Annotated in this window: 109 protein-coding genes and 2 pseudogenes (2 of these 111 running past the window's edge); 42 read left to right on the forward strand and 69 right to left on the reverse strand. The window is 72.3% G+C overall.

Annotation, left to right across the window (positions count from 1 at the left end; all coding sequences use genetic code 11):
* Window positions 1–278: the final stretch of a glutathione S-transferase family protein gene (locus O7605_RS06525; RefSeq protein WP_269738332.1), read on the forward strand. It extends 754 nt beyond the left edge of the window; only the last 278 of its 1032 coding nucleotides appear in the window; its start codon lies beyond the left edge, outside the window; it ends in the stop codon at window positions 276–278.
* A 98-nt stretch (window positions 279–376) separates the two neighbouring features.
* On the opposite strand, the gene O7605_RS06530 is transcribed toward O7605_RS06525, so the two are convergent.
* Both O7605_RS06530 and O7605_RS06535 read right to left on the reverse strand, forming a co-directional pair.
* Window positions 377–1339 (reverse strand): complex I subunit 1/NuoH family protein, encoded by a 963-nt coding sequence (locus O7605_RS06530; RefSeq protein WP_269738333.1) that lies wholly within the window; start codon window positions 1337–1339, stop codon window positions 377–379.
* On the reverse strand, window positions 1339–2148 hold the full coding sequence (locus O7605_RS06535; protein ID WP_269738334.1) for an NADH-quinone oxidoreductase subunit C: 810 nt from the start codon (window positions 2146–2148) through the stop codon (window positions 1339–1341). Before O7605_RS06535 ends, O7605_RS06530 begins: the two co-directional genes overlap by 1 nt.
* Before the next feature lie 194 nt (window positions 2149–2342).
* On the opposite strand from O7605_RS06535, the gene O7605_RS06540 reads away from it, so the two are divergent.
* Window positions 2343–3389 (forward strand): glucose 1-dehydrogenase, encoded by a 1047-nt coding sequence (locus O7605_RS06540; protein ID WP_269738335.1) that lies wholly within the window; start codon window positions 2343–2345, stop codon window positions 3387–3389.
* 18 nt (window positions 3390–3407) lie between these two features.
* Here the strand turns inward: O7605_RS06540 and O7605_RS06545 are convergent, their stop codons facing one another.
* The 5 genes from O7605_RS06545 to O7605_RS06565 form a co-directional block, all read right to left on the reverse strand.
* A complete protein-coding gene (locus O7605_RS06545; RefSeq protein ID WP_269738336.1) occupies window positions 3408–4724 on the reverse strand; it encodes a DUF2252 domain-containing protein in 1317 nt (438 codons plus the stop codon).
* Window positions 4725–4829: 105 nt separating this feature from the next.
* Window positions 4830–5408, reverse strand: coding sequence for an NADH-quinone oxidoreductase subunit B (locus O7605_RS06550; protein ID WP_269738337.1), 579 nt, complete (start codon window positions 5406–5408; stop codon window positions 4830–4832).
* A gap of 112 nt (window positions 5409–5520) precedes the next feature.
* The gene (locus O7605_RS06555) at window positions 5521–6984 is read right to left on the reverse strand and encodes a pyridoxal phosphate-dependent decarboxylase family protein (RefSeq protein WP_269738338.1); all 1464 of its coding nucleotides are present in this window, start codon (window positions 6982–6984) and stop codon (window positions 5521–5523) included.
* Complete coding sequence (locus O7605_RS06560) at window positions 6981–8402, reverse strand: MFS transporter (protein ID WP_269738735.1); 1422 nt, start codon at window positions 8400–8402, stop codon at window positions 6981–6983. Before O7605_RS06560 ends, O7605_RS06555 begins: the two co-directional genes overlap by 4 nt.
* Before the next feature lie 239 nt (window positions 8403–8641).
* Window positions 8642–8956, reverse strand: a complete 315-nt coding sequence (locus O7605_RS06565; RefSeq protein WP_269738339.1) for an MGMT family protein — start codon at window positions 8954–8956, stop codon at window positions 8642–8644.
* A gap of 61 nt (window positions 8957–9017) precedes the next feature.
* Here O7605_RS06565 and proB point away from each other — a divergent pair, with 61 nt between their 5' ends.
* Entirely contained in the window at window positions 9018–10127 is a 1110-nt protein-coding gene (proB, locus tag O7605_RS06570) for a glutamate 5-kinase (protein ID WP_269738340.1), read from the forward strand.
* Window positions 10128–10163: 36 nt separating this feature from the next.
* A complete protein-coding gene (locus O7605_RS06575) occupies window positions 10164–11408 on the forward strand; it encodes a glutamate-5-semialdehyde dehydrogenase (protein WP_269738341.1) in 1245 nt (414 codons plus the stop codon).
* A gap of 43 nt (window positions 11409–11451) precedes the next feature.
* On the opposite strand, the gene O7605_RS06580 is transcribed toward O7605_RS06575, so the two are convergent.
* The 6 genes from O7605_RS06580 to O7605_RS32090 all read right to left on the reverse strand — a co-directional run bounded on the left by O7605_RS06580 (window position 11452) and on the right by O7605_RS32090 (window position 18153).
* Window positions 11452–12345, reverse strand: a complete 894-nt coding sequence (locus O7605_RS06580) for a prenyltransferase/squalene oxidase repeat-containing protein (RefSeq protein WP_443083900.1) — start codon at window positions 12343–12345, stop codon at window positions 11452–11454.
* 58 nt (window positions 12346–12403) lie between these two features.
* A complete protein-coding gene (gene moeZ / locus O7605_RS06585) occupies window positions 12404–13585 on the reverse strand; it encodes an adenylyltransferase/sulfurtransferase MoeZ (RefSeq protein ID WP_443083877.1) in 1182 nt (393 codons plus the stop codon).
* A gap of 90 nt (window positions 13586–13675) precedes the next feature.
* Entirely contained in the window at window positions 13676–14401 is a 726-nt protein-coding gene (locus O7605_RS06590; protein WP_269738344.1) for a DUF3152 domain-containing protein, read from the reverse strand.
* Window positions 14402–14553: 152 nt separating this feature from the next.
* Window positions 14554–15345, reverse strand: a complete 792-nt coding sequence (locus O7605_RS06595; protein WP_269738345.1) for a DUF3152 domain-containing protein — start codon at window positions 15343–15345, stop codon at window positions 14554–14556.
* A 157-nt stretch (window positions 15346–15502) separates the two neighbouring features.
* Window positions 15503–16477 (reverse strand): alpha/beta fold hydrolase, encoded by a 975-nt coding sequence (locus O7605_RS06600; protein WP_269738346.1) that lies wholly within the window; start codon window positions 16475–16477, stop codon window positions 15503–15505.
* Between the two features lie 23 nt (window positions 16478–16500).
* A complete protein-coding gene (locus O7605_RS32090) occupies window positions 16501–18153 on the reverse strand; it encodes a hypothetical protein (RefSeq protein ID WP_443083901.1) in 1653 nt (550 codons plus the stop codon).
* Between the two features lie 1415 nt (window positions 18154–19568).
* On the opposite strand from O7605_RS32090, the gene O7605_RS06610 reads away from it, so the two are divergent.
* Window positions 19569–20207, forward strand: a complete 639-nt coding sequence (locus O7605_RS06610) for a TetR/AcrR family transcriptional regulator (protein WP_269738348.1) — start codon at window positions 19569–19571, stop codon at window positions 20205–20207.
* A 63-nt stretch (window positions 20208–20270) separates the two neighbouring features.
* A complete protein-coding gene (locus O7605_RS06615; protein WP_099849490.1) occupies window positions 20271–20498 on the forward strand; it encodes a DUF3107 domain-containing protein in 228 nt (75 codons plus the stop codon).
* Window positions 20499–20564: 66 nt separating this feature from the next.
* Here O7605_RS06615 and O7605_RS06620 read toward each other — a convergent pair whose 3' ends face one another.
* Window positions 20565–21266 (reverse strand): ferritin-like fold-containing protein, encoded by a 702-nt coding sequence (locus O7605_RS06620; protein WP_269738349.1) that lies wholly within the window; start codon window positions 21264–21266, stop codon window positions 20565–20567.
* Window positions 21267–21601: 335 nt separating this feature from the next.
* Here O7605_RS06620 and O7605_RS06625 point away from each other — a divergent pair, with 335 nt between their 5' ends.
* The 3 genes from O7605_RS06625 (at window position 21602) to O7605_RS06635 (ending at window position 25300) form a co-directional block, all read left to right on the forward strand.
* Complete coding sequence (locus tag O7605_RS06625) at window positions 21602–23329, forward strand: DEAD/DEAH box helicase (RefSeq protein WP_269738350.1); 1728 nt, start codon at window positions 21602–21604, stop codon at window positions 23327–23329.
* A gap of 227 nt (window positions 23330–23556) precedes the next feature.
* Window positions 23557–24729: a class I SAM-dependent methyltransferase gene (locus O7605_RS06630; protein WP_269738351.1), complete on the forward strand. Its 1173-nt coding sequence runs from the start codon at window positions 23557–23559 to the stop codon at window positions 24727–24729.
* A 118-nt stretch (window positions 24730–24847) separates the two neighbouring features.
* A complete protein-coding gene (locus O7605_RS06635; RefSeq protein WP_269738352.1) occupies window positions 24848–25300 on the forward strand; it encodes a helix-turn-helix domain-containing protein in 453 nt (150 codons plus the stop codon).
* 6 nt (window positions 25301–25306) lie between these two features.
* Here the strand turns inward: O7605_RS06635 and O7605_RS06640 are convergent, their stop codons facing one another.
* Together O7605_RS06640 and O7605_RS06645 are read right to left on the reverse strand one after the other, a co-directional pair.
* Window positions 25307–26365, reverse strand: a complete 1059-nt coding sequence (locus O7605_RS06640) for a hypothetical protein (RefSeq protein ID WP_269738353.1) — start codon at window positions 26363–26365, stop codon at window positions 25307–25309.
* A 69-nt stretch (window positions 26366–26434) separates the two neighbouring features.
* Window positions 26435–28609, reverse strand: a complete 2175-nt coding sequence (locus O7605_RS06645) for a RecQ family ATP-dependent DNA helicase (RefSeq protein WP_269738354.1) — start codon at window positions 28607–28609, stop codon at window positions 26435–26437.
* A gap of 92 nt (window positions 28610–28701) precedes the next feature.
* On the opposite strand from O7605_RS06645, the gene O7605_RS06650 reads away from it, so the two are divergent.
* Window positions 28702–29490 (forward strand): hypothetical protein, encoded by a 789-nt coding sequence (locus O7605_RS06650; RefSeq protein WP_269738355.1) that lies wholly within the window; start codon window positions 28702–28704, stop codon window positions 29488–29490.
* Between the two features lie 4 nt (window positions 29491–29494).
* On the opposite strand, the gene O7605_RS06655 is transcribed toward O7605_RS06650, so the two are convergent.
* From O7605_RS06655 to O7605_RS06690, 8 genes are all read right to left on the reverse strand, one after another.
* Entirely contained in the window at window positions 29495–30241 is a 747-nt protein-coding gene (locus O7605_RS06655) for an SDR family NAD(P)-dependent oxidoreductase (RefSeq protein WP_269738356.1), read from the reverse strand.
* A gap of 178 nt (window positions 30242–30419) precedes the next feature.
* Window positions 30420–31550, reverse strand: coding sequence for a branched-chain amino acid ABC transporter permease (locus tag O7605_RS06660; protein ID WP_269738357.1), 1131 nt, complete (start codon window positions 31548–31550; stop codon window positions 30420–30422).
* Window positions 31547–32437: a branched-chain amino acid ABC transporter permease gene (locus tag O7605_RS06665; protein WP_093403525.1), complete on the reverse strand. Its 891-nt coding sequence runs from the start codon at window positions 32435–32437 to the stop codon at window positions 31547–31549. The genes O7605_RS06660 and O7605_RS06665 overlap by 4 nt, the downstream gene beginning before the upstream one ends.
* The gene (locus O7605_RS06670; RefSeq protein WP_269738358.1) at window positions 32437–33228 is read right to left on the reverse strand and encodes an ABC transporter ATP-binding protein; all 792 of its coding nucleotides are present in this window, start codon (window positions 33226–33228) and stop codon (window positions 32437–32439) included. The genes O7605_RS06665 and O7605_RS06670 overlap by 1 nt, the downstream gene beginning before the upstream one ends.
* The gene (locus O7605_RS06675; RefSeq protein ID WP_269738359.1) at window positions 33225–33968 is read right to left on the reverse strand and encodes an ABC transporter ATP-binding protein; all 744 of its coding nucleotides are present in this window, start codon (window positions 33966–33968) and stop codon (window positions 33225–33227) included. Before O7605_RS06675 ends, O7605_RS06670 begins: the two co-directional genes overlap by 4 nt.
* A gap of 7 nt (window positions 33969–33975) precedes the next feature.
* The gene (locus O7605_RS06680; RefSeq protein ID WP_269738360.1) at window positions 33976–35181 is read right to left on the reverse strand and encodes a substrate-binding domain-containing protein; all 1206 of its coding nucleotides are present in this window, start codon (window positions 35179–35181) and stop codon (window positions 33976–33978) included.
* Window positions 35182–35422: 241 nt separating this feature from the next.
* Window positions 35423–35668 (reverse strand): hypothetical protein, encoded by a 246-nt coding sequence (locus O7605_RS06685; protein ID WP_269738361.1) that lies wholly within the window; start codon window positions 35666–35668, stop codon window positions 35423–35425.
* Entirely contained in the window at window positions 35665–35865 is a 201-nt protein-coding gene (locus O7605_RS06690; protein WP_269738362.1) for a DivIVA domain-containing protein, read from the reverse strand. The genes O7605_RS06685 and O7605_RS06690 overlap by 4 nt, the downstream gene beginning before the upstream one ends.
* A gap of 575 nt (window positions 35866–36440) precedes the next feature.
* On the opposite strand from O7605_RS06690, the gene O7605_RS06695 reads away from it, so the two are divergent.
* Window positions 36441–36671 (forward strand): winged helix-turn-helix domain-containing protein, encoded by a 231-nt coding sequence (locus O7605_RS06695; RefSeq protein WP_210829771.1) that lies wholly within the window; start codon window positions 36441–36443, stop codon window positions 36669–36671.
* Window positions 36672–36868: 197 nt separating this feature from the next.
* On the opposite strand, the gene O7605_RS06700 is transcribed toward O7605_RS06695, so the two are convergent.
* A complete protein-coding gene (locus tag O7605_RS06700) occupies window positions 36869–37330 on the reverse strand; it encodes a tetratricopeptide repeat protein (protein WP_269738363.1) in 462 nt (153 codons plus the stop codon).
* A 274-nt stretch (window positions 37331–37604) separates the two neighbouring features.
* Window positions 37605–38726, reverse strand: coding sequence for a glycerophosphodiester phosphodiesterase (locus tag O7605_RS06705; RefSeq protein WP_269738364.1), 1122 nt, complete (start codon window positions 38724–38726; stop codon window positions 37605–37607).
* A 191-nt stretch (window positions 38727–38917) separates the two neighbouring features.
* On the opposite strand from O7605_RS06705, the gene O7605_RS06710 reads away from it, so the two are divergent.
* Both O7605_RS06710 and O7605_RS06715 read left to right on the forward strand, forming a co-directional pair.
* The gene (locus O7605_RS06710; RefSeq protein WP_269738365.1) at window positions 38918–40252 is read left to right on the forward strand and encodes a TrkH family potassium uptake protein; all 1335 of its coding nucleotides are present in this window, start codon (window positions 38918–38920) and stop codon (window positions 40250–40252) included.
* Window positions 40242–40913, forward strand: a complete 672-nt coding sequence (locus O7605_RS06715) for a potassium channel family protein (protein WP_269738366.1) — start codon at window positions 40242–40244, stop codon at window positions 40911–40913. Before O7605_RS06710 ends, O7605_RS06715 begins: the two co-directional genes overlap by 11 nt.
* A gap of 9 nt (window positions 40914–40922) precedes the next feature.
* Here O7605_RS06715 and O7605_RS06720 read toward each other — a convergent pair whose 3' ends face one another.
* The 7 genes from O7605_RS06720 to O7605_RS06750 form a co-directional block, all read right to left on the reverse strand.
* A complete protein-coding gene (locus tag O7605_RS06720) occupies window positions 40923–42578 on the reverse strand; it encodes a serine/threonine-protein kinase (protein ID WP_443083878.1) in 1656 nt (551 codons plus the stop codon).
* A gap of 71 nt (window positions 42579–42649) precedes the next feature.
* Window positions 42650–44203, reverse strand: a complete 1554-nt coding sequence (locus O7605_RS06725) for a fused MFS/spermidine synthase (RefSeq protein ID WP_269738368.1) — start codon at window positions 44201–44203, stop codon at window positions 42650–42652.
* A gap of 36 nt (window positions 44204–44239) precedes the next feature.
* Window positions 44240–45244 carry a coiled-coil domain-containing protein gene (locus tag O7605_RS06730; RefSeq protein WP_269738736.1) on the reverse strand — a complete coding sequence of 335 codons (1005 nt, stop codon included), beginning with the start codon at window positions 45242–45244 and terminating at the stop codon, window positions 44240–44242.
* Window positions 45245–45536: 292 nt separating this feature from the next.
* Window positions 45537–46346, reverse strand: a complete 810-nt coding sequence (locus O7605_RS06735; protein ID WP_269738369.1) for an inositol monophosphatase family protein — start codon at window positions 46344–46346, stop codon at window positions 45537–45539.
* The gene (locus O7605_RS06740; RefSeq protein WP_269738370.1) at window positions 46339–46791 is read right to left on the reverse strand and encodes a response regulator; all 453 of its coding nucleotides are present in this window, start codon (window positions 46789–46791) and stop codon (window positions 46339–46341) included. The genes O7605_RS06735 and O7605_RS06740 overlap by 8 nt, the downstream gene beginning before the upstream one ends.
* Window positions 46788–48572 carry a sensor histidine kinase gene (locus O7605_RS06745; RefSeq protein ID WP_269738371.1) on the reverse strand — a complete coding sequence of 595 codons (1785 nt, stop codon included), beginning with the start codon at window positions 48570–48572 and terminating at the stop codon, window positions 46788–46790. Before O7605_RS06745 ends, O7605_RS06740 begins: the two co-directional genes overlap by 4 nt.
* A complete protein-coding gene (locus O7605_RS06750) occupies window positions 48569–49819 on the reverse strand; it encodes a PP2C family protein-serine/threonine phosphatase (protein ID WP_269738372.1) in 1251 nt (416 codons plus the stop codon). Before O7605_RS06750 ends, O7605_RS06745 begins: the two co-directional genes overlap by 4 nt.
* Window positions 49820–49979: 160 nt before the next feature.
* Here O7605_RS06750 and O7605_RS06755 point away from each other — a divergent pair, with 160 nt between their 5' ends.
* Window positions 49980–52358 carry a M28 family peptidase gene (locus O7605_RS06755; RefSeq protein WP_269738373.1) on the forward strand — a complete coding sequence of 793 codons (2379 nt, stop codon included), beginning with the start codon at window positions 49980–49982 and terminating at the stop codon, window positions 52356–52358.
* A 5-nt stretch (window positions 52359–52363) separates the two neighbouring features.
* Here the strand turns inward: O7605_RS06755 and O7605_RS06760 are convergent, their stop codons facing one another.
* The 3 genes from O7605_RS06760 to O7605_RS06770 all read right to left on the reverse strand — a co-directional run bounded on the left by O7605_RS06760 (window position 52364) and on the right by O7605_RS06770 (window position 53967).
* The gene (locus O7605_RS06760; RefSeq protein ID WP_013736060.1) at window positions 52364–52618 is read right to left on the reverse strand and encodes a Smr/MutS family protein; all 255 of its coding nucleotides are present in this window, start codon (window positions 52616–52618) and stop codon (window positions 52364–52366) included.
* 140 nt (window positions 52619–52758) lie between these two features.
* Window positions 52759–53127 (reverse strand): tetratricopeptide repeat protein, encoded by a 369-nt coding sequence (locus O7605_RS06765; RefSeq protein ID WP_269738374.1) that lies wholly within the window; start codon window positions 53125–53127, stop codon window positions 52759–52761.
* An 87-nt stretch (window positions 53128–53214) separates the two neighbouring features.
* A complete protein-coding gene (locus O7605_RS06770) occupies window positions 53215–53967 on the reverse strand; it encodes an ROK family protein (RefSeq protein ID WP_269738375.1) in 753 nt (250 codons plus the stop codon).
* Between the two features lie 61 nt (window positions 53968–54028).
* Between O7605_RS06770 and O7605_RS06775 the strand changes: the two genes are divergently transcribed.
* The 4 genes and pseudogenes from O7605_RS06775 to O7605_RS06790 all read left to right on the forward strand — a co-directional run bounded on the left by O7605_RS06775 (window position 54029) and on the right by O7605_RS06790 (window position 57532).
* The gene (locus O7605_RS06775) at window positions 54029–55666 is read left to right on the forward strand and encodes an ABC-F family ATP-binding cassette domain-containing protein (RefSeq protein WP_269738376.1); all 1638 of its coding nucleotides are present in this window, start codon (window positions 54029–54031) and stop codon (window positions 55664–55666) included.
* A gap of 37 nt (window positions 55667–55703) precedes the next feature.
* A pseudogene (locus O7605_RS06780) lies at window positions 55704–55955 on the forward strand (hypothetical protein); the annotation flags it as partial.
* Between the two features lie 137 nt (window positions 55956–56092).
* Complete coding sequence (locus tag O7605_RS06785) at window positions 56093–56818, forward strand: methyltransferase domain-containing protein (RefSeq protein ID WP_269738378.1); 726 nt, start codon at window positions 56093–56095, stop codon at window positions 56816–56818.
* A 177-nt stretch (window positions 56819–56995) separates the two neighbouring features.
* Complete coding sequence (locus O7605_RS06790; RefSeq protein WP_269738379.1) at window positions 56996–57532, forward strand: phospholipase; 537 nt, start codon at window positions 56996–56998, stop codon at window positions 57530–57532.
* Window positions 57533–57595: 63 nt separating this feature from the next.
* Here the strand turns inward: O7605_RS06790 and O7605_RS06795 are convergent, their stop codons facing one another.
* Together O7605_RS06795 and O7605_RS06800 are read right to left on the reverse strand one after the other, a co-directional pair.
* Window positions 57596–60424, reverse strand: coding sequence for an ATP-binding protein (locus O7605_RS06795; RefSeq protein WP_269738380.1), 2829 nt, complete (start codon window positions 60422–60424; stop codon window positions 57596–57598).
* A gap of 166 nt (window positions 60425–60590) precedes the next feature.
* Entirely contained in the window at window positions 60591–60809 is a 219-nt protein-coding gene (locus tag O7605_RS06800) for an FmdB family zinc ribbon protein (protein ID WP_269738381.1), read from the reverse strand.
* A gap of 38 nt (window positions 60810–60847) precedes the next feature.
* Between O7605_RS06800 and O7605_RS06805 the strand changes: the two genes are divergently transcribed.
* Window positions 60848–62227 (forward strand): lytic murein transglycosylase, encoded by a 1380-nt coding sequence (locus tag O7605_RS06805; RefSeq protein WP_443083879.1) that lies wholly within the window; start codon window positions 60848–60850, stop codon window positions 62225–62227.
* A 72-nt stretch (window positions 62228–62299) separates the two neighbouring features.
* The gene (locus tag O7605_RS06810; RefSeq protein WP_269738737.1) at window positions 62300–63316 is read left to right on the forward strand and encodes a GNAT family N-acetyltransferase; all 1017 of its coding nucleotides are present in this window, start codon (window positions 62300–62302) and stop codon (window positions 63314–63316) included.
* A gap of 19 nt (window positions 63317–63335) precedes the next feature.
* On the opposite strand, the gene O7605_RS06815 is transcribed toward O7605_RS06810, so the two are convergent.
* The 9 genes from O7605_RS06815 to O7605_RS06855 all read right to left on the reverse strand — a co-directional run bounded on the left by O7605_RS06815 (window position 63336) and on the right by O7605_RS06855 (window position 72921).
* On the reverse strand, window positions 63336–63842 hold the full coding sequence (locus O7605_RS06815) for a helix-turn-helix domain-containing protein (protein WP_269738383.1): 507 nt from the start codon (window positions 63840–63842) through the stop codon (window positions 63336–63338).
* Window positions 63843–64391: 549 nt separating this feature from the next.
* The gene (gene hemB / locus O7605_RS06820; protein WP_269738384.1) at window positions 64392–65375 is read right to left on the reverse strand and encodes a porphobilinogen synthase; all 984 of its coding nucleotides are present in this window, start codon (window positions 65373–65375) and stop codon (window positions 64392–64394) included.
* 35 nt (window positions 65376–65410) lie between these two features.
* Window positions 65411–66991, reverse strand: coding sequence for a uroporphyrinogen-III synthase (locus O7605_RS06825; protein WP_164448462.1), 1581 nt, complete (start codon window positions 66989–66991; stop codon window positions 65411–65413).
* Window positions 66988–67959 (reverse strand): hydroxymethylbilane synthase, encoded by a 972-nt coding sequence (gene hemC / locus O7605_RS06830; RefSeq protein ID WP_269738385.1) that lies wholly within the window; start codon window positions 67957–67959, stop codon window positions 66988–66990. The genes O7605_RS06825 and hemC overlap by 4 nt, the downstream gene beginning before the upstream one ends.
* Complete coding sequence (locus tag O7605_RS06835; RefSeq protein ID WP_269738386.1) at window positions 67956–69284, reverse strand: glutamyl-tRNA reductase; 1329 nt, start codon at window positions 69282–69284, stop codon at window positions 67956–67958. The genes hemC and O7605_RS06835 overlap by 4 nt, the downstream gene beginning before the upstream one ends.
* The gene (locus tag O7605_RS06840) at window positions 69281–70051 is read right to left on the reverse strand and encodes a redox-sensing transcriptional repressor Rex (protein ID WP_164448464.1); all 771 of its coding nucleotides are present in this window, start codon (window positions 70049–70051) and stop codon (window positions 69281–69283) included. The genes O7605_RS06835 and O7605_RS06840 overlap by 4 nt, the downstream gene beginning before the upstream one ends.
* A 338-nt stretch (window positions 70052–70389) precedes the next feature.
* The gene (locus O7605_RS06845) at window positions 70390–71058 is read right to left on the reverse strand and encodes an HAD family hydrolase (protein ID WP_269738387.1); all 669 of its coding nucleotides are present in this window, start codon (window positions 71056–71058) and stop codon (window positions 70390–70392) included.
* A gap of 38 nt (window positions 71059–71096) precedes the next feature.
* On the reverse strand, window positions 71097–71348 hold the full coding sequence (locus O7605_RS06850) for a glutaredoxin family protein (protein ID WP_210829717.1): 252 nt from the start codon (window positions 71346–71348) through the stop codon (window positions 71097–71099).
* On the reverse strand, window positions 71341–72921 hold the full coding sequence (locus tag O7605_RS06855) for an AMP-binding protein (RefSeq protein ID WP_269738388.1): 1581 nt from the start codon (window positions 72919–72921) through the stop codon (window positions 71341–71343). Before O7605_RS06855 ends, O7605_RS06850 begins: the two co-directional genes overlap by 8 nt.
* Window positions 72922–73460: 539 nt before the next feature.
* Here O7605_RS06855 and O7605_RS06860 point away from each other — a divergent pair.
* Window positions 73461–74408: an ECF subfamily RNA polymerase sigma factor, BldN family gene (locus O7605_RS06860; protein ID WP_269738389.1), complete on the forward strand. Its 948-nt coding sequence runs from the start codon at window positions 73461–73463 to the stop codon at window positions 74406–74408.
* A 282-nt stretch (window positions 74409–74690) separates the two neighbouring features.
* Window positions 74691–75551, forward strand: a complete 861-nt coding sequence (locus O7605_RS06865) for a DUF5667 domain-containing protein (RefSeq protein ID WP_269738390.1) — start codon at window positions 74691–74693, stop codon at window positions 75549–75551.
* A 133-nt stretch (window positions 75552–75684) separates the two neighbouring features.
* On the opposite strand, the gene O7605_RS06870 is transcribed toward O7605_RS06865, so the two are convergent.
* The 11 genes and pseudogenes from O7605_RS06870 to O7605_RS06920 all read right to left on the reverse strand — a co-directional run bounded on the left by O7605_RS06870 (window position 75685) and on the right by O7605_RS06920 (window position 85858).
* Window positions 75685–76584 carry a lysophospholipid acyltransferase family protein gene (locus O7605_RS06870; RefSeq protein ID WP_269738738.1) on the reverse strand — a complete coding sequence of 300 codons (900 nt, stop codon included), beginning with the start codon at window positions 76582–76584 and terminating at the stop codon, window positions 75685–75687.
* Window positions 76585–76646: 62 nt separating this feature from the next.
* Window positions 76647–77720, reverse strand: coding sequence for an NAD-dependent epimerase/dehydratase family protein (locus tag O7605_RS06875; RefSeq protein WP_269738391.1), 1074 nt, complete (start codon window positions 77718–77720; stop codon window positions 76647–76649).
* A gap of 117 nt (window positions 77721–77837) precedes the next feature.
* A complete protein-coding gene (locus tag O7605_RS06880; protein WP_007465623.1) occupies window positions 77838–77939 on the reverse strand; it encodes a 30S ribosomal protein bS22 in 102 nt (33 codons plus the stop codon).
* Window positions 77940–78160: 221 nt separating this feature from the next.
* The gene (locus O7605_RS06885) at window positions 78161–78370 is read right to left on the reverse strand and encodes a helix-turn-helix domain-containing protein (RefSeq protein WP_007465625.1); all 210 of its coding nucleotides are present in this window, start codon (window positions 78368–78370) and stop codon (window positions 78161–78163) included.
* 225 nt (window positions 78371–78595) lie between these two features.
* Complete coding sequence (locus tag O7605_RS06890) at window positions 78596–79780, reverse strand: ABC transporter permease (RefSeq protein ID WP_269738392.1); 1185 nt, start codon at window positions 79778–79780, stop codon at window positions 78596–78598.
* Window positions 79692–80553 (reverse strand): annotated as a pseudogene (locus tag O7605_RS06895) (ABC transporter ATP-binding protein); the annotation flags it as partial. The gene O7605_RS06890 and the pseudogene O7605_RS06895, both read right to left, overlap by 89 nt.
* Window positions 80550–81938, reverse strand: a complete 1389-nt coding sequence (locus O7605_RS06900) for an efflux RND transporter periplasmic adaptor subunit (protein WP_269738393.1) — start codon at window positions 81936–81938, stop codon at window positions 80550–80552. The pseudogene O7605_RS06895 and the gene O7605_RS06900, both read right to left, overlap by 4 nt.
* A gap of 45 nt (window positions 81939–81983) precedes the next feature.
* The gene (locus tag O7605_RS06905; protein ID WP_269738394.1) at window positions 81984–83396 is read right to left on the reverse strand and encodes a hypothetical protein; all 1413 of its coding nucleotides are present in this window, start codon (window positions 83394–83396) and stop codon (window positions 81984–81986) included.
* Between the two features lie 70 nt (window positions 83397–83466).
* Window positions 83467–84054 carry a TetR/AcrR family transcriptional regulator gene (locus O7605_RS06910; protein WP_269738395.1) on the reverse strand — a complete coding sequence of 196 codons (588 nt, stop codon included), beginning with the start codon at window positions 84052–84054 and terminating at the stop codon, window positions 83467–83469.
* A complete protein-coding gene (locus O7605_RS06915; protein WP_269738396.1) occupies window positions 84047–84847 on the reverse strand; it encodes an alpha/beta fold hydrolase in 801 nt (266 codons plus the stop codon). Before O7605_RS06915 ends, O7605_RS06910 begins: the two co-directional genes overlap by 8 nt.
* A 90-nt stretch (window positions 84848–84937) precedes the next feature.
* Window positions 84938–85858 carry a proline dehydrogenase family protein gene (locus O7605_RS06920; protein ID WP_269738397.1) on the reverse strand — a complete coding sequence of 307 codons (921 nt, stop codon included), beginning with the start codon at window positions 85856–85858 and terminating at the stop codon, window positions 84938–84940.
* 135 nt (window positions 85859–85993) lie between these two features.
* Here O7605_RS06920 and O7605_RS06925 point away from each other — a divergent pair, with 135 nt between their 5' ends.
* The 3 genes from O7605_RS06925 to O7605_RS06935 are packed head-to-tail and all read left to right on the forward strand — an operon-like array spanning window position 85994 to window position 87981.
* Window positions 85994–86236 (forward strand): hypothetical protein, encoded by a 243-nt coding sequence (locus O7605_RS06925; RefSeq protein WP_164448479.1) that lies wholly within the window; start codon window positions 85994–85996, stop codon window positions 86234–86236.
* A 2-nt stretch (window positions 86237–86238) separates the two neighbouring features.
* The gene (locus tag O7605_RS06930; RefSeq protein WP_269738398.1) at window positions 86239–87405 is read left to right on the forward strand and encodes a glutathionylspermidine synthase family protein; all 1167 of its coding nucleotides are present in this window, start codon (window positions 86239–86241) and stop codon (window positions 87403–87405) included.
* Between the two features lie 18 nt (window positions 87406–87423).
* A complete protein-coding gene (locus tag O7605_RS06935; protein WP_269738399.1) occupies window positions 87424–87981 on the forward strand; it encodes a CGNR zinc finger domain-containing protein in 558 nt (185 codons plus the stop codon).
* A 38-nt stretch (window positions 87982–88019) separates the two neighbouring features.
* On the opposite strand, the gene O7605_RS06940 is transcribed toward O7605_RS06935, so the two are convergent.
* Window positions 88020–88826, reverse strand: a complete 807-nt coding sequence (locus tag O7605_RS06940) for a sugar phosphate isomerase/epimerase family protein (protein WP_269738400.1) — start codon at window positions 88824–88826, stop codon at window positions 88020–88022.
* A gap of 75 nt (window positions 88827–88901) precedes the next feature.
* On the reverse strand, window positions 88902–89846 hold the full coding sequence (locus tag O7605_RS06945; RefSeq protein ID WP_269738401.1) for a Ppx/GppA phosphatase family protein: 945 nt from the start codon (window positions 89844–89846) through the stop codon (window positions 88902–88904).
* A gap of 72 nt (window positions 89847–89918) precedes the next feature.
* On the opposite strand from O7605_RS06945, the gene O7605_RS06950 reads away from it, so the two are divergent.
* Genes O7605_RS06950 through O7605_RS06960 form a run of 3 tightly spaced genes read left to right on the forward strand, consistent with a single transcriptional unit; the run spans window position 89919 to window position 91357 of the window.
* Window positions 89919–90728 (forward strand): hypothetical protein, encoded by an 810-nt coding sequence (locus O7605_RS06950; protein WP_269738402.1) that lies wholly within the window; start codon window positions 89919–89921, stop codon window positions 90726–90728.
* A gap of 45 nt (window positions 90729–90773) precedes the next feature.
* A complete protein-coding gene (locus tag O7605_RS06955; RefSeq protein ID WP_269738403.1) occupies window positions 90774–90974 on the forward strand; it encodes a hypothetical protein in 201 nt (66 codons plus the stop codon).
* Complete coding sequence (locus O7605_RS06960) at window positions 90974–91357, forward strand: type II toxin-antitoxin system death-on-curing family toxin (protein WP_269738404.1); 384 nt, start codon at window positions 90974–90976, stop codon at window positions 91355–91357. Before O7605_RS06955 ends, O7605_RS06960 begins: the two co-directional genes overlap by 1 nt.
* A 14-nt stretch (window positions 91358–91371) precedes the next feature.
* Here O7605_RS06960 and O7605_RS06965 read toward each other — a convergent pair whose 3' ends face one another.
* Together O7605_RS06965 and O7605_RS06970 are read right to left on the reverse strand one after the other, a co-directional pair.
* A complete protein-coding gene (locus O7605_RS06965; protein WP_093403456.1) occupies window positions 91372–92055 on the reverse strand; it encodes a response regulator transcription factor in 684 nt (227 codons plus the stop codon).
* A gap of 56 nt (window positions 92056–92111) precedes the next feature.
* Entirely contained in the window at window positions 92112–93350 is a 1239-nt protein-coding gene (locus O7605_RS06970) for an ATP-binding protein (RefSeq protein ID WP_269738405.1), read from the reverse strand.
* 201 nt (window positions 93351–93551) lie between these two features.
* On the opposite strand from O7605_RS06970, the gene phoU reads away from it, so the two are divergent.
* Complete coding sequence (phoU, locus tag O7605_RS06975; protein ID WP_269738739.1) at window positions 93552–94202, forward strand: phosphate signaling complex protein PhoU; 651 nt, start codon at window positions 93552–93554, stop codon at window positions 94200–94202.
* 70 nt (window positions 94203–94272) lie between these two features.
* Here phoU and O7605_RS06980 read toward each other — a convergent pair whose 3' ends face one another.
* Window positions 94273–95040, reverse strand: coding sequence for a phosphoglyceromutase (locus O7605_RS06980; RefSeq protein WP_269738406.1), 768 nt, complete (start codon window positions 95038–95040; stop codon window positions 94273–94275).
* 151 nt (window positions 95041–95191) lie between these two features.
* Here O7605_RS06980 and O7605_RS06985 point away from each other — a divergent pair, with 151 nt between their 5' ends.
* Entirely contained in the window at window positions 95192–96499 is a 1308-nt protein-coding gene (locus O7605_RS06985) for an MDR family MFS transporter (protein WP_269738407.1), read from the forward strand.
* A gap of 52 nt (window positions 96500–96551) precedes the next feature.
* Window positions 96552–97865 (forward strand): MFS transporter, encoded by a 1314-nt coding sequence (locus O7605_RS06990; RefSeq protein ID WP_269738408.1) that lies wholly within the window; start codon window positions 96552–96554, stop codon window positions 97863–97865.
* Between the two features lie 369 nt (window positions 97866–98234).
* Here O7605_RS06990 and O7605_RS06995 read toward each other — a convergent pair whose 3' ends face one another.
* From O7605_RS06995 to mshA, 3 genes are all read right to left on the reverse strand, one after another.
* Window positions 98235–99104: a hypothetical protein gene (locus O7605_RS06995; protein WP_269738740.1), complete on the reverse strand. Its 870-nt coding sequence runs from the start codon at window positions 99102–99104 to the stop codon at window positions 98235–98237.
* 188 nt (window positions 99105–99292) lie between these two features.
* A complete protein-coding gene (locus O7605_RS07000) occupies window positions 99293–99826 on the reverse strand; it encodes a YbjN domain-containing protein (protein ID WP_269738409.1) in 534 nt (177 codons plus the stop codon).
* Between the two features lie 94 nt (window positions 99827–99920).
* Complete coding sequence (gene mshA / locus O7605_RS07005) at window positions 99921–101270, reverse strand: D-inositol-3-phosphate glycosyltransferase (RefSeq protein ID WP_443083880.1); 1350 nt, start codon at window positions 101268–101270, stop codon at window positions 99921–99923.
* Between the two features lie 184 nt (window positions 101271–101454).
* Between mshA and O7605_RS07010 the strand changes: the two genes are divergently transcribed.
* Entirely contained in the window at window positions 101455–102219 is a 765-nt protein-coding gene (locus O7605_RS07010) for an SDR family oxidoreductase (protein WP_269738411.1), read from the forward strand.
* Window positions 102216–103022 (forward strand): class I SAM-dependent methyltransferase, encoded by an 807-nt coding sequence (locus O7605_RS07015; protein WP_269738741.1) that lies wholly within the window; start codon window positions 102216–102218, stop codon window positions 103020–103022. The genes O7605_RS07010 and O7605_RS07015 overlap by 4 nt, the downstream gene beginning before the upstream one ends.
* Window positions 103023–103154: 132 nt before the next feature.
* Here O7605_RS07015 and O7605_RS07020 read toward each other — a convergent pair whose 3' ends face one another.
* Entirely contained in the window at window positions 103155–104237 is a 1083-nt protein-coding gene (locus O7605_RS07020; RefSeq protein ID WP_269738412.1) for a UDP-N-acetylmuramate dehydrogenase, read from the reverse strand.
* Window positions 104238–104307: 70 nt separating this feature from the next.
* On the opposite strand from O7605_RS07020, the gene O7605_RS07025 reads away from it, so the two are divergent.
* From O7605_RS07025 to O7605_RS07050, 6 genes are all read left to right on the forward strand, one after another.
* Window positions 104308–105072, forward strand: a complete 765-nt coding sequence (locus O7605_RS07025) for a maleylpyruvate isomerase family mycothiol-dependent enzyme (RefSeq protein WP_269738413.1) — start codon at window positions 104308–104310, stop codon at window positions 105070–105072.
* Between the two features lie 176 nt (window positions 105073–105248).
* Entirely contained in the window at window positions 105249–106556 is a 1308-nt protein-coding gene (locus O7605_RS07030; RefSeq protein ID WP_269738414.1) for an ABC transporter substrate-binding protein, read from the forward strand.
* 113 nt (window positions 106557–106669) lie between these two features.
* The gene (locus O7605_RS07035) at window positions 106670–107677 is read left to right on the forward strand and encodes a carbohydrate ABC transporter permease (protein WP_269738415.1); all 1008 of its coding nucleotides are present in this window, start codon (window positions 106670–106672) and stop codon (window positions 107675–107677) included.
* A 236-nt stretch (window positions 107678–107913) separates the two neighbouring features.
* Window positions 107914–108747, forward strand: a complete 834-nt coding sequence (locus O7605_RS07040) for a carbohydrate ABC transporter permease (RefSeq protein ID WP_269738416.1) — start codon at window positions 107914–107916, stop codon at window positions 108745–108747.
* Window positions 108744–110114 (forward strand): GH1 family beta-glucosidase, encoded by a 1371-nt coding sequence (locus O7605_RS07045; RefSeq protein WP_269738417.1) that lies wholly within the window; start codon window positions 108744–108746, stop codon window positions 110112–110114. The genes O7605_RS07040 and O7605_RS07045 overlap by 4 nt, the downstream gene beginning before the upstream one ends.
* Before the next feature lie 19 nt (window positions 110115–110133).
* Complete coding sequence (locus O7605_RS07050) at window positions 110134–111141, forward strand: LacI family DNA-binding transcriptional regulator (RefSeq protein WP_269738418.1); 1008 nt, start codon at window positions 110134–110136, stop codon at window positions 111139–111141.
* A gap of 71 nt (window positions 111142–111212) precedes the next feature.
* Here the strand turns inward: O7605_RS07050 and O7605_RS07055 are convergent, their stop codons facing one another.
* Window positions 111213–112166, reverse strand: a complete 954-nt coding sequence (locus tag O7605_RS07055; protein WP_269738419.1) for an endonuclease domain-containing protein — start codon at window positions 112164–112166, stop codon at window positions 111213–111215.
* A gap of 142 nt (window positions 112167–112308) precedes the next feature.
* Here O7605_RS07055 and O7605_RS07060 point away from each other — a divergent pair, with 142 nt between their 5' ends.
* Window positions 112309–113211 carry a GNAT family N-acetyltransferase gene (locus O7605_RS07060; protein ID WP_269738742.1) on the forward strand — a complete coding sequence of 301 codons (903 nt, stop codon included), beginning with the start codon at window positions 112309–112311 and terminating at the stop codon, window positions 113209–113211.
* Between the two features lie 57 nt (window positions 113212–113268).
* Here the strand turns inward: O7605_RS07060 and O7605_RS07065 are convergent, their stop codons facing one another.
* A complete protein-coding gene (locus O7605_RS07065; RefSeq protein ID WP_443083881.1) occupies window positions 113269–114090 on the reverse strand; it encodes an EI24 domain-containing protein in 822 nt (273 codons plus the stop codon).
* 130 nt (window positions 114091–114220) lie between these two features.
* Between O7605_RS07065 and O7605_RS07070 the strand changes: the two genes are divergently transcribed.
* Both O7605_RS07070 and O7605_RS07075 read left to right on the forward strand, forming a co-directional pair.
* Window positions 114221–115129, forward strand: coding sequence for an ABC transporter ATP-binding protein (locus tag O7605_RS07070; protein ID WP_269738743.1), 909 nt, complete (start codon window positions 114221–114223; stop codon window positions 115127–115129).
* 10 nt (window positions 115130–115139) lie between these two features.
* Window positions 115140–115343: the start of an ABC transporter permease gene (locus O7605_RS07075; RefSeq protein ID WP_269738421.1), read on the forward strand. 531 nt of this gene lie beyond the right edge of the window; the window shows 204 of its 735 coding nt (coding positions 1–204); it begins with the start codon at window positions 115140–115142; the stop codon falls past the right edge of the window.

Here is a 115343-nt window from a genome sequence, read left to right on the forward strand (position 1 = left end):
TCAGCGAGATGCCGGTGCTGTGGGCGTACGCGCGGGACCTGTTCACCACGCCCGGCTTCGGTGACACGATCGACTTCGATCACATCAAGCGGCACTACTACGAGGTGCACCGGGACATCAACCCGACCGGCGTGGTGCCGCTCGGCCCCGACCTGTCGAACTGGCTGGAGCCCCACGACCGCGAGTCCCTCGGCGGCCACCCCTTCGGCACCGGCACCCCACCCGAACCCCCCACCCCCACCGAACGGGTAAACCCCACCCACACCCCCCTGGGCTGACCACCCCCAACCATCGCGTTGATCAAGAAGTTTGCGTCTCTGTCAGCTCGAAATCGGACGCAAACTTCTTGATCAACGGGGATCGTCTTGCGGTGGTGCTAGAGGGCGATGCGGATGGCGGCGGTCAGGACCAGTTGGGCGAGGGCGGCAGGGACCAGGACCAGCCAGCAGAGGCGTTGGAGCTGGTCCTCGCGGAGGCGGGGGTAGGAGACCCGGAGCCAGATGATCACGAAGCTGACGGCGGCGACCTTGAGCAGGGTCCAGAGCCAGCCGAGCTGGGCGTCGGCGAACGGGCCCTGCCAGCCGCCGAGGAACAGCACGGTGGTGAGCGCGGCGATCACCACGATGCCGACGTACTCGGCCAGCAGCAGGAACGCGAAACGCAGGCCGGTGTACTCGGTCAGGTAGCCGAAGACCAGCTCCGAGTCGGCGACCGGCATGTCGAAGGGCGGCCGGCGGATCTCGGCCAGCCCGGCCACGAAGAAGATCACCATCGCCGGTGCCTGCCAGAGCAGCCACCACGGCTGCCACGCCTCGACGATGCCGGAGAGGCTGAGCGTCCCGGCGGCCATCGCCACCGACGCGGCGGCCAGCACCAGCGGCAGCTCGTAGCCGAGCAGTTGTGCCGCACCGCGCAGTCCACCGAGCAGGCTGTACTTGTTGGCCGAGGCCCAGGCGGACATCAGCACGGCCAGCACGCCCACCCCGACCACCGCCAGCACGAAGAACAGCCCGACGTCGAGCGGCTGCCCGACCAGGTCGTTCGGGCCGAGCGGGATCACCAGCAGGGCCAGCAGGTACGGCACCAGCGCCACCGCCGGAGCCAACCGGAACACCGGTCGGTCGGCCGCGCGCGGGGTGACGTCCTCCTTCTGGACGAACTTCACCCCGTCGGCGATCAACTGCGCCCAGCCGTGGAACCCGCCCGCGTACATCGGGCCGAGCCGGCCCTGCATGTGCGCCATCACCTTGTGCTCCGCCTGGCCCACCAGCAGCGGCAGGACGAGGAAGGCGGCCAGCACCCCACCGATCCGGACAACCAGTTCCAGCCAGAGCGGCATCAGGCCCCACCTCCGTCATCCGGTGCCGGTCCGCCCTCGGATGCCGGCCGATCCTCGGCCGTCGGGCCACCGGCGCCAGTCCGGGGGGCCGGCGACTCCCCGGTGGAGTCGGCATCCCGAGGGGTACGCGGCCCGCGGGCACCCGGTGCCGGGCGGGCCGGGCGCTCCCGGGCCGGGCGGGCCGGGGTGCCGCCGCGCGGGCCCTCCCCCACGCCGCCGGCACCGGCGGGCGTCGGCACGACTCCCCACTCGCCCGGCGCGGGCACGCCGGGAGGTCGGATCGGGCGGCGTCCACCCCCGGCCTCCGACTCACCCGGCTCCTTCGCGCCCGGCCAGGGCTTCGCCACCCGGGACGCCAGCACGAACTCCTTGCGCAGCGGATGCCCCTCGAACTCGGGCGGCAGCAGCAGCGGGCGCAGGTCGGCGTGCCCGGCGAAGTCGATGCCGAACATCTCGTGGGTCTCCCGCTCGTGCCAGGCGGCACCCGGGTAGACCGCCACCACGGAGTCCACGGTCGGTGTGTCGCGGGGTACCCGGGTCCGCACCAGCACCCCGTGCCGGTGCGCGGTGGACCAGAGATGAGCCACCACGTCGAACCCGTCGACCAGCTCGTCGACCGCCGACAACCAGTCGAAGTAGTCGCAGGCCAGCGCGGTGTCGTCCCGGGCGGCCAGCAGCGCGGCCCGCCAGGCGTGCGGGGGTACGTCGACGGTGGCCCGGGCATGGACCTGACCGCCGGAGACCGTCGCGGTGGCCTCGACGGGCGCGAGCAGCGCGACGAGCCGTTGGCCGACCTCTTCCGGTGTCATGCCGCTGATCCTAGGCCCTGCGGCCGGCGTCCCCGGTCGAGCGGAGGCGGCACCGGACGGCGGCCGGCCCGGTGCACGCAACCGGCCCGGTACGCGCGGCCGGCCCGGTACGCGCGGCCGGCCCGGTGCACGCGGGCGGGTGACTCCGGTGCGCTTCGCCGGTGCCGCCCGTCGGTGACCACCAGGATGGACCTGTGCGCGCTGTGACCGTCATTCCCGGAGTACCCGGCTCGCTGCGGCTGCTCGACGACTACCCGGAACCGGCACCCGAGGAGGGGCCGATCCTGGTGGAGGCCCTCTCGGTGGGCGTCTGCGGCACCGACATCGAGATCATCGAGGGGCAGTACGGCGAGGCGCCACCCGGCACCGATCATCTGGTGCTCGGGCACGAGTCACTCGGTCGGGTACTGGAGGATCCGACCGGCACCCGCCAGCCGGGCGACCTGGTGGCCGGGATCGTCCGGCATCCCGATCCGATGCCCTGCCCGAACTGTGCGGTCGGTGAGTGGGACATGTGCCGCAACGGCCTGTTCACCGAGCACGGCATCAAGGCGCTGCCGGGCTTCGCCCGCGAGCGGTGGCGGTTGCAGCCCCGCTTCGCGGTGGGACTCGACCCCTCGCTGATCGAGGTGGGGATGCTGCTCGAACCGACAAGTGTGATGGTCAAGGCGTGGGACCACGTCGACCGGATCGGCCTGCGGGCGGAGTGGCAGCCCCGCACCGCGCTGATCACCGGTGCCGGGCCGATCGGCCTGCTCGCCGCGCTGCTGGCCAGTCAGCGGGGCCTCTCCGTGCACGTGCTCGACCTGGCCACCGAGGGCCCGAAGCCGGCGCTCGCCGGCGCGCTCGGCGCCACGTACCACTCCGGACCGCTCGACCAACTCGACCTGGAGCCGGACGTCATCGTCGAGTGCACCGGCGCGCCGGTGGTCGTGCTGGAGGCGATGTGCAAGGTCGGTCCCAACGGGATCGTCTGCCTGGCCGGCGTGTCCAGCGGTGGCCGGACGATCGACTTCGACGCGGGCGCGCTGAACCGGACCCTGGTGCTGGAGAACAACGTCGTCTTCGGGTCGGTGAACGCCAACCGGCGGCACTGGGAGGGTGCCGCCGAGGCCCTGTCCAAGGCCGACCCGGCCTGGCTCGCCTCACTGATCACCCGCCGGGTGCCGCTGGCCCAGTACGCCACCGCCTACTCGCCGGGGCCGCAGGACATCAAGGTCGTCCTCGACTTCGCCGCCTGAACGCCCCGCGGGCCCAGGTCAGACGCCGGGCAGCCGGCCGTTGCGGAACAGGTCGACGAAGAGCTGGTGGTCGTGGCGGGCGCGTACCCCGTACGTGTGGGCGAAGTCGACCAGGTGCCCGACGAAACCGGCGGTGTCCGCGTCCACGACGGCGACGATGGCCTCCTCGGTCGAGTAGTCGACCAGGTCGTGGCTGGACTCGTCGTCGGCCACCGAGTGCATCCGGGCGACCGCCCGTCCCAGGTCGGCCAGCACCCCGGCCAGTTCCTCCGGCTCGTTGACGTCCGACCAGTCGAGGTCGGCCGCGTACGGGGACACCTCAGCGACGAGTTGACCGACACCATCGAGTTCGGTGAAGCCCAGCCACGGGTCGGCGTGCGCCTGGAGGGCACGCTGCGACTCGGCGGTGCGGTGCCCCTGGTGCCGGAAGTAGCCACGGACCCGCTCGTCGTCGACGTAGCGGGCCACCGCCGGCACCTGAGCCTGCTTCATGTAGATCACGACGTCGTTCTCCAACGCCTGGGTGTGCCCCTCCAGCAGGAGGTTGTACGAGGGCAGGCCGGCCGAGCCGATGCCCACCCCCTTGCGCAGCACCACGTCCTTGATCTGGGCGGCGAGCGGCCGGGCCTGCGTCGCGGCCGGCGGCAGCGTATCCAGGTACGCCTCGAACGCCGCGCACACCCGCGCCCGCACGTCACCGTCGATCTCGTACACCCCGTCGCCCACGGAGAAGCGCCGCTCGTAGTTGTCGATTGTGGTCTGTCCCCGCAGCAGGTCGACCCGGGTGTTCAGCCGCGCCTGCTGGAGCACCCGGCGCAGCACACCGTCGGCGTTGTCCAGGGTGATCGACCCGATGGCGTCGTCCCCGCCGGCGGCGATGGCCCGCAGTTCGACCAGGTACGCGTTCGCGAAGCAGGTGACCAGGTCGCTGATGACCCGGTCGGAGAGCGCCTTGGTGTAGCCGATCAACGCGACGCTGGCGACGAACCGCCGCAGATCCCAGGTGAACGGCCCGACGTACGCCTCGTCGAAGTCGTTGACGTTGAAGACGAGCTGGCCGGAGCCGTTCATGTAGGTGCCGAAGTTCTCCGCGTGCAGGTCGCCGTGGATCCACACCCGGCTGGTCCGCGCGTCCAGGAAGCGGTCGTCGGCGAAGTCGCCCCGCTGGTCGGCGTAGAAGAGGCTGGCACTGCCCCGGTAGAAGGCGAACGGCGAGGCGGCCATCTTGCGGAACTTGCGCCGGAAGGCGGCCGGGTCGAGCGCCATCAGGGTGCCGAACTCCTCGGTCAGCACCTCGACGATGAAGGCGGAACGCTGCTCGGCGACGTCGGTCATGATCCGTACGCTAGCGAAGCCACACCACCCGGACGGCCAGCCGAGCGACCGGTCTCGCCGGGCCGACCGGACCACGGTCCGCACCCGGCCGGGCAGCTCCGCCGGTCAGGAATTCGGTGGACGCACCGGCGGTGCGGTCAGCGAGGCGACCGAGCGGGCGGGGGCGCCGTCGCGGGGCGGGGCGTCGACCGGTGGGGCGAGCGGGTCGGTGCGGGGCACCCCGCCGATGCCGGACTGCTCGGCGGCGATCTTCTCCTGGAGCCGGAGGATGCCGTGCAGCAGCGCCTCCGGCCGGGGCGGGCAGCCGGGCACGTACACGTCGACCGGGATGAGCTGGTCGACTCCCTTGGTCACCGAGTACGAGTCCCAGTACGGGCCGCCGCAGTTGGAGCAGGCACCGAACGAGATCACGTACTTCGGCTCGGGCATCTGGTCGTAGAGCCGCTTGATCGCCGGAGCCATCTTGTCGGTGACGGTGCCGGAGACCACCATCAGGTCGGCCTGCCGGGGGCCGTGCGCGAACGGGATCACGCCCAGCCGCATGAAGTCGTGCCGGGACATGCTCGTCGCGATGAACTCGATGGCGCAACAGGCCAGGCCGAAGTTGAAGACCCAGAGCGAGTAGCGCCGGCCCCAGTTGAGCACGAACCGGATCGGCTCACCGAGCACCGCAGGCAGCTGCACGACCGCTCCCCCTCCCGTCCCCGACAGTCAACCACAGCGACCCGACGTCTGCGGTGGCCGCTGCCCGGCGACGGGGGTTGCCGAACGGTGCGCGACCAGGGACCGGTGGGCGCTACCACGCGGGACGTTGCAGCAGGCTGACGAACTCGACGAGCAGCCGTTCACGCAACGCCGGTGGGGCGGCGTCGAGCAGCGCGTTGACCGGGGCCATCCGCTCCGGCAGCCCACCGCCCGGGCCCAGCCCGAGGCCGGCGGCGAGCCCGGCGACCAGGTCGCCGGTGAGCTCCTCCGGCGCCAGCGTGCCGGCCAGGGCCCGCAGGTGCGGCGGCAACCCGACCGGGCCCGCCGCGCGGGCGGCGGCGACCGCGGCGGCCAGGTCGGGGCCGAACTCCGTCGCCCGGGGCGCCACCGCGGCGGTCACGGTGAGGTGCACGCTGGGCGGCAGGCCGGCGTACGACAGCTGGGGCTGGGTGTGCCAGCCCCGCGCGGCCAACTCGTCGACCAGCACGAACAGGTCCGGCCCGGTGTCGGTGGCGGTGAAGCAGACCACCGTCGACTCCGGCTCGGCGACCAGCCGCAACCCGTCGGTTCCGCGTACCGCCTCGGCCAGGGTGCACACCGCCGCCCAGGTGGCGCGGGTCAGCTCCAGGTAGCCGTCGTCACCGAGGTGCCGCACCGTGGCGTACGCGGCGGCGATCGGCCCACCGGATCGGGTGGAGGAGATCACTGGGTTGATCATGGTGTACCCGGGCCAGTCGGCGTACGCGAAGTACTGCGGAGCACGCAGGTGCGGATCGCGGTGCAGCAGCACCGACACGCCCTTCGGCGCGTACGCGTACTTGTGCAGGTCCACCGAGATCGAGGTGACGCCGGGCACGGACAGGTCGAACGGGGGCACCGGCAGGCCGAGGCGCCGCAGGTACGGCAGCGTCCAGCCGCCGAAGCAGGCGTCCACGTGGCAACGGATCCCGGCGGTGGCGGCCACCTCGGCGATCTGTTCGACCGGGTCCACGACGCCGTGCGCGTACGAGGGGGCGGAGCAGGCCACCAGCACCGTCTCCGGCCGCAGGGCGGCGGCCACGTCGGCGACGGCCGGCCGCAGGGTGCTCGGGTCGACCGGCACGGTGTCGAGTTCCACCCGCAGGTAGTGGGCCGCCTTGGCGAAGGCGGCATGGGCGCTGGCCGGTACCACGATCCGGGGTGCCGCGATGTCCGGCCGGGCGTCCCGGGCGGTCTTCACGGCCAGGATGAGCGACTCGGTGCCGCCGCTGGTGACGCTGCCGACGACGTCCGCAGCGGTGGTGCCCGGTCCGCCGCCAAGTAGCCGCGCCGCCGCCGCGACAAGCGTGTTCTCCATGGCCAGCAGGGACGGGAAGGCGGTCGGGTCGAGCCCGTTGACGTGGGCGCTCGCGGCGTGAGCGGCGGCGGCGAGCGCGTCCAGCCCGGGCACCGCGGGGTCGTACACGTACGCGAACAGCCGTCCCCCGTGCGTCGGCCGATCCAGCGCCCGCAGCTTCCGGATCTCCGCCAGCACCTGCTCCGCCGGCATCCCGCCCGGCCGATTCTCGTCGATCATGGAGTTGTGGCGCCCTTTCCGTGGTTTCCTGCGGCTTTTGTACCTGCCACAACTGCATGATCGGCGGTGGCTGGGGGCGGAGTGGGGGTGGAGAGGCGGGCGGGGGTGAGGTCGTAGGGGCGGAGCAGGAGGGTGGCCAGGCCGATCAGGAGGGCGGGGAGGACCGTGAAGCCGAGCAGGACGCCGAGGCGGGCGGTGTCGGACTGGGCGGCGGAGGTCCCGGTGGTGGAGGAGACGTAGCCGGTGAGGGCGAGCACCAGCCCGTAGATGCCGGGGCCGAGGGCCAGCCCGAAGGTCTCACCGGCCGTCCACACGCCGGTGAAGACCCCGGCCTGCCGGCGGCCGGTGCGCGCGGTGTCGTACGCGATGCAGTCCGGGAGCATGGCCAGCGCGAACACCTGCTGTCCGGCGTACCCGACGCCGAGGAGCGCGACCAGCAGGTAGACCTGGGCGGCCGGCAGCACCGGTGCGGCGACCAACGCCAGTCCGCCGGCCGCCAGGATCAGCGACGCCGCCACCAGGGCGGCGAGCTTGCCCACCCGCGCACCCACCCGGGACCAGAGCGGCATCACCACCAGCGCCGGGCCGACGAAGCAGACGAAGAGCACCGTCGGGCCGGTCGTCGGGTCTTCCAGCACGTGGTCGGCGAAGTACTGGACCCCGGCGAGAATGGTGGCCACCCCGGCGGACTGCACCACGAAGCAGAGCAGCAGCGCCCGGAAGGGCCGGTTGCGGGCGGCGACGGTGAGTTGGGCGCGCAGGGTCGGCTCGCTCTCGCCGACCGTGCCCTGTGGGGCGGACCTGGTGCCGAGGAAGGCGCCGACGGCGCCGAGCGCGATGAGGGCGGCCACGAAGACACCCATCCACCGGTGCCCGGGAACACCACCGCCGGCCGCGTCGCGCACCAGCGGCGCCACCGCACCGGCGACCAGGATGGCTAGCGCCAGCACCGCGATCCGCCAGGTCATCATCCGGGTACGTTCGGCGTAGTCACTTGTCAGCTCGGCCGGCATCGCCACGTACGGCACCTGGAAGAAGGCGAACGCGGTCGCCGTGGCCAGGAACGCGACGGCGACGTACGCCCCGGACGCGGGACCGGCTCCGAACGGCGCGGCGAAGATGGCCCCGAAGAGGACGGCAAGTGCCAGCCCACCGAAGAGCAGGTACGGACGACGGGCCCCCCAGCGCGACCGGGTGCGGTCGGAGATTCGCCCGGCGACCGGGTTGACCAGCACGTCCCACGCCTTCGGCAGCAGCACCAGCAGGGCGGCCACCCCGGCGGCCACTCCGAGCGTGTCGGTGAGGTAGGGCAGCAGCAGCAGACCCGGCACGGTGCCGAAGGCCCCGGTCGCCAGCGAGCCGAGCGCGTAGCCGGCGTGCACCCCACGGGGCAGCGCGCCGGTCCCCTGCGGGGCCATGCCGGCAGCGCCCGCCGTGGGCGCGGCACCGGAGGCGGCCGACGGGGGCACGACGGCGGATGCCGTGCCGGGGGCCGTGGGCGCGGCACCGGAAGCGGTCGACGGCGGTACGGCGGCGGGTGCCGTGCCGGGGGCCACCGGACCGGCAGCGGGCGCGGGCTGTCCGGGGATGGGCGTGGGGCCGGAGCCACCCGGCAGCGCGGTCATGGGGCCGAATATTACTCACGTTATGGCGGGGGTCACATCCCCTGCCCGGGCCACCACCCGGCCGACCGCATGTCCACCCCGGTACCGCGCAGCGGCGTCCCCTCGGCGAGCCAGCGCGCCCGCGCCTCGCGGGCCAGCCGGGGCGGCAGTCCGCCGGACGCGTTCACCACCCGGTGCCACGGGGCCGCACCACCGTGGCGTGCCATGATCGCCCCGATCAGCCGGGCCGACGCCCGCCCGGAGCGCTCAGCCAACGCGTCGGCCACCGCCCCGTACGACATCACCCGGCCGGGCGGGATCCGGTCGACCAGTTCCAGCACCGCCTCGACGTACTCGTCAGGTGTCACAAGCGGCCAGACTATGGGAACGGCGGCGGGGCACGCCGCGACGACAGCGCAGAATGGGCGGGTGCGCGACGCAGTCACCACGGCCCGGCGGGTCGTTGTCAAGATCGGGTCCTCCTCGTTGACCACCGCCACCGGCGGCCTGGACGACGGGCGGGTGGACGCGCTCGTCGACGCCCTCGGGCTACGGGCCGCCGACGGCCGCGAGGTGGTGCTGGTCTCCTCCGGCGCGATCGCCGCCGGCCTCGCCCCGCTCGGGCTGGCCCGGCGACCGCGTGACCTGGCCACCCAGCAGGCCGCCGCCAGCGTCGGCCAGGGCCTGCTGATCGGGCGGTACGCGACCGCCTTCGCCCGGCACGGCCGCACCGTGGGCCAGGTGCTGCTCACCGTCGACGACGTGACCCGGCGGGCCCACTACCGCAACGCGTACCGCACCCTGCGCAAGCTGCTCGACCTGCGGGCGGTGCCGATCGTCAACGAGAACGACACGGTCGCCACCGAGGAGATCCGGTTCGGCGACAACGACCGCCTGGCCGCGCTGGTGGCCGCGCTCGTCGACGCCGACCTGCTGGTACTCCTCTCCGACGTCGACGCGCTCTGGACCGGTGACCCGACCCGACCCGGCTCCCGCCGCATCGCCGAGGTACGCGACGAGGCGGATCTGCTCGGTGTCGAGATCGGCGGCAGCGGCCGGGCGGGGGTCGGCACCGGCGGCATGGTGACCAAGGTCGAGGCGGCCCGGATCGCCACCGGCTTCGGCATCCCGGTGGTGCTCACCTCCGCCACCCAGGCGGTCGCCGCGCTGGCCGGCGAGCCGGTCGGCACCTTCTTCCACCCCAGCCTCCGGCGACCCGCCGCCCGGCTGTTCTGGCTCGCCCACGCCACCGCACCCCGGGGGCGACTGCACCTCGACCCGGGCGCGGTGGCCGCCGTGGTGGGCCGACGCAAGTCGCTGCTGCCGGCCGGGATCACCGCCGTGGACGGTGCGTTCACCGCCGGCGACCCGGTCGACCTCGTCGACACCTCCGGCGCACCGGTGGCCCGGGGGCTGGTCAACTACGACGCGATCGAGCTGCCCGGCCTGCTCGGGCGGTCGACCGCCGACCTCGCCGCGGCGCTCGGCCCGGCGTACGAACGGGAGGTCGTCCACCGCGACGACCTGGTGCTGCTGTGAATCGCCCGACCAGGGCCGACACCTGAGGAGTGGAAGATGAGCGTGAGCGAGCAGGCCCGCCGGGCGCGAGCGGCGGCGGAGACGCTTGCCGTGGCCACGCGTACCGCCAAGGACGCCGCGCTGCACGCGATGGCCGACGCGCTGGTGGCGGGTACGCCGGAGATCCTCGCCGCGAACGCCGCGGACCTCGCGGCCGGGCGGGACGCCGGGCTCAGCGCGGCCGTGCTGGACCGGCTCGCCCTCGACGAGGGGCGGGTTGCCGGCATCGCCGACGCGCTGCGCCAGATGGCCGCGCTGCCCGACCCGGTGGGCGAGGTGGTCCGCGGCTCGACCCTGCCCAACGGGCTGGAGCTGCGGCAGATCCGGGTGCCGTTCGGCGTGGTCGGCATCATCTACGAGGGGCGGCCCAACGTGACAGTGGACGCCGCCGGGATCTGTCTCAAGGCCGGCAACGCGGCGCTGCTGCGCGGTTCCTCCTCGGCCGCGCACTCCAACGCGGCCCTGGTCACGGTACTGCGTGGCGCGATCGACCAGGCCGGCCTCCCCGCCGACCTGGTGCAACTGGTCGACGCCAGCACCCGCGACTCGGTCAAGGAGCTGATGCGGGCCCGAGGGCTCGTCGACGTGCTGATCCCGCGTGGCGGAGCATCGCTGATCCGCACCGTGGTCGAGGAGTCGACCGTGCCGGTGATCGAGACCGGGGTGGGCAACTGCCATGTCTACGTGGACGCCGCCGCCGACCTGTCGATGGCGGTGTCGATCGCGCTCAACGCCAAGACGCAGCGGCTGTCCACCTGTAACACCGCCGAGTCGCTACTGGTGCACGCCGACATCGCCGACGCCTTTCTGCCCGCGATGCTTGCCGCGTTCGCCGAAGCCGGGGTGACGGTGCATGGCGACGCCCGGGTCGCGGCCCACTCCGACGCGGTGGTGGCGGCCACTGACGAGGATTTCGGCACCGAATATCTCAGCGCGGACATCTCCGCCGCCGTCGTCGACTCACTGGACGCGGCGGTCGCGCACATCCGGCGCTACGGCAGCGGCCACACCGAGGCGATCGTGACCGACTCGCAGTCGACCGCCCGGGAGTTCGTGGCCCGGGTCGACGCGGCCGCCGTGATGGTGAACGCCTCGACGCGCTTCACCGACGGCGGCGAGTTCGGCTTCGGCGCGGAGATCGGCATCTCCACCCAGAAGCTGCACGCCCGTGGCCCCATGGGCCTCCCCGAACTGACCAGCACCAAGTACGTGGTCACCGGCACCGGCCACCTCCGCCCCTGACCCCCTCCACCTCAACGCCGGGAGGGGTGCGCGGAGGCCGGGGTCAGCGGAAGGCGCGGATGACGGCGAGGGTGGCGTGTACGTCGAACTGGTGGCCGTCGTCGCTGCTCCAGCCGCCGTCGCTGCGTTGCGTCTCGGTGAGCCGGCGTCGGGCGGCGACAAGCGTCCACTCCTGGTGGTCGACGCCCACCCGGCGCAGCGTGACGGCGAGCCAGGCGGCGTCGGCCGCCGACGCCTGCGGCAACCGCTCCGCCAGCACCGCCTTGATCTGGGCCGACTCGTAGAACATCTGCTGCCGGTGCAGGACGGCCGCGCTGAGCCAACCGGCGGCCAGGAAGGACGGCCAACTGCCGTCCGGGCGTAGGTGGGCGGCGAGCGCCTGGCCGGCCGCGTGCACCACACCGGCGTACGCCCCGCCGACCCGGTGGTCCAACGGGCCGGCGGCCCGCGCGTCCAGGCCCGCCACGGTCAGCCAGAACGCGGCGTTGGCGGTCAGGTAAAGCCGCGCCTCCGGGTCACCCGGACGGGCCCACTCGGGCGCGGAGTCCGCGAGGGCCCGGTCCTCCTCCCAGCAACCGTCGGGTTGCTGGCCGGCGGCGAGCCAGTCCAGCGCCCGACGCGCGCTCGGCCGGCCGAGCGCACCGAGGTCGTCAAGTTCCGCGAGACGGAAGCAGGTCGCGTCGACCGACGCGACCTCGTCTCCCCAGGAGGCCGGCCAGCCGCCGCCGAGTGTCTGCCCGACCTCGGCGCTGTCGAGCACTTCCGGCGACGGCTGCGTGCCGGTACGCAACCAGGACAGGCGGGCACGCTCCACCGCGTCCCCGTGAGCCACCACGAACCCGATCGCGGCGTCGATGTCGACCACGGCGGCCACGCTACCGGCGCAAACGTGATCTCGCCTCAGGAGGACGGATAGGTGAGATCCGACCGACGGCAGGGTGGCGGCGAAGGGCCCCGCCCCCCATGGAGACGGCGACGGGGCCCTCGACGGTGGATCAGTACGCGGGCAGCGAGGGATCGATCTGCTTGATCCAGGAGAGCACGCCGCCCTGCACGTGCACCGCGTCGCGGAAACCGGCCGCCTTCAACGCGGCCAACGCTTCGGCGGAGCGGACGCCGGACTTGCAGTGCAGCACGATCTGCCGGTCCTGCGGAAGCTTGGACAGCGCCTCACCGGAGAGGATCTCGCCCTTGGGGATCAGGGTGGCCCCGGGGATGCGGACGATCTCGTACTCGGCCGGCTCCCGGACGTCGACGAGGAAGATGTCCTTGCCGGCGTCCTGCCACTCCTTCAGCTCGGACGCGGTGATGGTCGCGTCGACCACCGCCTCCTGGGCCTCCACCGACACCGCGCCGCAGAAGTCCTCGTAGTCCTCCATCAGGTCGGTGAGCGTCGGGCTCTCCCCGCAGAGCACGCAGTTCGGATCCTTCCGAACCTTGATCTTGCGGTAGCTCATCTCCAGGGCGTCGTAGACCATCAACCGGCCGACCAGCGGCTCGCCGATGCCGGCGAGCAGCTTGATCGCCTCGTTGACCTGGATCGAGCCGATCGAGGCGCAGAGCACACCGAGCACGCCACCCTCGGCGCAGGAGGGCACCATGCCCGGCGGCGGGGGCTCCGGGTAGAGGCAGCGGTAGCAGGGACCGTGCTCGGCCCAGAACACCGACGCCTGGCCGTCGAAGCGGTAGATCGACCCCCAGACGTACGGCTTGCCGAGCAGCACCGCCGCGTCGTTGACCATGTAGCGGGTGGCGAAGTTGTCCGTGCCGTCGACGATCAGGTCGTACTGGGCGAAGATGTCGCGGACGTTGTCCCGGTCCAGCGCGGTGTTGTGGATCTCGACATTCACCAGCGGGTTGATCTCCCGGATGCTCGCCGCGGCCGACTCGGCCTTCGAGCGTCCGACGTCGGAGACCCCGTGGATGATCTGGCGCTGGAGGTTGGACTCGTCGACGGTGTCGAAGTCGATGATGCCCAGCGTGCCGACACCGGCGGCGGCCAGGTACATCAGGGCGGGCGAGCCGAGGCCACCCGCGCCGACACAGAGCACCCGGGCGTTCTTCAGCCGCTTCTGCCCGGTGACCCCGACGTCGGGGATGATCAGGTGACGCGAGTAGCGGCGGATCTCGTCAACGGTCAGCTCGGCGGCGGGTTCGACGAGCGGGGGCAACGACACGGTGGACTCCCCGGGATCGATGTGGCGGACAACCGGGCCATTGTCGCTCGCCGACGTGCCCATCGACCATGAGCAGCGACACGTCGCCCGCTATGCGGGAGCGGGAATACCGGCGTGCCGGCGACCGTCGAGAATCGGCCAGGCGTTCGGCAGGCAGCCATCCAGCCCGTACGTCTGCTGCTGCATGACCGGTGCCGGGTCTCCCGGTGCCGGGCACGTCTCGTGCCCCTCCCCGAATTCGTGCCCGACCTCGTGGTTGATCACGTAGGCCCGGTAGACCTCGAGCGGGGCGCCGTAGTCCGGCACCGCCTCCAGCCAGCGGGCCAGATTGATGATGACCTGCCCGGGCAGCCGGCAGGAGGTGTAGCCCTCGGTACTCAGTCCCCCCTCGGCGCACATCGCCTCGGAGGTTCGCGGGGTGGCCAGGTAGACGGTGAAGTCGGCCGCGTCCGCCTCGGCGATCCGCTGCACCCGCAGCGCCCCGGTGCCGATCCAGCTACGCCGGTCGGCCAGCACCCCGTCGACCACTGCGGCGAAGGCGGCCGGATCCTGGCCGGCGCCCTGCTCCACGGCGACCCGGTAGCGGGCCACCGGACCGCCCTCGCCGTGCACCGGCGAGTGGTCACCGGCCACCGTGAAGCTGCCGTCACCCACCCACGGATACCTGCTCGGCCGGGCCTGCTCGTCGCCACCCGCCCCGGAGGCGACCCGGTTGCCGAAGCCCTGGTCCGGCGCGGCGATCCGCTGACCGGTCCGGACCAGCAGCACCGCCGCGGTGGCGGCCAGCACCAGCACCGTGCCCAGGGTCACGACCACCCGGTGCGGCACCACCGGTCGGCGCTGCCGATCGTTCGTTCCCGGCGGTCGAGCCGAGCGGTCGCAATCGCGCCAAAGGGGCGAAGAGGGCATGACGCCATCGTCGCATCCCTTTCCGGCACATCACCGCGTTTTGATCGCCCGGCTGCCGCTCAGAGTGGCGGGCCCTGGTACCGCCGGCCGTCCAGGTACGGCCACGGGTTCGCGACGCACCCCTTGAGGAAGAGCGTCTGCTGCATCATCACCGGAGCCGGCTCGCCGCGTCCCGGGCAGCGCTCGTGCCGGTTGCCCAGCTCGTGCCCGACCTCGTGATTGACCACGTACGTCCGGTAGAGCGACAGCGGCACCTCGGCCTCGACGAAGTGCGGTACCGACAGCCGCCACCGGTCCAGGTTGATGATCACTTTCCCCGGCGCCCGGCAGGAGGTGTACGGCCGGCCACCGACCCGGATGTCCACCCCTCCGGCGGCGCACATCCGACCCGCCGTCCCGGCCGTGGCCAGGTAGACGGTGAAGTCGTGCCGAGCGGAGCGCTCGACCTGCCGCAGCCGCAGTCGACCACTGTCCACCCAACTGCCCGGGCCGGCCAACGCCGTCCGCACCGCCAGGGCGAACTCGCCCTCGTCCACGCCGGAGCCGGACTCCACCGCCACCCGGTAGCGCCGGAGGTCACCGGCCGTACCCAGCACCGGGCCGGTCCGGTCGTCGTAGCCGAACCGCCCCGGACCGGTCGACGGGATGGAACCGGGCTCCCGCAGGACCGGTGGCGCGGGCGACGGGGACACCTCCACCGGCGACGGTGTCCGCACGGGCGCCGGAGACGACTGGGCCACGGCCGGCCCGGTGACCACCGGTTCGACCTCGTCGGCTGCCCCGGAGCCCACACCGGTGCCGCCGGCCACCATCGCCACCGCGGCACCGACGGCCGCCACCAGCACCGCCACTCGGACCAGCGCACCCGCTCCGAGCCCGCGTCGGCCCGTACGCTCGGCGGGAGCGACCGGAACCCCCGCTCGGTCCCGGTGCCAGAACCTTCGCCGGACGGCATGACGGCCAGCGGAACGAGCCGATCGTCGACGGCTACCAGGGCGGGGCACCCGGTCATCCTGCCAGGTCGGCCCGCCGGGCGGGTTCCCCCGTCTCGGCGAGCAGCCCCAGCACCGCCCGGGCCACCAGGCGTGGCACCTCCAGTTGGGCCACGTGCCCGACCCCGTTGATCATGAGGAGCCGGCTGTCCGGGATCACCCGGGCGGCCTGCGGAGCCACCCGTACGTCGACCAGCCGGTCCTGCCGTCCCCCGATGACCAGCGAGGGTGCGCGCACCGTACCGGCCATCCGCCACAGCGAGCCCGAACCGGGCAGGTACGACCGCACGAAGCTGGAGACCAGGCCACGGAAGGTACGCACGTAAGCCGCCGCGTAGTGCGCCGCCTCGTAGCGGACCCGGATCTCCTCCAGCGCCTCGCGCCGACGCTGGTCGCTGATCCGGCTGAGATCGGCCACACACGCCTCCATCACCTGCTGGGCCATCACCTCCGGGGCGAGTTGGGCCAGCCGCCAGGCGGCCACCCGTTCGCCCCGGGGGATCGCCAGCAGGGGCAGCATCCGTCCCTGCAACGACCGACGGAAGTCGAGAAACGGCAGGGCCGGCGACACCAGGGTCAGCGTCCGGACCAGATCCGGCCGGAGGGCCGCCACCCGCACCGAGATCGCGCCGCCCAGCGAGTTGCCGAACAGGTGCACCGGCCCGCGGTCGGAGTACTCGATCCAGCGGATCACCCGGTCCGCGAAGACCGGCACGGTGTAGCGCCGGCCCGGCTCGCTGCGACCGAAGCCGGGCAGGTCGATCGCCTGACCGTCGAGCCGATCGGCGAGCAGGCCGGCCAGGTCGGTCCAGTTCTGCGACGAGCCGCCAAGGCCGTGCACGTACAACGCCGGTTCGGCGTTCGGGCCGGTGGCCGGCGTCTCCCGGACGTAGGTGACAGCTCCGTCCAGCCGCACCTCCCGCCCCGGCCAGGGCGGCGGAACCGAGTGAGCGGGCAACAGCCGTTCGGGCCAGAGGGTGGCAGGCTTCACCGTTCCAGTCTGCCTGGAGCGGCTCACGCCAGCAGCGCCTCCAGTCGACGGTTGACCGCGGCCAGGGTCGCCCGCACCACCGCCTGCCGGGGATCGCCGGCCACCAGGGCGGACCCAGCCAACTGCTCGACCCACCCGTCGCAGACCAGCAGCACCACCACGGTGGCCACCTCGCAGTTGCCGAACGGCACCACCGCGGCGTGCTCCACGAAACACCGTCCACGTTCCGCCGTGGGACCGACGGCGTAGAGAAGCTCGTCGATCGCCGCCGCCGCGGCGACTCCGCACAACCGCAGCACGAAGCCGTCCACGGCGGGCCCGGTGGCGTACCCCGAGGCGTTCCGGTTGCCCGCGACCAGCCGGACCTCGACGTTGGCGTCGAGCCCGAACGTGCTCACCTGGACGTGGTCGAGCACCACCCGGGGGCCCGGCGCCCCACCGGTGTCCAGCGGCCGCGACGGCGCGGACTCGGTCGTGGTGAGTTGCCCGCCGGAGTAGGACGCACCGAGGGTCGCCGGGCTGCCGGGCGTACCAGACTCGTCGACGACCGCCCGACCCCGGTTCGGGGCCGGTGACTGCCGGCGCCGCCGGGTGGTCTCCGGCACGGTCTCCGGCCGGCTCGGCGCAGTCTCCGTCCGGGTGCCGCCGGGTCTGGCGGAGGGGCGCCGTGACTCCGCGGACGGGCGCGTCTCACCCGCCTCGCTCCGGCTCTCCGTGGCGCGCCGACGCACCGGCACGGCGGGCACGCCGGGTAGGCCGCGAGGCGCCGCAGCCAGTCCCATCCGCTCCTGCAACAACCGGGCGACATGTCGGCTCACCTCGGCCGGGTCGGCACCGTCAGCGAGGTCGAGGCGGAGGCTGTGCGCTCCGGCGGGGGTACGCCGCAGCTCGGCGTCGCGTACGCCCTCGACGCCGCGAACGGCGGCGAGGATCGCGTTGACGTCGAAGCCCTCCGGCCGGTCCCGCAGCGGGGCGGGCTCGTCGTCACGGCGAAGATGAGTGGCGATCCGGGCGAGTTCCGGGGTTTCGGCGGGTGGCTCCACAGCTGGCGGCTCCGGCACGACGGGCACGTCCGGTTCGGCGGGGACGCGCTGCGGCAACACCGCCGTGGTGCGGTCCTGCGAACGGTCGCCGGCCGGCTCGGTCGGCGGGACCGGATCGGGCGCGGACCGGCGTGCCGCATAGGGGGCTGCACTCGTCGGGACGGGTGCGGAGGGGGTGCGTTCGCGGCGATCGGAGGCACCCGGGACCTGGCCGGGCGGGGCCGTCCCGGTGGTCGGATCCGGCGGCGCGGAGACCGGGGCGGGCGCGGGTGTCGGCTCGTCCGGAACCGGCCGCAGCCGGAACGGTCGATAACCCGGCGGATCGCCGGCCGACCGGGCCTCGGCGACCGGCTGCGCCGGGCCGGGCGCGGATGTCTCCCGCCGGCTCGACTCGGCCGGCTGCGGCACGCCGGAGGTGGGGGCCGGCGGTCGCGCCCCGGCTGGTGGGGCGCTTGTCGGATCGACGGCGCCGGACGGCGTACCGGCCGGCGGGGAACTGGCCGGGCGCAGCGCCCACGGCAGACGTTCGTCGGCCGGCTGGCCGCCGGACCGGTTGCCCCACGGCGGCGCCTCGTCGTTCCGCGTACCCCAGGGCAGGCCCTCGTTCGCCGGCGCGCCGCTGACCGGCGGCAACGCCCACGACGGACGCTCCGCCGTCGGCGGCACCTCGGGCGCCCGCGCCCACGAGGGACGTTGCGGGGCCGACGGTGCGCTGGCCGGATCGTCGCTGACGGAGGGCAGCGCCCAGGACGGACGCTGCGCGGCCGGCGGCAGATCGGCCGAACGCGCCCAGGTGGGACGCGGTGAAGCCGGAGGGGCACTGGTCGGAGGGGCACTGGTCGGATCGACGGCGGCCGGCTGGTCGGCCGGGTCGGGCGCGCTTGGCGGCTGCCCCTCCGGGGCATGCTCGGCATCCCGACGGGCTTCGTACGGCCGGGGCAGCTCCGCGCGAACCGGCTCGTACGGTCGCGTCGGCTCGGCGCGGAGCGGCTCGTACGGGCGGCTGGGCTCGCTGGCCCAGTTCCGGGCCGACGCCTCCCGGGGCCGACGGTCGGTGGGCGCGTCCTCGTCCCGCGCCCAGGGCGGCGCCCAGTCGCGGGCCGGGTCGGGCTGGGCCCAGGTCGGCCGGTCCGGGCCGCCGACGGGCGGTTCGGCAGGCGACCAACCGGCCGGCTGGTCGGTGCCGCCCGACGCCGACGCGGCCGGCCAACGGCCGGGCTGGTCGGTGCCGTCGACCGAAGGGCTGTCAGCCGGCCCAGCCGCCGGATCGGCGCCGGGTGCGGTCGGCCAGGGCTCACCGGCCGGCTCCGGCCGAAGACCGTCGTCCCAGCCGTGCTGCCAGCCGTCCGCGGAGGGCGCGTGCAGGCCGGGTGGCATCTCGAAACCGGAGGGGGCGGTGCCGACCGGCGGCACCTGCACGGCCGGGGGCGACGAGGTCGGCCGACCGACGCCGGCGGTGCCCGGCCGCTCGCCGGCGGGCACCGGACGAGGCGCCGGCACGACGAGGCGGTCCTGGCCCGCGTCCTGGGCCGGCCCGCGCGGGCCGGGTGGCGCGCTCACCGGGACGTGCCGGCCAGCGGTGGACTGCTCGGCGACGGGCGTGCCGTTCGGCTGGTGGCCGTTGACGTGGTTGCCGTTGACCCGGACGGGCCGCTCGGGCTCCGTCTGCTCACCGACGGGAGCTGGCAGGTCGGCATGGCGTGACGAGGCGGTGGCCCAACCGGACGGAGACTCCGACCGCGAACCGGTCGCGTCGGAGCCGGGCACGACCTCGGGGCCCCACGACCAGTCGACCGGGGACGCCGACCACCCGTCGCCGGAACGGGCCAGGTCATCGCGCTGACCCGTCCCGTCGCCGTGCTCTCCCGGGGTGGCGGCACCGGGTTGCCCTGTTTCACTCACCGCGCGCTCCTTGGTCGCCCCCGCTGAGGCTACCGTGTGGCGACAGTGGCGATAAGTTACAGCGGCGGGCCAATTCCGCGAGGGGCCGAGTGGCCCCGACCGGTTCGGGTGAAATGCCGGCCCGTACGACAACCTCGGAGGTTCCCATGACCGCTGTGGGGAACGGCGCCCAGACCGCCGGCCGACCCACGCGCCTGCCCCGTTCGGCGCGCCGCAAGCAGCTACTCGCCGCTGCTCAGGAGGTGTTCGTCGCGCAGGGCTACCACGCTGCGGCCATGGACGACATCGCCGAGCGGGCCGGGGTCTCCAAGCCGGTGCTGTACCAGCACTTCCCGGGCAAGATGGAGCTCTATCTCGCGCTGCTCGACACGCACTGTGACGCGATCGTCGCCAAGGTGCACGACGCCATGGCGAGCACCGCCGACAACAAGGAGCGGGTCAGCGCGTCGGTGCGGGCGTACTTCGACTTCGTCGACCACGAGAGCGAGGCCTTCCGCCTGGTCTTCGAGTCGGACCTGCGCAACGAGCCGGCCGTACGGCAGCGCGTGGAGCGGGTCGAGCAGGGCTGCATCGCGGCGATCACCGACACCATCATCTCGGACACCGGAGTCAGCCGGGCGCACGCCGAGCTGCTCGCCTCGGGCCTGGTGGGCGCGGCCGAGACCGCCGCGCAGTTCTGGCTGGCCGGCGGCCGCCAGGTGCCCAAGGCCGAGGCCGAGGCGTTGGTGGCGGCGCTGTCCTGGCGGGGCATCGCCAGCTTTCCGCTGCAAGGTGAGTCAGCCTGACCGTCGACCTTGTGATCGGATAGCCTTCGCAGGGCGGCCATTTCGCCCGATGGAGGAGGCACAGTGGAGGTCAAGATCGGCGTGCAGTACGCGCCGCGCGAGCTGGTCCTGGAGAGCGCACAGTCGCCGGCCGAGATCGAGCGGATCGTGACCGACGCCGTCGCCAGGGGCGAGGGCACCCTCTCCCTGACCGACGAGAAGGGGCGGCGGATCATCGTGCCGGTCGGCAAGGTCGCCTACGTCGAGATCGCCGAGGCGTCCCCCCGAGCGGTCGGTTTCACCGTCCGCTGACGTTCCGACAGACCGGCGACAGGATCAGCGGACGGGGGTCCGACCGCCGCACTCCTGTTGCCGGTCTCAGTTGTTGAGCCCGACGGCGACCATCCGTGCGGTGTGCGCGGCGGTCAGCCGCCGGAACAGTTCCGCCACGTCGACCTGACCACCCGCGACCAGCAGCGCGGTGAGGGCCCGGTGATCGGCGGCGGCGACCCGTCCCGCCTGGGACAGCGCCTCGCCCACCAGGCGGCGGGCCCACATCGACAGTCGGCCCGCCACGGTCGGATCGGCCTCGATGGCGAGCCGGATCTCGCCGGCCGCGAACTCCGCGTACCGCGACTCGTGCAGCACGTCGAGGACCAGTTGGCGCTCGGGTTCGGCGAGCGCTGTGGCGATCTCCCGAAGGAAGTCGTCGGTGATCGCGTCACCGACGTACGCCTTGGTGACCGCTTCGGCCCAGTCGCGCGGCTCGGTCGAGTCGTGGTACGCCTGCAACGGTGTGACGTACGCCGCCATCGCGTCGTCCGGCGGCACGCCGAGCGCGGTGAGCCGGTCGGCCACCCGCCGGTAGTTGGCGATCTCGGCAGCGGCCATCTCACTCAGGGCGGCCCGGCGGCGCAGGTCGGGGGCGAGCCGGGCGTCGGCGGCCATCCGGTCGAAGGCGAGCAGTTCGCCGAGGGCCACCAGACCGAGCAGGTCGGTGACGGCGTCGCCGGGCGGAACCGTCGTGGCGTCACCGGGCGCGGCCGGAACGCCGTGGCCGGGCGGAGTGGGGGCGGACACGTGCGCAGGCTACCGTCCGGCCGGAAGTGCGGCAGACCCGCGCCGAATCGCCGACCGTCCCCACGATTTGTGATACGGGTCACTTACAAACCTTTGCGCCGTTGCCCGCCGCCGCGGAATCGGGACGCTGTTTAACCCGTTCAGGTAGCATGGAGGAGTTGCCGTAGGTGCCGATCCGGCCGGAGTCAACTCCGATCCGGTCGAAGTCCGACCCACGGCGCGCGTGCGGCCCGGTCCGCTCGGCTTTCTGCCGCCGACCGTGTGGCCCGCGCAATACCGAACGCGCCCTGAGGACATGACGGGGCGCACCCACGAGAGGGCACCCCCAAATCCACATGAGTGAGCCGATTCAAGACATCATCGACGGCCAGGAACTGGCCCCGACCGCCCCGGTCCGACCGGAGGCACCGACCTTCGCCGAGCTCGGCGCCCGCGCCGAGACCGTCGACGCGCTGGCTGCGGCCGGCATCACCCGCGCCTTCGCCATCCAGGAGTACGCGCTGCCGATCGCGCTGCGCGGAGCCGACCTGATCGGGCAGGCACCTACCGGCACCGGCAAGACGCTGGGCTTCGGCGTGCCGTTGCTGGAGCGGGTCTTCGCACCCGACGAGGGCGGCGACGGGCTGCCGCAGGCCCTGGTCGTCGTACCAACCCGCGAGCTGGGCATCCAGGTCGCCAAGGACATCGCCGCCGCCAGCCGCACCCGGGGCGTACGGGTGCTGCCGATCTACGGCGGCGTCGCGTACGAGCCGCAGATCGAGGCGTTGCGCAAGGGTGTCGAGATTCTCGTCGGCACGCCGGGGCGTCTGCTGGACCTCGCCAAGCAGAAGCATCTGCGTCTGCACGGAGTACGCGCGCTGGTGCTGGACGAGGCCGACCGGATGCTCGACCTCGGCTTCCTGGACGACGTCGAGCGGATCCTGGCGATGCTGCCGGAGGACCGGCAGACCATGCTCTTCTCCGCGACCATGCCGGACCCGATCGTGACGCTGTCCCGACGCTTCCTGCGCCACCCGATCACGATCCACGCCGGGCACACCGCCGAGACCGGCCCCTCGCCGCAGACGGAGCAACTCGTCTACCGCACCCACTCGATGAACAAGATCGAGATCGTGGCCCGCATCCTCCAGGCGGAGAGCCGTGGGCTGACCATCATCTTCACCCGCACCAAGCGGGCCGCCGACCGGGTCGCCGAGGACCTGGACTTCCGGGGCTTCGCGGTCGCGGCGGTGCACGGCGACCTCGGGCAGGGTGCCCGCGAACGGGCCCTGCGGGCGTTCCGGGCCGGGAAGATCGACACTCTGGTCGCCACCGACGTGGCGGCCCGGGGCATCGACGTCAGCGGGGTCACCCACGTGATCAACTACGACTGTCCGGAGGACCAGGACACCTACACCCACCGGATCGGCCGGACCGGTCGGGCCGGCGCGAGCGGTGTCGCGGTGACCTTCGTCGACTGGGACGACATGCCCCGCTGGCGGATCATCGACAAGACGCTCGGCCTGGACATGCCCGAGCCGCCGGAGACGTACCACACCTCGCCGCACCTCTACACCGACCTGCACATCTCCACCGAGATCACCGGCACCCTGCCCACCGCGGAACGCACCCGCGCCGGGTTGGCCGCCGAGGTCGAGGAGGACCTGGGTGGTGGCCGTTCCCGGCGGGGCGAGCCACGCGGCGCCCGCCGCCGCGGTCGCGGCGACGGCGGCCGTGGTGAGAGCGGCCGTGGTGAGAGCGGCCGTGGTGAGAGCGGTCGTGGGCGCGGCGGCAGTGGTCGCCGTGCGGACGGTGCCGACGCCGCGCCGACCGACGCCACCGCCGGTGACGCCGAGGAAGGCACCCGTACCCCGCGACGTCGCCGGCGTCGCCGGGCCGGCGAGGCGGTGGCGGGCACCGAAACCGCCTCGACGACAGTCGACGACGCCCCCGCCGAGGCGGCCACCAGCCGCGACGAGGAGGGCGCCGGTGCGGCCACCCCGCGCCCGCGCCGACGCCGCCGACGCCGTGGTGCCGGTGGCGGCGCCGACAGCGGTACGCCGGCCGACGTGACCACCGACTGACGACGTACCGCCCGAGGCGGCGGAGAGCGGCCAGCACCGCTGACCGACCCGTCGCCGCCCGGGCGGTACTTGCTGTCCGCTCCCTTTGCTCTGCTTCACTCCACGCACCGGTTACCCGCCGGAACCTGTGCATCGGTTGAAGCAGAGCTGGCGGGTGGGCGGTGGTGGGGGGTCGTGGGCCGCCTGCCAGCTGACGATGCCGCCGAATCGTCCGGAAAGATGGAGCAATGCCCGAACCACTGGACTCCGCCCTGACCGAGGTCCGTTCGATGCTGCTCGGACCGGCCCTCACCCGGGCCGTGGCGGCCGGACGGCGGCGCGGCCAGCGTCCCTCGATGGCCCGGGCCGAGCTGCGCCCCGTCGCGCTCAAGGCCGGTCAGCGGCTGCAGATCTCCACCTCCGACGGAGCCCGGCCGCACACCCGGAACCTGAGCCTCGGGCCGGAGGCGGAGGCGGCGGTGGAGGCGCTGCTGGCCGAGCCGTTCGGCAACTGGCACGTGGAGACCACCGACGCCACCCTGCAACTGCGGGTGACCAAGTCGGGCGAGGCCCAGGTGCACCGCAGCACGGCGAGCCGTTCGGCCGTCCCGGCCGCCGTCGGGCACGACCGGAGCAAGGAGTACCTGCTCGACCCGGGCGATCCGCTCTTCGCCGAGATCGGCGGGTCGGCGGCCAAGCGACGGCAGGTGGACGCGTTCCTCCGGGCGCTGACCGCCACCCTGCCGGACGGACTGGCCGGGCAGTTGGACCGACCACTTCGGGTGGTGGATCTGGGCTGCGGCAACGCGTACCTGACCTTCGCCGCGTACCGCTACCTGTCCGGCGCGGGGGTGGACGTCGAGCTGGTGGGGGTGGACGTGCGCGATGATCAGCGCCGCCGCAACACCGAGCTGGCGGAGCGGCTGGGCTGGGCCGGCCGGGTGCGGTTCGTCGCCGGCACGATCGCCGACGCCACCGTCGAGCCGCCGCCCGACCTGGTGCTCGCGCTGCACGCCTGCGACACCGCCACCGACGAGGCGCTGGCCCGGGCGGTGGGCTGGCGCGCCCGCTGGGTGCTCGCCGCGCCGTGCTGCCACCACGACGTCGCGGCGCAGCTGCGTAACCGGCCGGCCCCGTCGCCGTACGATCTGCTGACCCGGCAGGGCATCCTGCGGGAGCGCTTCGCGGACGTCCTCACCGACGCGCTGCGTGCCGGCCTGCTGCGCCTGCACGGCTACCGGGCCGAGGTGGTCGAGTTCGTCGACTCCGCGCACACCCCGCGGAACCTGCTCATCCGGGCCCGCCGGACCGGTGCCGACCCGACCGCCGCCCAGCGCGCCGAGTACCGGGACCTCGTCGCCCAGTGGCAGCTCACCCCCCGGTTGGAGACGCTGCTCGCGCAGCTGCCGCCGGCGGTGTGACGGATTCGCCACCCGCCACCGGAATCGTCTGGTCGATCAGTCAATTGCCCGGCAACGTTCCCGTACTACTCTCGAAGAGCGCACCGTCGGGTGCCGGTCGGGAGGGAAGACCCACCGGATGGGTTCGGCAGAGGTTTCGCCGCAGATGGCCTTCGCGCGTTTCGTGCGCCGTGCCATCGACGACGCTCGCGAGGAGCGCGGTTGGACCGTCACCGATCTGGCCGCCCACACCGGTGTCGGTCGCTCGACCGTCTTCCGCTGGCTCGCCGGCGACTGGCAGGACTACCCCGAGCTGGCCAAGGTCCGCAGCTTCTGCGCGGCGCTCGATCTGCCGGTAGCGGCGGCCTTCCGCGCCCTCGGTCTGCCCGACGCGGGATCCGGGCCGTGGCGGCGTGGCGACGACGGCCCGGTCGAGGCCGACGTGCGGGTGATCCTGCAACGGTTGGCGGATCCGGCGGTGCCGGCGGAGGAGAAGCACCACATCCGCGACCTGCTGCGCTACCTCGCCCGCCGGCCGATCCGCCGGCCCTCCGATCCCACCGCCGCGCCGATGCGTCGGACGGCGGGCTGACCCGCCCTACGACACCGCTACGGTGAACTCCGCCGTGCTCACCTCTCCCCCGGTCGCGAAGTCCAGGTAGAGCCGGTACCGCCCGGGCGCGGGTGTGGTGAGCCAGAACCGGATCGCGCCGTCGACGAGTTCCGCCTCCGGGTGCACGTGCAGGTAGCCGAGGTCACCCTGGCGCAAGGCGACGAGGTGGCCGTACGCACCGAGGTAGCGTTCCAGCGTCGGGCCCGCGCCGTCCGCGCCGGTGATCCGGAAGTCGACCGGCACGGTGAGCCCGGGTCGCGGAGCGCCCCGGTACTCGACGGTGAACTCGTCGACCCTGGTCGTGGCCGCCGGGCTGGGCAGGTCACGGGGCGTGTAGTCGCCCGGCGCGACCAGGTCCACCCCGAGCGTCGTCGCCGTCTGCCGGCCGTCGTCGGCGACGGCGGTGAAGTCGGCGTACGCCCGCCAGACGCCGGCCGACGGCAGCGTCAGCGGCACCGACCAGGTGCCGTCCACCGCCATCGTCGGGTGCAGGTGCTGGTATCCGGACAGGTCCCGACGGACCACGATCACGTGCATCGGCTTGTCGTGCACGACAGCGAATCGGGTGACCGTCCGGCGCTGCCCGTCCCGGATCTGGAACCGCAGTTCACCGGCCTGCCCGACGGTGAACTCGTCGGCCAGCGGGGTCAGTGTGTATCCGTCCCGGCTGACCGCCAGACCGCCGGCCTCGGCCGCCGCGTCCTGGTCGGCGCCGTGCGAGTGCGCGCCGGCGCCGGGAGCGTGGGTGTGCTCGGCCAGCGCGCTGCCGGTGGCGCCTGCCGCCGTGGGACCCCCGCCGCCGTTGATCCGCCCGAGCCCGAATCCGAGCAGCACCGCCAGCACCAGCCCGCCGACCACCAGGGCCAACCGCAGCGTGGCGCGATCCGGCACCGCCGAGGTCGGGGCAGGCACCTCGCCGGCCGGAGCCACGCGGGGGTCCTCGCCGGCTGCCGGCGGCGCCGCGCCGGGGTCCTGGTCGGCGGCGGGTCGCTCGGCGGTGCGCACCGACCCGAGCGCGGGCGCGTCGGGTGCCTGGTCAGCCATGCGCCCACCGTACCGCCGCGCCGGTCGGGCACCCGGCGAGCCGACCCGATCGTGGTTCCGGTCGCACCCTCAGGCGGCGAGGGCGAGAGCCAGCGGCAGTACGCCGGCGGCACCGGCTCGGCGCAGTTCCCGGGCCGCCATCGTCATGGTCCAGCCGGAGTCGACCAGATCGTCCACCAGCAGCACCGGGCCGTCCAGGTCGGCGACCGCGGCGGCGAGGTCGGCGGGGACGGTGAGGGAGCCGTGCAGGGCGCGTACCCGCTGCGCGCTGTTGCCACGGGGACCGTCGGCGGCCACCGACCCGGCGGGTACCACCTGGCCCAGCAGCGGCAGCCGGCCGACGGCGGCGATCCGCTCGGCCAGCGAACCGACGAGCGCCGGGCGGGTCCGGGAGCCGACCGCGACCACCCCGACCGGCCGGTGCGGCCAGGGGTCGTCACCGTGCGCCCACGCCTTGAGCACCTCGACGACGGCGGCGGCCACGTCGTCGGGCACCGGGCCGTCCGGCGCGCCCGGCCCGACCAGCCCGCGCAGCCGGCCACCCCAGCCGAGGTCCGACAGCCGGCCGACGGCCCGGCCCGGCAGCGCCTGCTCCGCCGGGGCGATGCGCCCCTTCAGCGGTACGCCCACCGACTCCAGCCCGGTCGGCCAGAGCTTCTTCGGTGCGAGCCGCACGCCGGGGCGGCCGAGGAAGGTCTGCGCGGCGGTCAGCGCGGCCGCCGACACCTCGGACGCGAGCAGGGGCCCGGTACAGCGGTCGCACCGGCCGCAGTCCACCGCGTCCACATCGTCGAGGCATTCCCGGAGGTAACGCATCCGGCAGCCGGGCGTCGCCGCGTACTCGACCATGGCCTGTTGTTCGGCGGTACGGGCGGCGGCGACGCGGCGCAGCCGGGCGTCGTCGTAGGTCCAGGGCTCGCCGGTGGCGAGCCAGCCGCCGCGTACCCGGCGGACCGCGCCATCCACGTCGAGCACCTTGAGCATCAGCTCCAGCCGGGCCCGACGCAGGTCCACCAGGGGTTCCAGGGCCTGCGTGGACAGCGGCCGGTCGGTGTGCAGCGCGGCCAGCACCGCGCGGACCTGCGCCTCGGGTGGAAAGGCCAACGAGGCGAAGTACCGCCAGATCGCCGCGTCCTCGGCACCGGGCAGCAGCAGCACCTCGGCGTGTTCGACGGCCCGGCCGGCCCGGCCGACCTGCTGGTAGTACGCGATGGGTGACGGCGGCGCGCCGAGGTGCACGACGAACCCGAGATCCGGTTTGTCGAAGCCCATGCCGAGCGCGCTGGTGGCCACCAGGGCTTTGATCTTGTTGTCCAGCAGATCCTGCTCGGCGGCGCGGCGGTCGGCGTCCTCGGCCTGCCCGGTGTACGCGGCCACCGCCCAGCCGCGCGAGCGGAGGAACTCGGCGGTCTCGGTCGCCGAGGCCACCGTCAACGTGTAGACGATGCCGGAACCGGGGAGCCGGTCCAGATGGTCGGCGAGCCAACCGAGCCGGTGCGCCGGGCTCGGCAGATCGAGCACGCCCAACCGCAGCGACTCCCGGTCCAGGCTGCCGCGCAGCACCAGGACGTCCGGTCGCGGCCCGGTCGCGGCGCTCGGCTCGGTGCCCAGTTGCTCCGCCACGTCCCGGGTCACCCGGGCGTTGGCGGTGGCGGTCGTCGCCAGCACCGGGGTGCGGTCGGGCAGGTTGCCGAGGAACGTACGCAGCCGGCGGTAGTCCGGCCGGAAGTCGTGCCCCCAGTCCGACACGCAGTGTGCCTCGTCGACGACCAGCAGACCGGTGGTGGCGGCCAGTTTCGGCAGCACGCCGTCCCGGAAGTCCGGGTTGTTGAGCCGTTCCGGGCTGATCAGCAGCACGTCCACCGTACCGGCGTGGATCTCGGCGGTGATGGCATCCCACTCGTCCAGGTTCGCCGAGTTGATGGTGCGGGCCCGGATCCCGGCCCGGGCCGCGGCGTCGACCTGGTTACGCATCAGGGCCAGCAACGGCGACACGATGACCGTCGGGCCGGTGGGTTCGGTCCCGCCGCCCTGACCGTCGCGGTCGCGCAGCAACGCGGTCGCCACGAAGTACACGGCCGACTTGCCCCACCCGGTGCGCTGCACGCAGAGCACCCGACGCCGGTCCACCACCAGCGCCTCGATCGCCCGCCACTGGTCCTCGCGGAGCCGGGCCCGCGCGCCGGCCAGCCGCCGCAACACCGCCTCGGCCCGCTGCCGCACCGCCGTCCGTTCCTGGCCCATCCGACGTTTCTACCAGCGCCGCCGCGACGGAGCCGGACCGCGGCCGGGAGTGTGTTCTACCATTCCCGTTCGATCCCCGAGAAAGAGACGAGATGACTCAGCGAACCGGCACCACCGCCACGACCCGCCGTCTCGCGGCCGTGGCCGCCGCCCTGATGGCCGCGACCCTGGTTGCCGGCTGCGACGACGAGGCCACCCCGGCAGCGGCTCCCCCACCGCCGGACCCGAAGCAGGAGTTGCTGGCGGCCGTGCCCGGTGAACAGGACCCGGCCTTCCGCTTCACCACCAGCGACTCATCGGGCGACGTTTCCGGCGTGGTCGATCCGGCGAACCGGGGCATGGACATCGACACCGTCACCAAGGACAAGGACTTCACGCTGGAGATGTCCTTCCGGATGGTGGAGTCACGCACCTGGATGAAGGTCAACTTCAAGGGCGCCAAGGACATCCAGAAGCTGATGAAGCTGCCCACCAAGTGGATGGAGCTGGATCCGGCGAAGATCGAGGGGCCGGACTCCCTGCCCACCTACGAGGGCACCGACCCGGGCAACGCCGACGCGATCATCCGCGCGGCCACCGACGTGCAGGCCGGTGAGCCCGGCACGTACACCGGCGTGGTGGACCTGTCCGCCGCGCCGGAACTGGCGGACGCACTGGCCGCGCTCGGCGACGCCGACGGGCAGCTTCCGCTCAGCGCGGTGGTCGGCGCGGACGGCAACCTGTCCTCGCTGACGCTGGAGATTCCGGCCGCCGGCAAGAAGAAGAAGTCCGAGTACGTGGTCGAGTACTTCGACTTCGGTACGGCGCCAGCGGTCGTCGCGTTCACCGAGGAGCAGGCCCAGCCGGCCCCTTCCGCCGCGTACGACATGCTCAACGACTGACCGGTCAGCGCCCGAGCACCGACCCCCCGTTGACCCCGAGCACCTGGCCGGTGACGTAGCCGGCGGCGGGACTGGCCAGGTAGCGCACCGACTCGGCGACGTCGTCCGGCACCCCGGCCCGGCCGACCAGGGTCGCGGCCACCCGCTGCGCGTGGCCCTCCGGGGTCATCCGGCCGGCGAAGAACTCGGTCTCGGCCACGTAGCCCGGGCTGACCACGTTGACCGTGACCTGGTCCGGCCCGAGCTGGGCCGCGAGGCTGTACGCCCAGCCGTGCAGTGCCGCCTTCGCCGCCGAGTACGCGTCGCCACCGCCGCGCTGCGCGGCGATGGAGCTGATCAGGATCACCCGCCCGCCGGGCCGACGCAGGGCCGGTCGCAACGCCTCGGTGAGCAGCACCGCGGTGAGCACGTTGGTGTCCAGGGTCGCCCGCCAGTTCGCGGCGATCCCGGCGAGCGTGGCGTTGTCCGCGCTGTGGTAGCCACCGGCGTTGTTCACCAGCACGTCGACCGGCCGACCGTCGACCGCCTCGACCACCCTGACCACCTGGTCGGGGTCGGTGAGGTCGGCCGTGACGGCCCGGACCGCCTCGGGACGGCCACTCTCGGCGCCGATCCGCTCGACCGTTGTGCTGAGCACCTCCGCGCGCCGGCCCACGACCAGCACCGAACACCCGTCCACGACGAGCGCCCGCGCCACGGCCGCCCCGATCCCCGTACCACCGCCGCTGACCACGGCCAACCGCTCGCTCATGCCGTCCTCCCCGTCACCGCCTGCCCCGTACGCGACCGTCCGGACCCGCCACCGCTGTGCCGTAGCGCGAGGGTGGCCGCCCGGACGCCGGGCCGGCCCGGACCACAGTGCTGGTCCGGGCCACCGATCATGAGGTTAGCGGGACGACACGCCGTTGTGCCGCCCCGCCAATCTCTGATCAACCCCGGCTTCGGGTGCCGGGGCGCAGGGAGTCGCGGAGCAGGGCCAGCCGAGGAGCGAGGCTGGCCAGGCCGCCGGGGAAGAAGTAGACGGCCAGGATGAAGACCGTGCCGAGCACGAACAGCGGCTGGGACAGCGGCCGGCTGAGGAACGCCGGCAGCGCGTTCACCGCGTCGGAGGTGCCGAACGACACCAGTCGGTGGTCGAGGTACATGTAGAGGATGCCGCCCAGCACCGGGCCCCACCGGGTACCCGGTCCGCCGAGGACCACCATCACCAGCAGCGACAGGGTCAGTTCGCTGCTGGTGATGTGCGGCGAGGCACCGCCGACGATCAGGCAGTAGACCACCCCGCCCGCCGCCGCGAGGCCACCGGCCAGGGTGAAGGCGACCAGCTTGAACCGGTACGGATCCAGCCCGAGCACGCCGATGCGACGCTCGTCGTCGCGCAGCCCGGCCAGCACCCGCCCGGTCGGCGAGCCACTGACCCGGTGCACCACGAGGACCACCACCACGAGATACGCCAGCGCCAACCAGTACAGGTTGACCGTGTTGGTGACCCCGACCAGCCCGTCCGGCAGCCCGCTGACGTCCAGCGGCAGCCCCTCCTCACCGCCGGTGAGCCCACCGAAGTCCCGGGCCACCAGGATCGCGCCGACCTGCGCGAAGGCCAGCGTCACCATGGCGAAGGCGATACCGACCGTACGCAGCGCCACCGCACCGAGCAGGCCGGCGAGGATGGTGCCGCCGACGATGGCCAGCGGTGCGGCCTGCCACAGCGGCAGCCCGACCCGGGTGATCAGGATGTCGGTGCCGTAGACACCGGCGGCGAAGTAGAGGGCGTGGCCGAAGGAGAGCATTCCGGTACGCCCGAACAGCAGGTCGTACCCGGCCGCCAGCCCGCCGAAGACCAGACACACGGCGAGCAGTTGCAGGGTGCCCGGCGAGTTCAGCGCGCCCTCGAAGATGCCCGGCAGGTGCAGCGTCGAGTACGGCAGGATCAGCGCCACCGCCAGCGCGACCAGCGGCAGGAACGGCCGGAGTCGGCTCCAGCGGCCCGGTCGCTCGGTCAGCTCGTCGGGCACCGCCGCCGGCGGCGCGGGAACCTCGGGACTCTTGACCTCGGTCATGCCGTAACCGCCTTCCCGGCGATGCCCTGCGGGCGCAACAGCAGCACCACGGCCAGCAGCGCCACCACGCAGATGTCACCCAGCCCGGAGGTGCCGTAGTAGTTGACGAACTGTTGCAGCAGCCCGACCGCGACCGCCGCGTACGCGGACCCGACCACCGAGCCCATGCCGCCGATGACCACCACGATGAACGCGAAGATCAACAACGAGCCGCCCTGCTGCGGCGAGACGGTGCCGAAGTAGACGCTGCCCAGCGCTCCGGCCAGCGCCGCCGCCGCCCCGCCGATGGCGAAGACCAGGGTGAACGCCTTGCGCACGTCGATGCCCAGCGCGGTCACCATCTCCCGGTTCTCCACCCCGGCCCGGATGATCAGGCCGTAGCGGGTCCAGCGGAGGAAGGCGAGGATCGCGCCGAGCACCAGCGCCGCGGCCACGATCAGCAGCAGCCCACCGTTGGGCACCTGCGCGCCGAAGATCGAGGTCACCTCGCGGGTCCAGGCCGGGCGCGGGAACGGTCGGGCGTCCGCACCCCAGGTGGCCTGCAACAACGCCACACCGGCCAGCGACAGGCCGACGGTGACCAGCACCTGCTCGATGGTGCGCGAGTAGAGCGGCCGGATCAGCACCAGCTCGACGAGCACCGCCATCAGCGTGCCGGCGGCCACCCCGAAGGCGACCGCGACCACGAACCCGAGCCCGTCGGGGCCGGCGCCGGGCAGATTCCCCGCCGCCCACCAGGTGGCGTACGCGCCGACGCCGAGGAAGAGCCCGTGGGCGAAGTTGAGCACGTCGGCCAGGCCGAAGACCAGCGACAGTCCGGAGGCGACCAGGAAGTACAGGGCGGCCAGGCCGAGACCGGTGAGCGTCAACAGAATGATCGCGTCCATCAGCTACCGTCCTCCGGGGCCGCCGCGGCACCGGCCGGGTGATCGGCGGTCGCCGCCCCGGCGTGCTGGTGGCCCTCTGCCGATCCGACGCCGAGCAGGGACCGGGTCAACGCGGTCTCCAGCAACAACTCCTGGGCGTCACCGGCCCAGGCGACCCGCCCGGCGGCGAGCACCACCGCGTCGCGGGCCAACCGCCGGACCACCGCCAGGTTCTGCTCGACCAGCAGCACCGGCACCGACTCCGCGACCCGTTCCAGCACCTCGGCCACCTCGGTCACCACCTTCGGCGCCAACCCCTTGGTCGGCTCGTCGACGAGCAGCAGCCGGTTGTCGTTGAGCAGCACCCGGCCGATGGCGAGCATCTGCTGCTGCCCCCCGGACAGCGAGCCGGCCCGCTGCCGGGAACGCCGGTCCAGCTCGGGGAAGAGGGCGAACACCCGGTCGTACGCCGGGCGGGTGCCGCGCCGCTCGGCGAGCCGCAGGTTCTCCGCGACGGTGAGCCCGGCGAAGACGCAGCGGTCCTCCGGCACGTAGCCGAGCCCGCCGCGGACCAGGCGATGCGTCCGCTGCGACAGCAGGCTCTGCGCGCCCATCCGGACCGTGCCGCGCACCTCCCCGTTGCGGGGGGTCAGCCCCACGACGGCGCGCAGCGTGGTGGTCTTGCCGACCCCGTTGCGGCCGAGCAGCACGGTGACCCCGGTCGGCGCGACCGTGAACGACACGCCCTGGAGGATGTGCAGCCCGGCGATCCGGACCGACAGGTTCTCCACGGTCAATACGGGTTCGCTCACAGCGACTCCCCGAGGTAGGCCTCTTGTACTGTCGGGTTGGCCATCACCGTCTCCGGCGTGTCGCAGGCCAGCAGCGCGCCGTGGTGCATCACGGCGATCCGGTCGGCCAGTTCGAGGATCACGTCCATGTGGTGCTCCACCATCAGCACCGCCCGGCCGCTGTCCCCGGTCAACGAACGGATCACCTGGACCAGTTCCGGCACGTCCTCGGCGCTGACCCCGGCCATCGGCTCGTCGAGCAGCATCACCCGTGGCTCACCGGCCAGCAGCAGGGCGATCTCCAGCTTCCGCTTCTCGCCGTGGGCGAGCGTGCCGGCCAGCGCCGTACCCCGGTGGGCCAGGCCGACCCGGTCGAGCGCCGCGTCGGCGGCGGCGGCGACCTCCCGGTCGGCCGCCGCCCGCCGCCACAACTTGAGCGAACCCCCGCGGTGTGCCTGCACGGCGAGCCGGACGTTCTCCCGCACGCTCAGCGAGCCGAACACCGAGGACGCCTGGAAGGTACGGCCCAGGCCCAGTCGGGCCCGCCGGTACGGCGGCAGGTCGGAGATGTCCTTGCCGTCCAGGGTCACCCGGCCTTCGGTGGCCCGACGCAGGCCGGTGATCAGGTTGAACAGTGAGGTCTTGCCGGCGCCGTTCGGGCCGATCACGCCGAGGAACTCCCCGGGTGCCAGGTCCAGGTAGACGGAGTCGACGATGGACACCTCACCGATCCGCCAGGTCAGACCGCGGGTGGTGAGCATCTGCGCCTCAGCCCTTCATCGCCTGGACCGGCGGTGCGGTCTCGTCGGCGGTGAGCGCCTTCTGGGCGGTCGCGGTGAAGGTGTCGCCGCTGCCGGTCAGGCTCGCCTGGTACATCGGCTGGAGCAGCGCGTGGTCCTCGGCGCGGATGGTCATGCTGCCCTTCACGCTCTCGAAGCTCCAGCCCTCCAGCGCGGTGACCATCTTCTCGACGTCGTCGCCACCCTCGGCCACGGCGCGGACCACCATCTGGGCGGCGGCGAAGCCGTCCGGGTGGAACAGGTCGAGCGTGCCGCCGGGGACCTTCGCCTTGGCGGCCTTGGCCGCCTCGGTGTCGCTGGCGCCGTCGAAGTAGTGCGACAGGAAGGAGATCTTGCTGCCGGCGGCGCCGAAGGTGGGCCACGAGGCGCGGATGTCGAGGCCGGTGACGACCGTGGTCGAGGTCAGCACGCCCTGCTGGTCCAGCGTCTGCCACATCGCCGGGGCGGTGGTGCCGGCCCAGGCGACGAAGAGCAGGTCCGGCTTGGCGGACTTGATCTGGCTGGCGAACGGGGTGAACTCGGTCGCGCTGGCCGGCGCCCGGACGGCGCTGACGCTCGCGCCGGCTCCGCCGATGACGGCCTTGACCGCGGCCTCGTTGGCGTCGCCGAAGGCGCCGTCCTGGGCGAACACCACGACCTTCTTGCCGGCCGGGTCGCCGATGAACGACTTCGCGGTCACCACGTCCTGGTACGACTGGCGGCCGGAGCGGAACGTGTACTTGTTCGCGCCGGTCACCGCGTCGGTGGCGGCCGGGCCGGAGATGAACAGCACCTTGTTCTGCGCGGCGATCGGGGCCACCTGGAGCGCCACGCCCGAGGCCGTCGATCCGGCGATGATCTTGTTGCCCTTGCCGATCAGGTCCTTGGCCGCGGACACCGCCTTCGCCGGGTCGCCCGCGTCGTCGACCTCGGTGATCTCGATCGCCCGGTCACCGACCTTGTTGGTGCCGTTGGTGGCGAAGTCCAGGCCGGCCCTGAACCCCTCGATGTATTGCTTTCCGTAACTGGCCAGCGCTCCCGACTGGGAGTAGACCAGACCAACCTTCACCGGCGCGGCGCTGTCGCCGCCACCGTTGGCGGTGTCCTGGGGGCTGCCACAGGCCGTGGCGGCGATCGCCGCGGCCATCATCGTGGCGGCGGAGAGGAACACCCGCCGTGTCGTCCGGACCGTCATTGCGACTCCACGTGAGGACTCAGAGGGAGGAAACCTTATGTGTCGGCTCACGCTAGAAGTGACGTCACCCACGGGCCATGTGGTCGAAACACACAAGTAACAGGGTTGGGGTGGGCTCGGATTACAGGATCAGTGACCCCGTGCCGGCGGCCTGATGAGACGACAGGGGCTCCCTCCCTGACGATGTGTCGCCCACCCCCACGCTCGGGTCGGCCAGGCGGGACCGATCTCCGGGCCCCGCTCAGCGCGGGCGGCAGGGTCCGTCGTGGTCGGCGTCGCGGGCACACCGCCGGCCGCCGTCGAGCGGCTGGTCGCAGAAGACCCAGTGGCGTACGCCCTGTTTGTCCTCCACTGAGACGGTCGTCCCGGCCGCCTCGATGTTCTCGAAGAAGCTCAGCGCCCGGGTGATCGTCCGGGCGAACCGTTTCGCGGCAGCGACGTTCCGGACCCGCACCGGCAGATGCACCACGAAGCGGTCGGCGCTCACCGCCGCATCCCCGGCGTGAACCGCGCCTGCCAGCTGCGGAGCGCCCGCTTGATCCGCGCGTTCTCCTCGGCGACCAGCACCAGTTCCCGCCGGGCGGCGGCCAGCTCACCGGCGACCCGACTCAGGAAGGCGTGCACCTCCGCCGGATCGCATCCCCGTCGTACCGACCGGAACTGCCGGTCCCGAATCTGCCCCACGGTCAACGACCGGCACGACGCCGACCGATACCAGCCGCCGTTCGGCGAGCGACCGCCACTCGGTGACGGCCCGCCCCTCTGCGGCCAACCGCCACTCGATGGCGGCACGCCCTTTGGCGGAGGCCCACCACGCGGCACCAACCTGCCTGTCGGTGGAGGTCCACCGCCCGACGGTGCTGCGCCGTTCGGTGATCGAAAAATTGCCGTGGACCTTCCGCCGTTCGGGGTTCGTCGAGCTTTTCCTGGGCGAAGCAGGGCGAACACGTTGCGCACCTGAACCTCCTCAACGCCGGTTCACGCCGGCCGCATGGCTGGAGGCGGCCCGGCCGCCGGAAGGGGAACGCCGGCCGGGCCGCCGACCCCACGACCGCAGCCCATGTCGGCGGTACGGCCCCGGAGCCCACTTCGGGTCCACCTCCGAGGGTTTGCCGAACCAACCGGAGCCAGACGATGGAAACCTACACCAGTATCTGGAGTTAGTCGAGCCCTGAGTAACGGCGTGGCGCACAACCTGTTGCAGTTACTTGTGTAGGTGGGGCAGGATCGAAGATGCCGAACCAACCGGAGTCTTCACCATGCCTACAGCACCCGCGCCCTACAAGGTCATCGCCAACGACTTCACCGCAAAGATCAAGAGCGGCGAGTTGAAGCCCGGTGACAAGCTGCCGTCAACCAGCCAGATCGCCGACATGTACGACGTCAGCGTCAACACCGCGTACCGAGCGATGTCCCTTCTGCACGATCGCGATCTGATCGTCGGACAGCCTGGGCGCGGGACCTACGTCGCCGATCCGGCGGCCGAGTAGCACCAGTCGACGGTCAGGGAGCACCCGCAACGGGTCCACCCGGTCGACGTCACCCGAGTTGTCGGCCGCACAACGCCCGGCCCGGACCCGTCGTACACCGGTTGCGGCATGTCGGGGTATCCCTCCCGCTTGACGGCGCGAGTTGCGGCATCCTGCGCACGACGAACCCCGGAGGGCAGGTCTGCGGCAGCGCTCGCCTACTCGGACGACAACAGCCGCGCGAGCCGTTCCAAGCCGCCCTTGATCAGTTGCGCGTACGGATCATCGCCCAGCGCGCCGATTCCCGCCTGCGCATGGTGAAGATGCTCGCGGGCTAGTTCGAGATCTCCGAGCTTGCGGTAGCACTCACCGAGGTTGAGGTGCAACGACGGATACAGACTCGCCACCGACATCGGCACCCCGGCCCGCGCGACGTCCGCGTCGGTGAGCAGCTCGGCCGCAGCCAGCGCCCGTAGGTCCCAGAGCAGTTCCTGGTGGACGTCGTCCTGCACGTCGGCCATCGCGTGCGCGAGAACGCAGACGTGCAGAGGATCTCCCCGCTCCCCGCCGACCTCGTCCCACACCTGCGCGAACACGTCGCGGGCGGCCTCCCGCTGGCCTTGTTGATGGTGCAACTCGACCCCGTGGCCGATGCGAACCAACGTCGCATCCATGAACATCAGCGCCCCAACCCGACGGTCCTCCGCAGCCTGTCCACCCGCCCCGCCGACTCTACGCCCGCGACCCGCAATGGCAGCGCCCCGTATCACTCCGGACGCGGTGGTGGCGGCGGGAGACAGCAGTATCCCCGAAATTGCGGGGTCGCCAGCGCCCGAGGCAGCAGTATCCCCGAAGTTGCAGGCTAGAGCGGGTAGGGGCGGGGGCGGGGTAGGGGCGGCCCGCCGGCCGGAGTGGGCGGCGGGCCGATCGGTGCGGGTGGTGTGCCGGTCGGGGTCAGGGGCGGGGTAGGGCGGCGCGGGCCGCGACCGCGGTGTCGGGGTGGTCGGTGAAGACGCCGTCGAGGCCGAGGCGGTAGAACAGCTCGTACTCGGACTGGATGTCGCCACGGGCGTTCGGGTCGGTGCCGATCCGGAAGTCGGCCGGGAGGAACTGGTTCTCCGCCCGGAAGGTCCAGGCGTGCACGATCAGCTTCTCCCGGTGCGCGTCCCTGACCAGGGTGGTCGGGGCGAGCAGGCCACCGGCGGAGTTCCGCGGCACGATCAGGTCCTTGTGCACGCCGACGCCGTCCGCGTAGCGGGAGATCCAGCGCAGGCCGGCGGGGGTCGCCAGGTCACGGTACGTGCGGGTGTCCCCGGCCAGGGTGAAGTCGTAGGGCTGGCCGGCGGCGTTGAGCAGCTGGGCCAGCTCGACGTCGATCATGCGGTCCAGCCGCCGCAGGTTGGCCGTCTCGAAGGACTGGATGATCACCGGAGCGTGTCGCTTGGTCATCTTGTTCCGGCGCAACACCTCGACGAGCGGCTCCTCCAGCGGCAGGCCGATCGAGGCGAAGTACGTCGGGTGCTTGGTCTCCGGGTAGACACCGATCACCCGGCCGCGCGCCCTGCCCTCTACCCGGGCCAGGTCGATCACCTCCTGGAAGGTGGGCACCTGGAACTGGCCGTCGAACGCGGTGTTCGTCACCCGTACCTGGGGCAGTCGCTCCTTGGCCCGCAACGTCCGCAGTTCGGCGAGGGTGAAGTCCTCGGTGAACCAGCCGGTCACCGACGCCCCGTCGATGGTCTTCGTGGTCCGGCGGTCGGCGAACTCCGGCCGCGCCGCCACGTCGGTGGTGCCGCTGATCTCGTTCTCGTGCCGGGCGACAAGCACACCGTCGGCCGTCGCGACGAGATCCGGTTCGATGTAGTCGGCACCCATCCGGATCGCCAGCCGGTACGCCTCCAGGGTGTGCTCCGGCCGGTAGCCGCTGGCACCCCGGTGACCGATGACGATGGGTTGGTCACCGACGCGGGCCGGGTCCGGGCCGGCGGCCGGCTTCGCCGTGGCGACCATGGGCATGGCCACGGCGGCGGCGAGCAGGGTCACCGACACACCGAGGGCGGAAAGGGTACGTCGCAACGCGGTCTCCTTGACTCGTCGGGGGACCGCCTCAGCAGACCTGCCCGGGCTGACCGGCAGTTGGTCCGCGCCTGACCACGCGGTGAATCCGCCGTTGCGTCCGTTGAAGCAGAGCAGGGCGGAGCCGACGACACGGGGTTCGGGATGCCGGTTCCGGCCCGGAGCGTCGGACGGAATCGGAAGATTGTCTGGTGCGTCGGTTTCTTCGTCACCCGGTGCGGCTCGTGCCGCTGGTCTTCCTGGTGGCGATCCTGATCGGCACCGGCCTGCTGATGCTGCGCCCGATGACCATCGAGTACCAGCACGCCCCCTTCATGACCGCGCTGTTCACCGCCACGTCAGCCATCTCGGTCACCGGCCTGACCGTCACCGACACCCCGAACTACTGGTCCGGCTCCGGGCTGGTGCTCATCACCGTGCTCACCCAGCTGGGCGGGCTCGGCATCCTGACGGGTGCCGCCCTGGTGATCCTCACCGTGTCCCGGCGGCTGGGGCTGCACAACCGGCTGCTGTTGCAGGCCGAGACCGCGGAGTACGGGCTCGGCGACGTACGCCGGCTGCTGCTGCGCATCGCCGCCACAGTGTTCGCCTGCGAGCTGGCGATGACAGTCATCGTCACCGGGCGGCTCTGGCTGGCCTACGACCAACCGTTCTGGGATGCCCTCTGGTCCGCCGGGTTCCACTCCATCCAGGCGTTCAACAACTGCGGATTCTCGCTCTACCGCGACGGTCTGCTGGCCTTCTCCCGCGACCCGTGGGTCAGCCTGCCGCTGGCTCTCGGCGCGATCATCGGCGGTCTCGGGTTCCCGGCCATGTTCGAGGCCGTCCGGGAGTGGCGGCAGCCGGCCCGCTGGGCGGTCGCCACCAAGCTGACCATCTGGGGCAGCGCGGCGCTTGTCGCCTTCGGTGCGGTCGCGTTCCTGGCCGCCGAGTGGGCCAACCCGTGGACCGTCGGCCAGTACGACGTACCCGGCAAGGTGGTCGCCGCGTTCGCGCAGATCGCCCTGGCCCGCACGGGCGGTTTCGAGGTGGTGCCGACCGAGGTGCTGCGGGAGGAGAGCTACACCCTGCTGACCGGGCTGATGTTCATCGGTGGCGGCAGTGCCAGCACCGCCGGTGGAATCAAGGTCTCCACCTTCTTCCTGCTCGCCTTCGTCATCTGGGCGGAGGTCCGCGGCGAGCCGGACGTCACGGTCGGGCACCGCCGGATCGCCACCGCCAGCCAGCGGCAGGCCCTCACCGTCGCGCTGCTCAGCGTCGCGATCGTGGCCGCCGGGACCGCCGCGCTGATCGCGATGACCGACAAGCTCCCGTTCTACGCCGCGCTGTTCGAGGTCACGTCGGCGTTCAGCACCACCGGACTCTCGGTGGGTGTCCTGTCATCCCTGTCGGACGGCGGCCAGTTGCTGCTGACCGTGCTGATGTACGTCGGCCGGGTCGGGCCGCTCACCTTCGGTTCGGCGATCGCGCTGAACACCCGACGCCGGCTCTACCGCTACCCGGAGGAGCAACCAATTGTCGGATAGAACATCGGACTCGGGCGGCGTCGCCGTGATCGGCCTCGGCCGGTTCGGCAGCCATCTGGCCGAGTCGCTCGCCGCTCTCGGCCGCGAGGTGCTGGCCATCGACCGGAACGCCCAGCAGGTGCAGAAGTGGTCGTCGATGCTCGATCAGGTGGCCCAGGCCGACGCCACCGACGAGGCCGCCCTACGCCAACTCGGCCTGACCGACGTGCCCCGGGTGATGGTGGCCATCGGCGCCTCCGTCGAGGCCAGCGTGCTCACCGTGCTCGCCCTGGTGGAGCTGGGCATACCGCAGATCTGGGCCCGGGCGACCTCGGGCCAGCACGCGAAGATCCTCTCCTCGGTCGGGGCGCACCGCGTGATCTTTCCCGAGGCGGAGACCGGCGAGCGGCTCGCCCATCTGATCATCAGCCGGACGCTCGACTTCGTGGAGTTCGACGAGGCCTTCGCGGTGGCGCGGGTCCGCGTTCCGCGGTCGCTCACCGGTCGCCCGACCAGCGAGAGTCACCTGCTGAAACGCTACGGCGTACGGGTGATCGGCGCAAAGCGGGCCGGCGAGCAGCGGTACCGGTACGTCTCGGACGAGATGCAACTCGTCGATGACACGATCCTCATCGTCGAGGGGACCATCGAGCAGATCCAGCGTTTCGCCACGCTGTCCTGACCGGTCAGCTCACCGGCCGGGGCCCTTGCCGGGCTTGGCCGGCTGCGGCTTCCCCCCGCCCTTGCCCTTCGCCTTGCCGTCGTCCGGCTTGGCCTTCTCGGCCTTCGGCTTCTTCGCCTTGGGTTTGGTGTCGCCGGAGCCGGCCTTGCCGGCTGACGCCTTCACCGTCTTGGCCGGAGCCGACTTGGTGGGTGCCGGCTTGGTGGTGGGTGCGGTGCCCGCCACTCCGGAGACCTGGACCCCGCAGACCGCCGTGCCGACCCGGAACTCCACCGGCAACGGGTTCGTCCCGGTGTATCGCCCGGTCAGGTTCAGCTTCTCGGTGGCGCCCGGTGCCAGGGCGGGCCGTTGCGGGACCGCCTGCACCGCCACCGACCGGCCCTGCTGCCGGACCGGCGCCGGGGTCGCGGTGGTCACCTGCTGCTCGCCGGGGAACGCGAAGCTCATGGTCCAGTCGCGCAGCTCACGGTCTCCCGTGTTGGTCAGGCTCAGCTCCGCGGTGAAGTCCTTGCCGGAATCCTTGCGCAGCGCGTACGTGACCTGGCAGGGGATCTCCTGTTCGCCACCGATGCGCGCCTGGGTCGGTTGATCGATGCCGCCGCTGGCGGGGCTGTGTGACGTGACGCCCCAGACCGCCGCCGTGACGGCCATCAGCCCGGCGGCGGCCGTCACCGCCTCGATCCGGCGCCGACGGCTCAGCCGACGCCGGGTACGCGGACCGGCCAGGGGCAGCGCGTCGGTCGCCGCGGACCAGGGCAGGATCGTGGTACCGGCGTCGGCCAGCGACGACGGGTCGGCGCTGTCGGCGCCCACCGGCACCGTCGGCACCTTGCCGGCCGCTTCGGCGAGCACCCGGGCCAGCTCGGCGGTGGCCGGCCGGTCCGCCGGTCGCTTCGCCAGGCAACGGTGGACCAGGGCGGCGACGCTGGCGGGCAGGTCCGGCACGTCGGGCATCGGCTCCGGCTCGCGGTACATGTGGGCGCGCAGCATCTGGGTGGTGGTGTCGGCCTGCCAGGGCAGCCGACCGGTGAGCATCCGGTACAGCAGCAGGCCGACCGCGTACACGTCGGTGGCCGGGCTGACCTGGCCGTTGTCGAGCCGTTCCGGAGCGAGATACGCCGGGGTGCCGAGCAGGGTGCCGTCGGGCCCCTTCTCGCTCTCACCGACGAGTGCCGAGATGCCGAAGTCGACCACCTTCACGCCGGTCGCGGTGAGCATCACGTTGCCGGGTGTGACGTCGCGGTGCACCACACCGCGGGCGTGCGCGGTGGCCAGTGCGGAGGCGACCTCGGCCGCCACCGTCACCGCCTCCCGCCACGGCAGGCGTCCGTCGCGGGCCAGCCGCGCGGTCAGCGGACCGCCGTCGATCAACTCCATCACCACGTACGGCACGGTCAACCCGACCTGCACGGACTCGCCGTAGTCGTACACGTTCGTGATGTTGGGGTGGCAGAGCCGGGCGGCGGCCTGGGCCTCGATCCGGATCCGGTGCCGGAACGCCCGGTCGCTGGCCAGCCGGGACGCGAGCACCTTGACCGCCACCTGCCGACCGAGCACCTCGTCGTAGCCGCGCCAGACCACCGACATGCCGCCCGCGCCGAGCTGCTCGATGAGCCGGTACCGCTCACCGAGCAGTTGCGCTCCCCTGCTCACCGCATCACCCATGGTCGGCGTTGTTGCCCGACGTGAGGCCGCCTACACCTTTCTGGTCTGATTCGGTCACGGATGTCACCCGATCAGGCGGTGGCGAGCAGTTGGTCCACCGGAGCGTAGTCGTCGGTGAGCACCAGCGCGTCCCCGACGAAGTCCGTCAGGTCACCGCCGCTGAGCAGGCTGGTCGGTTCGTTGGCGTCGTCGAGCCGGGCCCGTAGCGCGGCCAGCGGCAGCGGCGTGTCGGAGGCGACGATCAGGAAGTTGGCACCCCGCTCACCGGCCAGCGCCTCGGGCGGCGCGACCAGGGCGACGTGCGCGAACTCGGCGGCGACGGTGGCCACCTCGCTGCGGATGAAGCGCAGCGGCGGGTAGTCGATGACGTTCTGCACGTAGACGCCACCTGGGCGGGTCACCCGGCGGATCTCGGCGGCCATCTCCCGGGTGGCCAGGTGCCAGGGCACCACCAGGTGTCCGAAGGCGTCGCCCACCACGAAGTCGCGGCTGTCGGTCGCCTCGTCGGCCACCAGCATCCGGGCGTCACCCACCACCGCCCGCAGGTCCGGTCCCTGGCGTACGCCGAGCCGCCGCTCCCCCAGCTCGACGAGCCCGCCGTCGATCTCGAACACCAGGTTGTCGGTGCCGGGGCGGGTGGCGGTCAGGTATCGCGGCACGGTGAACCCGCCGCCGCCCAGGTGCAGCGCGTCGAGCCGCTGGCCCGACGGGGCGAGCACGTCGGCCACCGCCCCGATCCAGCGGGTGTACGCGTACTCCAGGTGGGTCGGGTCGGCGAGGTCCACGTACGAGTGCTGAGCCGAGTTGAGCAGCAGCGTCCGCCCGCTGGACCGACCCGGGTCGGCCTGTACCCGGGCGCAGTGGTAGGCCGTCTCGACATCGCAGGGGTTCGGGGCGACCATGGTCAGCCCGGCTCCGGCCAGGCCGAGCACCGCCAGAGCGGCCTTGACCCGGGCCGGTCCGGGCAGGGCGTCCCGGTCCTGTCGGTGCAGGTACACCCCGAGCGCGACGCCGGTGATGCCGAGGGACGCGGCCAACCCGAACAGGATCACCGTGCTGGGCAGAGCGGCCACCAGCACGAAGCCGGTGACCAGGGTGGCCGTGACGGCACCGAGCGTGCCGATGCCGGAGAGCCGCCCGACGACCTGGCCGGTGCGGCGCAGGTCGGCGAGCTGGAGCTTGATCACCAGTGGGCTGACCGCCGAGAGCAGCATCGCGGGTGCGAAAACGGCGACCGCGACCAGCAGCAGCACGGCGCTGGCCGCACCGCCGCGCAGCACCTCACCGGCGTAGCGCACCGCCGGCAGGGTGATCGCGGTGGCGATGCCGGAGAGCACCAGCGCCGGGGCCAGCAGCGTACGCGGGTTGCGCCGGTCGGCCAGCCAGCCGCCCGCCCACGCCCCGTACGCGATCGCCGCCAGCGCGATGCCGATGACCGAGCTGGTCACCTGGAGGGTGACCCCCACGTACGGCCCGACCAGGCGCAACGCGGCGGTCTCCAGCACCAGGACGGCACCGCTGGAGTAGAAGACCAGGAACGCGGCGAGCCTGTTGGGCAGGGCCCGGGGCACCTGCGCCGAGGAGGGCGCGGACGGGGCCGCCACGTCAGGCGTTGGAGAGTTCATCGTGGCGATGGTACGCAGCGGCCCCGGGCCGGCGGGTCAGTACATCGAGAGATGAACGTGGTTCGTGTGGTCGGCGGCGGGGCTGCCGCTACCGCTGTACGCCCGCCAGCCGGTGCCCGGGTGCCAGATCTGGCGGTACCAGATCACGTAGAGCACGCCGAGCCGGTCGGCGTTGCGGACGTGCCAGGCGGCCAGGCTGTCACCGTACGACTTGTCGCCACCGGTCGCCGTGCGGTCCTCGAAGCCGTTCGTGGCGGCGGAGAAGTCGCAGGCCCGCCCCTTGGGGTGCTCGCCGGAGCCGCCGCTGCGGTAGCAGGAGACGTGCCTCTTGTACCCGGCGGCCTGGGTCTGCTTCAGCGCGTGCAGCGTGCGGGGCGTGATGCAGCCCGAGGTGGTCGGGTCGTTCACCGAGCACGACTCGCCGGGCCAGGAGCCGTCGGAGTTGCGCGGCGCCGGCTTCGCCGAGGTGGAACTGCCACCGCTGAACCCGCCACCGCTACCCGAGCTGACCGCCGCCAGGGCCGCCTCGGCCTCCTTCTTCTTCTTCGCCATCACGGCCAACTGCTTGGTCTGTTCGCGCACCTCGGCATTGATCGCCAACTTGGCCTGCCGGGCCTGCTCCCGGGCCTCGGTCAGCTCCCGGATCCGGCGACCGTCCCGTTGGGCCATCATGTCGAGATTGGCGGCCCGCTGCACGAACGCCTCCGGCGTCGCGCTGTCCAGCAGGACGGCCGCCGGGCTGAGCCGGCCGACCCGGTAGGACTGGGCGGCCACCTCACCGACCATGACGGTCAGCTCGTCCAGCCGGTCCTCCATCGCGGACAGCTCCTTGGCCATCTGCTTCTGCCGCTTCTTGGAACCGTCCAGCTTGCGCTTGGCGTCGATGTGCGCCTTCGCGGTGGCCTCCAGGGCATCCCGCAGCTTCTTGCTGCCACCCTCGTTCGGCTCGGCGTACGCCGGCACGGCACCCACGCCGAGCAGCAGCGCCACGGCGGCGAGCAGGACGATCAGCGGCCGGTGGGCGTGCCGCCGGACGGGCATGGACCTGCGCACGAAAGCATCCTTTCGTCGGCCGCCGGCCCCCATGGTCAGCACTGCGCGGCGGCGACCCCCGCCGGCGCCGGTCGGCGGCCTGCTGGCGGAAGGCCGCCGGTCAGGATACCGGAACCAGCCCCGTCAACCACCCCAGCAACCCCCCACCCCCACCACTCCTCACCCCACCGCAACCACCCCCTCACCCTCCGCACCCACCCCCTGCGTTGATCATGAGGTTGGCGGCAAGTTTGATCTCTGATACTGCCGCCAACCTCATGATCGACGCGAAGAAGGGGGGTCAGGTGGGGAGGAGGGCGGTGTGGACTTCGGTCCAGACCTCGGCGTTCACGGCCACCAGCAGGCCGTGTTCGGTGTCGGCGGGGTGGTAGTCGGTGCCGTCGAGACGGCGGGCCACGCCGCCCGCGGCCCGCACCAGCAGGGTGCCCGGGCCGTGGTCCCAGGGCAGTGTCCGCCAGAACAGCACGAACTGCTGCTGGCCGGTGAGCACGTCGAGATACTCGCGGCCGGCGCAGTGCTGCCCCGGCAGCAGCTCGCCGAGGCGCGCACCACCCGCCTCCACCGTGCGCCGGGACGGCCCCGGCAGGAACTTCGTCATTGCCGCGCCGCGCAGCTCACCCACCGGTGGCGCCCCGTCGGGCAGGTGCAACGGCTGGCCGTCCAGGTACGTGCCCTCGCCGGTGCGGGCGGTCGCCAGCGCGTCGGCGAGCGGGTCGAACACCCACGCGGCCACCGGCTCACCGTCGGTGAGCAGGGAGACCATCAACGCGAACGGGCGGCGGCCCGCCGCGAAGTTCGCGGTGCCGTCGACCGGGTCGACGAGCCACACGTCTCCCGAGGCGCGCAGGTGACGCAGCAGGTCGGGATCGTCGGCCACCGCCTCCTCGCCCACCACCACCGAACCGGGGCGCAACCGGAGCAACCCGGCGCTGATCATCTCCTCGGCCCGCCGGTCGGCGACCGTGACCAGCTCACCGGGGGCCTTCTCACTCACGTCGGCGACGTCGAGATGGCGGAACAGGGGCAGCACCACGCGGTCGGCGGTCTCCCGCAACAGCCCGGCGACGTCGTCGAGCAGGGTGTCAGCCACGCGGCGGCAGCTTCACCACGCTGACGAAGAACTCGTCGATCTGCCGGACCACCGAGATGAACTGCTCGAAGTCGACCGGCTTCGTCACGTACGCGTTCGCGTGCAGCTGGTAGCTGCGCAGGATGTCCTCGTCGGCCTGGGAGGTGGTCAACACCACCACCGGGATCCGGCGGAGCTGCTCGTCCCTCTTGATCTCCTCCAGCACCTCCCGGCCGTCCCGTCGGGGCAGGTTCAGGTCGAGCAGGATCAGATCCGGCAGCTCCACGTCCGCGTACTGGCCCTCGCGGCGCAGGTAGGCCAGCGCCTCGGCACCGTCGGAGACGACGTTGAGCCGGTTGCGCAGCTTGTGCTCCTCGAACGCTTCCTGGGTCATCAACACGTCGCCCGGGTCGTCCTCGACCAGAAGCACCTCGATCGGGCTGTTGCCGTCCGCCGGCGCGGTCATCCCACCGCCTCCTTCATGCCACCTGTCCCACCGCCGGCCTGAGCCAGGCCGGCGACGGCCGAGGGGCGCTCCGATCCGCCGCCGGCCTCGGCGCCGACGGTACCGTCACCCGCCACGACCTCGTCATCGGCCCGGCCCGCCGCCACGTCCGTTCCGACCTCCGCCGGATCGGGCCCGTCCGCCGCCGACCCGTCCGCGCCGGTGGCGCTCTTCGCCGCCTCGACGTCGGCGGGCAGCGCGGGCAGCGCGGGCAGGGTGAAACGGATCGCCGTCCCCTCGGGCACGTCGGTGTCCACCCAGACCCGACCACCGTGGTACTCCACGATCTTCTTGACGATCGCCAACCCGATCCCGGTGCCCGGGTAGGCGTCCTTGGCGTGCAGCCGCTGGAAGATGACGAAGATCTTGTCGGCGAACTCCGGCTCGATCCCGATGCCGTTGTCCTGGCAGGTGATCTCCCAATCCTCGCCGATCAGCCGGGCCGAGACGTGCACCTTCGGCGGAACATCCGCCCGACGGAACTTCACCGAGTTGCTGACCAGGTTGACCAGCAGGTTGGTCAACAGCGGCTCCTCACCGCGGATCACCGGCAGCTCGCCCCAGGTCAGCTCGGCGTCGGCGTACTGCCGGGCCGGCTCGGTCTGTGCCGCCACCTCCGCCATCAGGCGGTTCAGGTCGACTTCGGTGAAGCCGGTGGTGAGCCGGCCGATCCGGGAGAACGCCAGCAGGTCGTTGATCAACCGCTGCATCCGCTGCGCGCCGTCCACCGCGAAGGCGATGTACTGGTCGGCCCGCTCGTCGAGCCGCCCGGCGTAGCGCCGTTGGAGCAGCTGGCAGAAGCTCGCCACCTTGCGCAGCGGCTCCTGCAGGTCGTGCGAGGCGACGTAGGCGAACTGTTCCAGGTCACGGTTGGACCGGGTCAGCTCCTCGGCCTGCTTCTGCAACTGGGTGTTGACCCACTCGATCCGCTCCCGTGCCTCCCGCACCTCGGCCAGGTCCGCGGCGATCTTCTGCCGCATGGCGTCCACGTCCGCGCCGAGACGCCGGAACTCCGGCGGACCGGTGCCGGTGATGCCGTGGCCGTAGTCGCCGACCGCGACCTCCCGGACCTGCCCGGCCAGGCTGGTCAGCGGCCGGATCACCATCCGCTCCAGCGAGGTGAGCAGCACCACGCCCGCGACGAGCACCACGAGTGCCGCGATGACCAGCAGCAGTACCAGCAGGTTGCTGGTACGGCGTACGTCGGCGGCGGCGGCGTCGCGGACCTCGAGGATGCCGTTCTGCAGCACGTCGACGGCGATCCGGATCTGGTCGAACTGCTGCCGCGACCGATCGGTGAGCAGCTGCTGGCCGGCGGCGGCGCCACCGGTCTCGATGGCGGCGATGACCGGCAGGGCGACCGCCTGGCGCCACTGCTCCGCCCGCTGCCGCACCGTGCCGAACTCGTCGTGCAGCTCCGGGTAGCCGGCCAGCAGCCGGTCCATCAAGGTGGCCAGCTCCTGCTCGCGCTGCCGGCCGGTGTCGAACGGAACCAGGTCCTCCCGGTCGCCGGTCAACGCGTACCCCCGGATCGCGGTCTCCTGGTCGACCAGGACCGCGAGCAGCTCCTGGGACTGGGCCCGCAGCGGACCGGTCTGGTTGAGCACCGCGTCGATGTGCGCCCGGTTACGGGTGGCGACCACCGCCTCCGCGGCGGCCACCCCGATCAACAGCAGCCCGACGACCACGACGAGCACGGCCAGTCGGCCGCGCAGACTCCAGCCGGCACCCGTGGTGGTCACCGGCCACCACCCCGCGTGACAAGCAGCATCGCCACGTCGTCGGCGAACGGACCGTCGTTGAGCTGCTCCGCCCGACCGACCAGCCAGGCCGGCAGGTCGGACAGCGGAACCGCCCGGCTGGCCGGCTCGGCCAGCAGGCGGGTCAGGCCGGGCACGTCGAGGCGTTCGTCGCCCGCGCCGACCCGACCCTCGATCAGACCATCGGTGTACATCAGCAGAGACCAGTCCTCGGTGTCGAACTTCAGGTCGAAGGCGACCGGCCGGCGCGGCCGTACGCCGAGCAGCAGACCACCCGGTGCCGGCACCGGAGTCACCCGGCCCTCGGCGAGCAGCACCGGCGGCGGATGGCCGGCCAGCCGCACCGTCGCCCGGCCGGCGTTGAGGTCGAGCCGGGCCGTCGCCACGGTCGCGAAGATCTCCTGAAGCCGGCGCTCACTCATCAGCACCTGTTCCAGCGCGGGAAGCACCTCGTCGTCCGGCACCCCGGCGAGGATCAACGCCCGCCAGGCCACCCGCAGTTCGACGCCGAGTGCCGCCTCGTCCACGCCGTGGCCACAGACGTCACCAATGATCAGATCGACCCGGTCCGGACGGGTCTGCACCACGTCGTAGAAGTCGCCGCCGATCAGGGCGGCGTGCCTTCCGGGCCGGTAGAAGGTGTGCACCGCGATCTGGTCGGTCGACATCAGCGGCTGGGGCAGCAGGCCGCGCTCCAACCGGGCCGACTCGGCCTGGCGCAGCTCCACCTCACGTAGCCGGCGGGCGTTCTCGTCGGCCCGCTTGCGCTCCACCGCGTAGCGCAGCGCCCGGGTCAGCAGGATCCCGTCCACCTGGCCCTTGACCAGGTAGTCCTGCGCCCCCTCGGCAACCGCGACGATGCCCAGGTGCTCGTCGGTGCGACCGGTGAGCACACAGACGGCCGCGCTGCCGGACATCTCCAGCACCTGTCGCAGCCCGTCCAACCCCTGCGCGTCGGGCAGACCCAGGTCCAGCAGGACGCAGTCGACTCCCGCGATCCGCCGACGGGCCTCGCTCAGGCTGGTCGCCACCAGCAGGTCGATGCCGGAGTTCGTCTCGGCCAGCAGCTCGCCGACCAGGAAGGCGTCCCCCTCGTCGTCCTCGACCAGCAGCACCCGCAGCCGCTCCCCGGGGGGCAGGTTCGGGTTGCCACCCAGCCCGCCCTGCGGGTACGGCCACGACACCACGGAGGGACCGGTCATCCCGGGCCCCCGGGTCGGCCGGGTCACCGCCGCGACTGGCGGAAGATCGCTGGTGATGTCGGGCTCCTTCCGAGCGCCCTGCTGATCCTGTATTAGACAACGTTCGCACACAACATGACGGAGCACCCTCGGGTGGCATGGAGGATGATGGTCCACCCCAGCACCACCCCCTTGCGAGGAGCCACCTGTGGGCGCACCCCCCAGCCCCGTCACCGACCGTGCCTTCACCCGGCCACGTCGACGTCGTCTCGCCGCGCTCGCGGCACTCGTCGCGCTCGTCGCCGTCGGCGCGAGCGCCCTGCTCGACCTGCGTCCTCCGGCACCCCGCCCGGCCGACGCGCCGGCCGGCGAGTTCAGCGCGGCGCGCGCGTACCCGCACGTGACGCGGGTCGCCGGGCGGCCCCACGTCGCGGGCAGCCCGGCCAACGACGAGGTCCGCGCCCACCTGGAAGGCGTACTGCGTGGCCTCGGGTTCCAGACGCAGGTGCAGGACACGGTCGCCGAGGAGGCCGGGCAGCTCAGCGGCGCGGCGGGCGGCGCCACCCTGGCCCGGGTCCGCAACGTGGTGGCCCGGCTGCCCGGCGCCGACCCCACCGGCACCGTGTTCCTGGTCGCGCACTACGACGCGGTGCAGACCGGGCCGGGCGGCAACGACGACGCCGCCGGGGTCGCGACCATCCTGGAGGTGGCCCGCGCGCTTACCGACGGCCCGGCGCCCCGCAACGACATCGTCCTCGTCCTCACCGACGCCGAGGAGGCGTGCCTCTGCGGAGCCTCGGCGTTCGCCTCCGAGCATCCGCTGGCCGCCGGCCAGGGGGTGGTGCTCAACCTGGAGGCACGGGGCCGCACCGGTCCGGTGATCATGTTCGAGACGTCGCCGGAGAACGCCCGTCTGGTCGAGGTCTTCGGCGAGGCGGCACCGCACCCGGTGGGCACCTCGTTCGCGGTGGAGGTGTACCGCGCGCTGCCCAACGACACCGACTTCACCGCCTTCCTCGACGAGGGGTTCCTCGGGCTGAACTCGGCGTACCTCGACGGGGGTGCGATCTACCACACGCCGCTTGACACCCCGGCGGCGATGGACCGGGCCAGCCTTCAGCACCACGGCGACAACACCCTCGGCCTCGCCCGGGAGTTCGGCCGGATCGACCTCGCCGACCTGCGCGCGGGTCACGACGCCACCTACTTTCCCGTCCCCGGCGGCCTCGCCCGCTACCCCGGCTGGCTGGTGCTGCCGTTGGCGCTGCTGGCGCTGGCCGGCGTGGTCACGCTCGGCTGGCTCGCCCGACGCCGGAACCGGGTCACCACCGGTCGGCTGGCCGCCGGCTTCGGGCTGGCCCTGGTGCCGATCGTGGTGGCACCGGTGGGTGCCCAGCTCCTCTGGGCGGCGATCGCCGCCCTCCGACCGGGCTACGCCGAACTGCTCGACCCGTACCGGCCGACCTGGTACCGGCTGGCCGTGCTGTCGCTGGCCGCCGCCGTCGTGTTCGCCTGGTACGCGCTGAGCCGGCGTCGGGTCGGTCCGGCCGCGCTGGCCGTCGGCGGGCTCGGCTGGCTGGCGCTGTTCGGCGTGCTGCTGGCGTTCCTGGCCCCCGGTGGGGCGTACCTGGCGACCCTGCCCGCCCTGGCCGGGGCGATCGGCGGGCTGGTGGCGCTGGCCAGCCGGATCGACGGACCGGTACCGGTGATCGCGGTGACCGTCGCCGCGGCGGTCGCGGTGATCCTGCTGCTCCCCACCGTGGTGCTGCTCTTCCCGGCGCTCGGCATGGCGATGGGCGGCGTCGCGGCGCTCTTCGCGGTGCTGCTCGGTCTCGCCGCGCTGCCCGTGATCGATCTGCTGCACCCGCAGGCCGGCGGCCAGCGGGGCATGGCGGCGCTGCGGGCCCGTCGGCTCGGTGCCCTGCCGGCCGGGGCAGCCGCGCTGGCCACCGTGGTCCTCGCCGGGGTCGGCTTCGCCGTCGACCGGTTCGACGCCGCGCATCCCGCGCCCACCCACCTGATGTACGCGCTGGACGCCGGCACCGGCCAGGCCCGCTGGCTCAGTCACGAGACCGAGCCGCAGCCCTGGACCGACGAATACGTGGACGGCCCGGTCCAGGTCGCCGACGAGTTCCCCGGAATCGGCGGCGACGAGTTGCTCGGCGGCCCGGCACAGCCGGCGGACCTGCCCGCGCCCCGGCTGGACGTGCTGACCGACACCACCGCGAACGGCGAACGCACCCTGACCCTGCGGCTCACCCCGCAGCGCCAGGTACGCCTGACCACCCTGCACGTCGACACGAACACCGCCGAGGTCCGGCGCGTCGTCGTCGCGGGCCGGTCGGTCCCGGTGGAGAGCCGCGAGGGCCGCTGGGGGTTCGGGGTGGTCTTCCACGCCCCGCCGCCCGAGGGGATCGAGGTCACGCTGACCGTCACACCAACGGCGGACAAGATCGCGCTGCGCGCGATGGACGCCAGTGACGGCCTCGACGCGCTACCCGGCTTCCGGCCCCGCCCACCGGACGTCGGCGTCGCCGGCTCACACAGCTCCGAGATGCTCGCCGTGGCCCGCACCTACCCGCTGTAGGGCGGCTACTTCCAGCGGAAGTGGACGAAGAGGCGGCCGAAGTTCTTGGAGTCCTTCTCGACCCGGTGGTAGAGCTGCTTGACGTCCTTCTGGTCGAGGAAGCGCAGCACGCGCTTCTTGAGCTGGCCGGAGCCCTTGCCCGGGATGATCTCGACGAGGGTGGCCTTCTTGGCCACCGCCTCGTCCATGATCCCGCGCAGTGCCCGGTCGATGTCGTGGCCCTTGTTGAAGATGTCGTGCAGGTCCAGCTTCAGCTTCATGCCACGTCCACCGCCCGGTCGGCTCTCATGCGGCCATCGTAGGCACGCCGGGCGCCGCCCAGGCCACGCCGGCTGCCGGGCCGCGCAGACGTCGGGAGGGCAGCCCGTCCGGGCTGCCCTCCCGACGCTTCTCTCCTAGCTCAGCGGCCGCCGCCGACCCGGGTCTCCACCCGGCGCAGGGCCGCGGCGTAGTCGTCGTTCGACGAGTGCATGGCCGCCGCGATGCGCAGGTGACGCAGCGCGTCGGTGTAACGGTTGAGCCGTTCCAGCGTCCGGCCCAGCACGTGGTGGGCGTAGTGGTCGCTGGGGTTGCGGTCGACCAGCTCCCGCAGCTGCTCCTCGGCCCGGCTGAGCTGGGCCGACTGGAAGTAGGCCCGGGCCAGCAGCTGTCGGACGGAGGCGTTGTCCGGCTCCGCCTCGATGATCGGTTCGAGCAGCCGGGCCGCGCCGCCGGGGTCGCCCGCCTCGAAGAACAGGGTCGCCCGCCGGTACTCGGCCAGCAGATCCATGCCGCCACCCCCTCCGTGTCGCACCACTGTCCCGACGCTGGCACAACACCGGCCGTACCGCGACTGTTCCCGGTCGCTTTTCCCGTCCTACACGGTGGCGAGGTCCCAGGCGCGGACGCCACCGACGATGCCGGCGCTGTTGGGCACCACCACCACGTCGTCACCCATCCGGGTGAGCTGCTCGGGACGGATCCGGCGCGAGTTCCCGCCGCCCAGGTAGAGCCGGTCCCAGCGGAACACCGGACGCAGCCCCTCCACCACCTGGCGGATCCGCCGGGACCAGAACGCGTCGCCCAGCCGGCGGCGTTCGGGCTCACCGACGTACGTGTCGTAGGTGGTGCCCCAGCGCACCGGAGCGTGGGACAGTTCGAGGTGCGGGGCGAGCACCCCACCGTCGAAGAGGGCGCTGCCCAGCCCGGTGCCGAGGGTCAGCACCAGTTCGCAGCCGGTGCCGGCGACCACCCCGGCACCGTGCACCTCGGCGTCGTTGAGCACCAGCGCCGGCAGGCCGAACGCGGTCGAGAGCGCGCTGCGGGCGTCGAACCCGGACCACTCGGCGAGCAGCGCCGGGTCGACCCGGCTGCGGGGGCCCGAACGGGTCACGTAGTGCGGGGTGGCCACCACCACGCCGTGCCGGATCATGCCCGGCATCCCCACCGTCACCCGACCGGCCGCCGGCAACCGACCGCCGAGTTCCACGAGCGTCCGGACGAACAGGTCCGGCGGCAGCGGGTACGGCGTCGGCACGCGCATCGGCTGGGCCCGCATGGTGCCCGCGCCGTCGAGGACCGACGCCTTGATCCCGCCGCCGCCGCAGTCGATCGCCAGAGTGGTCAACACGCACGTGAGTCTGCCTCGTCCCGGGGGTCGGCCGCGCGGCGACGGGTAGGCTCGGCTGCTTGTGAGCGCCACGCTGATCGCCAAGGACCTCGCCGCCGGACACGGGGAACGAACCCTCTTCACCGGTCTGGATCTCGTGGTCGCCCCCGGTGACGTGGTCGGCCTGGTCGGGGCCAACGGAGCCGGCAAGTCGACGCTGCTGCGTACGCTCGCCGGTCTGTTGCCGGTCGAGGCCGGCGGTGTCGCGGTGAGCCCGCCCGGCGCGAGCGTCGGGCACCTGCCCCAGGAGCCGGAGCGCCGGCCCGGGGAGACGGTGCGTGCCTTCCTGGCCCGCCGCACCGGCGTGACCGGGGCGCAGTCCGCTCTCGACGCGGCGACGGAGGCGCTGACCGCCGGCCGGCCGGGCGCGGACGACGCGTACGCCGCCGCGTTGGAGGGCTGGCTCGGGCTCGGCGGGGCCGATCTGGACGAGCGGGCCGAGGAGGTGGCCGCCGAACTGGGCCTCGCCGTCGATCTCGACCAGCAGATGACCAGCCTCTCCGGTGGCCAGGCCGCCCGCGCCGGGCTGGCGTCGCTGCTGCTCAGCCGGTACGACGTGTTCCTGCTCGACGAGCCGACGAACGATCTCGACCTGGCCGGGCTGGACCGACTGGAGAACTTCGTCACCGGCCTGCGCGCCGGCACGGTGCTGGTCAGCCACGACCGGGAGTTCCTGGCCCGCACGGTCACCTCGGTGCTGGAGCTGGACCTGCACCAGCAGCAGGTGAACCACTTCGGGGGCGGATACACGGCGTACCTGGAGGAGCGGGAGGTGGCCCGCCGCCAGGCGCGCGCGGACTACGAGGAGTACGCCGACACCCGGTCCGCGCTCCAGGCTCGGGCGCGTACCCAGCGGGCCTGGATGGAGAAGGGGGTCCGCAACGCCCGGCGCAAGGCCACCGACAACGACAAGATCGGCCGGAAGTTCCGGTCCGAGGCGTCCGAGAAGCAGGCGGCGAAGGCCCGGCAGACCGAGCGGCTGATCGAACGTCTGGAGGTGGTGGAGGAGCCACGCAAGGAGTGGGAGCTGCGGATGGAGATCGCCGCCGCGCCCCGCGCCGGCGCCGTCGTGGCCACGCTCCGCGACGCCGTGGTACGCCGGGGAGATTTCACCCTCGGCCCGGTGAACCTCCAGATCGACTGGGCGGACCGGGTGGCGGTGACCGGGGCGAACGGTTCCGGCAAGTCGACCCTGCTGGCCGCCCTGCTCGGCCGGTTGCCGCTGGACGCCGGCCAGGCCGCGCTCGGGCCGGGCGTGGTGGTCGGCGAGGTGGACCAGGCCCGTGGGCTGTTCCTCGGTGACGCGCCGCTGCTGGAGGCGTTCCGGGCCGCGGTGCCGGACCTGTCGCCGGCGGACGCGCGGACGCTGCTGGCCAAGTTCGGCCTGCGCGCGCAGCACGTGCTGCGCCCGGCCGCGACGCTCTCCCCCGGCGAACGGACCCGGGCCGCGTTGGCCCTGTTGCAGGGGCGCGGCGTCAACCTGCTGGTGCTGGACGAGCCGACCAACCACCTCGATCTGCCGGCCATCGAGCAGTTGGAGTCCGCCCTGGCCAGCTTCCCGGGCACGCTGCTGCTGGTGACCCACGACCGGCGGATGCTGGAGGCGGTACGCCTGGACCGGCGGCTGCGGGTGGACGCCGGGCGGATCACCGAGTTCTGATCCGGCGAAATCCGGACGGCGGGGCGACAATGACTCCATGCTCAGGTGGGAGTACGCCCTGTTGGTGCGGCGCCGCCAGGCCGCCACCAACGACCTCGGGTTCGAGGTGATCTTTTCCTGGTACGGCCCGGACGGTTCCATGATCGACGTCACGCCGTACGGCGACACCGCGCTGGCCCATCTCAACCGGGCCGGCGACCAGGGCTGGGAGTTGGTCGCGATGAGCGAGGACCCGTCCCTGCCGGGCAACAACGAGTTGCACCGCTATCACCTGAAGCGACCCCGGACGGCGGCCGCGCCGCGGCAGCGGATGCGTTCGGGACGTCCCCGGCGGCCCATCCCGCGCTGACCCGGCGCGAGTTTTCCCCACAACCAACGCATACCGGGCGACTATCCGGGTAACGGGCCGGCCGGAGGTGGCCCGGCATGGTCGCGTTGGCACATTCTCCGTCCTCCGCCGAGCGACTGCGGGCGGTGGACGGGTTCCTCACCGAGGCATGGACGGACCAGGTCCGTCACGACGAGCGGCTGCGCCCGCTCGGTGTCGAGGTCCGCTTCGACCGGGGCGTCGCCCACCTGACCGGCGAGGTCGACGAGCAGGCCCAGCTGCGACTGGTACGCGAGCAGGTCGGCCGGCTGGCCGGCGTCTTCGGCGTCTGGTGCCGGGTACGGGTCGGCGGGCGCGACCCGGTGGTGGTCGACCTGGGTTGCGGCGCCACCAAGCAGTGGCCGGGCAATCTCGGGCTCGACATCTTCCCCGCCCCCGGCGTGGACGCGGTCGCCGACCTGTCCGGCTCCCTGCCGCTGGCCGACGACTCGGTGGACGTGCTGTTCGCGGTGCACATCCTGGAACACCTGATCGACTTTCTCCCGCTGCTGGACGAGTGTCACCGGGTACTCCGCCCCGGAGGCGTACTGCACGTGATGAGCCCCTGGTGGGGGCATGTGAACGCGGTGGCCGATCCGACCCACGTGCGGCTGCTGGACGTGCAGACCGTCAAGGGCATCTGCGTGATGCGACCGCCGGGCACCCCGCGCTGGTACCCCCTGCACGCCGGCAGCGACGGCGCCTCCATCTTCGCCGACCTCACCCCGCTGGGACCGGATGACGACGGCCCCTCCGCCACCCACCTGGCCCGCTTCTTCGACTAGGCCGCCCGGTCAGCGCCCTGGACACCGCCGGTGTCCAGGGCATTCGTCTGTTTCGGCACCGGTCACCAATATTTCTCGCGGGTAACACCGGCAGGCCGCGCCATTGATCGAGACTTATCGAACCCCGGTAACTCGCCGGTAACCTGCTCTGCCGCACACCCCCGCGGAGGTATGACCATGCCCAGACGTCTCGCCACCACCCTCGCCTCGGGCCTGCTCGCGCTGCTCACCGCCCTCGCCGTGGCCTCCCCCGCCACGGCGGCCGTCACCCCACAGCAGAAGCTGTCCGTCCTGTCCAGCTGGACCCAGACCAGCGTCAGCAGCTACAACGCCTGGTACTCCGCCCGCCAGAATCGCGCACCCTGGGCCGAGTACAACTTCGACTGGTCCACCGACTACTGCTCGTCCAGTCCGGACAACCCACTCGGGTTCAAGTTCAGTCTGTCCTGCGCCCGACACGACTTCGGCTACCGCAACTACAAGGCGGTCGGCCAGTTCAGTGCCAACAAGCCGCGCCTCGACAGCGCCTTCTACGAGGACCTGAAGCGGTCCTGTGCCACGTACAACTCCGTCGTCCGGCCGGCCTGCCTGAGCCTGGCGTGGACGTACTACCAGGCGGTCGCCATCTTCGGTTCGGTAGCCGCCGTGCAGCAGTCCGACATCGACCGGGCCGCCCGGATGAAGGCCGACGCGGAACGACGCGCTCGCGCCTGACGACCGGCGACGGACGCCCGGCAGCACCCGCGGCCGGGCGTCCCGCCGGTCAGCGACCGTCGCTCAGGCGTGCTCGGTGTGACGGTCGACCGTGCTGGGCTGACGTGGGGCGGAGCGACCCGTGCCGGTGGCGAACCGCCCTGAATCGGCCACCAGGTCGGGATGCTCGACCCCGAGCGCCAACGCGACCGCCTCGTCCAACCCCAGTTCGGCCCCCTCGCCGTACGCCTCGTCGAAGGCGGCGTCGCCAAGCGCCAGCCGCAGCGCGGCCTGCCGCTGCGTCCAGTACGCCTCGTAGATGCCCGGCGTCGACCGCAGCCCCGCCCGGGTCGCCTGGGCGGCACCGAAGAGCCGGGCTGCGGTCAGCGGCTGGTCACCGAGCGCGCAGCGCACCGCGACCGCGTTCAACGTGTCGCAGGCCCGCCCGTGAAAACCGTGATTCATCCGGGACCGGAGCGCCGCCAACAGGTGCTCGTGCGCGGCCACCAGGTCACCCCGAGCCAGCGCGACCATGCCGAGCAGCATGTCCACCGAGCGACGCCCCCGGTCGGCCGGTCGGGCCGCCTCCACCGGCCGGGCCGCACCGAGCAGCTCCGCCGCCTCGTCCAGCGCGCCCCGCCGCCACATCAGCTCAGCCAACCGGAGCACGGCGAACAGCGCCTCCGACTCGACCCCCTGGTCCTGCGCCCAGTCGATGACCTCCCGACAGACCCGCTCCGCCTCGGCGAACTGTCCCATGTCGACGAGCGGCGCGGCGCGGCCGGCGAGCACCCGGGCCAGCAGACCGGCATCTCCGGCCTGACGCGCCGCCGCCTCGGCCCGCTGCGAGTAGCGCAGCTCCTCGCCGAACTCGCCGTCGCCACCGGCGTGCAGCGAATGCATGTGGTAGGCCGCCGCCAGTTCGTCCTCCGGGACCACCTCGCCGGTCTCGGCCAGTCGACCGTACAACCGGAACAGCCAGAGCCGCCCTTCCCGGGCCAGCCCGCGCTCACGCCACCACTGGTCCAGTCCGCCGGCCAGCCGCAGGCCGGCCCGGGCACTGCCACCCGTGGCGCACCAGCGCAGCGCGGCGCGCAGCTCACCGGCGAGTGGATCAAGCGCGTACAGCGACAGCGTCACCGGCTGCCCGTCCGGGCCGAGGTGAGCCCGTTCAAGGGCGTGCGCCGACCAGGCCACGTGCCGGTCACGGGCCGCCTGCTCCTCCCCGGCGTCGGCGAGCCGCCGCGCCGCGTACGCCCGGATGGGGTCGAGCATCCGGTAGGTGCAGCCGGTCACGTGCGGTTCCGCCAGCACCATCGACTTGTCGACAAGCACCGACAGCGGATCGAGCGGGTCGTCGTCGAGCAGCCACTCCACCGTCGGCAGGTCGACCGGGCCGGCGAAGACCGCCAGCCAGCGCAGCAGTCGCGCGGCACGCGGCCCGAGCGTCCGGTAGGACCAGGTCACCGTCGCCTGCATGGTCAGGTGCCGTTCGACCGCCGAGCGGGCCGCCGCTCGGCTGGCCGGGGTCGAGGTACTCACACCGGTGGCCGCCGCGGCCAGGTCGACGGTGTCCCGTTGGTTACCGGTGTTACCCCGATCGGTCGGTAGCGGCAGCGGATCCTCGCGGCCGGCGTCGAGCGTGCCGAGGACGTCGTCGAGCCGCTCGGCGAGCTGACCCACCGAGAGCACCCGTAGCCGGGCCGCGGCCAGCTCGATGGCGAGCGGCAAACCGTCAAGTCGCCGCACCACCCGCCGTACGTCGGCCGACTCCGACGGGTCCGGCTGGCGCCCGCCCCGCGCCGCCGCCGTCCGATCCAACAGCAGCGCCACCGCGTCGCTCTCGGTGCCGTCGGGCGCCGGATCGACGGTCAACGGCGGGATCCGCCACACCACCTCGCCCGGCAACCCCAGCGGTTCCCGGGTGGTGGCCAGCACCCGCACGCCACCGCCGCCGGCCAGCAGTCGGGAGACCGCGTCGGCGCAGGACGCCGGCTGGGCGTCGCAGGTGTCGAGCACGATCAGCATCCGGCGGGGAGCGGCGTACTCCACAAGCGTGTCGACCATCGGGCGGCCCGGCTCCGGCCGCAGACCGAGCACCGCGGCGACGGCGAAAGCGACAAGTCCGGGGTCGGTGACCGCGGCGATGTCGACGAACCACACCCCGTCCGGGTACTCGTCCACCAGGTCGGTGGCGAACTCCACGGCCAGCCGCGTCTTGCCGCTGCCACCCGCGCCGAGCACGGTGACCAGCCGGTGCCGACCCACCAGTCGCCCCAGCTCGGCGCGTTCGGTCTGCCGACCGACGAAGGTGGTGACCTGGATCGGTAGGTTGTGCGCCACCACGTCGGCGGTACGCGGCCGTGGGAACTGCCGTTCCAGGCCGGGTGCGACGAGCTGGAAGAGCCGTTCCCGGTCGTCGAAACCACGCAGCCGGTGCAGCCCGAGGTCGAGCAGGGAGGCGCCGGCCGGCAGTGGCCGGGCCCGCCGCGCCGTGGCACCGGAGCAGAGGATCTGCCCGCCGTGCGCGGCGGCGGCGACCCGGGCGGCCCGGTGCACCTCGGGGCTGGCGTACTCGCCGTCGCGTGGCTCCGCCCAACCGGTGTGCAGTCCCATCCGGACCCGGGGGGCCGCCTCGGGCGTCGGCCACTCGTGCTCGCCGAGCGCCCGCTGCGCGGTCAGACAGGCGGTCAACGCCGCTCCCGCGTCATCGAAGGCCAGGAAGAACGAGTCGCCCTCGGTCAGCAGCTCCGCGCCCTCGGCCGCCGCGATCGTCCGGCGCAGCAGCCGCCGGTGCTCGGCGAGGACCGGTCGGTAGCCGGACCCGAGCAGCTGGGCCAACCGGGTGGAGCCCTCGATGTCGGTGAATACGAAGGTCACCCAACCGGTCGGGAGGTGGATCCGTGGCGGCATGCGTGGAACCTCCCCCCTGGTCTCGGCACCATACTTCCCGAGACCGGATCATCACGCATCGTGAGAACGGCCGGCCGAGACTCCGACCCAAGGTGCCATCGGACCCTGCGTCCGGGCAAGGCCGGCAGCCACCCGTACCACCGGTCGACCAACCGTCCCGGCGTGGTCAGCAGCCGCAGCCGCCACCACAGCAACCGCCACCGGCGGGTGCGGACGAGGCGCCGGACCCGCCGCCACCACGGCCGGTGACCGCGACCGTGGAGAGCAGTTTCACCGTGTCGGCGTGCCCCTGCGGGCAGGACGCCGGCTCACCGGCCCGCGCCATCGGACGGTTGACCTCGAAGGTGGCGCCGCAGGCGCGACAACGGAACTCGTACCGGGGCATGCCGTCAGCCTACGACCGGACCTGACGTCGGCGAAGACATGGGTGATACTCGACGGGTGGCAGACGGCGAAGAGCGCATCACCCTGCGGCCCCTGCGACCGGCCACGCCGCGCGCCGACTCCGGCGCCGGCCCGGACGGGCCGGCAACCAGGCTGCCCCGTCCCCGCCGCCCCTGGCTGAGTTCCGGCAAGCCCGCCGACGACGCGGCACCGGCCCCGCCCTCCACCGACCCGGTTCCGGCGGCGGCCATCGACAACGCCGCCGGCACCACGGGCGACGCTACGGCTCCCGACAGGACGGATGGCGGCGCGGCGGCCAGCACCACGCCAGCCGCCGACACCCCCGCCTCCGGCACCACGGCGGACCGCGCCCCGACCGCCGGCACCACTGCGCCGGACGGCCCGAAGGGCAGCGCCACGACCGCGCCGGAGGCTGTCCCCGACGCGGAATCGACGCCGAAGACCACTGTCGAGGAGTCCACTCCGGAGTCCGGCGCACCGGCAGCCCGGCGCCGCCGGGTGCGCTTCGGGCCCGCCGTACGCCTGCCCGGGCCCCGGGCCGCGGCCCGGGCGACCCGCGCCTGGTCGCGCCGGCCGAGTGGCCGACTGACCCTGCCCGGCGTGTTCCTGCTCGTCCTGGTCGCCGCGACCGCCACGGCCGGCGCGCTGGTGGTGCCCGCCACCCTTGGCGCTTCGCGTCCGGTGGCGGTCGACGGAACCGCCGACGCGCTGCCCAGCGACCTGACGCCGTCCGGTCAGGTGCCGCCACCGGGGCAGTTCCCGCCCCCCACCGCGACCCTTCCGCCCGGCGTGACCCCGCCGGGCACCGCCGGGCCGGTCGGTGGACGCCCGTCCGACGCCCTGGCCGGCTGGGCCCGCGACACCGGCGCCAAGGTCGGCATCGACCCGATCGCCATGCAGGCGTACGGCTACGCCGAGCTGGTGCTCGCCGAGACCGACCGGGCCTGCGGCCTGAGCTGGACCACGTTGGCCGCGATCGGTCTGGTCGAGTCCCGCCACGGACAGGCCAACAACGCCCAGCTCGGCGCGGACGGCAGGGCTGTCCCGGAGATCATCGGTCTGCCGTTGGACGGTCAGGGCAACCGGATGCGGATCGCCGACACCGACCGGGGCGAGTTGGACCGCGACACCACCTATGACCGGGCGATCGGGCCGATGCAGTTCATCCCGACCACCTGGGAGGAGATCGGCGCCGACGCGGACAACGACGGCCGTAAGGACCCGCACAACATCCACGACGCCGCGCTCGCGGCCGGGATGTACCTGTGCAAGGGCGGCCGGAACCTCACCATTCCGGGCGACTGGTGGAACGCGATCCTGTCGTACAACGATGTCCGAAGGTACGCCCAGGACGTCTTCGACGCCGCCAACCGGTACGGACAGGCCAGTCGCACGTGAAGTGATCGTCCGCATACATTGGAGAACTGGACACTTCCCCCCGGCTGCGGATGACGGCAAGCTAGACGGGTGATGGTGCGCGAGTGGGACCCCAGGACCGCGTCGTCCGCCGAGATCGCGTCGCTGCTGGACACGCTGAACGCGGTCCTGGCGGCCGATCTTCCGCAGGATCCGCCGTGGCGGGAGAGTTCTCTGCGGGAATACCTCGCCGAGGTGATGCCGGGCGAACGGCGGATCTCCTGGATCGCGCAGGAGGATCCAGACGTCGACGGCGCTCCGGGAGCCATCCTCGGTCAGGTGCACGTGCTGCTGCTCGGCAACATCGGTGTGCTGGAGGTCCTGGTCCACCCGTCCGCGCGGCGCAGTGGTCTGGGCCGTGATCTCGTCTTGCGCGCGGCCCGCCGGGTCTACCAGGAAGGCTTCGAGTCGATCGGGGTGGAGGTGGTCGGCGACACTCCCGCCGTCGCCTTCTACGAATCGCTCGGCTTCGGCCGGGAGTACGTGGAGACCCGCAGCGTCCTCGACCTCTCCGGCGTCGACTGGGCCGAGTTGGCGCAGATGTCGACCGGGCTCGGCGCCGGTTACCGCGTCCAGTTCCACCCCGGTGGCCCGCCGGACGAGCTGATCGAGGCGTACGCGCGGGCCAAGGCCGAGATCCGGGACATCGAGGACGGCGAGCTACGACCCAGCTCGTACGATCCGCAGCGGCTCCGGGACAGCCTCGACTGCCTGCACCGACGGGGCATGAAGCCGTACATCGTGCTCGCCCTGCACGAGCAGACCGGTGAGGTGGCCGGCCTCACCGAGGTGGTCGTGCCGGCCCAGCATCCGACCCGCGCCGACCAGTACGACACGATCGTGGTGCAGGATCACCGGGGCTACGGCATCGACCGGGCGATAAAGGCTCGGATGCTGTTGGAACTGCGTTCGGCCGAGCCGCAACTGACTGAGGTGCAGACCTGGAACGCGCAGGCCAACGAGGCCATGCTCAAGGTCAACGCTGAGCTGGGCTACCGCACCGACCGGGACTGGTGCGAATACAGCATCGACGTCGCCGAGCTGGTCCACCGCCTCGACGCGACGCGCTGACCGGTCGCCTCCGCCGCCGTCAGTTCCGGTACCAGGTACGCGGGTCAGGCGGAGGTGGCACGTTACGGTACTTGGCCACCCGCACCTCCCACTGACTACGGCGCCGCCGTGCCTCCCGGTCGGCCCGGGAACGGTGGTAGGTCTCCGGCGGTCGAGCCAGCCCGTAGATGTCCGCCCACCACTCGCCCGGTTCCGGGTCGAGAATCGTGTTGAGATGCGCCGGGTAGCGACGATCCGCGCCGTCCCGGGTGTCGTCCCAGACCTCCATCGGCAGCACTACCCGCCCCTCCTGGTCGACGGCCACGAGGTAGAGACCGGCCGCGCCCAGCAGCCGCTCCAGCACGGCCAGGCTCGGCGTCAAGCTGCCCGCCTCGACCCGCGCAACGGTCGACGGAGCGACCTTGGCGAACCGGGCCATCCGCAGCTGGCTGAGCCCGACGATCCGGCGGGCACGTCGCACCAGACCGGCGATGGGAAAGGGACCGACCGTGGGGCCGAGATCCGGCGGCTCCAAGACACTGGACATGCGCCCGAGCGTGCCGCTGCACGAACCAGGGCAGCAACCCCTGTGGAAAAACCTGTGGATATCCCGAACCCTCCGCACCGCCCACCCCCTCACAGCCCACCCGGCTCCGGCCCCGGCTACGGCTGCGGCTGCGGCTGCGGCTGCGGCTGCGGCTGCGGCTGCGGCTGCGGCTGCAGCCCGCTACCCTGAGTAACAGTCACGGTGAGTGGCGGACAGGTCATCTCCCTCCGACCCTTCCCACAACACCTCCCCGCCCTTTGCTCTGCTTCAACCCACGCAACAGGCTCTGACCAGCGGCGAAGAAAGTTGAGATCGCGGCTTTTCGCACGCCGTCAACTACCCTCTGCAAGCTGTGCGCGGGTTGAAGCAGAGCAAAGGACGGGAGGAGAACAACCTCAAGGGTGAAGAGAAACTACTCAGGGTGATGGCGCTGGTTCGGTCGATGGTCGCACCAGTGCGGACGGGGTTGGCGAGTGAACAGGCCGCCGCGACAGCGCAGCCGTCAGCCGTCAGCCGTCAGCGTTGTCGCCTGCTCGGGGTCGAGGAGGGTCAGTAACGCTGGCGGAGCAGTTGGGCGGCCTCGACAGCCCAGTAGCTGAGGATGATCTGGGCACCGGCGCGGCGGATCGAGGTGAGGGTTTCCAGCATCACCCGCTCCCGGTCGATCCAGCCGTTCGCGGCGGCCGCCTCGACCATCGCGTACTCGCCGGAGACCTGATAGGCCGCCACGGGCACGTCCACGGCGGCGCGGACCGCCGACACCACGTCGAGGTACGGCAGCGCCGGCTTGACCATCACCATGTCGGCACCCTCGGCGACGTCCAGCGCGACCTCGCGCAGCGACTCGCGCAGGTTCGCCGGATCCTGCTGGTAGGCCCGTCGGTCCCCCTCCAGCGCCGACTCAACAGCGTCCCGGAAGGGGCCGAAGAAGGCCGAGGCGTACTTCACGGCGTAGGCGAGGACGGCCACGTCGGTGTGACCGGCCGCGTCGAGTGCCGCCCGTACCGCCCCGACCTGACCGTCCATCATGCCGGACGGCCCGACCACCCCGACCCCGGCGGCGGCCTGAGCCACGGCCATCTCGGCGTACGCGGCGAGGGTGGCGTCGTTGTCCACCTCGCCGGCCGGGGTGAGCAGCCCGCAGTGCCCGTGCGAGGTGAACTCGTCCAGGCAGAGGTCACTCATCACCACCGTCGCGTCGCCCACCTCGGCGACCACGTCCCGGATCGCGACGTTCAGGATGCCGTTCGGGTCGATGCCGCCGGAGCCACGTTCGTCGCGCGACGCGGGCACGCCGAACAGCATGATCCCGCCGACGCCGGCCTGCACCGCCTCCACCGCCGCCTTGCGCAGCGAGTCACGGGAGTGCTGGAGCACCCCCGGCAGCGAGGCGATGGCCCGCGGCTCGGTCAGCCCCTCCTTGACGAACATCGGCACGACCAGCTCGGCCGGGTCGACGCGGGTCTCGGCGACCAGCCGACGCATCGCCGCGGTGCGGCGCAGCCGACGGGGCCGCATCTCCGGGTACGCCATGAACCCTCCCTGACGACCAGCCGGAGCCGGAACGGCTACCGGAACCTCAGCGCGGTCGGCCCCTGGACCTTCGAGCCACGGCGCTGCTTCGCCGGCATCGCGGCGAGCTTCTCCCGCAGCTCGACGGCGTAGCCGGCGAGCGCCTCCACCAGATCGGGCACCGACGCGTGCGGCGGTTGGACGTCGACCCGCAGGCCGAACTCCGTCGCGGTCTCCGCCGTCTTGGGCCCGATGACAGCGACAACGGTACGCGTGTGCGGCTTGCCGGCGATGCCGACCAGGTTCCGGACCGTGGAGGACGAGGTGAACAGCACCGCGTCGAACCCGCCCGACTTGATCGCGTCCCGGATCTCGGCGGGCGGCGGAGCGGCCCGGACGGTCCGGTACGCGGTCACGTCGTCGACCTCCCAGCCGCGCTCGGTGAGCCCGGCGGCAAGGGTCTCGGTGGCGATGTCGGCACGCGGCAGCAGCACCCGGCCGACCGGGTCGAGCACCTCGTCGTGCGGCGAGAACTCGGCCAGCAGCCCCTCGGAGGACTGCTCACCGGAGGGAATCAGCTCCGGCTGGATGCCGAAGGCCCGGACGGCGTCGGCCGTGGCGTCGCCGATACAGGCGATCTTGACGCCGCCGAAGTGCCGGGCATCCAGCCCGTGCTCGGCGAACTTCTCCCAGACCGCCCGCACCGCGTTGACCGAGGTGAAGATCACCCAGGCGTACCTGCCGTCGACCAGGCCCTTGACCGCCCGCTCCATCTGGGCGGGGGTACGCGGCGGCTCCACCGCGATGGTCGGCACCTCACAGGGAATCGCCCCGTACGCCCGCAGCCGGGCGCTCATCGCGCCGGCCTGCTCCTTGGTGCGGGGCACCAGCACCTTCCAGCCGTACAGCGGGCGGTTCTCCCACCAGCTGAGCTTGTCCCGCTGACCAACACCGTCGCCGACGGTCAGCACGACCCGGCCGGTGAAACCGAGAGCCGCCGCGACGAAGGAGTCCACGGTCGACGTGGTGGTGTACTGCGTCTCCCCGGTGCCGTCCCCGGTCACTCCGACGTCGGTGGCGCCGTTCACGCCGGCGGCCAGCAGCCCGTCACGGATCGCGGCCAGGTCACCGGCGTCGACCGCCAGCGCCAGCGAACCGCGCTGCACGGCCGCCGCCAGCGCGTCGAAGTCCAGGACGCTGACGTCCTCGACGTCGGCGGCGGTGCGTACGCCCGGCAGCGGCACGCCCGCGTAGGTGGCCACCCCCTCGGCCTGGCCGACCCCGGGAACCACCTCGAAGTGCGCGGCGGTACGCGCCACCGCCTGCACCTCCTTGACCACCGAGTCGTGCCCGAACGGATCGCCGGCCACCAGGTGCACCGCGTTCTGCCCGGAGCGGGCCGCCGAGATCAGGATCTTGGCCACATCGCCCGGCGCGCCCTCGGCCGGCGTGAACTGGGCATCGGAGCTGGCCTCGGCCCGGACGACGTCGAGCAGCGACTCGGGTACTCCCCGGTCGTACACCACCTGGTCGGCGCCGACCAGGGCGTCGTGCGCCCGGCGGGTCAGCAGGCCCGGGTCGCCGGGTCCTGCCCCGACGAACGCGATACGGCCTACGGGCTTACGGGTGCGGGTCATTCTGTGCTCCCAAATTGCTGGGTCCCCGGGCCGTCGTGTCCTTGCGGGCCGAGGATCGAGTCGGCGCCGAGGTCGAGGAGTTCGGCGGCGAGTGCCTTACCGATCTCCGCCGCGTCGGCGGGCGTACCGGTGCGGGACAGCCGGACCTCGTGCGTACCGTCCGGGCTGATCACCGCCCCGCGCAGGTAGATCTCATCGCCGTTGTCGCCCTCGGCGAGTTCGGCGTAGGCGGCGACCGGAGCGGAGCATCCGGCCTCCAGGGTGGCCAGCATCGCCCGCTCCGCGGTGACCGCGGCGCGTGACGGTGCGTGGTCGAGCAGGGCGAGCAACTCGACCAGGTCGGTGTCGTCGAGCCGGCATTCCACCGCCAGGGCTCCCTGAGCCGGGGCCGGCAGCATCAGCATCGGGTCGAGCGTCTCGGTGACGGCGTCGGCGCGGTCGATGCGGGTCAGGCCCGCCCGGGCCAGGACGACGGCGTCCAGGTCGGCCTCCGGGCCGAGCACCCGGGCCAGCCGGGTGTCGATGTTGCCCCGGATCGGGGTGACCGACAGTGGCATGCCCAGCGCGTGCAGCTGGGCGATCCGGCGCAGCGCGCCGGTGCCGACGACCGCGCCGGGCGCAAGTTCGGCGAGCGTCCTGCCGTCGCGGGCGACGAGGGCGTCACGCGGATCCTGGCGCGGCGGCACCGCGGCGATGTGCAGCCCCGCCGCGGTCGCGGTGGGCAGGTCCTTGTAGGAGTGGACCGCGAAGTCGATCGTCCCGGCGACCAGCGCGTCACGTAGTGCGGAGACGAACACGCCCACCCCGAGGCGGTGCACCGGCGCGCTGGACCGGTCGCCGGCGGTCACCACCTCGACCAGCTCCACGGGACGTCCGGTACGCGCCGTCAACGCCCCGGCGACCTGCCCCGACTGGGCCATCGCCAGCTTGCTGCCCCGGGTACCGAGGCGCAGCGGGGCCTCGTTCATCGGTCGCCTCCGGTGGGTGGGGTGATGTCGGGCACGGTGTCCACCGGCGAGGTCTGCGGGACCTGGAGGTCGAACAGTTCCCGCAGCAGGGCCGTGTACTGGTCGCCGCCGGGTTCGGCGGCGAGCTGACGGACCCGGACGGTCGGCTGGTGCAGCAACCGCTGGACCACCCGGTGCACCGTACGGGCCACCTCGGCACGCTGGTCGTCGCTGAGGTCGGGACGGCGTTGCGCGAGCCGGCGCAGCTCGGCGGTGACCACGTCGTCGGCCCGGCCACGCAGGGCGGCGACGGTCGGCGCCACGTCGGCACCGCGCAGCCAGCAGAGGAAGGACTCGACCTCGCCGGCCACGATCCGCTCGACGGCGGCGGCGTCGGCGGCGACCGGGCCGTCGGCGAGCAGCGCCGCCATCCGGTCGATGTCGATCACCTCGACGCCGGGCAGGTCGGCCACGCCGGGGCCGACGTCTCGCGGCACCGCGAGGTCGAGCAGGACCAGTGGACCACGCCCGGGGGCGCGGTCGGCGGTCGCGGCGGCGACCACCTCGCGGGTGAGGACCGGCTCGGGCGAGGCGGTGGCGGCCACCACGACGTCCACCGTGGCGAGTGTGTCGGCCAACTCGGCCATCGGTCGCGCGCCGGCTCCGTAGGACTCGGCCAGCCGGACGGCGCGGTCGGTGCTCCGGTTCGTCACCGTCAGCGGTCCGGCGCCGAGCCGGGACAGCGTCGCCACGCCCAGCGAGCCCATCGCTCCGGCACCGACGATCAGTGCGGGTCGACCCGTGAGGTCGTCGTCGAGGTGACCGGCGGCGAGTCCCAGCGCGGCGGTCACCACGCTCTGACCGGCGCGGTCGATGCCGGTCTCCGAGTGGGCCCGCTTTCCCACCCGCAGCGCCTGCTGCATCAGCTCGTGCAGCAGCCGGCCGGCGGTGTCGGCGGCGCTGGCCCAGTGGTAGGCGTCACGTAGCTGCCCGAGGATCTGCGCCTCGCCGATCACCATCGAGTCCAGGCCGGCGGCGACCCGGAAGACGTGATCCACCGCAGCCGAGTCGAAGTGCACGTAGAGGTGGTTGGCCAGCGCGGCGGGCTGGCAACCCGCCTGCTCGGCGAGTACGGCACAGATGTCGCCGAGGCCGCCGTGGAAGCCGGAGACCACCGCGTAGACCTCCACCCGGTTACAGGTGGAGACGAGCACGGCCTCGCTCACGTACGGCTGCGCGACCAGCCGACCCAGCGTGCGGTCGAGCCCGCTGGGTGACACCGCGAGTCGTTCCAGGGTGGCGACCGGTGCGGTGCGGTAGGACGCGCCCACGACGAGGAGTTTCACGTGCCGATCGCCTCCTGGCTCTCGGTGACCGCGAGACCACCGGGCAGGGCGGTCAGGGCGGACCCACCGGCGGCGGGCAGCGCGGTCAGGGATGCCTTGCGGTGCTCGTGGAACGACAGGATCTGCAACTCGATGGCCAGGTCGACCTTGCGCACGTCGACCCCTTCGGGGACCGAGAGTACGCACGGCGCGAAGTTCAGGATGCTCGTCACGCCGACGGCGACCAACTGGTCCGCCACCCGTTGCGCGGCGGCGGCCGGGGTGGCGATGACACCGATCGCGATCGATTCCTCGGCGGCCACCCGGGGCAGCTCGTCGATGTGCTGCACGACCAGGCCGTTGATCTCCTCACCGACCCGCTCCTGGTCGGCGTCGAGGAGGGCGGCGATCCGGAACCCACGGCTGGCGAAGCCGTCGTAGCCGGCCAGGGCGTGACCGAGGTTACCCACACCCACCAGGGCGACCGCCCGGCGCTGGGTGAGCCCGAGCACGTACTCGATCTGGTCGATCAGCAGCCCGACGTCGTAGCCCACGCCCCGGGTGCCGTACGAGCCGAGCTGGGACAGGTCCTTACGGAGCTTGGCCGAGTTCACCCCGGCGGCATTGGCCAGCCCTTCGCTGGAAACCGTCTCGTGACCGGTTTCCGCGAGGTTGTGCAGGGCACGGAGGTACTCGGGGAGCCGGGCCACCGTCGCCTCGGGCAGGTCCGGGAGCGCCGGGACGGCACCTGCGCGACCGGGCGCGCCAGGGTGACGGTGCTGACTCATGAGACTCCGTGCGGTGCGATCCTCGACCAACTCCACCGGTCGGCCGTTTCGGGACTCCCGCTGGCGACCGATGTTGCCGGCTGTGCTAGCGGGGCGCGTCGGAATTACAGAGTAGGCGCTTGTGAAGACGTGCACAAATCGCGATCTTGCTGGCACGGCCCGCGCCCCCACCGGCCCCTCCATCCCACAAGATCGATCACCACCTCACCATCGGTGCCCGCGCGATTATCGCTCAATCCCGACTTCTCTGACCAATCACACGTGGCCCTCGCCCCCCATTCCCATTCGCCGATCGTGAAGTTATCGCCCCGACACGCCGAATTTCGCCCCCGACAACCTCATGAACGCCGCAGTGGGTCGGTGGAACCGGTGGCGAGGGTCACGGCCTCGGTGAGCGAGTCGGCGACGGGGTGGCCGGAGGCGAGCAACCGGGCGCGGTCGGTGAAGCCACCGCTGTAGAGGACGGCGCGGGCACCGACGGACCGGGCCGCGTCAGCGTCGTCAAGCGAGTCGCCGATCAGCACCACCGACCGGCCGTCGACGCCCAACGCGTCGAGGTGCCGCGCCAGCGACTCCGCCTTGCGGTCGCCGCCGATCTGCGCCCGCAGCCCGTCGACCCGGGAGAACCGACCGGTCAGGCCGTACGTCTCGACGGCGGGCACCAGCTCGTCGTGGAACCACATGGACAACAGGGACTGGCTGCCCGACCAGGCCGCCATCGCGTCCACGGCGTCGTGCGCCAGCTCACAGGTGGTCAGACCCATCCGGTACGCGTCGTGGAAGATCTTGTCCAGCCGGCCGAAGGCGTCGTCGTCCACCGCGCGGCCGAGGATCTCCGCGTAGTAGTCGGCGATCGGCCGGCGGAACCTCACCCGGTGCTCGTCGGGGGTGACGCTCGGCCCGCCTTCGCTGGCGAACACCGCGTTGGTACAGGCAACCACGAGGCTCAGATCGTTGAGCAGGGTGCCGTTCCAGTCCCACACCAGATGAGCGCTCGCAGGGGTCATCGCCGCACCCTATCCGGCCATGTCCCGGCGCGGCGGCCTCAGAGCTGCGGGGTGGTCAGGTCGCGCAGCAGCCGTTCCTCCTCGACCCGCCAGTAGCCGTGTTCCCTGCCGTCGAGCAGCACCACCGGCAGCCGGTCGCCGTACTCGCGCTCCAGCTCCACGTCGCCGCTGACATCCCGTTCGGTCCACCGGTCGCCGGTGACCGCGACCACCCGGTCGAGCGCCGCCTTGGCGTCCGCACAGAGGTGACAGCCGGGGCGGGTGATCAGCGTCAGGCGGGGTTCACGCATCGGTCTCCTCCGTCGTACCGAGCAGGGTCTTGCGTACCTTTCCGATCACCGAGCGCGGCAGCACGTCGACGAACTCGACCTCGGTCGGGCACTTGAATCTGGCCAGGTTACGCGTGCAGTGGTCGATCAGCTCGGCACGTGCCACCGCGGCCTGCGGCCTAGGCACCACGTACGCCCGGACAGTCTCCCCGGTCCTCGGGTGCGGCACACCCACTACGGCCGACTCCGCCACCGCGGGATGGGCCGACAGCACCAGCTCCACCTCGTGCGGATACACGTTGAAGCCGTTGACCAGGATCAGCTCGCCGATCCGGTCGACCAGGAAGAGGTCGCCGTCGGCATCGGCGTACGCCACGTCGCCGGTGGGCCACCAGCCGTCGGCGTCCGGTCCGCCCGCGCCGTCCGGCCAGTATCCGGAGAACAGGTTCGGGCCACGCACCACGAGCTGCCCCGGATCGGTGCCCGAGGCCGGGTCGGTGAGGTCCATCTCGTCCGGATCGTCGTCGGACGCGGCCACTCCGTCGCGCCACAGCTCCGTGCCGTCCGCACCGATCAGCCGCACCTGCACGCCGGGCAACGGACGGCCGATCGAGCCGGGCCGAGGTTCGCCGCCGACCAGGGTCGAGGTGAGCACCGGGGCGGTCTCGGTCAGGCCGTACCCGACGTGTACCGGACGCCCGGCGGCCTCGGTGAAGCGCGCCGCGTCGGCCGGCTCCAGCGGCGCCGCGCCGCACACCACGGTCCGCACCGCGGCCATCGCCGCAGCGAGGTTGTCGGCACCCGCCCGGGTCCAGGCCTGCACCATCGACGGTACGCCCACCAGGACGCTCACCCGGTGCCGGGCGATCTCGGCGAGCGCCGCGTCGGATCCCGCGTCGTCGACCAGGACTCCGGTCGCACCATGGTGGAGCACCGCACCCAGCCCGGAGTTCAGCCCGTAGGCGTGGAACAGCGGCAGGGCCAGCAGCACGGTGTCGTCCGGGCCGACCACCGGCGGGTCGATCCGGCCGATCTGTTCGTGGTTGGCCGCCAACGCCCCGTGGGAGAGCATGGCTCCCTTGGGCCAGCCAGAGGTGCCCGAGGTGTACAGCAGCATCGCCAGGTCGTCGGCGCCCCGGACCGGGAAGGTCCGATCGTCACCGCCGGTCGGTGCGCCGGTGTGCACCGCGACCAGCGCGGGCAGGTCCAAGTCCGCCACCAGGCCCCGGATCCGCTCGGTACCGATCAGCACCGACGCGCCCGAGTCGGCCAGGACGTGTCGCAGCTCGCGCCCGGTCAGGCCGGGATTCACCGGTACCGCGGTCAGTCCGGCGCGCAGCGCGCCGAGCAGGCTGATCACGAAATCCGGCACGTTCGGCAACGCCACGGCGACCCGCGTCGCTGGCCGGGTCGCGTCGGCCCCCGGCACCGTGTCGGCCAGCGCCCGGGCCGCACCGCTCACCGCCTCGTCCAGTTCGGACCAGGTGATCGTCCGATCCTGCCAATGCAGGGCGGGCTTGCCCGGGTGCCGGGCCGCCGCCCGGCGAAGACGGTCGGCGAGGTTGGGACCGGAGACCGAGTCAGGATCCTGCACGGTGGCTGAGTCTGGCACAGCCCGATCCGCAGGGCCACGTCCGCGAGTCCCGTCCACGGAACCGGATGGCGTCACCGACGGTGCGGTGCAGGTGCGACGGCGACGCACCGTGGACGCCCGGCCCGGTGCTGTCGCCGGTCTCCACCGGACCCCGGCATTCGCCGTCGATCCCGCCCGCCACCTGCACGAACAGCGGTTCCAATGGGGAACATGTGAGTCGTCTGTTGTCAACCACACCCGACGGACAACCGGTCCGCCGGGTCGGCGACACGTCAGGAAATACTTCGGCCCTGTGTAACGGACTTGCCACGCGCGGGTGACGTTGGCCCTATCATCACTCGGGTCGGCTCACCCCATTTGCCGTGAGTCGACACCCCTCAGCCCGAGGAGGCCCCCGTGCCGTTGAGCGCATTGGACCAGCACCTCAAGGGGATCTGCCGCCCGCCGGCACGCCCCGGAGCCCCCCTGCCCGACGCGGCGACGACCGGTCGACCGGTCGTCGCCGGCCCGGCGGCCACCGGCGGAACGGAGGCGGCGCGATGACCACCTTCGGCTTCGCCGAGCGTCCGGTCGGCCTGACCGGACCGGCCGCCCGCGCTCCGATCAACGAACGCGGTGGTGCCCACGGCGCACCGGACGCGTCGGCCAATCTCACCGTCCGGGGTGACGGTGCCGCGCGCCGGGTGGGCAGTCGGCCCCACCAGAACGAGCCGCCACATCGACCACCGGTGCCCGGTGGGAATGCCAAGCCCGCCGGCGGCCGGGTCGCCTCCCCGAACCGCCCGACGATGCCGGCTCAGGCTCGGCGCAGTGGGGACGCACCGGTCACCGAGGTGTCCACCACCGAGACCGCGGTACTTCCCGCGGTGCCCGCGACGACCGGCACCTCGACCGGGTTCCCGAGCCGCCCGGATCCCTCCGATCCGGCCACCGAGGTCTGGGCCCTCGTCGAGCGCGCCCAGGCCGGCGAGGCCGAGGCGTTCGGGCTGATCTACGACCGCTACGTGGACACGGTGTTCCGCTTCGTCTACTTCCGGGTCGGCAACCGGCAACTCGCCGAGGACCTCACCTCGGACACCTTCCTGCGCGCCCTCAAGCGGATCGGCAGCTTCACCTGGCAGGGTCGCGACCTCGGTGCCTGGCTGGTCACCATCGCCCGCAACCTGGTCGCCGACCACTTCAAGTCCGGCCGGTACCGGCTGGAGGTCACCACCGGCGACGTCCTCGACGCCGACCGGGAGGATCGAGGCCCGGAGGGCAGCCCGGAGGCGGCGGTGGTGGAGCACATCACGAACGTCGCCCTGTTGAGCGCGGTGAAACGCCTCAACCCCGAGCAGCAGGAGTGCATCGTGCTCCGCTTTCTCCAGGGCTTCTCGGTGGCCGAGACCGCCCGGGCGATGGGCAAGAACGAGGGTGCGATCAAGGCGCTGCAGTACCGGGCGGTCCGGGCCCTGGCGCGGCTGCTTCCGGACGGCTTCCAGCCGTGACCTTCCGGCACCGTCACGGTGGCGGCCCGTCCTGGTCGGCTGCCGGGCGCTCAGACCTGACAGCGATCACTTTGCGTAATTTCGGCGCCGGCCGGACCGTAACCCGCCCCCGGCACGGCGCGTTTCTCCGGGTGCGACCGGTGACAGGCCGGGAGCCCTCGGGGGCCTCCGGATGACCTGCGACGGAGCCGACGACGGCCCTCCGCCGTGGTGTCACGAGGTCATCGGTCGCTGGTGGTGAACGCGGCCGACCGGCCGTGACCAGCGAGAGGAGGTGCCACGGTGGACAACGCCCTCTTCTCCCGTCGGCGCGCCGAGCGCTTCGCGCAGCTTCTCGACGAAGCCAACGGCGGCCGACGTCATCACGTGCGTTCCAGGGACGACGATCAGCTCGCCCCACTCGTCACGCTTGGCCGGCAGCTCGGTGCCAACGCGCCGGACGCCGAGGTCGACCCGGAATTCCGCACCGGCCTGCGGGCGATGTTGCTGGCCACCGCCGTTCGTGAGGGTGTCGGCGCGCCGGCCCCCGCCCGCCCGGCCGAGAAGGCTTCTTCCGGTCGTGGGTCGCTACTGCCCCCGGTGACCGCCCGTCGGGCCCGCGCTCGCGGTGCGATCCTCATCGGCATCGCCGCCGGTGCCGTGGCCGTTTCCGGTATCTCGGCCGCCAGCGAGGACGCGGTGCCCGGTGACGCGCTGTACGGCATGAAGCGTGGCACCGAACGGGCGCAGCTCGCGCTCACCAGCTCCGACATCAGCCGGGGACAGCTCTTTCTCGACTTCGCCCGCACCCGGTTGGCCGAGGCGGCCACGTTGGGGGGCAGCCCCGGTGGATACCGTGCGGTGCTCGACGACATGGACGCGGACACCCGGCAGGGCGTACGCCTGCTCACCGGGGCGGCCGCGCAGCGCTCTGATCCCGCGGCGCTGGCCGCGGTCGACGCGTTCCTCACCGATCAGCGGCGTTCGCTGAACGCGCTGGAGGGTCGGGGCTCCCGGATCGACCGGGCGCGCACCGGCGAATCGCTCGCGCTGCTCGAATCCGTCGCCGAGCGGGCCGACGCCGTGCGGGCCGCCATCGCCTGCGGCCAGGAGTTCACCGTCACCAGCGACACACTCGGCCCGATCCCCACCACCTGCTCCTGACCGATCGGCGCTTCGAGCCCGCCCGGACCGGCCCGCCGGCAGTCGCGCCGTGGAATTCGTCGCGAGTCACCGCTCGCCCGGTTCGACGTGACGGTGACGGCCGTGCGGTGAAGCTTCCCCGTGCACCTGGCGGCTAAGGGCCGAACGGGTCGGGCCGACGCTCCAGCAACTGGTGCAGAGTCTGCTGGATGGTCTCCCGTACCTGGTCGGCAAGGTTGAACACGACCAGCGGATCGTCCGCGGAGTCCATCAGGTGCTCCGTCGGGATCGGCGGGCAGAACTCGATGAGCCACTTGCTCGGCAACGGCACCATGCCCAGCGGCCCGAGCCAGGGGAAGGTCGGGGTCACCGGGAAGTACGGCAGCTTGAGCAGTCGGGCCAGTGGTTTGATGTCGGCGAGCATCGGATAGATCTCCTCGCCGCCGACGATGGCCACCGGGATGATCGGAGTGCCGGTGCGCAGCGCCGCCGAGACGAAGCCACCTCGACCGAAGCGTTGCAGCTTGTAGCGTTGCGCGTACAGCTTGCCGACGCCCTTGAAGCCCTCCGGGAAGACGCCCACCAGCTCGCCGTGGCGCATGAGCCGCTCGGCGTCCGGGTTGCAGGCCATCGTGCCGCCGGTCTTGCGGGCGATCTCGGAGACCACCGGCATCCGGAAGACCAGGTCCGCACCGAGCAGCCGCAGGTAGCGGTGGTCCGGGTGCTCGTGGTGCAGCGCGGTGGAGAGGATCAACGCGTCCAGTGCCACGGTGCCGGAATGGTTGCCGACGATCAGCCCCGCCCCGTCCGTGGGTACGTTCTCCAGGCCGGTGACCTCGGTACGGAACCAGTCCCGGTACAGCCGGCGCAGCAGGGGATGGAAGACCGCCCCGGTCAGGTCGCGGTCGAAGCCGAACTCGTCCACCTCGTAGTCGCCCGCCAGCCGTCGGCGCAGGAAGGCCAGCCCGGCGGCGACCCGGCGGTCCCAGACATCGCCCGCCTGGCCGGAAGCGGCCGGACGGTGGCCGTTGCGTCGCGTCGGGTCCGGGGCCACCGGCGCCGGCACGGCGTACCTGTCGTCGAGGCGTGCCTCGTCGTGTCGTTCCTCGGGCCCGGTCACGACCGCTCCCGGACGGCGGCCCGAACCTGCCGGATCTGGTCCAGCACCAGCTGCTCGGCGGCGGCCAGGTGCTCCCGGGTCACCACGGCACGCCCGTGGTGTGCCCTGATGAAGTCGTCGAAGGCGGCGGCGGTCGAGCGGGGCGTGAAGGCGTACTCCCGCTCCAGCCGGGAGATGTCCACCACCCGGCCGTGCACGAAGAGGTCGACCTGGTCGAGGCCGTAGCGACCGAAGCCCATGACCCGGGCCAACGCGACCGCACCGGACAGGCCCGGCTCCAGCACCGGCACGGCGACCCGACCGGCTCGACGGATCGCCTGCGACAGCGCGAGCACGCCGGGCCCGGCGACGTTGAAGGTGCCGGGATGATCACCGGCGACCGACCGGTGCAGCACCTCCAGCGCGTCGTCGAAGTGCAGGAACTGCAGCCGGGCGTCCCGGCCGAAGATGGTCGGCACCACCGGCTGCGCGAAGTAGCGGGTGAGCGTGGTGTCCGCCGTCGAGCCGATGAACGGTGCGAAGCGCAGCACGGTGGCGGTGACGTCACCGCGTCGACGGCGAAAGCCTCGGACGTACCCCTCGATGTCGAGGATGTCGCGGCCGAAGCCACCCCGCGGCACCTCGCGCGGCTCGGTCTCCTCGGTGAAGACGGCCGGATCACGGAACGAGGCGCCGTACGCGGCGGTGGAAGAGCGGACCACGATCTTGCGTAGCCGTGGTGCCCGCTGGCACGCGGCGAGCAGCTGCATGGTGCCGATGACGTTCTGCTCTTTCATCGCCGCTCGGCCACCGTGTTGCGGATCAGGGGAGCTGACCAGGGCCAGGTGCACCACGGTGTCCACGTCGAGGTCGGCGAGGAGACCACCGACCGAGCCGGCGTCGACCCGGATCCGCTCCACCTGGTCGAGCAGTGCGTCGACCTCGGGCCCGGGCTCCGGCTGGTCGATGCCGATGACCCGGTCGATCCGCGGGTCGGCGGCCAGCCGGGCGGCGACGTGCGCGCCGAGATAGCGACTGACCCCGGTCACGACGACGACCCCCGGAGGGCTCTGGGAGCCACCGGGGGTCATGTCTCGCACCTACCCCGGCAGGTGGGACCGAGCCGGGACAGCCACGGCCTGATCACCTGAGCCTCCGAGGGTCGACAGTTGGCGAGGGACGGACGCCGGGACCAGGCCCGGCGTCGGTCACTTGCCGAGACGGCGACGCTGGACGCGGGTCTTGCGCAGCAGCTTGCGGTGCTTCTTCTTAGCCATGCGCTTGCGGCGCTTCTTGACCACCGAGCCCATACGACAGCCTTTCGATGCAACGTGCGGCGCGACCGGGAGGACACCACGAACTCGTGGCGTCGGCGACCGCTTGCGGACAGGGACCGGACCGGCGGGATGGGCGGCGGAGCGCACCAGCGGTCACGATCGGAGTCCAGCGTAGCGAAACTGCGTCAGCAGGACCAACGCGCCCCCGCTCGATGCCCGTTCCACCGGGCCCGCGTGACCCGGCCGCACCAGGGTCAGGCGGTCTCCTGGAAGGCGCCGCGCAGGTATTCGTGCACCGCGTGCTCCGGCACCCGGAACGACCTGCCCACCCGCACCGCGGTCAGCTCACCGCTGTGCACCAGGCGGTAGACCGTCATCTTCGACACCCGCATGACCGTTGCCACCTCGGCGACGGTCAGGAACTTGACCTCCGACAGCCGACCGTCGGACTGCGACCCGGCCATGGCTCACCCGACCCATCCCATGCCCGGCGCGTGCCGCCACACGGGTCCTCCCGCGCGGCCGGCGACGCGCGTGTTACCAGTACGGTAGCGGGACGGCTGTGACCGGCGCGATCCCTTCCTGCAACTGATCATGGATCGTGCCGATGCTGCGGCGAAAAACCCCTGGTCGGGTACGGTCTTCCGAATTCCGGCGACGATCAACCTCGGCCGCGGGTATCGGGGAGGTCACTCGGCGCGCAGCGCCACCACCGGATCGAGCCGACCGGCCCGCTGCGCGGGTACCACCCCGAAGACGATGCCGACCGCCGCCGAGACGCCGAAGGCCAGTGCCAGCGACCACCAGGTCACCGCCGCCGGGATGGGTGAGAGCGCGGCCACCAGCAGCGCGCCGCCCACCCCGAGGACCATTCCGGTGAGCCCACCGACGGAGGTCAGCAGCACCGCCTCCAGCAGGAACTGCACGCCGATGTCCCGGGGCCGGGCCCCGACCGCCTTCCGCAGCCCGATCTCCCGGGTCCGCTCTCGAACCGAGACGAGCATGATGTTGGAGACGCCGACCCCACCGACCAGCAGCGAGATGCCCGCGATGGCGGCCAGTACGCCGGTCAGGATGCCGAGGATGTCACCCAGCACACCGAGGATCTGCTCCTGGGTGACGGCGCTGAACTCGGTACCGGGGTGCCGGCCGTTGAGTTCGGCCACGATCCGGTCACCCAGCTCGTCGATCCGTTCCCGGTCGGGCGCCTTCACCGCGATGGCGTCGACCCGCTGGGTGCCGTAGAGCCGCTGCGCCGCCGTCACCGGCACGTGCACCTCGTCGTCCCGGTCGACCCCGAGGCTCTGTCCGAGCGGGGTGAAGACGCCGATCACCCGGAAGCGGACCCCGGCGACGTTGATCTGCTGGCCGACCGCCTCCCGGTCCGGGAAGAGGGACCGGGCCACCGAGTCGCCGAGCACCGCCACCCGCCGCCCGGTGTCCACATCGGCCCGGGTCAGGTACCGGCCCCGGCCCAGTTCCCGGGCGAAGACCGTCGGGGTCGTCTCCAGCACCCCCTGGACGGTCGTGAAGTCCTCCCGGTTGCCGGCCCGCACGGTCGCACCCGAGGCGACCGTCACGGCCACCCGGTCGGGATCGCCGACCACCCGCCCTACCGCGTCGACGTCCTGCAGGGTGAGCGGGGACAGCGCCGGTGCGCTGCCCACGTCCAGCCGCCCCGGCACGACCAGCAGCAGATTGGAGCCGAGCCCCTCCACCTGCTGTTCCACCCGCTGCTTGGTGCCGGTGCCGATGGCCACCAGCAGCACCACGGAGGCCACTCCGATGACCACCCCGAGCATGGTCAGCGCGCTGCGCATCCGGTTCGCCCGCAGCGCGTCCCAGGCCACCCGCCACGCCTCGGTCACCCTCACGTGCCGGCCCCGCCGTCAACTACTCCGCGCAGACCGGCCCCGCCGGCCTCCGTGCCTGCCGGCGCCGGCTCGTCGGCCGAGGTGGCCGCGCTGTCGGCGACGACCACACCGTCCCGCATCGCGATGCGCCGCCGGGCCCGGGCCGCCACCTCCGCGTCGTGGGTGACCATCACCAGCGCCACCCCGGACTCGACGTTGAGTCGTTCCAGCAGTTCCAGCACGGCCGCGCCGGTGGTGCTGTCCAGGTTGCCGGTCGGCTCGTCGGCCAGCAGCACGGTCGGGTCGGTGACCAGGGCCCGGGCGATCGCCACCCGCTGCTGCTCGCCGCCGGAGAGCTGGTTGGGCCGGTGGTGCAGCCGGTGCCCCAGGCCGACCCGGCCGAGCATCGCGGCGGCGCGCTCCCGCCGCTGACGCGCGCCCACCCCCCGGTACACCAGCGGCAGCGCCACGTTGTCCACCGCCGAGGTACGCGGCAGCAGGTGGAACGCCTGGAACACGAATCCGATCGTCTCGTTGCGCAGCCGGGCCAGCTCCGGTGCGGACAGGCTGCCCACCTCCCGGCCACCGATGACCAGCCGGCCGCCGCTGGGCCAGTCCAGGCCGCCCAGCAGGTGCATCAGCGTGGACTTGCCGGATCCGGAGGGCCCGATCAGCGCCACGTAGTCGCCGGCGCCGACGGTCAGCGACACGCCCCGCAGGGCGGGCACCGAGACCCCGTCCAACTCGTACGTCCGGGACACGTCGAACGCCTCGATGGCCGGCCCCCGGCTCACCCGATCTCCTGGCCCTCGCGGATCTGGTCGGTACCCCGGACGACGATCCGGTCCCCGGCCTGCACCCCGTCGACGATCTGCACCAGGTCCTGGCCCTGGACACCGACGGTGACCACCGCCCGGTCGGCACGACCGTCGCGGACCAGCCAGACGGTGTCCCGACCGTCGACCGAGAAGAGCGCCGACGCGGGCACGGTCACCGCGTCCGCCTCCTCCCGGACCCGCAGTCGCAGCACCGCGTTCATTCCAGGGCGCGGGGTGGGCGCCGGCTCGGCCTCACCGAAGCGGCCGTCGCCGAGCGCGAGTCGTACCCGGTAACTCACCCCGCCCCGGGCCGAGGTACTGGGCAGCACGTCGATCGAGCGGACCGTCGCCGGGTAGCTGGCACCGGGGACGGCGTCCAGTTCGACGGTCCCGGTCAGCCCGGGCCGGACCAGCAGCACGTCCGTCTCGTCGACCTCGGCGAGCAGGCCCAGGTCGCGGGTGTCCACCACGGTCAGCACCGCGGTGCCGGCGGTGACCCGACCACCCACCGGTATCGCGGTGTCCACCCCGGGCGGCGGGCCGGCCGGCGCGCCGAGGGCCTCCGCACCGATGCCCGCCGGCATCCCACCGGACTCCAGCAACCCGGCGAGCGCCCCCGCCGAGCCACCGCCGCTGCTGACGCCGCCCGGTTGCACCACCCCGGCGATCGGGGCGCGCAGGGTCAACGCGTCGACGTTCGCCTTGGCCAGATCGTACGCCTGCTGGGCCTGGAGTCGCTGGGCGGTGGCGAGCGCGCTGACGGCGGAGTTCAGGTTGCGAACGCCGCGCTGCACCTCCCGTACCGCCCGGTCGGCGGCCCGAGCCGCCGCGTCGTACCGCCGCTGGGCCGCCTCGACCTGGGTGAGCAACGCCTTGCGAAGCTTCGGGTCGTCGATCCTCACCGCGGCCGCGCGGGCGGCGGCGTGGGTCTGCTCGGCGGCCCGGTCGGTGCCGCGCAGGGAACCGACGAGGTCACCGCCGCCACCGCCGCCACCGGCGCGCTTCGCCGCGTTCAGCGCGTCACGCGCCTGGCGGAGCCGTTCCCGGGCCGACGGTGAGCTGATCACCGCGAGCACCTGGCCCCGCTTGACCTGCTGCCCCGGCTTGACCCGCAGTCGGGCGAGCGTGCCGTCCGCCGGGGCGGTGAGGGTCGCCGCCGCACGCGCGACGACCGTGGCGGGGGCGTCGATCTCCTCCGCCACCGCCGCCCGGGCCGCGGCGGCGAGGGTGATCGACGGTTCGTCACCACCGCAGGAGGCGGCGGTGGTGACGGTCAGCACGGTGACGGCGAGCAGGACGGTGAGCAGGCGGAGCCGCATGGCTGGCAGCCGCGGCGAGTCGGAGCGGCGCACGCGACACATGCTACGAGTCGCTGTCGATGTCCGCCCTGCCAGGGCCGCCCCAGGTCAGCGCACGGCCTTCCGGACGTACGCGACGCACTCCTTGCGCAGGCTCGCCCAGGACTGACCGAAGATCTCCTCGGTGGTCTGCGCCGGTAGCCGCAGGTCGTACACCACCGCCTTGAAGAAGGCGAAGGCCCGCTCCTCGCCGAAGCGGTCGACCAGATGCCGGAAGGCGAGGTACGCGATCCCGTAGTTGCCCGTCACCTCCTCGTGGGGTGCGTCGTCGGCGGGTATGAGCTTGTCCAGCTTGCCGTCCCAGTCGCCCCGCACCAGCCGTCGGGTGGGCACCAGCCCCTCGTACCGGGCGACCGACCGGCCGTCGGCACCGGCGTGCTCGGCCAACCCCTCGATCAGCCACCAGGCCGAGTTGTCCCAGTAGTCCTTGTCGGGCAGCGAGGCGGTGTGGGCCAGCTCGTGGCGGAGCAGCTCGTCCAGCCCGGGACCGTAGTCGAGCGTCTCGGGTGCCAGCACCACCTCGTGGTGACCGCCGCCGACGTTCACCGCGTACCCCGCGCCCCATTCCGGTTGGTCACCGCCGTACCACCGCTCCCACTCCTTCGGCCCGGCGTAGAAGACGCGGTACAGGTCGGGCGGCGCACCGGTCACGACGTAGCCGTCCGCCACCTTCGCCGCCGCCTCGGCCCGCTTCAGCAGGCCCGGCAACCGGTCGCGGTGGGCCGGGGTGCTGGCCACCATCACCCGCTTTCCGACCAGGACGGCCAGCTTGCTGACCTCCCAGGGCAGGACACCGGGCTGGCCGTTGTAGCGGCCGTTGACAACTGCCGAGGACTTCGACTTGAGCAGGGTGAGCAGCCGGGGTTCCGCACCGTCGCGCCACCGGGTCTCGACCACCACCGGGCTCGGTTGACAGTTCCGTACGACGAAGCAGTACTGGAACTCGATCGACACCCGCCATTCCCCCGCCCGGCCCGCGGAGGTGGGCAGGCCACTCGGCCGCCCCTGCCAGTGCACGACCCGCAGGGCCTTGAGCGCGTCGAACCGTCGACGCAGCTCGGGGCGTACCCCCGTGGCCGCGATCGCGGCGAACGCTGACCGGTCACCGCCGAGCAGGGCGGCGGCCTGCTTGTCGAGTTGCGCGGTGATCCGTTCGGCGACCTGTCGGGCGGCGGCCGTGGTCGGGTTCTCCGTCGGCGAGGCGGCGGTCGCCGGCTCACCGACCTCGACATCGGACGCTCCGCCGGCCAGCAGCACCACCGGAACGCCGACACTCAGGGTCAGCAGCACCGCGACCAACGCGGTCCACAGTGGCCAACGTCGACGCCGTCGGCCTTCGGTCCCCGGACCGGCCGGCGGCTCCTCCACCGCCGGAGCAGATGCCGGCTCCGCCGTCACCCCATCCGGTGTCGCACCGGTCGGCGCCGGCTCATCGCTGCCCACCGGGCCCCCGTGATCCACCGGCGAAGGGTACGGCCTGCGGTGGCGCCGACGGAAGAGCGATCGACCGACGCTGTCCCGGTCGGTACGTTCAGGCAGGGCCGGGCGTCCCCGATCCGGGCCAGGACGAGAACGCCACGCCCAACGCGCTGATCATCTGGTCGAAGGAACGGTCGAGTTCCCGGGGCAACCCGAAGCCACCGGCCGCCTCCAGTGCGACGAAGCCGTGCACGGCCGCGCGGAACATCCGGACTCCGTCCACTGCGGCGTCGCCGTGGATGCCGTATCCCCGCAGGATGGCGTAGACCACACCGACCGCCCGCTCCCCGGCGGCCAGGTGCACCGGGTCGGCCGGATCCGGTACCCGCTGGGTGGCCGGATAGCGCCCGGGGTGCCGACGGGCGTACGAGCGGTAGGCGGCGGCGACGGCCCGCAGCGCGTCCGCACCGCTACGGCCGGCGGCGGCCGTGGTCATCTCGTCGGCGATCTCGGCGGTGGCCAGCGCGGACAGTTGCTGCGCGAGCGCCTCGACGCCCTTGATGTGCTTGTAGAGGCTCGGCAGCGCCACGCCGAGCCGGTTCGCCAACGCGGCGAGGGTGAGCCGGTGGTACCCGACCTCGTCGACGAGCCGGGCCGCCTCGCGCACCACCACCTGCGCGTTGAGCCCGGCCCTAGGCACGGTTCGCCGCCGCCAGGAAGCCGACCAGTTCCGCCGCCGTCGCCTCCGGACGGTCGGCGTGCGGGTAGTGCCCGGCGTCGGTGATCATCCGCGCCTCGGCGACCGGGAACAGCCGCCGGGCGGCCCGCGCCTCGGCGCCCGGGTCGCGGAAGTCGGGGTCCTTCGTGCCCATCAGCACCAGCACCGGCTGACGCACCTGCGGGGCGCGGGCGGTCCAGTGCGGCCGCACCGGATGGATCACGCCGCGCACGGGCGCCATCCGACCCGGGCGGCGCAGCGCCGCCACCAGCTGCCGGCGGTACTGCGCGTCGTCGGCCGGGCGGTGCACGGGAAAGAGCGTGCGGTGGAACAGACCGAACAGCCGTGGACTGCGCAGCACCACGCTCTGGGCCAGCCGGATGAGGAAGTTGCTCTCCGGCGGGTTGACGAACGCGCCGACCAGCACGATCCCGTTGACCAGGTCCGGCGCGTCGGCGGCGGCGAAGACCGCGGCCGCGGCGCTTGACGAGTTGCCCACCAGAACGGCCGGACCGCCGCCGAGGTCGCGAACCACCGCGAGCAGGTCGCCACCCACCTCCACCGGGGCGTACGACGGCCAGTCGGCGCTGGAGTCGCCATGCCCGCGCACGTCGACCGAGGCGACCCGGTAGCCCGCCGCCACCAGCAGCGGAATCAGATGCCGGTAGGAGCCGCGGTTCTCCCCCATGCCGTGCGCGAGCACCACCAGCGCCCCCTGCCCGTGCACCTCGTACGCGATGCGACCGTCGGCACGCTCCACCCAGCTAGTTGTCATAGCCAATAGGCTAATGCTATTAGCCAACACCGTCAAGGCCGCGCCACGCACCGCCGACCCTGTCGGCCGGCGGCACGTGGCGGAGGAGGGCTACTTCCGGGAGCTGAGCGCGCGGGCGAAGAACGCCAGGTTGGCGGGACGCTCGGCGAGCCGGCGCATCAGGTAGCCGTACCAGTCGTCGCCGTAGGGCACGTAGGTCCGCACCGCGTAACCCTCGCCGACCAGGCGGGCCTGCTCCTCCGGCCGGATGCCGTACAGCATCTGGAACTCGAAGCGGTCGGGGTCACGGTCGAACCAGCGTGCCCGGTCCTCACCGATCGCGATCAGGCGTGGGTCGTGGGTGGCCAGCATCGGATAACCGTCGCCGGACATCAGGATGTTGAGGCACCGGACGTAGGACTTGTCGACCTCGCGGGCCGACTGGTACGCCACCGACTCCGGCTCCCGGTACGCGCCCTTGCACAGCCGCACCCGCGATCCGGCCGCCGCCAGGTCGCGACAGTCGGACTCGGTGCGCCGCAGGTAGGCCTGCAGCACCGCGCCGGTCGACGGGTGGTCCTTGCGGAGCTTGGTCAGGATGTCCAGGGTCGAGTCGGTGGTGGTGTGGTCCTCCATGTCCAGGGTGACCGTGGTGCCCGCCGCCTCGGCGGCGGCGCAGATCGCCCGCGCGTTGTCGTACGCGAGCTGCTCGTCGAACGCCTGGCCGAGCGCGGAGAGCTTCACACTGACCTCGGCGGCGGGCGTCAGCTTCGCCTCGGCGAGCATCCGCAGCAACGTGAGGTACTCGTCCCGGGTGGCGTTGGCCTGTTCACCGGTGACGGTGTCCTCGCCGAGATTGTCGAGGGTGACCGCCAGACCGTCGTCGACGAGTTCGCGGGTCGCGCGCAACGCGTCGTCGGTCTTGGCGCCGGCGACGAACCGGCGGACGACGTCCCGGGAGAACGGGGCCGTCGCGACGAGCCGCTCGACCCGGGATGACCGGGAGGCGGCGAGGATGACGGAACGGAGCATGAGCCGAGCGTAACGCTCACCCGACCGCCAGGTACCTTCCCCCGTCGCCCCCGGCCCGGGGCGGACGGGATGGCGTTCATCGGTTACAACCATGTCGTGGAACAACGCCCTCGCCGCCGACTCCGATCGGCCTCAGTGCAGCTTGGCGCCATCACCGCGCTGGCGCTCGCCCTCTCCGGCTGCAACATGACCTCCGACGACGACGATGACGACTGCGCCCTCGGCCCGGCCGGGGGCGGGGAGACGGTGGCCCTGGCCCTGCGGGTGCCGGCCCCCGCCGCCGAGACCGGCGCCGGCCGTGCCGCACCCGAGCCGGTCGGCGCGGCCGTGCCCGAGCGCGGCGGCTTCGGCACCCACCTCGCCTCCTGCGGCGGCTGAGCGTGCGTCGCGAGACGACCGCTCCCCGCCCCGACTGGGACACCACCATCCGGGAGCAGGGCCTGGTCTACGTCGACACGGAACTGCCCGACGGCGGGGTGATGTCGTACTGGGACGAGACCGCCACGTACGCCTTCGAGCTGGACGAGGTGCTGCGGCTGGAGGAGGCCACCGAGGAACTGCACCGGATGTCGGTGGCCGCCGCCGAACACGTGGTGGCGCGCAACCGGTACGCCGATTTCGGCATCCCGGCGTGGGCGGCCGAGGCGGTCGCCCGCTCGCTGCGGGAGACGCCGCCGACCCTCTACGGCCGCTTCGACCTCTGGTACGACGGCAGTTGGCCGCCGAAGCTGCTGGAGTACAACGCCGACACCCCCACCGCCCTGGTCGAGGCGAGCATCATCCAGTGGTACTGGCTGGAACACACCCGGCCGGACCTGGACCAGTGGAACAGCCTGCACGAGCGGCTCGTCGGCAGCTGGGCGAAGATCGGCGCCGAGCTGTACGACCGGCGGGTGCACGTGGTCTGGTCCAACGAGGAGGAGACCGGCGAGGACCACATGACCGCCGGCTACCTGGCCGAGACCGCCCGCCAGGCGGGGCTGGACGTCGAACTGCTGCCGATCCAGGATCTCGGCTGGAACGGCCGGCGTTTCATCGACGCCGACGACCGCCCGGTCACCACCTGTTTCAAGCTCTACCCGTGGGAGTGGATGCTCGCCGAGCCGTACGGCCCGCTGGCGCTGCGGCCGGGCACCCCGACCACCTGGATCGAGCCGGCCTGGAAGCTGCTGTTGTCCAACAAGGCGCTGCTGGCCGTGCTGTGGGAGTTGTACCCGGGGCACGAGTTGCTGCTCCCGGCGTACCTCGACTCGCCGCGCGGCATGTCCGAGTACGTCGCCAAGCCGCTGCTCGGTCGGGAGGGCGCCGCGGTGCGGATCGTCACCCCCGGTGGCGAGATCAGCAACCCGGGCGACTACGGCGACGAGGGCTACTGCTACCAGGAGTTCCGGGCGCTGCCCGAGTTCGCCGGAAGCCGCCTGGTGCTGGGCAGTTGGACAGTCGACGGAGAATCGGCGGGTGCCGGGCTGCGGGAGAGCGCGAGCCTGATCACCGACGGCTACGCGCGGTTCCTGCCGCACTACATCGACGCGCCACGCCCGGAGTGAGTCGTCTACCGTTGAGGCGTGAACTTCGACGCGTACGCCCGGACCGGGGTTGACCTCGTCAACGCGCGCCTGGACGATCTCGACGATCTACGCGCCATCTTCTGCGACGACCAGAAGTGGATGCGCGACGAGGTCGCGGAACGGGACCTGCCGACCTTCCGGCGCGCGCAGAAGCGGCTGCGTGACGTCTTCGAATACGGCACCTCGGGGCGCGACGCCGAGGCGGTGAACGAGCTGAACTCCCTGCTGGAGGCGTTCCCGGTGCAGCCGCGCATCTCGGGACACGACTCCAGCGACTGGCACATGCACGTGACCAGCCGGGGTGCCTCGGTCAGCTCGGAATATCTGGCCGGCGCGGTGTGGGGCCTGTCGGTGTGGCTGTGCGAGTACGGCAGCGCCCGATTCGGCGTCTGCGCCGACGACCGCTGCGGCAACGTCTACCTGGACACCTCGTCGAACTGCTGCCGGCGGTTCTGCTCGGAGCGCTGCGCCACCCGCTCGCACGTGGCCGCGCACCGGGCCCGCAAGCGGGCCGCCGTGCCCAGCCAACCGGACCCGCTGGCGCCGGTCTCCTGACCCGCGATCACGGGCCGTCCGGCCGTCCGGCCGGAGCCTCAGGCGTCGACCGGTGACGGCGTGCTGAGGTGCTGCCGGGCGAACGCCAGCGCCTCGCGCAGGTCCGCCTCACGGACCTGCCGGCTCTTCGCGCCCCGGGTGGTCACCTCCACCGCCACCGAACCGGAGAAGCCCCGCCCGGCCAGCGAGCGCAGCAGCTCGGCGCAGGGCTGGTTGCCGCGCCCCGGCACCAGGTGCTCGTCGCGTCCCTCGCCGGTGCCGTCGCCGAGATGCACGTGGGCCAGACCGTCGCCCATCCGGTCGGCCATCGCCAGCGCGTCGCTGTGCGAGGCCGCGCAGTGCGACAGATCCAGGGTGTACGAGGCGTAACCGGCTTCGGTGGGATCCCAACCAGGCACGTACGGGACGAACTGGCGGCCGGCCATCCGTACCGGATACATGTTCTCCACCGCGAACCGGAGGCCGCCGAACTCGCCGGCCACCCGGTCGAGCCCCTCGGCGAAGCCACGTGCGTACTCCCGCTGCCAGGTGAACGGCGGGTGCACCACGACGGTCGGCGCCTCCAACGTCTCGGCCAGCACCGCCGCCCGGCGCAGCCGCTCCCACGGGTCGGGGCTCCACACCCGCTGCGTGACCAGCAGACACGGTGCGTGCACGGAGAGTACCGGCACTCCGTAGTGATCTGACAGCCCGCGCAGCGCGCCCGCGTCCTGGCTGACCGCGTCGGTCCACACCATCACCTCGAGGCCGTCGTAACCGTGCGTGGCGGCCAGCTGAAACGCCGCCGCGGTCCGCTCAGGGAAGACCGAGGAACTGGACAGGAGCACCGGGACGCGGGAAGTCACGCCATCGAGGGTAGCCGGGATGCGGTCGGGCATCATGACGAGAACCGGCAAAGCAGACAGCCGGGACGTTCAGCATCACACCGGAGTCAGTCGATCCAGTCGGCTGAGGATCACACCCTCCCGCAGCGCCCACGGACAGACGTCCAGCGCGTCGATCCCGAGTCGACGCATCACCGACTCGGCGACGACGGCACCGGCCAGCAGTTGGTGGGCGCGCCCCGCGCTGACCCCCTCCAGTTCGACAAGCTGCGCGGGCGGGATGTGCCGGATGAAGCCGAGCACCTGTCGCAGCCCGGACCGGGTGAGCCGGCGTCGGGCCCAGAGCCCGGCCCCGCTGGGTGCCGCACCGGCGAGTCGGGCCAGCGTACGGAACGTCTTGGAGGTCGCCACCGACCGTTCCCACCCCACCTCGGTCATCCGCTCGACCACCGGATCGAGGTGGGCGTCGACGTACTCCCGCAACTGCTCCACCGTCTCCGGCGCGGGCGGGGCGGTGCTGTCCGGATCCACGTCGAGCCGGTCCCGGGTCAGCCGACCGGCACCCAGCGGCAGCGACACCGCGACGTCCGGATCCTCGTCGATACCGGCCGCGATCTCCAGCGAGCCGCCACCGATGTCCAGCACCAGCAGCCGCCCGGCGGACCAACCGAACCACCGCCGGACCGCGAGGAAGGTCATCCGCGCCTCGTCGGCGCCGGAGAGCACCTCCAGCCGTACGCCGGTGGAGTCCCGCACCCGGGTCAGCACCTCCGCCGCGTTCGTGGCGTCGCGCACCGCGGAGGTGGCGAAGGCGATCAGGTCGTCGACCTCCAGATCGGCGGCCGACGTACGCGCCGCCTCCACCGCCGTGACCAGGGCGTCGGCGCCGGCCTCGCGAAGCGCGCCGTCCGGTCCGATCTGCTCGGCGAGACGCAACACCGTCTTCTCCGAGTGCGCCGGCCACGGGTGCGCGCCCCGGTGGGCGTCGACCACCAGCAGGTGCACCGTGTTGGAACCGACGTCGAGGACACCCAGTCGCATGGGAGAACCCTAGGCCCACCCGGTTCGCGCCACTCGGCGACCTGCCCGCCGCACCACGCGTACGCTGGCCGGGTGACAGGGCAGATCGAACTCCGTGTGCTGGTGGACGACCCGGCCGACCCGCGCAGCCGGGAGGTGCCGCTGGACTTCCCCCGGGAGTGGATCGAGTTCGTCGACCCGGCGGACGAACGGCACCTGATCCGGGCCGACCTCACCTGGTTGCTGTCCCGGTGGACCTGCATCTTCGGCAAGGGCTGCCACGGCATCATCGCCGGTCGGGCGGCCGACGGCTGCTGCTCGCACGGTGCGTTCTTCACCGACTCGGACGACGAGTCGCGGGTACGCGCCGCGGCGAAGCGGCTCACCCCGCAGACCTGGCAGCACTACCGGCGTGGATTCAAGAACTGGACCGCGAACGACACCGTCGACGGCAAGACGCCGGCCCGGCGTACCGCTACCCGGGATGCCGACGGGCCCTGCGTCTTCCTCAACGACGCGGACTTCCCGGGCGGAGGCGGCTGCGCGCTGCACGCCCAGGCGCTGCGCGACGGGGCGCATCCGCTGGAGTACAAGCCGGATGTGTGCTGGCAGCTGCCGGTCCGCCGGGACCAGGAGTGGGTGAAGCGCCCGGACAACACGAAGGTGCTGGTGTCCACGCTCGCCGAGTTCGACCGGCGCGGCTGGGGTGCCGGCGGGCACGACCTCGACTGGTGGTGCACCTCCTCCACCGACGCGCACGTCGGCGCCGACCCGATGTACCTGTCGTACGCCCCGGAGCTGACCGCGCTCGTCGGCGAGGCCGCGTACGCGAAACTGGCCGAACTGTGCGCGGCGCGGACCCGGCAGGGCCTCGTCGCCCCCCACCCGGCGGACCAACTCTGAAGCAGACCTAGGTGATCTTGATAGCACCGTTGCTACCATGCACCCATGGCCATGACGCTCCGTCTCGACGACGATCGCGAACGCCGACTCCGCCTCGTGGCTGACGAGGAGGAGCGGTCGATGCACGCGGTGGTGGTGACCGCCATCGACGACTACCTGATGCGGCGCAACGCGCGGCAGTTCGACGAGTTGGCCGACGAGATCATCGAACGCCATGCCACGCTGCTCGCCCGCCTGGCCGAGTGATGCCGGAGATCTACTACCCGACGCTCACAGACGTCGTTCGCATCGCCCGCAAGATCGGCGTCGCGGTCCGGGACGCAGGGTTGATCGAATCAGCCGTCGCCCGACCCCGGACCAGCGTTTTTGGCGAGGACGCCTACCCGGATCTCTGGACCAAGGCGGCGGCGTTGCTGCACTCGTTGCTCAACAATCATCCGTTCGTGGACGGGAACAAGCGCATCGGCTGGATCGTGACCGTCGCTTTCCTGCTCCAGAATCGCGCCGTCTCCGTAGCCGAGCTTGACGACGTCGACCAGGATGTCGCGTACGACCTGGTCATCGCGGTGGCGGAGAGCTGGCTGACCGAGGTCGACCCGATCGCGAACTCGCTGCGAAAGCTCTTCTGAGCCGCGTTGTCGGATCAGGGCTCGAACTTGTAGCCGAGACCGCGCACCGTGACGATGTGACGCGGGGTGGAGGGCTCCGGCTCGATCTTCGAGCGCAGCCGCTTCACGTGCACGTCGAGCGTCTTCGTGTCACCGACGTAGTCGGCACCCCAGACGCGGTCGATCAACTGGCCCCGGGTGAGCACCCGACCCGCGTTGCGCAGCAGCAGTTCGAGCAGCTCGAACTCCTTGAGCGGCAACTGCACCGCACCCCCGTCGACGGTCACCACGTGCCGCTCGATGTCCATCCGGACCGGGCCGGCGGCCAGCGTCGGCGCGCCCGACTCGGGCGCCTCCGGGCTCTGCCGGCGCAGCACCGCGCGGATCCGGGCGACCAGCTCCCGGGGGGAGTACGGCTTGGTCACGTAGTCGTCGGCACCGATCTCCAGGCCGACCACCTTGTCGATCTCGCTGTCCCGGGCGGTGACCATGATGATCGGCACGTGCGAGCGCTGGCGCAGCTGCCGGCAGACCTCGGTACCGGACATCTCCGGCAGCATCAGGTCGAGCAGGACGATGTCGGCGCCGGTCCGGTCGAACTCGGTGAGGGCCGACGTCCCCGTGGCGGCCACGGAGACCTCGAACCCCTCCTTGCGGAGCATGTACGACAGTGCGTCCGAGAACGATTCCTCGTCCTCGACCACCAGAACGCGACTCAACGGCGTTTCCTTTCATCGGTCGGACCGGGCGGCGCCCAGCCTGATCCAGGTGTGGTTCAGACCTGCCGGAGCTCGGCCGGACCGGCCTCGATCCCAGCAGGTGGCAGTGTCGCCAGCAGGTCGTCCGGCGGACGGGCGGGCAGCCGGAGGGTGAACGTCGACCCACCACCAAGAGTGCTCGCCACCTCCACCCGACCGCCATGGTTGCTCGCGATGTGCTTGACGATCGCCAGCCCGAGGCCGGTGCCGCCGGTCGCCCGCGACCGCGCCTGATCGGCCCGGTAGAACCGTTCGAAGATGCGGTCGACGTCGGTGGGGGCGATGCCGATGCCCTGGTCGGTGACGGCGATCTCCACCTGCTCCCCGGCGGTGCGGGCGGCGATCCGAACCGTGGTGTCCTCGCCGGAGTAGTTCAGGGCGTTCTCCACCAGATTCGCCACCGCCGTGGCGAGCTGGTTGTCGCTGCCGTACACGGTCAGGCCCCGCTCCGCCTCGACGGTCACCTCGATCCGGCGGGCCGCGGCGGCGGTCCGGGTGCGGTCGATCACCTCGGAGATCACCCAGTCCACCGCGACCGGCTCGGGGGCCGGCTGCGGTTCGGCGCCCTGGAGCCGGGTCAGTTCCAGCAGCTCCTGCACCAGCCGCCCCAACCGGGTCGACTCGTGCTGGATGCGCTCGGCGAACCGTCGGGCGGCGACCAGGTCCTCGGAGAGATCCGGCCGACCCTCACCGGCCGGCTCGGTGGCGTCCAGCAGCGCCTCGGCGAGCAACTGCAACGCACCGATCGGAGTCTTCAGTTCGTGGCTGACGTTGGCCACGAAGTCGCGGCGCACCCGGGCCAACCGGTGTGACTCAGTCACGTCGGCCGCTTCCACCGCGATGTAGCCGTTGCCCAGTCCCATCGCCCGCAGGTGCACGCCGAGCGGGTTCTCTCCGGCGTTGTCGCGACCCCGGGGCAGGTCGAGCTCGATCTCGCGCCGCACACCGGTGCGCCGTACCTGCCCCGCGAGGGTACGGACCAGCGGATGGGCCATGATCGAACCTGGTCGGCCGCCGGTCCGCAGCAGCCCCATCGCCCGCGCGGCCGGATTGACAAGTACGGGCACATCGTCCGCGTCGAGCACCACGACTCCCGCGCGCAGCGAATCGATCGCGCGGCGGCCGAGCCCGACCTGCACTTCGTCGACGATCGCGAGCCTCCCCTTGCCGAACGGGATCATGTGGGACAACCACAGGCCGGCGACCACCCCGACCACCAGGGCCGTCGCCACACCCACCGTCACCGCCCACGTCACTCGGCGATCGTAGGGTCATTGTTAACCCGGCTATCGCCCAGAACAGGACGAAGCACTCTCACTTCCAGGAAAGTTCACCCGCGCGTCCGGCGCAGTTCATCAGCGTTCACCTCCGGTCCGCCCGGGAGTCATAGCTTGGCGGGCGTACCTGCGCAAACACCCGCCGGCGGGATCGCCGGCCCCGACGGACAGGACGTGAGAATGCGCGACGAGTTCCGGGCCGAACTTCAGGCCGTCAGCCAACTGCTTGTCGAGATGGCCGAGGGAGTTCGGGCGGCGCTGCGACAGGCGACCCGGGCCCTGCTCACCGCCGATCGCCGGGCGGCCGAGTCCGTCATCGAGCGGGACGCCGAGATCGACGGGCTGTACCGCCAGGTGGAGGAGCGGGTGTGCGACCTGCTGGCCCGTCAGGCACCGGTCGCCTCCGACCTGCGCGCCATGATCACCGCGCTGCACGTGGCCGCCGACCTGGAACGGATGGGTGACCTGGCCGATCACGTCGCCAAGACCGCGTTGCGCCGGCACCCGTCCCCGGCCGTGCCGGCCGAGCTGCGCCCGGTCTTCACGGACATGGCCGGCATCGCCGACCGGATGGCCGAGAAGATCGCCTCGGTGCTGGCGCACCCCGACGCCGATCTCGCCGCCGAGCTGGACAGCGACGACGACGCCATGGACGAGCTGCACAAGGGGTTGTTCGGGGTGCTGCTCGGCGCGGACTGGCCGTACGGCGTGGAGACCGCCATCGACGCCACCCTGCTGGGTCGCTTCTACGAGCGCTTCGCCGACCACGCCGTGAACAGCGCCGAACACGTGGTCTATCTGATCACCGGCGAACCCGTCACCGCCCCCTGAGGGGCGCGGAAGGGCCCCTACCGACGCCTGGCGTGGCGGGGGCCCTTCCGACGATCGGACTCGGGCCGGCTCAGCGGCCCTGGTTGGCCACAGCGGCGGCGGCCTCCTTGGCGGCCTCCGGGTCGAGGTAGGTCCCGCCCAGCGTCTGGGGACGCAGCAGCGGGTCCAGGTCGTAGCGGAGCGGGATCCCGGTGGGGATGTTGAGCTTCGCGATCGCCTCGTCACTGATCTGGTCCAGGTGCTTGACCAGCGCCCGCAGCGAGTTGCCGTGCGCGGCCACCAGCACCGTACGGCCGGCCAGGATGTCCGGCACCACCGAGTCGTACCAGTACGGCAGCATCCGTTCGACGACGTCCTTCAGGCACTCGGTACGCGGCATCAGCTCGGTCGGCAGCAACGCGTACCGCGGGTCGCCGACCTGCGACCACTCGTCGTCGTCGGCGATCGGCGGCGGCGGGGTGTCGTACGAGCGGCGCCAGAGCATGAACTGCTCCTCGCCGTACTCATCCAGGGTCTGCTTCTTGTTCTTGCCCTGCAACGCGCCGTAGTGGCGCTCGTTGAGCCGCCACGACCGGCGCACCGCGATCCAGTGCCGGTCGGCGGCGTTCAGCGCCAACTCGGCGGTCCGGATGGCGCGGCGCATCACGCTGGTGTGCACCACGTCCGGCAGCAGGCCGTGCTCGCGCAGCAGCTCGCCGCCGCGACGCGCCTCGTCCTCCCCCTTCGCGGTCAGGTCGACGTCGACCCAGCCGGTGAAGAGATTCTTGGCGTTCCAGTCGCTCTCGCCGTGGCGCAGCAGGACCAGCGTCCCGACGGTGGGTCCCTCGCTAGCTGTCATGCCGATCATCCTGCCGCAACCCGCTGTGGCACGCGCGCGAAGGGTGGTGACGACCACCACGTGGAAATGCGGGTGACCTTGATTCCGGCACAGCACTAGGTTGGTAAGGATCCTTTAGATCACCAGGCATTACGGAAACGGGGGCGCCGGCGTGCGCGCGATACGGGGTTGGTTCCGGGATACGACGGGTGGGTTACCGAGGACCTTCTGGTACCTCTGGACGGGCACCCTGATCAATCGGCTCGGCTCGTTCGTCCTGGTCTTCCTCGCCATCTACCTGACCCAGGAGCGCGGCTTCTCCGCCTCGCAGGCCGGCCTGGTGCTCGGTGCCTGGGGCGTCGGCGGCGCGGTCGGCACCACCGCCGGCGGCACCCTGACCGACCGGTGGGGTCGCCGGCCGACCCTGCTCACCGCCCATCTCGGCGCCGCGACGATGATGCTCGCCCTGGGCTTCGCGCGTGACCTGTGGACGGTCGCGGCGGGTGCGCTGCTGCTCGGCCTCTTCGCCGAGGCGGCCCGCCCGGCATTCGGTGCCATGATGATCGACGTGGTGCCGGAGCGGGACCGGCTGCGGGCCTTCTCGCTCAACTACTGGGCGATCAACCTCGGCTTCGCCTGCGCCGCCGTGCTCGCCGGCTTCGCCGCGCAGGCCGGCTACCTGCTGCTCTTCGTGGTCAACGCGGCCACCACGGTGGTCACCGCGCTGATCATCTTCGTGAAGGTCAGTGAGACCCGGACGGTCACCGTCGGCATGCCGCGCGGCGGCGCACCGGCGGGAGCGCTGCGCACCATCCTGACCGACCGGGTGTACCTCGGCTTCGTCGCGCTCAACCTGCTCGGGGCGTTGGTCTTCCTCCAGCACATCTCGATGCTGCCGATCGCGATGGCCGACTCCGGCCTGAGCCCGGCCACGTACGGCTCGGTGATCGCACTCAACGGCGTGCTGATCGTGGCCGGTCAACTCTTCGTGCCTCGGCTGATCAAGGGACGCAGCCGGTCACACGTGCTCGCCCTGGCCGCGGTGGTGATGGGCCTGGGCTTCGGGCTGACCGCGTTCGCCGAGGTCGCCTGGTTCTACGCCCTCACGGTGCTGATCTGGACCCTCGGCGAGATGCTCAACTCGCCGTCCAACGCCACGCTCATCGCCGAACTCTCCCCCGCCGCACTACGCGGTCGCTACCAGGGCGTCTTCTCACTCTCCTGGCAACTGGCCGGAGCGGCGGCGCCGATCCTCGGCGGACTGGTCCGGGAGCAGGCCGGCAACGCGACTCTCTGGGCGGGCTGCGCCGTGGTCGGTCTGGTGATGGCGGTGGGCCACCTGCTGTCCGGACCGGCGCGGGAGCGGCGTGCCGTCGCCCTCCGTACCACCGGTGCGGCACCGGTGGTGACGGTGCAGTCGACGGCACCGCAGCCCGCCGCCCCGCAGGCCGCGGAGCCGGTGGCCACCTCGCGGGGGTGAGCCGCGCCACCCGGCGCCGCTCCTGTCCGTCGATCCGGGCAAGATCTGTTAGGTGTCCGAACAGATTGGCAAGGTCGAGCGGCACGACCCGCCGCCGGTCAGGGCGCTTCGGCGCTGGCTGACCGACACCGCGGGTGGGTTGCCCGCCACCTTCTGGTACCTCTGGGCCGGTCTGCTGATCAACCGGGCTGGCGCGTTCGCGATGCTCTTCCTGTCGCTCTACCTGACCGCCGCTCGGGGCGCCAGCGAGTCGCTGGCCGGCGTGGTGGTCGGCGCGTACGGCGCGGGTGGTGCGGCCGGGGTGCTGCTCGGTGGGGTCCTGGCCGACCGGTGGGGCCGGCGCTCGACCCTGGTGGCGGCGCACCTGGTCACCGCCGCCCTGATGGTCGCCCTGGCCCTCAGCCAGCACCTCGGCGTGATCGCGGCGCTCGCCCTGCTGGTCGGGGTGACGCACTCCATGCCAAGCCCGGCCTTCGTCGCCGCGATCGTCGACGTGGTGCCCGAGCAGCGCCGGTCCCGCGCCTTCAACCTGCAGTTCTGGGCGTTCAACCTCGGCATGGCCGTCGCCTCGTTGCTGGCCGGTCTGCTGGCGGAGGCCAGCTACGTGGCCCTCTTCCTGGTCGACGCCGTCGCCACGGTGGCCACCGCCGCACTCATCGCCTGGAAGGTCCCGGAGACCCTGGCCCGTCGGCAACCGCGGGCGGACCCGGCCGCCGGCACCCGAGGTCCGCGTCGCCCCGGCCTGCACACCGCGTTGACCGACCGGCACTTCCTGGTCTTCGTCGGGCTGACCTTCGTGCTGGCCGTACTGACCATGCAGGCATCGACGATCATGCCGCTGGCAATGCGTACCGACGGGTTGGGCCCGTCGTCGTACGGGGCGGTGGTGGCCCTCGGCGGCGTCCTGATCGTGCTGGGGCAGCTGTTCGTACCCCGGCTCATCGACCGCCACCGGAAGGCTCACGTGCTGGCCCTGTCGACGGCGTTGCTCGCCGTCGGCTTCGGCGCGCTCGCCATCGCCGACCACCTCGCGTCCTACCTGGGCGCCTGCGTGGTCTGGACGGTCGGCTCGATGCTGGCGGCGCCTCCCAACGCACAGATCAACGCGGACCTGGCACCACCGGCGCTGCGGGCCCGCTACCAGTCGGTGTTCTACCTGGCCTTCCCGGCGGCGTCGTTCCTCGCGCCGACGCTCGGCGGCTTCAGCCTGCAACGGTGGGGCGACGGGCACTGGTTGCTGGTCGGCGCGTTGGGTCTGCTGGCCGCCGGTGTGCACCTGCTCGCCGGGCCGTCGCGGGAACGCCGCGTGGCCAACCTGCGGCACCAGGGGGAACCGGCCGGGGCGTCGCTGGCCGGGCAGGTGTGAAGACGCGTCATGCCCGGCACGGAGTCGTGCCGGGCATGTCACGTCGTACGACCGGCGGCGGCGGGCGACACTCACCCCCGTAAGCGGCGCCCGCTCGCGCCGCCGGTCCAAACAGGTGGGCCACCGTCCCCCAACGGTGTTGGTCCACCCGTCCCCCGCGCCTCGCCCGGTTGTCCAGATCTGATCGATCCGCCGCTCCCCCGAACGGTTCCAGACGTGACACGGTGCAATAAAGTTAGTGCGGCCCGACCTCGCGATTCAACCTGAGCGACTGTCTCGCCCGTCACAGCCACCGGTCCCCTTCGGGACGCGTACGAGCCCTCGGTCAAGGCCAACGGCGGGTACCCGGGTGCTATTCCCGTAAACCTCTCACCCGTCCTCCCGATCGGGTGATTCGGTTCGGAAGAAATTGCTCTGCCGGCCGTCGCGCAGCTGCTCCTGGTAGATCAGATTCAACCGACGCTTGTCGAACGTGTCGAACCACTCGTCCCAGGTGATCTCGCGAATCCGGCTGCTCTCCCGGTAACCCGGAATGTTGAACGTCAGCACGCCGGCCCGGCCGGGCCGCTCGGTACCGCTGATCGTCGCCGGCCTGGCTCCCCGCTCCCGGGCCCAGCGTCGGATGACGTCGTGGTTGGTGGTGACCAGGCTGCGGCCGGGACGTTCCGGCCGGTCCTGGAGGGAGGAGATCACCTGCGACGACCGGACCGACCGGGACGTCGAGCGTCCGGTACGCACCGCGCCACCACGGGCCGGCCGGGCCTCGGCCGGACGGCGGGTCGGTGCCGCCGTGCGGGCGCGGGTGGCCCCACCGGCAGTCGTGCCGCTCGGGGCCGACCCGCGCGGAGTCGACTTCTGCGCACCCGCCGTGCTCTTCCGCGCCGTGCCGGCCGTGGACCTGCGCGCCGCGCTTGTCGTCTTGCGGGCACTGCCGGCGGCCGGCCGGCCCGCCGCGCCGGCCGCCTTACGCGCCGGAGTGGCCCGTTTGGTCGGGGCCGCCTTGGCCCGCCCCGGCGCGGTACGGCCGGACGCCGCCTGTTTCGCACCGGAGGTCTTCGTGGCTTTCGCACCGGAGGTCTTCGTGGCGCCGGCCCGGCCGGCCGGACCACTGCTGCGGCGCCCGGCGCCGCTGGACCGCAGCGTCTTCGTCAGTGTCTTCACCAGTTCCGGCTTCCGCAGCGCGGAGATGCCGGAGACCCCGTGCCGCCGCAGCTGCCCCCGAATGTCGTCGACCCGCATCCGGGCGATCTCCGACTCGGAGATCCTCGGCGTGTTCGGGGTCTGGTTGCCACCCTGCCGTTTGGTCCTGGTCGCGGTCCCGCCGCGACCCGAGCTGCTTCGCTGAGCCATGGACGCTCACGCTCCTCGCCACTCGCCGTCTCGGCGCGGCGGGTCCCAACGCCGCACCGCGCGCTGCGGCTTACCCCTCAGGAGCGGTCCGAACCTCCGGCGGTCGGTGGAGTCGACCGGGCCCCCGCCGAGGGCTCGAACAGGTGCGCGAAGGCGGCCAGGTTGGCGGTCGACTCACCCCGCTTCACCCGCCACTCCCACTCGCGGCGGATCGAGCTGCCGAACCCGATCTCCAGCATCGTGTCGAAGGACTCGTCGGCGTAGGTCAGTACCGCGCCGAACAGCCGGTCCAGCTCGTCGGCGTCGACGGCGTCCGGATTCACCCGACCGGTGAGGTAGACGTCGCCGACCGCGTCGATGGAGAACGACACGGCGTACATCTTCGCGTTGCGCTGCAACAACCAGGCCCACAGCTCCTCGCGCCGCTCGTCCGGCTGGCGCATCACGAACGCCTCGATCCGCAGCGCGTGCTCGCCGACGATCAGGTTGCAGATCGTCTTGAGCTTGTGCGTACCGGGCAGGGTCACCGCGTACGACCCGGGGCCGGTGGACTCGCAGGCGAGTTCCCGCTCCGCGCAGACGGACTCGATAAGTGCACCGAGGTCGCTCATCCGGCCAACTCTACGGCGGTCGGCACCGCGCCGCCCGGGCACCGTTGCGGTCCGGCTCCTGGTCCGGCGCTGTCCGGTGGCACATGGCCCGGCGTCAGCAGCGGGACGCGGTGAGTTCGGCGGTGAGGCCGGCCCGGTGGTCGGCGACCGCCTCAGCGTAGACGGCGAGCAGGCCGGCGGCGGTGCGGTGCCAGGAGAAGTCCCGGGCGTGCCGGGCGGCGCCGACGGACAACTCGGCCCGTCGGGCCCGGTCGGGCAGCAGGCGGGCCAGCGTACCCGCCCAGTCCACCGGGTCGTGTCCGCGCACCAGCACCCCACTGACCTGGTCGCGCACCGTGGTGACCAGTCCGCCGACGGCCGCGGCCACCACCGGCGTACCGCAGGCCTGGGCCTCCAACGCGACCAGGCCGAAGGACTCGTTGTACGACGGCACCGCGACCAGGTCGGCCGCCTGGTAGAGCAGGGGCAGTTCCGCGCCGGTACGCGGGGGCAGGAAGTGCACCCGGTCGGTCACGCCGAGCGAGGCGGCCAGCTCGATCAGCGCGGTGGGCCGGTCCAGCCCGGTGCCGCTGGGACCGCCGCAGATCACCACCGCGACCTCACGGGCCAGTTCGGGATCCCGGGCCCGCAGGGCGGCGATCGCCTGGATGAGCACGTCGGGTGCCTTCAGCGGCTGGATCCGGCCGACGAACGCGACCAGGTGGCCACCGGCCGGCAGGCCGAGCCGGATCCGGGCGGCGGTCCTGGCGGCCTCCCGGTCGCCGACCGGGGGACGGAACCGGTCCAGGTCCACACCGGGCTCGACCACGGTGACCCGCGTCGGGTCCGCGTCGTACCGACCGATCAGGTCCCGCGCCTCGACCCGGGTGTTCGCGACCAGCCGGTCGGCCTCCGCGACCACCTGTTCCTCACCGATCACGCGCGCCTTGGGCTCCGGCCGGTCACCGGCGGCCAGCTGCGCGTTCTTCACCTTGGCCAGGGTGTGCGCGGTGTGCACCAGCGGCACCCCCCAACGGTCCTTGGCCAGCCAGCCCACCTGGCCGGAGAGCCAGTAGTGGGAGTGGATCAGGTCGTAGTGGCCCGGCGGACGGGCCGCCTCGGCGCGCAGCACGCCCGCGGTGAACGCGCACAGCTGGCCGGGCAGCTCCTCCTTGGTCAGGCCCTCCAGCGGGCCGGCCATCACGTGCCGGACGTGCACGCCGGGGGCCACCTCCACCACCGGCGGCAGGTCGCCCGAGGTGGCCCGGGTGAAGATCTCGACCTCGACGTTCGCCTCGGCCAACCGCCGCGAGACCTCAAGGATGTAGACGTTCATGCCGCCCGCGTCCCCGGTGCCCGGCTGGTGCAGCGGCGAGGTGTGTACCGACAGGGTCGCGATCCGCCGGGGTCGCGGCCACGGCAGGGAACCCCGCTGACGCCCGACACCGGTGTGCTCTTCCGCCACGTCCGCTCCCTTTGCCACGGTTGATGCCGTCCCCGCACGACCGGCGCTCCTGCCTAAACACGCCACGCCGGATGTCATCTTCCCGATCGGCGGCGGGAAATACGTCGGGCAGGGTCTCGGGCGTGACCGACCTCATGGCGACCGTGCCGCCAGCGGTCGCCCGGCGGGGAGCGAGAATGGCCGGATGAGTCGTGTCGCGATCGTCACCGGAGCGTCCAGCGGGATCGGCGCCGCCACCGCGCGGCGGCTCGCGGGCGAGGGTTTCCACGTGCTCGCCGCGGCGCGGCGTACCGACCGGCTCGTCGAACTGGTCGCGGAGATCACCGCCACCGGCGGCTCCGCCACCGCGGTGAGCTGTGACGTGACCTCCGACGAGTCGGTGGCCGGCCTCGCCCGGGCCGCGCGGCAGGCCGGCGGGCCGGTGACGGTCCTGGTGAACAACGCCGGTGGCGCGGTTGGGCTGGACCCGGTCGAGTCCGGCGCGGTCGGTGACTGGCAGTGGATGTACGACGTCAACGTGCTCGGCACGCTGCGGGTCACCCAGGCGCTGCTGCCGATGCTGGAGGCATCGGGGGCGGGCACGATCGTCGTCGTCTCGTCGACCGCCGGCTTCACCGTGTACGAGGGCGGCGGCGGCTACACCGCGGCGAAGCACGCGCAGACGGCGATCGCCGGCACGTTGCGGCTGGAGCTGTGCGGACGCCCGGTGCGGGTGATCGAGATCGACCCGGGCATGGTGAAGACCGACGAGTTCTCGTTGACCCGCTTCGGCGGGGACGTCGAGCGGGCGGAGGCGGTCTACGCCGGTGTCGCCGAGCCGCTGGTCGCCGACGATGTCGCCGACTGCATCGCCTGGTGCGCCACCCGCCCGCAACACGTCAACGTGGACCGTCTCGTGGTCCGGCCGCTGGCCCAGGCCGCCCAGCACAAGGTGCACCGGACGGGCTGATGGTCGTGCCGGCGTCCCGGCCGCTCGGGGTGGTCACCAGGGGTACCACCGGGCCCAACCGGCTGCGGCGGGTGGACAACTGGATCGTGGATGCCTGCGCCGATCCGCTGCGCGCCGCACCGGACCCACTCGTGGTGGACCTCGGCTACGGTGCGGCGCCGGTGACGGCGGTGGAGCTGCGGGCCCGGCTCGCCGCACGCGTACGCGCCGACGTGCGGGTGGTCGGGCTGGAGATCGATCCGGTGCGCGTCGCGGACGCGCAGCCGGCCGCCGACCCGCCCGGGCTCACCTTCGCCCGAGGCGGCTTCGAACTGGCCGGCCTGCGGCCCACCCTGGTCCGCGCGCTGAACGTGCTACGCCAGTACGACGAGAGCGAGGTGGCCGCCGCGTGGGCCACGATGTGCGCCGGCCTGGCCCCGGGCGGCCTGCTGGTGGAGGGGACCTGTGACGAGTTGGGACGCCTCGCGGGCTGGGTGCTGCTCGATGCCGACGGCCCACGCTCGCTGACCCTGGCCGCCCGGCTGGCGACTCTGGAGAGTCCGGCCGAGCTGGCCGAGCGGCTGCCGAAGGCGCTGATCCACCGCAACGTGCCGGGTGAGCGGATCCACGACCTGATCCGGTCTCTGGACGACGCCTGGCACGCCGCCGCCGGCTATGTCCCCTTCGGCCCCCGCCAGCGCTGGCTGCACACCGTGTCGGCCGTCCGCGCCCAGGGCTGGCCCGTCCTCGACCGCCCCCGCCACTGGCGCCACGGCCGCCTCACCCTCCCCTGGCCCACCGTCGCCCCCCGCCAGCCCACCTAACCCCACCCCCACTCCCCACCGCGCACCCCTCAGCGCCCTGATCATGAAGTTGTTGTCCGGGAAAACGCTTGCCGGGCGCAATAACTTCATGATCGACCCGAGAGGGGGGTGGGGCATGGGGGTGGTGGGTTGTTAGAGGGTGCAGTTGATGAGGACGGGTTCGGGGTGGAGGGTTACGCCGAAGCGGGACTGGACGCCGTCGCGGATCTCGCGGGCCAGGGCGAGCAGGGCCCCGGTGCTGGCGGTGCCGGTGGGGTTGGTCAGGGCCAGGGTGTGCTTGGTGGAGATGGCGGTGCCCTCGGGACCGGGATATCCCTTGCCGAAGCCGGCCTTGTCGATCAACCAGGCGGCGCTGACCTTGACCAGGTCGTCCGCACCGGGCCAGGCCGGCGGCTCGCCCAGCCCGGCGGCCCGCTGCCGCAGCTGCTCGTACGTCGCGGCGTCGAGGACCGGGTTGGTGAAGAACGAGCCGACGGAGCGGGTGTCCGGGTCGTCCGCGTCGAGCACCATGCCCTTGCCGGCGCGCAGTCGCAGCACCGTGGCTCGGGCCTGGGCCAGTGGCACCCGGTCACCGACCTCGACGCCGAGCGCCCGGGCCAGTTCCGCGTAGCGCACCGGGCCGGACAGCGGCGAGCGGGCCAGCCGGAAGTCCACCGAGAGCACCACCCAGCGGTCGTTGTACTTGAAGATGCTGGACCGGTAGGCGAAACCGCAGTCCGCCGCCGCGACCTGCCCGACGGCTCCGGCCGTCCGGTCGTAGACCTGCACGGCGGTGATGGTCTCGGCGACCTCCTGCCCGTACGCCCCGACGTTCTGGATCGGGGTGGCACCGGTCGAGCCGGGGATGCCGGACAGGCACTCCAGCCCGGACCAGCCGTTGCGTACCGTCGCGGCGACCAGGTCGTCCCACGGCTCACCGGCCTCGACCCGGACCGTCACGGTCTGCTCGTCCTCGGCGAGCACCCGCAGTCCCCGGGAGCGGACGAGAACCACCGTGCCGGGAAAGCCGCCGTCACCGATCACCACGTTGCTACCGCCGGCGATCAGGAGGATCTCGGCGCCCGCCTCGCGTACCCGGCTGACGATCTCGTCGGCGTTGGTGGCGGCGACCACCTGGCCCGCCGGCCCACCCACGCACAATGTCGTGTATTGCGCCAGATCGTCCGTGCTGGCGGGTTGCGCGGCGGCTGTCGGCTGGGCGTAGACGTCAGACACGCCTCTCACCCTAGGCTGAGGGGTAGCCGTGGCACCCACTGGTGGCCCGGTCACCCCCGGGAGGATGGCGATGAGCAGATTGCACGGCAGCAAGGATTTCTGGATCGGCGCACTGCGGGCGGAGGGCCCGGCGTTCGCCGCCGCGGTGGCCGAGGCGCCGCCCGAGACACCCGTGCTGTCCTGCCCCGGTTGGACCGTGACCGACCTGACCCGTCATCTCGCCGGCATCTACCGGTGGGTGCACGGCGTGGCCGGTTCGGGCGATTCGACGACACCGCAGCACAGCCGGGCGCAGCCGGTCGAGCCGGCGGCGGGCGTCACCGCCGTGCAGCAGTGGCAGCAGGCGTACGACGAGCTGATGGCGCTCTTCGAGACCCTCGATCCGGAGGCACCGGCGTGGAACTGGGCCCCCCAGCCGAAGAAGGCCGGCTTCTGGCCGCGCCGGATGGCCCACGAGACGGCGGTGCACCGCTGGGACGCCCAACTCGCCATCGCCGCGGGTGAGCCGATCGAGGCCAAGCTCGCGGCCGACGGGGTGAGCGAGGTGCTGGACACCTGGTTGCCGGCGGGCCGGCGCCGGCAGGGCGGCCCGTGGGCGGGCGTGGTCCGGTTGACCGCCACCGACGCCGACCACGAGTGGTATCTGCGGCTGCGCGGCGAGGGGGTCGCCCTGCTCGACACCGGCACCATCCTCGACCACGACGACCACCACGCCCGGGTACAGGTCACCGGCACCGCCAGCGATCTGCTGCTGGCGCTCTGGGGACGGGTCAGCTTCGACACCCTGACCGTCGCGGGCGACCGCACCCTGCTCGACGGGGTCCGCACCGGCTGATCAGTACCTCCGCCCTGACGAGCGACCCTCCGGTGCGACGAGGGTCGCTCGTGGCCATTCTGTGACCCCTCGCGAGAGAGCGCTCTCTTGACACCGGTCCCGGGCGGACCGCAGGCTACGTGAGAGCGCTCTCAGAGCCCTTCCACCACCACCCGACCTGAGAGGGGTCACCAGAAATGGGCACATTCCCGCGTCACCGCCTCGCGGCGGTCGCTCTGGCCGCCACCGGCGTCCTGCTCGTCGCCGGCGGCTGCGGCGGCGGCGACGAGGCCGCCGGCGACGGCACCATAACGCTCACCGTCGACGTCTTCGGACAGTTCGGCTACGAGCAGCTCTACCAGCAGTACATGGACGCCAACCCGAACATCAAGATCGTCGAGCGGGGCACCGGCGGCAACCTCGACGAGTACTCGCCGAAGCTGACCCAGTGGCTCGCCGCGGGCAAGGGCGCCGGCGACGTCGTGGCCATCGAAGAGGGCCTGATGGTCGAGTACAAGGCCAACCCGGACAACTTCGTGAACCTGCTCGACCACGGCACCGCCGACCTCAAGGGCAACTTCCTGGAGTGGAAGTGGAACCAGGGGCTCACCGCCGACGGCCAGAAGCTGATCGGACTCGGCACCGACGTCGGCGGCATGGCGATGTGCTACCGCACCGACCTCTTCGAGAAGGCTGGCCTGCCGACCGACCGGGAGCAGGTCTCCGCGCTCTGGCCGACCTGGGAGGACTACATCGCCACCGGCGAGAAGTTCAAGGCCGCCGACACCGGCGCCTCGTTCCTGGACGCGGCCACCAACACCTTCAACACGATCGTGCTCCAGACCGCCGGCAACGCGCAGGGCTACCACTACTACGACACCAGCGACAACCTGGTGGTGGACACCAACCCGGCGGTGAAGCAGGCCTGGGACATCACGATGAACATCGTCAACGCGGGCCTGTCCGGCAAGTACGGCTCCTGGTCGGAGGAGTGGGTCTCCGCCTTCAAGCAGGCCAAGTTCGCCACCATCGCCTGCCCCGCCTGGATGACCGGTGTCATCGAGGGCAACGCCGGGCCGGAGGCCAAGGGCAAGTGGGACATCGCCCGGGTGCCGGGCAACGGCGGCAACTGGGGCGGCTCGCACCTGGCCGTACCGCAGCAGAGCAAGCACAAGGACGAGGCGGTCAAGCTGGTCAAGTTCCTGACCAGCGCCGAGGGGCACATCGGCGCCTTCAAGGCCAAGGGTCCGCTGCCGTCCTCGCCGCAGGCGCTTGACGACCCGGCCATCACCGAGGCCACCAACGCGTACTTCTCCGACGCGCCGGTCGGCAAGATCTTCGGCGAGGGCGCGAAGACGCTGAAGCCGGTCTACATGGGGCCGAAGAACCAGGCCGTCCGCACCGAGGTGGAGAACGCGGTCCGCACCGTCGAGCTGGGCCAGCGCACCCCCGAGCAGGGCTGGCAGGACGCGGTCGACAACGCCAAGAAGGCCGCCGCCAAGTAACCGGCCCGAGACCCCATCCCCGCCGCCGGTCCAGGCTCCGCCGCGATGCGCAGACATCCGCGGCTCCCCCTGGACCGGCGCGGGGCGGGGGTGTGGAAAGGAGTCAACGGGTCATGGCGTTGCAGCTCGACGCACGACCGCCGGCCACACCGGCGCCGCGTGGCACCCGCCCGTCCCGGGCCGGCCGGCTCAGCCGGATCGACGCGAAGTACTCGCCCTACCTCTACATCGCCCCGTTCTTCGTGATCTTCGCGATCTTCGGGGCCTGGCCGCTGGCGTACACCTTCTGGGTCTCCCTGCACGACTGGGACCTGCTGGGCAGCAATCCCACCTTCGTGGGCGCGGACAACTACACCCGGCTGCTGGCGGACAGCGACTTCTGGCACTCGGTGGTCAACACCCTCGGCATCTTCGTCCTCAGCACCCTCCCGCAACTGCTCGCCGCGCTCTGGCTGGCGAACCTGCTCAACCGCCAGCTGCGGATGCGTACGGGTTGGCGGATGGCGGTGCTGGTGCCCAACGTCACGTCCACGGCCGCCGTGGCGATCGTGTTCGGGGTGCTGTTCGGCCGCGAGTTCGGCATGGTCAACTGGCTGCTCGATCTGGTCGGCGTCGACGGCATCGAGTGGAAGTCCAACCGGTTCGCCTCCTGGGTGGCCATCTCGACGATGGTCGACTGGCGCTGGACCGGTTACAACGCGCTGATCTTCCTGGCCGCCATGCAGGCCATTCCCCGTGATCTGTACGAGGCGGCGGCGATCGACGGCGCGAACCGGGCCCGGCAGTTCTGGACCATCACCGTGCCGCTGCTCAAGCCCACGATCATCTTCTGCGTCATCATCTCCACGATCGGCGGGCTGCAACTGTTCACCGAGCCCCGGCTGTTCCACTCCGGCACCAACGCGATCCGGGGTGGGCCGATGCGCGAGTCGCAGACGATGACCATGTACATGTTCGAGAACGCCTTCGCGCCCTACTACAACTTCGGCTACGGGTCCGCGGTCGCCTGGCTGCTCTTCGCCCTGATCGCCATCGTCGCGGCGATCAACGTACTGATCATCCGCCGGCTCGGTGCCGGCGCCCGGCCGGACACCGGCAAGCGGAAGGGAGTTTCGCGGTGAGCGAGCGCAGCGAGCGAGTCATTCAACGCGGTGCCGTGGTGGCTCATCGTGACGCCGAGCGCAGCGAGGTGGCGCGATGAGCGAGCGCAGCGAGCGAGTCATTCAGCGCAGTGCCGTGGTGACTCATCGTGACGCCGAGCGCAGCGAGGTGGCGCGATGAGCGAGCGCAGCGAGCGAGTCATTCAGCGCAGTGCCGTGGTGACTCATCGTGACGCCGAGCGCAGCGAGGTGGCGCGATGAGCAGGTTGTGGCGGGCGAGCCCGCTGACGTACTTCGCACTCGTCGCCGCCGGCGTCCTGTCGGTCTTCCCGATCTACTGGATGTTCGTGGTGGCCAGCCGGTCCAGCGACGCGATGGGCCAACTGCCACCGCCGGTGACACCCGGCGGCAACCTGGGCGCGAACATCTCCCGGCTGTTCGCCAACACCGACGCCTACTTCCTGACCGGCCTGATCAATTCGGCGATCGTCGCGGTCACGGTCACCGTCTCGGTGGTGTTCTTCTCGACCCTCGCCGGGTTCGCCTTCGCCAAGTTGCGGTTCCGGGGCAGCAGCGCACTGCTGATGATCATCATTGCCACCATGATGGTGCCCACCCAACTGGGCGTCATTCCGTTGTACATCCTGATGACGAAGCTGAACCTGAACGACCGACTACCGGCCGTGATCATGCCCGCCCTGGTCACCGGTTTCGGGGTGTTCATGATGCGGCAGTACGCCGGGCAGGCGGTCAGCAGTGAGCTGATCGAGGCTGCCCGGGTGGACGGTTGCGGCACCGCCCGCATCTACTGGAACGTGGTGGTGCCGGCACTGCGGCCGGCTGCCGCCGTCCTCGGCCTGCTCACCTTCATGACCACCTGGAACGACTTCCTCTGGCCGTACGCGGTGCTCAACGACCCGGAGAATCCCACCGTGCAGCTATCGTTGCGAGCCCTGTCTGACGGCTACTACCAGGACATGTCCCAGGTCTTCACCGGCACGGCCATCGCCACGCTGCCCCTGCTGCTGGTATTCGTCCTGTTCGGCCGCCAGATCATCGGCGGGATCATGGAAGGTGCGGTCAAGGCGTGACTGAGTTGAGATTCCCGGACAACTTTCTCTGGGGTGCGGCCACCGCGGCGTACCAGATCGAGGGGGCGGTCCGCGACGACGGGCGCGGCGCGTCGATCTGGGACACCTTCAGCCGTACGCCGGGCAAGGTGCACGCCGGCCACACCGGTGACGTCGCCTGCGACCACTACCACCGGTACGCCGACGACGTCGCGCTGATGGCGGAGCTGGGGTTGCAGGCGTACCGGTTCTCGGTGTCCTGGCCCCGCATCCAGCCCGACGGCAGCGGCCCGGTCAACCCACGTGGCCTGGACTTCTACGACCGGCTGACGGACGCGCTGCTGGGCCGGGGCATCGACCCGATCGTCACGCTCTACCACTGGGACCTGCCGCAGACGTTGCAGGACCGGGGCGGTTGGACCAGCCGGGAGACCGCCGAGCACTTCGCCACCTACGCCAGCGCCGTGTACGCCCGCCTGGGTGACCGGGTCGGCACCTGGACCACGCTCAACGAGCCGTGGTGCTCGGCGTACCTCGGCTACGGCAACGGCGTGCACGCCCCCGGCGTGCAGGACCCGGGCGCGGCCTTCAGCGCCGTACACCACCTGCTGCTGGCGCACGGCCTGGCGACCCAGGCGTTGCGCGCGGGCGGTGCCGGCCGGATCGGCGTCACGCTCAATCCCGCCGACGTGTGTCCGGCCGATCCCAACAGTGCCGCCGACGCCGCCGCCGCACGCCTGGTCGACGGTCTGCACAACCGGATCTTCCTCGATCCGCTGCTGGTCGGCGGATACCCGGACGACGTCCGCGAGCACGTCGCACGGTTCGTCGAACCCACCTTCGTCCGGGACGAGGACGAAAAGATCATCGCGGCGCCGATCGACCTGCTCGGGATCAACTACTACGCGCCGACCTACGTCGCCGGCCGGCCGGACGGTGCCGGCGGTGGCGGGGCGTACCCCGGAACCGAGGGCCAGGTGCAGTTCCTGGCACCGGTCGGACCGCTCACCGACATGGGTTGGATGATCGAGCCGGCCGGACTGACCCGGCTGCTGGAACGCATCGCCACCGACTACCCGGCGGTGCCGCTGCTGATCACCGAGAACGGGGCGGCGTTCCCGGACAAGACCGCCGACCCGACGACCCCGCTCCAGGACGCGGACCGGATCGCCTACCTCGACGGCCACCTGCGGGCCGCGCACGAGGCCATCGCCCGGGGCGTCGACCTGCGCGGCTATCTCGTATGGTCATTGCTTGACAACTTCGAGTGGGCCGAGGGGTACCGTAAGCGATTCGGCATCGTGCACGTCGACTACCTCACTCAGCGGCGTACACCGAAGTCCAGCGCCCGGTGGTACCAGGAGGTGATCTCCCGGAACGGGCTGTGACGAGGTGGTGGTTTCTCCGATGACGGGGGCGCAGCGGCCCACTCTGGAGGCGGTGGCACGACGGGCCGGTGTGTCCCGGGCCACCGTCTCCCGGGTGGTCAACGGCTCGACCACGGTCGCCGAACCGATCCAGGAGGCGGTCCGCCAGGCGGTCGCCGAGCTGGGGTACGTGCCGAACCTGGCCGCACGCACGCTGGTCACCCAGCGGACCGACTCGATCGCCCTGGTGATGCCGGAGGAGGCCACCCGGGTCTTCTCCGACGACCAGGTGTTCCCGGGGATCATCCGCGGCGCCGCCCAGGAGTTGGAGGCCGCCGACAAGCAGCTGGTCCTGATGCTGGCCGGGTCGCCGGCCGGGCATGAACGAGTCGCCCGGTACACCACCGGTCGGCACGTCGACGGGGTGCTGTTCGCCTCGCTGCACGGAGCCGATCCGCTGCCCGCCCGGCTGGCCGCACTGGGCATCCCGGTGGTGTGCAGCGGCCGACCGCTCGACGGGGCGGAGGTGCCGTACATCGACGTCGACCAGGTCGGCGGGGTCACCCGCGCGGTACGGCACCTGATCGACAGCGGCCGACGGCGCATCGCCACCATCGCCGGCCCGCAGGACATGGTCGCCGGCATCGAGCGGCTGACCGGGTACCGGGACACCGTCGCCGCCGCCGGGCTGCCCGAGATGGTGGCGGTCGGCGACTTCACCCGTGAGTCCGGCGCGGCGGCGATGCGCGAACTGCTCGCCGCCCACCCCGACCTGGACGCCGTCTTCGCCGCGTCGGACCTGATGGCGCACGCCGCCCTGCGTACGCTGCGCGAGGCGGGACGGCGGGTGCCCGAGGACGTCGCGGTGATCGGCTTCGACGACATCGAGACCGCCGCGTACACCGATCCGCCGTTGACCACCGTTCGGCAGCCGATAGTCGAGCTGGGCCGGCAGGGCACCCGACTGCTGCTCCGCCTCGCCGCCGGCGAACAGGTCGAACCGGCACTCATCCTGCCCACCGAGCTGATCATCCGCGACTCCGCCTGATTCCGCCGACGGTGGTGCGCGGCACATGGGTACGTTTCTTGTCGCCCCAGCGACAAGAAACGTACCCACGCTCAGCCTCGCCAGCCAGCGGCGGTCAGGGCGGCGCGGAGTTGGGCGGCGACATCGTCGAGGCGGTGGCGGACGTCGAAGGCGGTGAACCGGAGGATGCGGTCGCCGTCGATCCAGATCCGGTTCTGTCGACGCAGGTCCGCCGCCCAGTGCCGGGCGTCCATATGGTGCGCGCCGTCGACCTCCACGTGCAGCCGCCACTGTGGCCAGTAGGCGTCCAGGTAGCGGATCCGTCCGTCGGCGTCCCGGCGTCGCTGCTGCCCGGTCGGTGCCGGGAGACCGTGGCGCCGGCAGAGCCGTATCAGGTCGATCTCGGAGAGCGCCTCGGCGCCACCGGTGATGTCCTGCAACGTCTGTCGGATCAGGACGCGTCGCCGGGCCTGGGGCAATCGGGCGAGAACCGCGGTCATCTCCGCCGGGGCCGCCCGCCGCTGCTGGCAGCCGGCAGCGAGAATCTGTTGCGCTTCGGCGTCGGTACGCGCCCACTGCGCCGCGTCGACCAGCGACCGGGCCATCGACGTGCGGTCGGGCCGACCACGCTGCCGGTCCTCGGCCGGTAACTGCCGGGCCCGGCGTACCCGGGCCGCAGGCAGGCCGAGCGGCAGTCGACGCAGCAGGTCTGCCCGGCGTCGGTGATGCGGGACCAGCACGTCGACGGTCTCGTGGCGCCAGTTGCCGCGTAGCCCGCCCGCTGTCGCCGCCGCCAGCCCGGCCAGCACCGCTCCCGGACCGGCCGCCAAGACCGCCACCCACCAGTGCTGTTCTCGACGGTACGGCTCATCGGTCGAGGCGGCCCGCAGGATTCCCCGACACACCCTGGTCCACCGCCCTGTCGCCAGCAGGTGCCGGACCTTCGCCGGGGACAGTTCGGCGGTCGCCTGCGACCAGCTGACGATCCCCGACTGCTCGAACAGCAACCACCGCAACGCTTCGGCGTCGTCCCCAGGTATCCGCATCCATCGATTGAACCCGAAGTTGGGTACGTTTCTTGTCGCCCCAGCGACAAGAAACGTACCCACCGTCCGGTGCCGGGGGGCGGAAAAGCGGGCGCGGGGTCGGTCGGGCTTGGCTAGCCTGCCGCGCATGCCTGAACCGTCCGTGCTGATCCGTGCCGCACAGCCCGACGACGCTCCAGCAGTGGTGGCGCTGCGGAGGCTCGTGTTTCCCTTTCTGGTGCGGGGCGTCGCGTCCACCCGGCAGTTGATCGCCGCCCCGCCTCCGGGTCTGCACTGGACCGGCTTCGTCGCCGAGGTCGACAGGCACATCGTGGGCTGGGTGTGCGCGTCCCGCAACGAGCACACCGCCGAGGCTGTCGGGGAGGTGTCGCTGCTGCACGTACACCCCGACCACCGGCGCCGCGGGATCGGCGGCGCGCTGCTGGCCGAGGCGGTGACGCACCTCGCCCCGCTCGGCCTGACCCGGCTGCACGGGCGCGCGCTGCCCGAGGCGCTGCCGTTCGTCCGCCGGCACGGCTTCACCCCGAGTCGCCAGGAGCACTTTTCAGCCCTGGACCTGCACATGCTGCCGCCGCTGCCGACCGGATCCGACGGCGTCCGACTGGTCCCACTGACCGACGTCGACCCTCGTCGTGTGCACCGGGTGGACGTGCTGGCCAGTGCCGACGAGCCGGGCGACGTCGTGTCCGGCGCGATCGGCTATGCCGACTGGCTCGCCACCACCTGGGACAACGTCGGGCTGGACCGGGAGGCCAGCACGGGTGCCGAGGTCGACGGCGAGTTGGTGGCGATCAGCCTGGTGAAGCGGGACGGCGGGCGGATGTGGTCGGACTACACCGGCACCGTGCCGCAGCACCGGGGACGCGGGTTGGCCGGGCTGGTGAAGCTGGCCGCGCTGCACCGGGCGGCGGCGCGCGGCGTCACCGTCGCGTACACCGGGAACGACGCGGCGAACGCGCCGATGCTGGCGGTCAACGACCGGCTCGGCTACCGACGGGTGGCCAGCCAGTGGTCCTGCGTACGCGAGCTGCGCCCCGGCGGCTAACCCTCCGCGTACACCCGCTCGGCGGTGATGTCCCCCTCGACCAGTGCGATGTCCATGTCAGCCCTCCGTGATGGGTTGGCCGAGCGAGCGGCGGGCCAGCAGGGTGGCACCGGCCACCGCGGCCGGCATCAGCAGTACCGCGCCGAGCGGGATCAGGAAACAGACGAAGACCGCGACCCCGAAGCCGAGTGCGGTGGGGCGGTCCGCCTTCAGCGCGGCGCGCCGGTGCGGCAGTCGCTTGCCGCGCCGGGAGAAGGGCGCGCCGGTCAGTTCCACGGCGAGCAGCCAGCCGCCCACCGCCGCGCCGATGACCGGCACCACGGTCTGGCCGACAAGCGGAATGAAGCCGGCGGCGAACAACGGCACCCCGAACAGCGCCGCCAGGGCGACCAGGCGGAGCGAGTCGACGGCGCTACGCCGCAGCGACGGCCAGAACGGCACCTCGACCGCGTCCGGCGTGCCTCCGTAGCGTCGCTCCACCCGCTCCGAGATCTTCTCGTAGAACGGATCGCCGATGACCAGGGTGACCGCCGTGAAGGTGAGGACGGTGAGCAGGCCACCGAGACCGAGGAAGGCCAGCCCGGCGACCACCCGGACCGCGCTACGCGGCGTCGTCGCCCAGTCGTCGGCGAACGGAGTGGCCGCGGCGGCCAGGTCGTCGACGAAGAAGACCAGGAGAGCGTACGCGGACAGGAAGACCGCCCCGGAGATCAGCGCCGGGACGACGCCGAGCAGCATCAGACCTGGGCTGCGTACGTACAGGCCGACGCCTCGCAGCAGCAGCGTGGCCCCGCCGAGGAAGCGGCGACCGGCGCCAACGGCGGTGGAGGGAAGCTCGGATGCGTGCACGCCCAGGAGCGTAGTCACTCGTCGGCGCATCCACCGGTTGACGGACCGCCGGTATCAACCGGAGCCGATCAAGATCACCTCCAGCCGGTCGATTCGTCGCCGGCCTGCTCTCGCGACCCTTGAGTCGTACCCGAGAACCCGACGGCGAGAGGCGGTGACCATGCCGGTCATCGAGGTGACGGACCTGCACAAGCGGTACGGCGAGACGGTGGCGGTGGCGGGCGTGTCCTTCGACGTCGAGGCCGGCGAGATCTTCGGCGTACTCGGACCGAACGGCGCCGGCAAGACCACCACTGTGGAGTGCGTCGCCGGGTTACGCGTCCCAGACGGGGGCGGGGTGTCGGTCCTCGGGCTCGACCCCCGCCGGGACGCGACCCGGCTGCGCCAGCAGGTAGGGGTGCAGCTTCAGGAGAGCCAACTGCCCGACCGGCTCCGGGTCGCTGAGGCGTTGGCGCTCTACGCCTCGTTCTACCGCGACCCCGCAGACCCGGCGCAGCTCATCGACGAGCTGGGCCTCGACAGTAAGCGGAACACCCCGTACGACAAGCTCTCCGGCGGCCAGAAGCAGCGGCTGTCCATCGCGCTGGCGCTCGTCGGCAACCCGCGGATCGCGATCCTGGACGAGCTGACCACCGGGCTGGATCCGCAGGCCCGCCGGGACACCTGGGATCTGATCGAGCGGGTCCGGGACCGCGGCGTGACCATCCTGCTGGTCACCCATTTCATGGAGGAGGCCGAGCGGCTCTGCGACCGCCTGGCCGTGATCGACAAGGGGCGGGTGGTGGCCCTGGACACCCCGGCCGGTCTGGTCTCGGCAGCGGTACCCGAGCAACGCATCCGGTTCCGGCCGTCCGCACCACTCGACGACCGGCTGCTGACCGACCTGCCGGAGGTCTCCGCGGTGACCCGCACCGGCAGTCAGACAGTGGTGACGGGTACCGACGGCATGCTGCACGCGGTCACCTCGGTGCTCGCCCGCCACCAGATCATCGCCGCCGACCTACGGCTGGAGCAGGCCACGCTCGACGACGCGTTCGTCGAGCTGACCGGGCGCCGGCTCGACGACTGAGGAGAACTCGATGCACGCCTTCGGCCAGATCCTCAAGACTGAGGCGAAGCTGCACCTGCGGGACATCCCGACGCTGGTGCTGACCGTCGCCCTGCCCACTCTGATCCTGGTGGTGCTCGGGCTGATACCCACGCTGCGCGAACCCAGTCCAGACCTCGACAACAAGTCCTTCATCGCGTACTTCACTCCGTCGCTGCTCGTGGTCACGCTGGCG

Origin of the sequence: Verrucosispora sp. WMMA2121 (genome assembly GCF_027460185.1) — a bacterium.
GTDB classification, from domain to species: domain Bacteria; phylum Actinomycetota; class Actinomycetes; order Mycobacteriales; family Micromonosporaceae; genus Micromonospora; species Micromonospora palythoicola.

Coding starts and splice junctions, on each gene's coding strand:
- O7605_RS06980 (WP_269738406.1), bottom strand. CDS start 95,040: ATGACAGCTAGCGAGGGACCCACCGTCGGGACGCTGGTCCTGCTGCGC.
- O7605_RS06530 (WP_269738333.1), bottom strand. CDS start 1,339: ATGCCGCTCTGGCTGGAACTGGTTGTCCGGATCGGTGGGGTGCTGGCC.
- O7605_RS06840 (WP_164448464.1), bottom strand. CDS start 70,051: ATGAGTCAGCACCGTCACCCTGGCGCGCCCGGTCGCGCAGGTGCCGTC.
- O7605_RS06795 (WP_269738380.1), bottom strand. CDS start 60,424: ATGCCGCCACGGATCCACCTCCCGACCGGTTGGGTGACCTTCGTATTC.
- O7605_RS06625 (WP_269738350.1), top strand. CDS start 21,602: ATGAGTGAGCCGATTCAAGACATCATCGACGGCCAGGAACTGGCCCCG.
- O7605_RS06610 (WP_269738348.1), top strand. CDS start 19,569: ATGACCGCTGTGGGGAACGGCGCCCAGACCGCCGGCCGACCCACGCGC.
- O7605_RS06920 (WP_269738397.1), bottom strand. CDS start 85,858: ATGCTCCGTTCCGTCATCCTCGCCGCCTCCCGGTCATCCCGGGTCGAG.
- O7605_RS06765 (WP_269738374.1), bottom strand. CDS start 53,127: ATGGATCTGCTGGCCGAGTACCGGCGGGCGACCCTGTTCTTCGAGGCG.
- O7605_RS07040 (WP_269738416.1), top strand. CDS start 107,914: ATGAGCAGGTTGTGGCGGGCGAGCCCGCTGACGTACTTCGCACTCGTC.
- phoU (WP_269738739.1), top strand. CDS start 93,552: ATGCGCGACGAGTTCCGGGCCGAACTTCAGGCCGTCAGCCAACTGCTT.
- O7605_RS06675 (WP_269738359.1), bottom strand. CDS start 33,968: ATGCTCACCACCCGCGGTCTGACCTGGCGGATCGGTGAGGTGTCCATC.
- O7605_RS06695 (WP_210829771.1), top strand. CDS start 36,441: ATGCCTACAGCACCCGCGCCCTACAAGGTCATCGCCAACGACTTCACC.
- O7605_RS06815 (WP_269738383.1), bottom strand. CDS start 63,842: ATGTCCAGTGTCTTGGAGCCGCCGGATCTCGGCCCCACGGTCGGTCCC.
- O7605_RS06885 (WP_007465625.1), bottom strand. CDS start 78,370: ATGGCCGGGTCGCAGTCCGACGGTCGGCTGTCGGAGGTCAAGTTCCTG.
- O7605_RS07065 (WP_443083881.1), bottom strand. CDS start 114,090: ATGCGCCGACGAGTGACTACGCTCCTGGGCGTGCACGCATCCGAGCTT.
- O7605_RS07025 (WP_269738413.1), top strand. CDS start 104,308: ATGAGCAGATTGCACGGCAGCAAGGATTTCTGGATCGGCGCACTGCGG.
- O7605_RS06955 (WP_269738403.1), top strand. CDS start 90,774: ATGGCCATGACGCTCCGTCTCGACGACGATCGCGAACGCCGACTCCGC.
- O7605_RS07030 (WP_269738414.1), top strand. CDS start 105,249: ATGGGCACATTCCCGCGTCACCGCCTCGCGGCGGTCGCTCTGGCCGCC.
- O7605_RS06665 (WP_093403525.1), bottom strand. CDS start 32,437: ATGGACGCGATCATTCTGTTGACGCTCACCGGTCTCGGCCTGGCCGCC.
- O7605_RS06945 (WP_269738401.1), bottom strand. CDS start 89,846: ATGCGACTGGGTGTCCTCGACGTCGGTTCCAACACGGTGCACCTGCTG.
- O7605_RS06730 (WP_269738736.1), bottom strand. CDS start 45,244: ATGCCCGTCCGGCGGCACGCCCACCGGCCGCTGATCGTCCTGCTCGCC.
- O7605_RS06860 (WP_269738389.1), top strand. CDS start 73,461: ATGACCACCTTCGGCTTCGCCGAGCGTCCGGTCGGCCTGACCGGACCG.
- O7605_RS07055 (WP_269738419.1), bottom strand. CDS start 112,166: ATGCGGATACCTGGGGACGACGCCGAAGCGTTGCGGTGGTTGCTGTTC.
- O7605_RS06845 (WP_269738387.1), bottom strand. CDS start 71,058: ATGACCCCTGCGAGCGCTCATCTGGTGTGGGACTGGAACGGCACCCTG.
- O7605_RS06720 (WP_443083878.1), bottom strand. CDS start 42,578: ATGGGTGATGCGGTGAGCAGGGGAGCGCAACTGCTCGGTGAGCGGTAC.
- O7605_RS06555 (WP_269738338.1), bottom strand. CDS start 6,984: ATGATCGACGAGAATCGGCCGGGCGGGATGCCGGCGGAGCAGGTGCTG.
- O7605_RS06825 (WP_164448462.1), bottom strand. CDS start 66,991: ATGACCCGCACCCGTAAGCCCGTAGGCCGTATCGCGTTCGTCGGGGCA.
- O7605_RS06545 (WP_269738336.1), bottom strand. CDS start 4,724: ATGACCGACGTCGCCGAGCAGCGTTCCGCCTTCATCGTCGAGGTGCTG.
- O7605_RS06810 (WP_269738737.1), top strand. CDS start 62,300: ATGGTGCGCGAGTGGGACCCCAGGACCGCGTCGTCCGCCGAGATCGCG.
- O7605_RS07035 (WP_269738415.1), top strand. CDS start 106,670: ATGGCGTTGCAGCTCGACGCACGACCGCCGGCCACACCGGCGCCGCGT.
- O7605_RS07000 (WP_269738409.1), bottom strand. CDS start 99,826: ATGAGCGACCTCGGTGCACTTATCGAGTCCGTCTGCGCGGAGCGGGAA.
- O7605_RS06700 (WP_269738363.1), bottom strand. CDS start 37,330: ATGTTCATGGATGCGACGTTGGTTCGCATCGGCCACGGGGTCGAGTTG.
- O7605_RS06760 (WP_013736060.1), bottom strand. CDS start 52,618: ATGAAGCTGAAGCTGGACCTGCACGACATCTTCAACAAGGGCCACGAC.
- O7605_RS06680 (WP_269738360.1), bottom strand. CDS start 35,181: ATGACGGTCCGGACGACACGGCGGGTGTTCCTCTCCGCCGCCACGATG.
- O7605_RS06535 (WP_269738334.1), bottom strand. CDS start 2,148: ATGACACCGGAAGAGGTCGGCCAACGGCTCGTCGCGCTGCTCGCGCCC.
- O7605_RS06875 (WP_269738391.1), bottom strand. CDS start 77,720: ATGACCCCCGGTGGCTCCCAGAGCCCTCCGGGGGTCGTCGTCGTGACC.
- O7605_RS06900 (WP_269738393.1), bottom strand. CDS start 81,938: ATGTGTCGCGTGCGCCGCTCCGACTCGCCGCGGCTGCCAGCCATGCGG.
- O7605_RS06960 (WP_269738404.1), top strand. CDS start 90,974: ATGCCGGAGATCTACTACCCGACGCTCACAGACGTCGTTCGCATCGCC.
- O7605_RS06880 (WP_007465623.1), bottom strand. CDS start 77,939: ATGGGCTCGGTGGTCAAGAAGCGCCGCAAGCGCATGGCTAAGAAGAAG.
- O7605_RS07010 (WP_269738411.1), top strand. CDS start 101,455: ATGAGTCGTGTCGCGATCGTCACCGGAGCGTCCAGCGGGATCGGCGCC.
- O7605_RS06640 (WP_269738353.1), bottom strand. CDS start 26,365: ATGGCTGACCAGGCACCCGACGCGCCCGCGCTCGGGTCGGTGCGCACC.
- O7605_RS06645 (WP_269738354.1), bottom strand. CDS start 28,609: ATGGGCCAGGAACGGACGGCGGTGCGGCAGCGGGCCGAGGCGGTGTTG.
- O7605_RS06790 (WP_269738379.1), top strand. CDS start 56,996: ATGCCCAGACGTCTCGCCACCACCCTCGCCTCGGGCCTGCTCGCGCTG.
- O7605_RS06725 (WP_269738368.1), bottom strand. CDS start 44,203: ATGAACTCTCCAACGCCTGACGTGGCGGCCCCGTCCGCGCCCTCCTCG.
- O7605_RS06800 (WP_269738381.1), bottom strand. CDS start 60,809: ATGCCCCGGTACGAGTTCCGTTGTCGCGCCTGCGGCGCCACCTTCGAG.
- O7605_RS06560 (WP_269738735.1), bottom strand. CDS start 8,402: ATGGCCCCGCAGGGGACCGGCGCGCTGCCCCGTGGGGTGCACGCCGGC.
- O7605_RS07050 (WP_269738418.1), top strand. CDS start 110,134: ATGACGGGGGCGCAGCGGCCCACTCTGGAGGCGGTGGCACGACGGGCC.
- O7605_RS06805 (WP_443083879.1), top strand. CDS start 60,848: ATGGGTGATACTCGACGGGTGGCAGACGGCGAAGAGCGCATCACCCTG.
- O7605_RS06630 (WP_269738351.1), top strand. CDS start 23,557: ATGCCCGAACCACTGGACTCCGCCCTGACCGAGGTCCGTTCGATGCTG.
- O7605_RS06650 (WP_269738355.1), top strand. CDS start 28,702: ATGACTCAGCGAACCGGCACCACCGCCACGACCCGCCGTCTCGCGGCC.
- O7605_RS06915 (WP_269738396.1), bottom strand. CDS start 84,847: ATGACAACTAGCTGGGTGGAGCGTGCCGACGGTCGCATCGCGTACGAG.
- hemB (WP_269738384.1), bottom strand. CDS start 65,375: ATGGCGTACCCGGAGATGCGGCCCCGTCGGCTGCGCCGCACCGCGGCG.
- O7605_RS06995 (WP_269738740.1), bottom strand. CDS start 99,104: ATGCGGGTCGACGACATTCGGGGGCAGCTGCGGCGGCACGGGGTCTCC.
- O7605_RS07070 (WP_269738743.1), top strand. CDS start 114,221: ATGCCGGTCATCGAGGTGACGGACCTGCACAAGCGGTACGGCGAGACG.
- O7605_RS06850 (WP_210829717.1), bottom strand. CDS start 71,348: ATGCGTGAACCCCGCCTGACGCTGATCACCCGCCCCGGCTGTCACCTC.
- O7605_RS06660 (WP_269738357.1), bottom strand. CDS start 31,550: ATGACCGAGGTCAAGAGTCCCGAGGTTCCCGCGCCGCCGGCGGCGGTG.
- O7605_RS06740 (WP_269738370.1), bottom strand. CDS start 46,791: ATGACCGCGCCGGCGGACGGCAACAGCCCGATCGAGGTGCTTCTGGTC.
- O7605_RS06785 (WP_269738378.1), top strand. CDS start 56,093: ATGGTCGCGTTGGCACATTCTCCGTCCTCCGCCGAGCGACTGCGGGCG.
- O7605_RS06575 (WP_269738341.1), top strand. CDS start 10,164: ATGAGCGTGAGCGAGCAGGCCCGCCGGGCGCGAGCGGCGGCGGAGACG.
- O7605_RS06655 (WP_269738356.1), bottom strand. CDS start 30,241: ATGAGCGAGCGGTTGGCCGTGGTCAGCGGCGGTGGTACGGGGATCGGG.
- hemC (WP_269738385.1), bottom strand. CDS start 67,959: ATGAACGAGGCCCCGCTGCGCCTCGGTACCCGGGGCAGCAAGCTGGCG.
- O7605_RS06635 (WP_269738352.1), top strand. CDS start 24,848: ATGGGTTCGGCAGAGGTTTCGCCGCAGATGGCCTTCGCGCGTTTCGTG.